The sequence below is a fragment of the Mesorhizobium sp. ESP-6-2 genome (assembly GCF_020164675.1).
GTDB lineage: Bacteria > Pseudomonadota > Alphaproteobacteria > Rhizobiales > Rhizobiaceae > Mesorhizobium.
Window position 1 is genome coordinate 1 of sequence record NZ_JAIUGT010000010.1, and the last position, 115,343, is coordinate 115,343.

Below are 115,343 nucleotides of genomic sequence, written 5' to 3' on the forward strand. Positions count from 1 at the left end.
GTTGGCGCCGGTCAGCACCAGCGTGCCGGCAGCCGTCTTGGTGAGCGCCCCTGCGCCGCCGACCGTGCCGGTGAGCGTCAGGCTGGTCGCGCTGTCGGTCTCGAAGGTGCCGCCGCCGGCATTGAGCGTCACGGCGCGGGCTGAAGTGATATCGGCCGTCGTGTGCAGCATGCCGTCGTCGAAGGTGAGTGCGCCGGCTGCGGCGCCCAGGCTGGCATTGCTGCCAACTTGCAGAGTGCCGCCGTCGATGAAGGTGCCGCCCGTGTAGCTGTTGGTGCCCTCCAGCACCAGCGTGCCGAGATCCGTCTTCACCAGCTGGGTCGTGCCGGAGAGGTCGGAGCTGATCGTGGCCACATAGGCGGCACCCGCCGACGTGCCGTCGCCGACGCGGATGATCGATTGCAGACCGACCTGCGTGGTGTCGTCGATCAGTGCGATATCCCCGCCCTGCACCACATAGCCATGGGTGGCGAACTGCATGCCGGCGGCCTGCACCTGGCCGTTGGTGTTGTCGACCGTCACTGTGCCGGCCGCACCCTGGAAGACGGCAAAGCTGGCATTGGCGAAAGGAGCCGCGAACACGCCGTCCTTGTCGGTCCAGTTGGTGTCGCCGGCAGCACGCCACGTGCCGCTGCCGCCATCCACAATGCTGTTCGAATGCGGGCCGGCGTCGCCGTCCCAGAAGCTCAGCGCCAGGCCCGCCGAATTCACCAGGTTGACCTGCTTGGCCACCGAGGTCTGCACGAAATAGTTGGGGTCGCTGACATCGAGGGTATTGTTGGTCAGCGTACCGTTATAGTTCATGACGCGGTAGACGCCCGGTCCGAAGCTGCCGCCTGGCGATTGCGTGACATTGAGCGTGCCGTCCAGCGTCAGGTTGCCGCCGACATTGATGAGGTCGTTGAACGCGCCGCCCGGCACATTCGCCTCGCCGAAGTTCACGTTTAGAATGGAATTGCCGAGCGCGAGATTGCCATTGATGGTCAGTGTGCCCGGCGCATTGCCGGCGCCGCCAGGGGCGAGCGTGCCGCCATCGGCGACGGTGACGCTGCCGCCGATGATGCCGCTGCCGCCCAGCGTCGCGCCGCTCGCGACATTGGTTTGTCCGGTCGCGGCCGACTGGTTGCCGTTGATGAGCAGCGTGCCGGCATTGAGGTTGGTGGTGCCGCTGTAGGCGTTGGTGCCGGTCAGCGTCGTGATGCCGGTGCCGAGCTTGTTGACCGAGCCGGTCCCGGAGATCGCGCCGTCGAAGGCATAGTTGTTGTTCAGGTTGAAAGCGAGCGTGCCGTTGTTGGCGATCGTCGGTGTGGTCAGCGAGCCTGCCGTAGCGCCGTTGCCTACCTGTAGCGTCCCGCCCGAAATCGTCGTGCCGCTGCCGAAGCTATGATTGCCGGTCAACGTCAGTGTGGCAGAGCCTTGCTTGTTCAAACTCTCGAAGCCGGTAATCTGGGCGCCATCGAGCGTACGGTTGAAGGTGGTGTTCACCTGCAGCGTGTCGGAGCCGCCACCGCCGTCGACGCCTGCTCCGGCAATCGTGGCGAAACCGCTCAACAGGAACGTGTCGTTGCCGCTGCCGAGATTCAATGCGGCTGCGCCGGTGTTGAGCGAACCGGCGGTGAGATTGACAATGTTGCCGCCTCCGCCCAGCGTACCGTTGCCGAGCAGCGTGCCGCCCGTGATGTTTATCGTGGCGCCGCCGGTGCCGCCGGTGAACAACGTCTGCGTGCCACCGGCTGCCTGGACCGTTCCGCCGCCGACGTTGAGCTGCGAGCCGGCGTTCATCGTGATCGTCGGCGTGGTTATGGAGGCGCCGCCTCCATTGCTCTGCAGCGTGCCGGCGTTGATCGTGGTTCCCCCGGTGCTCGTCAGGCCGCCATTCACCTGCAGCGCGCCGGCGTCGATGCGTGTGCTGCCGCCGATCGCGTTTGTTGCCGAAGTGAGAATCGTCGTGCCGGTCCCCATCTGGGCGATGTTGCCTAGACCGCTCAGCGTGCCCGTGAAGCTGAAGCTGTCGCTGCGATTGAACGACAGCGTCGAGGTCGCGTTGGCGACGATGACATTGCCGGCGCCGGCATTGCCCGACGTACCACCATTACCAATGATCAGGTCTCCGTCATTGATGACCGTGTTGCCGGTGAAGCTGTTGTTGCCGGTGAGCACCCACGTGCCGGAATCATTCTTGGCGAGAGTGGTCGTGCCGCCCGGACCGTCAATGATGGTCCCACCCATCGTGTTGAGGCCGGTGTTGGTGCCGCCGAGCGCAAGAGTGCGGCTGCCGACGCCGGTATAGGCCGCCGAACCCGTATTGCTGAAGACGATGGCGCCAGTGCCGGAGGACTCGATAAAGCTGACACCGGTCTGCAGCGTGAACAGACGGTCAGTCGTATCACCACTGCCTGTATAGCGCAGCGTCGAGCCCGTACCGATTACAAGCTTAGAGGCGTCATTCGTCGACTTACCGATCGAGCTCGCCTGGCCACCATCGGCAAGCTTGTCGACAGCAAGCACGCCGCCACTGATCGTGGTGGCTCCAGAATAAGTGCTCGTCTGGTTCTTCAGCACCCAGGTGCCGGTGCCGGTCTTGGTGAGCGCGGTTGTGGCGCCCGATGGATCGTCAATGCGAGCCGAAAGCGTGTTGTCGGCCGTGCTGGCGCCAGTGAGCGTCAGCGTGCGGTTGCCGGCGCCGGGCAGCACAGCCGCGGCAGTGCTGGTGAAATTAATCGCGCCGCTGCCGGAGGCGTCGAGCGTACCCCCGCTGCTGCCTAGCGTGAACTGCCGGTTCGTGCTGCCTCCGACGCCGACATATTGCAGCGTGCCGCCGTTGAGCACAAGGTTGGTCGCTGCGGCGCTGGAATCGCCAACGGAACTCGCGACGCCGCCATTGTTCAGGCAACTGACTGCGAGCACGCCTCCATTGATTGTTGTGCTGCCATCATAGCTGCTGCTGCAGCCCGAAAAGGTTTGCGTGCCGGATCCACTCTTGACGAGGCCGCCACTGCCGGTGATCGAGCCACTGAAGCTGAAGCCGCCGCTCAAGGTGAGTGTGCCAGACCCGAGCGCCACGTTGCCGGCACCGGCGAGCCCGCCGACCGTATTACTCAGGTTATTGAGATCCAGCGTTGCGCCGGCATTTACAGTCATGCCGCCGGTGCCAAAGGCGCTGGTCGAACCGGCCTGCAGGATGCCGGCGGTCACGATTGTTCCCCCGGTATAGGTATTATTGCCTGAGAGCACCAATGTGCCCGGGCCGTCCTTGCGGAGAATGCCACCCCCTATGGCCTGACCGCCAAAGGTCAGCGTCGTTGCCGCATTGGCGACGCCCACGGCACCAGTGCCGCCCAGAAGCTGGAACCCCCGATCGGTCGTCACCGTTACGCCCGTATAGTTGAGGGCACCGTTGTTAAAGACGAGATTGGTCGAGGCGCTGCCGGATGTGCCGATGTCGCTCGGTTGCCCGCCGTTGGCGAGGCAGCCGACGTTTAGGGTGCTATTACCTTGCAGCACGGTGGAACCGCTATAGCTGTTATTGCAGCCGCTGAACGTCTGCACACCTGCGGTCAACGTCACGCCGCCAGCAACGGAGCCGCTGATGATGCCGCTGAACGCGGAACCATTGCCGCTGATCGTAAGGCGCGCCGTGCCCATGGTGACGCTGCCCGTGCCGCCGAGCCCGCCGATCGTGTTTGCGAAATTGTTGAGGTCGAGCGTCGCCCCGCTGGCTACGTCCACCGGACCTGTGCCGAAGGCGCTTGTTGACCCCGCCCGCAGAGTGCCGGCGGTCACCGAGTTGCCACCGGTGTAGTTGTTGGAGCCAGCGAGCATCAGAGTGCCTGCGCCGGTTTTGGTAAGACGGCCGGGACCGGTAGCCGCGCCGCTGAGCGTCAGCGTGGTCGACGCATTACTTACCCCGATGGCCCCTGCAGAAGCCAGAGTGAAGCCCCGATTGCTTGTCGCTGTCGCGCCGAGATAATCCAGCTTGCCGGCGTTCTGCAGGACGAGGTTCGCGGAGGCGTTGCTGGAGGCGCCGATGGAGCTGTTGAGGCCTCCGTTGGCGAGCGAGGTGACGGCAAGCGTGCCGCCGTTGACTGTGGTGGTGCCGGTGTAGCTGTTGTTGCCCGCAAGCGTCAGTGTGCCGGGGCCGTCCTTAATGAAGTTGGCGCCGTCTGTGCTCACCACCTGTCCGGAGACTGTCAGGTTGGCAGCAGCATTGGTGACGGAGATCGTGCTGGAGGTGACCGCGCCGGCGCGCGCGATGGTCAGGCCACGGTCCGTGGAGACCGTACCGCCGGAATATTCCAGCGTCGCACCTTGGATCACCAGGTTGGATGAACTGGCCGACGCCGCGCCGATTGCGCTGGCGGCCCCGCCATTGGCAACCGAATTGATAGAGAGAGTACCCTGGCTCACGGTCGTTGCGCCGGTATAGGTATTGTTGCCGCTCAGCACGACCTTGCCGGTGCCGGCTTTGCTGAAACCTACCATGCCGGTGTTATCGACGATGGTGGAGGCGATGGTGAAGACACCCCCACCGTTTTGCTGGATGCCCAGCACGCCGCCACCCAGCGTACCTGTGATCGATCCGCCGGTTATCGTCTGGCTCCCTCCGGTTACAGATGGCGCGACGATGATCGTTCCATCCACTCCGAGGGTCTGGCCGGCGGCGACTGTGACCGTGGAGTTGGCTGCTGCGGTATATTGCAGGCCGCCGATCTGGATGCTTGACCCTACGGTGTTGAAGAACGGCGTGTTTACACCATCGGCATCGCTCAGGACCTGGTTGGTCTGCCATTGGCTGGCATCGTCCTGGTTGACGTAGTCTGCAGCGGTAAAGGCGACAATATTCCCGCCAACCACCTTGGCATAGTCCGTGCCATTGACGGTAGCCCAGCCGCCCAGCGCGCGATCCAGACCAGTCGTTGTGATTGCGCCCGTCGTCGGCAGCACGAAATTCGCAAGGCCGCCCGTGCGGGTTATGTCGCCAAGGTTGACGGTCATACTGCCGCCGGTTCCGGAGGTGGCGCTTACCGTGTTGTTGCCTGTTGTGACAGTCAGCCCACCGAAATTCTGAACGTCGTTCTCGCCCGCCGCGCCGGTTATCTTGACCGTTCCGCCGTTCATGACCAGCGCAGACGAAGCGGAGATGATGTTGCTGGTGGGCCCGCCGGCAGGCGAAAAGTCGAGTGCCAAAGTGCCGCCGCCCACGGTCGTTGCGCCCGTATAGGTGTTGGCCCCGGTGAGGGTCAGCGTGCCGGCGCCCAACTTGGTCAGGCTGGCGCCGGACCCGGCGATGATGCCGCCGTAGCTGTTATTAACGCCCGAGCCAAGGTTGAGGGTGAGATTGGCGTTGCCCATCGCCACCGTGCCGCCAGTGCCATTGAGTGAAGCGGGCGCCAGGTTGTTGCCGTTTAGGTCCAAAGTGCCGCCATTGACGGTGATGTCGGTCACCGTCCCGAAGGCCGAGGCGCTGCCGGCGCGCAGCGTGCCGCCGCTCACAGTGATAGCGCCCGTGCGCGTATTAGCGCCGGTCAGCACCCATGTAGCGTTACCGCTGCTGACCAGGTTGCCGCTACCTGAGATGATGCCGGAGATCGTGTTATCCGCGCCTGTGTAGCTGCCGCCGAGCGTCAGGTTGCCCGCCAGGGATGTAGCTCCGCTGAGTGTCAACGCTCCCGAGCCGTCGTTGCGGATGGCGCTTGTCGTGCCGCCAACCGACAATGCGCGGTTGCTGCCCGCGCCCGCGCCCGTATAGCTTAGAATGCCGTTGGTAAAGGCGATGCTCGTGCCTGCGCCGAGGGAACTGTTCACCCCCCCGTTGGCCAGTGTCGCGGCTTTGACGATGCCGCTTTCGATCGACGCGGCTCCAGTAAAGCTATTGGCATTACCGAGCGTTATCGTGCCCGTGCTGCTGCCGATGAATCTAAACGTGTTGGCCGTCGAGCTGCTGATGACACCCAGAGCCTGCAAATCAGCGTTAGCAGCCGACAATGCTACCGCTGCGCCGCCGGTTGCGGAAATATTGCCGGTCAGCGTCAACGTGCCGGTACCCGAGTTCTGGATCAGGGCGGTAGGCGAGCCTATTCCGGTGGTAATCTGCCAGTTCCGGTTCGAGGTATTGCCGCTTCCAACGTAGTTCAGGGCCGATACGCCTGAATTGGCCTGAAGACTGATCGTGTCTCCGGCTCCGAGGGCGCTGGCTTCTCCGATATTGCCCACGGAGATAAAGGAAGCCGCCGCCGCACTGTTTATGACAAAACTTACCGCCCCGGCGAAATCGTTGGTGTTGTCGCTGAGAGTGATCGAGCCGGTGCTTCCCACAGCGCCGACAGAGAGCCCGCCGGCTCCCGTGTAGTGTGCGCTTCCGGCGCCGGCTCCGTTTATACCCCCCTGTCCGGCTGCTAGGCTGACCGTCCGACCTGCAAGCGAGCCACCCGTTGTGCCCGTACTAAGGCCAGCCCCGTTCGCCAGGTTCACCACATTGCTAGCACTGCCAAGCGCCGCATTTGAGGTGACTGTCAGCGATCCGGAATTGACATTGACGCCGCCGGTGAAGGTGTTGCTGCCGGACAGCGTCAGCGTGCCTCCACCAGCCTTGGTGAGGCCCGCAGTCCCGGCGATGACCGCGCTGATCGTGGCGGTGCCGGTGATGGTCGGCGTCGCGCCGGCGAGGGTAAGCGTGTTACCGCCGGTCCCGGCAATGGTATAGGTTGCGGTGTTGAAGGTGAGATTGTGCACCGTGATCGGCGCACCGAGCGTCACGGTGCCGACCGTCCCCTGAAAGATCGCGTCGTCCAGCGCCGCGTTGTTCCAGATCGTGAATGGGCCAGCTACACCGTTGCCGGTCGTATTCCATAGGGAAGAAGTAGTGTCCCACGTCCCTCCCCCGCCGACGCCCACACCGGTGTTGTTGGCATCCCAGTACAGGTCCGCCGCCGCCGCGGGACTTGCTGCCAGCCCCAAAAGCAGCAATGCAGGAAAGCCCAGTGTGCGTGCAGCTCTTGCCGTCGCGAAAACGAGCTGCACTAGGTTCGGTGCGAAGCTCGCTACCTGACCCTTCCATTTGGTCACGCGGCCTCCACGGAGCAGCCGTGAAAAGGCCGGATCGCACGTGCGGCTGCACCGGTTTCCCAGATAGCCCGGGCGCGCTTGGGAGGATGCGCGACCGGGATGCGGGCCATCTGCTTTCAGTCTCATGTCGCCGGTTCCACCGCCGGCCTCTATGTGATCGTGGTTCGTACCGCTGCCGGCCACCCCAGTCATATGCCCCCCGGATACCACAGCATTAGCAAGTTATAATGTACCGGTTCCCGATGAATCACGGCACAACATGGAGAAAGGCATGGAATAGCCGGCGCGTATTTCAGAAAAGTTCGATATTTTTATGAAAAAGTCAGGTATGTCGTGTCATCGGCCAGGATTTTTCTGAGTGTTACACTAATGGCACAAGTTATTATTCTTTAAGACTTAAATAGCCTTAATGTATGATTTCGGGTCGAGACGTTTTCAGGTCGGCGAGCGAAAACGGGCCGGTGTGGTGCCGCGATGCTTCCTCATTGCCGCCGTCAAATGGCTTTGGCTGGAGAACCCGCTGAAATAGGCGACATTGGCAATTGACATGTCTCCCTCGGAAAGCAGCCGTGTCGCGTGGTCCAGACGCAAATCCAACAGGTAGCGATGCGGCGACCTCCCAAAAGTCCGACTGAAAGCCTGGTTGAAATGCTTGGGAGAAAGCCCGGCAAGAGCAGCCAGTTCGTCGACAGAGATCTTGCTTGCGAGATTCATGTTCATGAAGTCCTGCAGAATACGCGCTGATTGCCTGGAAAGGCCGCCCTTGAACTTCTCCGGCCCGCTGCTTCGCGAGGCATAGGCGTGAAGCATGTGGACGCCCATGACTGCGATCAGCTGCTCAACATGGAAGTGATTGGCGCCCTCCTCCTTAATGAATTCCGCCTTGAGCAGTTGGGCGACACGCAACGCATTGTGGTCGCGCGTGCCCAAGGGCGGAGGCGTCAACTCCGCTTCCGCCGAGCCGAATTGCTGTCTGGCGAGCTCCCTCAGGCTGTCGTCAGGATAGACGATGATTGCGCTCTCCCGCGCCTTCGACAGGTGCAGGCGCGCTTCAAGATGCGCCGGCTTGACGATGATGCCTCCTGCCGGCGCGTCATAGCGCTCGGCCTTGCCATCGCCGAGCCTGGCACTAGCGCCCGGCGCGGGCTCGAGCCCGACATATACAAGGTGATGGTTCGTGTGGAAGGTGTGTAAGCCGGCAGGCATCAGAAAATAAGAGGCTCGGCCTTGGCGGGTTACTATTGACTGACCCTCCGTCACCGAAGCGCCGGATAGCAAGTCGAGATCGGCCGGATCTGCACCGGCAGCCAGATCGTGGTCAGAAGAAGTCATGTTAACCGGCCAGTGTCACGGGGTGGGGGCTGGACACATTCACGTTTCTAATTTAGCGAAAACTAACGCGCCGACCCCACGTTCTTGCACGCCGCAGGGTTGAGTAAACTCGACTTTTTAGAAATTACTCTCCCCTGAATGATCCGTTCCGGACCATTCAGCGCGAAATGAATCCTATGCTGCGATGTTGGTCCTGTACCACACCCGCAGAGATTGTAGACCACAGGCATATGCGGCTATTGCGCGGCTCGAAGCGAGTGCGAATCACCTCGTTGTGCCTTGCTCAAAAGGGCTGGAGCCAACCCGGCAGCCTCAAGGGCATTTCTCAACTGTCGCGAAGATCAAGCGGTACGTATCGCCGTTGACCATTGGCGCTCTTACCGAGGTTTAAAGGGCGGATTTGAAGGGCTGCGGCGCGCCGAAGACGTCGAGGCTGCAATGCAGTCACTGGCCCGCTGGCGCGAGGACAACCTGCCCGACCACATTGTGCGCGTCTCGGCCAGGCCATGGACCTCGGCGTTCGTTTCCACTCATATCGACGAGATCTGGACGGTCGATGACAGCCATTACCGACCGAGTCGGCATCGGACGCCGTGCTGCCTACATGGGCATCCGCAGCCAGCGTCCGACCGAGCAGTGTAACGGCGATCCCGCGGCCGGTTCGTGCGCTCAGGTCGGACTGATGCGGGCGCTCTGGGCCTGGGCATTCATAGATCAAGCGTGCTTGTGGAAATTATGGTACAGGTATGACGCTTTCTTTTTCACGGAGATCGCGATGAGGCAGAGAACGATCGAAAGCGGGCTAAGTCCGCCAATGCAGCAGGCCATTCCGATAATTCGACGTGTTTTTAAGCAATACGCGCCGAGGCACCTTGAACTTGAGCTCACCGCTGGAAAGGAGTGGTATAATCACTCTCGTTGGTCCCTTCATCATTCCGGTAACGCAATCGATATTAGGACAAGAAAGCTGGCGGATCGTGGGACAGGTATATTGTCAATCCTTTTGGGGCACTTCTTACAGCAGGAACTTAATTCTGAGCTTGGCAAGGCAAAGTATTTAGTCCTCGTGAACGACCAAGGGCCTATGTTTCCGCATATTCACATTCAGTATAATCCCGGGGCTAGGATGAGCACACCCGGGGACTACGATGGAAAGCGACAAAGCAAGACGGTCTAGTCGCCTCGTCGAAGAAAAAGACCTCCTTTGCGAGCGCCATGCCAATCTGTGGCGAGAGATGGTCCAATGCGCAAACCATAATCCAATCATTACTCGAAAGAATATGTAAAGCCGCCCTCGGAGGCTCCGACCGTCACCTTCGTCATCTTCTCACCCTCCAGCGACCGGTTGAGCACGCCGCGGCTTAATTCCGGCAGAAGTGTGTTGGTTAAGATGGTATCGATCATCCGCCCGCCGGATTCGATCTCCGTGCATCGTGCCCTGACCAGATCGATGACACCGTCGCTGATCACCAGTTCCGCGTCACTGGTTGCACTCAACCGGCGGGCGATCTTGGCGAACTGATGACGAGTGATCGTCTCGATCATCGAATCAGACAGCGGATAGTAAGGAATGGTCACCACCCGTCCAAGAAACGCCGCAGGAAAAACCTTCAGCAAAGGCGCGCGCAAGGCCTTATCCAGATCGTCTAGTCCGGCCCGAACCGTGCCGTTCCTCGTCCGGTCCATGATGACTTCAGAGCCGACGTTCGAGGTGAGCAGGATCAACGTGTTCTTGAAGTCGATGCGCCGCCCTTCGCTGTCGTCCATCATGCCCTTGTCAAAAACCTGGAAGAAGATCTCGTGGACGTCGGGATGCGCCTTCTCGACCTCGTCGAGCAGGATCACCGAATAGGGCTTGCGTCGAACAGCCTCTGTCAGGATACCGCCCTTACCATATCCGACGTAGCCGGGCGGCGCACCCTTCAGGGTCGAGACAGTATGCGCCTCCTGGAACTCCGACATGTTGATCGAAATCAGGTTCTGCTCGCCACCATAAAGCGTCTCCGCAAGGGCCAGTGCCGTTTCGGTCTTGCCCACACCAGAGGGGCCACAAAGAAGGAACACGCCCACCGGCTTTTCCGGCGCGCCAAGCCCGGCGCGGCTGGTCTGTACACGCTTGGCAATCATCTCCATGGCATGATCTTGGCCGACGACGCGCTCGCACAGAGTGACGGCCAGCCGCAGGGCTTTTTCGGTCTGGCTCGACAGCATCCGCCCAGTGGGGATGCCAGTCCAGTCTTGGACCACCGCAGCCACGGCATTGCGGTCAACCGATGGCAGGATCAGCGGCGCCTCGCCTTGTGCCTCCGCAAGTTCGGCCATGAGTTCGCGCAGACGGGCAAGATCGGCGACCGGATGTGGAGGTTGCTCGGCAACAGCCGGCATTTCGAGCTCTGTCCTGGATACCTTGCCTTCGATCATTTCGGTCTCAGACAGCCCAGCCTCAAAGGCGTCGGCATCTGCTGTTTCGGACTCCGGCGTTTCTGCCGCATCGAGCGGCATACCATCGCCCCGTATCCGGGCACGCAATTCAAGTATCTCGGCAACCAGGACTTTTTCTCGATCCCAACGTTGTTGCGCAGCGATCAGTGTGACCTCAGTTTCGTCAAGTCCGGTTTCGACCCGTGCCTGCCGCTCGGTAACGTCGATGCCGATCGCCGCCTCGCGATCGATGATACCGCGCTCGACCTCCAGCGCTTGGCGACGCCGCATGATGTCCTCGACCTCGGCCGGTGTGGCATGCTGCGATATGGCGACCCTGGCGCTAGCGGTGTCGAGAAGGCTTACCGCCTTGTCCGGCAATTGCCGCGCCGGGATATAGCGGTGTGACAGGCCGACTGCCGCCTCGATGGCCTCATCCAGTATCTGGACCTGGTGGTGCTGTTCGAGAACGCCGGCCACCCCGCGCAACATGAGAACGGCCACAGCCTCTGAGGGCTCGTCGATCTTTACCACCTGGAAACGGCGGGTCAGCGCGGGGTCTTTTTCTATGTGCTGCTTGTATTCAGCCCAGGTCGTTGCTGCGATGGTGCGCAATTCACCGCGTGCCAGCGCCGGCTTCAGAAGATTGGCCGCGTCGCCGGTTCCAGCAGCGCCGCCCGCGCCGATCAAGGTGTGGGCCTCATCGATAAAAAGTATAACCGGCGTTTCGGACGACTGCACCTCGTCGATCACAGCCTTCAGCCGTTTTTCGAACTCACCCTTTAGGCTTGCCCCGGCCTGCATCAATCCGATGTCGAGCATGCGCACGCTGACGCCCTTTAGCATAGGCGGCACATCGCCCTGGGCAATGCGCAACGCGAAGCCCTCGACGACCGCAGTCTTGCCGACCCCGGCTTCGCCCGTCAGGATCGGGTTGTTTTGCCGCCGTCGCATGAGGATATCAACGATCTGCCGGATCTCCGGGTCGCGGCCAACGACAGGATCGATTTGGCCGTCGCGGGCACGCTGGGTCAGGTCGGTCGCATATTTCGCCAACGCCGCATCGGCGCCGGCTACGCGTCGTGGCGCCTGTGGTGCGGAGGTCAGGGTCGAGGTGCCAGCTTCGAGTGAGCCCTCCATGACATCGGCGAACCGCGCGATCACCGCGTCCGCGTCGATCTTGTCGAATGCGCCGCTGATCTTCGACAGCAGGCCCTCTAGCACCGGCGTCTTCAGGCAAGCGAGCAGAATATGCGCGCTGCGGACTTCCTCGACGTTGAACTCAAGCGTCGCCAGGTTCCAGGCCTCCTGGATGGCATGAAAGATGTGGTCGGAGAATTCCTCGATCGATGTGGCGCCGTAGGGCAGCTTGTCCACGGCGCGGGTCATATCGGCCGTGAGCCGGCTGACATCCACTCCCGCATCGGCAATGATCATTTGCACGTCCGAGCGATCGGAAAGCACCAGTTGCTCGATGAAGTGGACGAGTTCGACGTAAGGATTGCCGCGCAGCTTGGCGGTGTCCGCAGCTGCCTTGAAGGCACGCACCCCGACAGGATTGAGCTTGCCGACCAGTTCCTTACGCTTGAAGCTCTGTGACGACCGGCGCTGTTCCATCGAACGTGCTCCTGCAATCTGCCAATGGATACCCTGCCACATAAGCCGCCACTTGACAAAGCGCCCGATGGATGCGGGCGCGCCGGTGGTTCGGTGCCGTCAGCCTTTGGAAGCTCGAACCAGTGGCGGCAGACGAATTCGTGCATCCATGGGGGCATTTTACCGACTGTGTTGGGCAGTCTCGCCAAGCCCTCCACATTGCGAACACGCGGTTGGTCAGCTTTCGTTAATTTTTAAGCGGCGGCTTAATTGGCGTACGGCACGTCAGTGTGGTAACGTTGGGTTAGGTGCCGTTGAGGGCCGGTCGCTGGGGGTCTGTGTGATTGATGTCGCACTTTGGCTTACTCCGCTCGACGGTGAAAATCCGTCAGGGGAAGATTTGCGCAACGATCCAGCCTTCCATGAGCTGGAGCGCCTGACGGAGCAGCAGAAAAAGGTCGAGTTCCGGGGCAGCAAAAACACGGAAGTCGACGTTCCGATCGACTGGCCCGCCGTGCTCACAAAGGCCGAAGAGTTGCGCCCACTCGGCCGGGATCTGCGCCTTCTCGTCATTGTCACGCGTGCTCTGGCCAACGAGTACCGGCTGGCCGGTCTAGCCGACGGCCTGACCCTCATAGCGCAAACCTTCGATCAGCATTGGGCGACCATGCATCCGGCCTTGCGACCGGGCGCCACGCCGCGCGACGCCGCATTGCGCCGCATCAACGCGCTTACTGACCTTCAGAACAGCCAGAATGGCCTGCTCAAAGATTTGCGGAAAATGACCTTCTTTGCGCCGCGTTCCATCGGGTCTGTCCTGGGTGAGGATCTGGAGAAGGGTTCGCTCGACGAGCGGGTCATGCTTCAGGAGGCTGCTTCGGGACTGAACACGGCAGAAAAGGCGAAACTCGCAAGCGAGCACGGGCAGTTGGTCAACCGGGTGCGCAGCGCGTGCGCGGCGCAGATCGAACAGGCCGCGGCAGAAATGATGTCGCTCCTCGCCGACGCCCGCGCCGCGATCGCCGGCCTCGATGCGGTCGACAGCGCCCTCAACACCCACCTTGGAGGCGGTGGCGCTAGCGTTCCGGAATTAAAGCGGTTTCTGCAACGTTTGCTGACGACTCTCGAACGGAATTCGGCAGCCGGCGCCGCGGGGAATGGCGCGGGCAAACCGGTGCAAGCGCCCGCAGAACCGGCAACAGCTGTTCGCAACGGTTATGGAGCCGACACGATGGCAAGCGTGGCAGGCAACGCAGAGTCCGGCAGCGGCGACCTGCCCGACCGGATCTCGTCGCGCGATGACGTCGTCAAATGCCTTGACCTCGTGGTCGCCTTCTATGACCGCACCGAACCGTCCAGCCCGATCCCGCATCTGGCACGGCGCGTGCGCCGAATGGTGCATATGGATTTCGTTGAACTGATGGAAGATCTCGCCCCTTCGGGGCTGAAGGAATTCCGGCTTCTCGCCGGCGTTCCAGACGTCAAGAAGACGGCTCAGAAGGATGAAAGGTAACAACACATGCCAGCTGAAAGCAAATCCAAGGTCATCGAACGAAATCGTGCGCCGCGCGTGCAGATCTCCTATGACGTGGAAACCTATGGCAGCCCGACAACGATCGAACTGCCGTTTGTCATGGGCGTGATGGCCGACCTTTCCGGCGCTTCGCAAACCAAGGAAGCGTCAAAGTCGGTGCTGGACCGCTCCTTTGTCGAGACCGACGCGAACCGCTTCCCCAAGTTCATGGAGGCGCTCGGGCCTCGGGTCAAAGCCCGGGTGAAGAACACGCTGCCGCAGGCCGAAGGCCAGGAGCGCGACGAGGAACTGGCGCTCGACCTCACCTTTACCAGAATGGGCGATTTCGCCCCCGACAAGATCGCCGAGCAGGTTCCGCAACTGGCCGAGATCCTCAAGATGCGTCGTCAACTCGAGGAATTGCTGGGCTTCATGGATGGCCGCGTCGATGCCGAAAAGCGCATTGCGCAGCTGCTGAACAACGAGCCGCTTCTTGGCAAGATCGCCGGCCAGGCGCTGGCCGACGACGACAAGACGGGAGAATAGATCATGGCTGAACAGCAAAAAACCGCCGACGTCGCCGCCGAGGCCGAAGCCATAGACCTTGGAGAATTCAGCGGGCTCCTGGAGAAGGATTTCAAGGTCAAGAAGGACGACAGCGAGAAGCTGCAGCAACTCGTGCGCAATCTCGCGCTCGCGGCGCAGTCGCGTTCCGAAACCACGACCATTTCGTCCAATGCCATCAAGTCGATCAAATCGCTGATCGCCGGCATCGACAAGGTGCTGACGACACAGGTCAACGAGATCCTGCACGCGCCGGAAGTGCGCGAGATGGAAGGCACTTGGCGTGGCCTCTGGTATCTTATCAATAACACCGAGACGGATCAGAAGCTGAAAATTCGGGTGATGAACATTTCCAAGGAGCAACTGGCCGACACGCTCGAAGACTATGAAGGTCAGATGTGGGATCAGAGCCCGATCTTCAAGAAAGTCTACACAGACGAGTATTCGATGCTTGGTGGCGAGCCGATCGGCTGTGTGATCGGCGCCTATGAATTCTCCAACCACCCGCGCGACGTGGGTCTGCTGCGCAATATCTCCGGCATCTGTGCTTCGGCGCACACGCCGTTTATCGCGGCTGCCTCGCCGCGCCTGTTCCGTATGGATAGTTGGCAAGAATTGCCGAACCCGCAAGACCTGCAGCAGATCGTCTCCAACGCGGCCTATGCCTCGTGGCAGTCACTGCGCGAAAGTGAGGATGCCCGCTACATCGGCCTGACCATGCCCCGCGTCCTGGCACGGCTGCCCTACGGCACCGAGACGGTTCCGGTAAAGGGTTTCACATTCGAGGAAGAGGTGCACGGCGACCACAACAAATATGTGTGGATGAACGCCGCCTTCCCGATGGGCGTCAACATCAACCGCAGCCACAAGTTGTTTGGCTGGGGCACCCAGATCCGCGGGGTCGAGAATGGCGGCACGGTCCTCAACCTGCCGGTGCATAGCTTCCCCACCGATGATGGGTCAGTAGCGATGAAATGCCCGACCGAAGTCGCCATTGATGACCGGCGTGAGGCGGAGCTTGCCAAGCTTGGCCTGATGCCGATCCTGCATCGAAAGAATACCGATCTCGCGGCCTTCATCGGCGCGCACTCGCTACAGGACGACGAAACACGGGCGGGGCGGCTGGTCGACCCCGATGCGCAGGCCAATGAGCGCCTGAGCGCCAATCTGCCCTATCTATTCCCGGTTTCACGCTTTGCGCACTATCTCAAGGCGATTGCGCGCGACAAGGTCGGCTCGTTCAAGGAGCGCTCCGACATGCAGATATGGCTGACGGAATGGATCAACCGCTACGTGTTGGCCAATCCCGCCTTCGCAGACGACAAGGCGCGCGCCAAGCGTCCGCTTGCTGCCGCGGAGGTTACAGTGAACAGCGTGGAGGGGCGGCCCGGCTACTACAATGCCACCTTCGCTTTGCGCCCGCATTACCAGTTGGAGGGCATCAACGCCTCGCTGCGGCTGGTGTCGGAACTGCCCTCCGTTAAGACTTGATCTGCAGCAACAACATCTTGGTTTTGAAAGTGGTGGAGAGAGACAATGCCAGTGAAGATTGACGGTTTTCTGAAGGTTCCCGACATCAAAGGCCCCAGCACCCGCGATGGTCACGACGACGAGATCGAAATCCATGGCGTCGACTACAAGATGGTCGCACCCTATGACCCGAATTCGCTCTCACGTCGAGGCCGCGTGTCCATGGGCATGATCAAGTTCATCAAACACTACGACAAATCCTCGCCCTATCTGAAAAAGGCTTTGTTCGAGAACAAGGCGCTCGACGAAGTGGTGTTCTCGGCACGCAGGACAATCGATGGCGAGACCAAGGATTACCTGGTCGTTACCCTCACCGATGCTTCGATCATGGAATACGACATGTCGCAGGCCGAGGATGAGGAAGACCTGATCGAGGAAGCTGTCAGCTTCGCCTATAAGAAAATCAAGTTCGTCTATGACGGCAATGATGAAGCCGAAATGGATGTCTATGTCGGCAAGTGAGGTACGGCGGCCAGGCGCGGGCAGGCAGCAGCTCACGGGCAGCTTGCGAGCAAAAAGCGAGGCCGTCCAGCCGTCGCTTTGGGATCGCCTCGTCAATGACCTGCCAGGCCTGACCTCGGAGATAGACGGGCTGCGCCAAGTCTTGCGGGACGAGCTTGGCGCGGACCGTTTCGATAGCCTCGTTGCCGGCAGTGCACGGACCATCGATGCGGATGCGGAACTGACAGCGGACCAGAAACGCCGCCTGCATCGATTTGCCTTTCAGACCCAGCACCGCCTCGAGATCGAAGGCCGTCGCGTGGTGGTATCGGCCCGTGTGCTCAGGGAAGCGGTGCGGCGTGACATCGAGGCGCTCTTCAATACCGAGCGATTCGAGGCCACACCGCTTCTGTCCGATTTGGAAAATGAACAAGTGTCGGACAACCCACCTTCGCTTGCCGACTTTCCGGAGGTGCGCCGAAGTGTGGTCAATTACGGCGTGCCGTCCTTTTCGGGCCGGTCGTCGCGCGACTTTGATCGCGATGTGCTGGCGCGTGAAATCCGCGCGGTGCTCGCCACTTTCGAGCCGCGCCTCAAGGATAGGGAGACAAAGGTCACGGTCACCCTTGGCGACAAGACCATGGGCCTGAAGATCGAGATTGACGGTGTGCTGATCATGACGCCGACGCCGGAACGCATGCGCCTGCGCACCACGATTAATCTTGATAACGGCTTGGCGCGGACCGAAATCAGGGACGCCTGACATGGATAGGGTCTTCGTCGAATATTACGAGGAGGAACTAACCCATATCCGCGGCCTTGCGGCGGAATTTGCCGACATGCACCCGGCGGTGGCGCGCAACCTTTCCCTCGACACGGTCCCCTGTCCGGACCCCTATGTCGAGCGGCTGCTGGACGGCGTAGCTTTCCTTGCCGCGCGCACCCGGCTGAAGGTCGACGCCGAGCGTTCGCGATTCTCGCGAAGTGTCCTCGACGTCCTTTATCCTGATCTGATCACGCCCGCGCCAGCAACGGCGATGGTGGTGCTAAAGCCGGGCCAGCAGGTGCAGACCATGCTCGACGGCCATGTCGTCAAGCGCAACACGCGGCTGGTTTCCAGCCTGCAGCCCGGCCTGTCGACGCGCTGCACTTTCTCGACCGCGCAAGAAGTGACCCTATGGCCGATAGCGATTAATTCAGTCAGCTATTTCCAAGATCGTAGCGCCTTGGCGGCAGGCGGCATAGCCACGATCGGCGGGGTGCACGGCGAGGCGGCGCTCCGCATCACGCTGGCCCGGACCGGAAAGGGCAAGCTCCACGAATTGGCGCTCGACCGGCTCGACCTCTATTTTGCCAGGCGCACAAAGGCGTCGCTGCTGTTCGACGCGATTTTCGGCACTTGCTCGACCGTTGGCGCACGTGCGCAAGGCAATACCAACCCGTTCTCGCCCTTGCCCGCACCAGACATGGTCGGCATCAGCGACGACGAAGCCCTGATGCCGCGCACCCGCCCGACATTCGAGGGATACCGCCTGCTGCGCGAATACTTCATGATGCCCGAGCGCTTCCACTATGTACGCGTTTCGGGGCTACAGCCCATCGTGCGTCGATGCGACGCTGGGTTTGAGATCGTTTTCCTGTTCAGGCGTCCGGTGCCCGAGTTGGCCGATCTGACGCCGGTGGACTTCGAACTTTTCGCAACGCCGATCATCAATCTATTCGAACGTGAGTGCAACGTGGTCGAGGTCGATGCGCGCAAGACACGCCAGGTGTTGCATGCAGACCGAACGCGCGCGCGCGACTTTGAAATCTATCGGATCATCCGCGTCGAGGACGCCGACACGGAAGGCAACGAGGCCGAAATTCCCGAACTCTTCAGCCTGGGGCAGAACACAGGCGGTGGCTGGGTCTACTCAACCGAACGGCGACCGCGGCGGGCGACGGAAGAGGAACGGCGCGACGGGCTGACCCGCACGTCATACACCGGCGACGATGTTTTCCTGGCCGTATCGCGGCCGCTTGCCACTCCGGCGAACCGGCCGCTGAAGCGTCTCGACGTCCTGGCCCTTTGCACCAATCGTGACCTGCCGATCCTCGACGACAGTCCGACGTTGACGCTGGAGGCCGGCGACCCGGTCGAAACCGTCAGGCTTCTTGGAGCCTTGCGTCCACCGCAGCCGGCGATCCCTGCGGCACTGCCCACAGGGGCCGACGGTGAATCGCGCGCCGACGACCTAGCCTGGCGATTGATCGCACAGCTCATGCTCAACTTCGTCAGCCTCGCCAAGGATGGCCGCGGCGTCGACCCGTTGCATGCGCTGCTCGACATCTACGCCGACCGCGGCGATCCGAGCCTTGCCCGCCACGTCCATTCGATCGTGCGCGTCGACTCCCGGCCCGTCGTCGAACGGCTGCAGATCAATGGGCCGATGTGCTTCGGACGCGGTACCGAGGTGACGTTGCACGTCGATGAATCGGTCCTGGCCGGCCAAAGCACCTTGCTGCTTTCGGCCTTGCTGGCACGGCTGTTTGCCCGCTATGTCGGAATAAACGGCTTCGTGCGGACCCGCACGCGGCTGCTGCAGAAGCAGGAGGATGTGCCATGGCCGATGACGCCCGGCAATCGCTACCTGATCTAGACAAGCCCACCCCAAGCACCGCCGAAGCTCTGTTTGAAGGGTTCGACTTTTTCGAACTGCTGCGCCGTCTCGAACAGGGCAACGGCCTTTTCGGCCATTCAGGCCGCCTCGACCGTGAGCCGGCACGGCTTGGCCAGCATGTGCGCCTCGCCTTTTCCGCGCGGGATCTGGTTCATTTCCGGGGAGCCGAGGACGGCAAGCCGGCCCGGGTCACGATTGCAAATCTCGGTCTGTTGGGACCCGAGGGTCCAATGCCGCTGCATCTGACGCGCTGGGTGCTCGACCGCCTGTCGCAGCGTTGGTTCGCAGGCGCCGACGCACAGTTGACCAGCGATACGACCTTCGTGGACTTCGTCAACATTCTGCAACACCGCATGATCGCCCTCTATTATCGGGCGTGGGCGGATGCGCAACCGGCCGTACAGGTCGAACGCGCGGTCGGTGGGCGCATTCGCGCTATGCTTGCGGCCATGGCTGGGATCGGCCTTCCCGGCACCCAGAACATCGAGCTCGATACGGTGAAGCTTCGCCAGGCGGCTTCGCTTGCCAGCCAGGTCGAGGGCCCGGAACGATTGACGCTGTTCCTGGCCGAAGCGTTCAAGGTACCAGTACAGATCAAGGAATTCATCGCCGCCTGGACAACCATACCACCCGGCCTCCAGACCTGCCTTGCAAAAGCCTATGCAGCGCTCGGCCGGGGGGCGACGATCGGCCCACGCGTTTTCAGCCGACAAAGCAGGATCGAACTGCGGGTCGGCCCGCTGAAATATGATGATTTCAAGGCATTCCTGCCTGGCAGTCAGCGGCTCAAACTGTTCAAGCAGGCGGTTCGCGAAATGGTCGGGGAATCGCTCGATGTCGACCTGCGCATCGTGCTTGCGCGTGATGCCGTGCCGCCGCCTCGTATCGGAGCGGTACAGCTTGGCCGAACCGCCTGGCTTGCGCGGCCCGCTGAAAGGGGCGATGCTGACGATATGCGGCTGCAGACAATCGTCGGATGGCGGCCGGAAATGGTGAGGGTCGCGGCATGAGTCTGCTGCTGACGCTGGAGCACGGGCCACGCACCCAGGCGGTACGGCAGACTCGCTTGGACGACGGTGAGTTGGTGATCGGCCGCAGCGCGGACGCTGGCTGGCAGATCGACGATCCCGACATGTTCGTTTCGCGCGCTCATTGCAAGATCTCAGGCGGGCGAGACGGATATTTCGTTACCGACACGTCGAGCAGCGGGTTGTTCATAAACGATGCTCACAGCCCGCTCGGTCCGGGCAAGTCGACGCGCCTTCAAAGCGGCATGCGGCTGAGACTGGGCGACTATGTCGTCTATGTCGATGAGCAGCCACCAACCGCTCAAGCATCCCCGGCCAGCCAGCCGGTGGCAGAACGCCTGCCGCCGGCATCGCGGGCGCCAGTGAGCATCGGCGGCGATGACTTCTTTTCCGCAAAGGTCGAGGAAGTGCCGCCACGGCCACGACCGGCCGATCTGCCGAACCCGTTCGAGCAGCCGATCCCTGGCGCGTTCGAGCGCGCCAGCCAGCGCAACTCGCCTGCTTTCGATGATCCGTTCAGCCTCGATCCGGTTTCAACGCCGGTGTCGAATAATGCAGCCGCTTATCTTGAGCCGGATAACGCGGCGAATCAGGCGGACCCGTTCAGCCTCGACCCATCCCCCTGTCCCAGCCGCGGAGCCGATACCGCTGCTGGAAAGCTGCGCGATTTCAATGATGATTTTGGTTTCGGACCGATCTCGACGCCCAGTTCGGCAGGCGGCACCGGCTCGACCGGACAGCGCGAGCGCGCCCAACCCTCGCAATCCGTCAGTCCTTGGGATCTGGCCAGGCAACCAGCCGATGTCCTGCCTCCATCGCACCCAGGTGCTGCCTCCGAACCTGGCCGCCCGGCGGCAACGGCGCAGCGGGGGGAGATGGCGCTTCGCTCCGCATTCCTGCACGGCATGGGCGTCGAGGAAGCAGATTTCCCCGGGCGCGACAGCATCGCGGAAATGGAAAAGTTCGGCCGCGAATACCGGCTGATGATGGAAGGCCTCATGCAGCTTCTGCGCAAACGGACCGAGGAGAAAGGAAACGCTCGCGTCGCCCAGACAATGGTCGGGGCCTCCGAAGTCAACCCGCTCAAGTTTCTGCCCACGGTCGACGACGCCATCGTGACGCTTATCGCCGAGCGCAGCCCCGGATTTCTCGCCGGGGAGGCGGCAATCGCCGATGCAATTCGCGATCTGGCGCAACATCACGTGCGCGCCTGGCGAGGCATACAGGCCGCTTTGCGACGGATGATTGATCGTTTTGACCCGGCAGTGATCGAGGAAGAGCTGAAATCGAATTCGGCGATCGGCACCCTGCTTTCTGGCGGGCGCGGCGCCAAGCTGTGGGAGCTCTATCAGAAACGCCATCGTGAAATTGCCGAGAGCGCGGAAAAAAGTTTCCTTGGGGAAATCGGTACTGATTTTCGAGATGCATATGAGGAGGAGTGAGCCATGATCGACCGACGTGAATTGATGATTGCCCTAGGCGCGACCGGGCTGCTTGCGGCGTGCCAGAGCGGTCCGCCAAAGCCGTCGGTGATCACCGTCAATGTGAGCGGCGCGGCCGGGATGAACCCGGGGCCAGGTGGCGGCGACCGGCCGGTGACGGTCCTCGTGATGCGCTTGAAAAGCACCGGCAAATTCAATTCCGCTGACTACTTTGCGCTGCAGGGGGATGCCGGCAGCGCACTCGCAGGAGATCTTATCGGGTCCGATCAGATCGCCGTTGCACCGGGAAAATCCGCATCCAAGACCATCACGGTCGAGCCGGACGCGACGGCTCTGGGCTTCGTTGCACTGATCCGCGAACCTGGCGGCAGGAACTGGCGGACAACCAAGTCGGTGTCGCCGGGATCGCAATTCACCATCAATGTCACGTTGGGCAGCGGCGGCATCTCCGCCTAGCAGCCAAGGCAAGGGGAGCTCAATGCAGAGAATAGCGGCATGAGCGATGCAAACAGGGTGCTATGGTCCGAAGGACTTTTCCTGCGAACCCAGCATTTCCAGCAGCAGGATCGCTTCTTCGAGGCGACGGTGCGCGGCGCGTTGCAGGCCGGACAACTGCATACGTTCGGCTTTAGACAGCTGACCCTGGACCAGGTATTGCTGGAGGCCGGCCAGATCGCGATCCTGTCAGCCCGGGGCATTTTCCCGGACGGGACGCCTTTTTCGATTCCAGATTTGATGGACCCACCGCGACCGCTGCCGGTCACCCCGGACACGGGCGCAGGGCCGGTGCTGGTCGCCTTGCCGCTGGAGCCTCTCGGCGGTGTCGGCTTCGATCCGGCACACGCCGCCGCCTCGGGAGCGCGATATCATGGGCGGATCGTTTCCGTGCGCGACGCTGTCCAGGGCGGTTCGGATCCTGAAGAAATCGAAATCGCCCGCCCGCAGGCGCTGCTGCTTGCACCTGGCAAGTCGGTTGGGGGCTATACCGCCTTGCCGATAGCCGATCTCAAGGGAGTTCGGGCCGATGGCGGCGTCTCTCTGGACGAGACCTTCCTGCCACCGGCACTGGTTACCGGCGCGGTGGCCTGGTATCGGCAATTGCTTCTGGAAGTTGTCACCGGCCTGGACCAGATCGCCGAGGCGCATGGCAAGATGGTCATGGGCGGGCCTGGGCGCAGTGTCGAGGATCTGTTGATGCTCAATCTTGCCAATGCGGCGCGTCCGCGATTGGCTCACATGCTGGCGCAAGATGTCTTCCATCCGGCCGAGCTTTATCTGGAGCTCGCCGGGCTCGCCGGTTCGATGGCAACTTACGGATCGAGCGCGCGGCGGTTGGGAGAGTTGCCCGCTTACGATCACATGGCGCCCGGCCCTGCTTATTCGGCGTTGGCGGATGCCCTGCGCTCGCTCATTCTCAGCCTGCGTTACATCGAGCCGAAATCGCGCGCCCTGCCTGTCATGCGGCACTCGACCAATGTCTGGAAGGTTCGCATCGACAACCCGAAACTGCTGGTGGCCAGCCGGATCGTCATCCGGGTCGGTTCTGAGCTGTCGGAGGATGCGTTGCGAAAGATCTTCGTCAATCAGGCAACCGTCGGTTCGGCCGACCAGTTCGAGGGCCTGTGGAAATCGCGCTTGCCCGGCATTCCGCTGAAACCGCTTCATTCCCAGCCACGCGAAATCCCTTACGATGGCGATCGATTGTGCCTCGAGCTGGACCAGAAAAGTGAGCATTGGGCGTCGCTGCTCGATGCACCAGGCTTCGTCATCGGCGTTTCGGGCGTGTTGCCAAGCGAGCCGCAGGTGGACTGCTATTCGGTGAACAGGTGAGATGATGAGCGCCGATGATCCTTTCGGACTTTCGGAGGATCGCGAACGCACTCGCATAAAATTGAGTGGCACCCCGATGCCGCGGCCCTTGGCGCCCCTTTTGCCGGGCGCGCCAGTAAGGCGGTCTCGCACCCACCCGAATGCGCTTGTCAACGCATTCGCGCCGTTGCTCGAGTTCGCTCCCGAGCTTGAGAGCGCGCTGCCGCCAGAAAATCCGGAAATATTGCGGACCCGATTGCTCGAAGAACTGGTTCGTGCACGCGACACTGCAATGTCAACGGGGTCCTCGATGGAGCGGGCCGACAAGGCAGCCTGGCTGGTGGCGGCCTTGCTCGACGACCTGGCCCTGAACACGCCATGGGGCGGCGCTAGCGCCTGGCCGCGGCAGCCGCTCGTGGTCATGCTGCGCGGCGATGTCGATGCCGGCACGCAATTCTTCACGCGTCTCGACGAACTTGAGCGCCATCCGAACCGGGATCGCGAATTGCTTGAGCTGCAGTATGATTGCCTGGCGCTGGGCTTCCGTGGCAAGTATCGTGTGCCTGGCCGGTCAGGCGACCGCTCGCTCAATGCCGTTCGCGTGGCGGCCGCCCGCGTCCTGCGTGATGCCGATGCCGATGGCGCGCCGCTGGCGCCAAACTGGAAAGGTGTCATCGCGTCCGACGAGCCGCAGCGCTTCATCGTGCCGATCTGGGTTATGGCGCTCGGCGCGGCGGTTATTGCCACAGCGATCCATATTGGGCTGTCAATGGGATTGAGCAGCCAGGCGGTCGAACTGTCCGCACTTGTTCGCGCCCTGCCCCCGCCTGCGCGCGGCGACATCATCCGTGCGTCGCCCAAGGTCGATGCCCCGCCACCGGAGAAAGTGGATTTTGCGCTGTTGCCGGAATTCCAGGCCGGTGCGCCGGCCGAGCTAAAATCTGCTCTCAGCGGCACCGAGAGCGTTTCGCTTGCCAAGCTGATCATCCAGGCTTCCAATCCCGAACTGTTCCAGTCGTCGCGGCCACAACTGACCGAGGGCTTCGAGCCCCTGATCGGGTCGATCGCCAAGGTGATCCTCGCCAATCAGGACCTGATCGGAAACATCACGGTGGTCGGTCACACTGACAGCGTTCCACTACAAAAGTCCAATCCGCTGTCTACCAACCAGCGCCTGTCCGAGGCTCGCGCCCGCACGATCGCCGACATGCTGGTCCAGAACGGAGTGCCGCAGGACCGGGTGCATTCCGAGGGCCGGGCGGCCACCGATCCCGTGGCCAGCGACAGCACGCGCGAGGGACGAGCCTTGAACCGCCGCGTCGAGGTGATGGTCGAAAAGAGGCTGTGAGATGTTCATCCTGCGCTTCATCTGGGCAGTCCTGACTTCGCGCTGGCTGTGGACGCTGATTGGCCTCACCCTGCTTTCCTTGGTAATCTGGATCTTCGGTCCGATCGTCAGGGTCGGTCCCTACGAGCCCTTCGCTTCCGAGAATGTGCGCATCGTCATCATCGCGCTGCTGGTCATTTTCTGGCTGGTCTGGCTGATCGTCGCCCAGCGCCGGGCGATCCGCGCCAACCGCCTGTTCGTCGCCGAGATTGCCGCGCCGGCGGTGGAAAAGCCGCTTAGCCCGGGCGAAGAGAACGTCGCTGCAGTCGGTGCCAAGTTCGCTGATGTGATGGCCGAACTGAAGCGTCGCAAGCTGGGCGGGCGCAAGTTTCTGCGTGAGATGCCATGGTACGTCATCGTCGGGCCGCCGGCGACCGGAAAAACCACGGCCTTGCGGCAGTCCGGGCTGAACTTTCCGATCGACCTTACCGACGATTTGCAGGGGGTCGGGGGCACACGCAACTGCGACTGGTTCTTTTCCGAGAACGCGGTTTTGATCGATACTGCCGGTCGCTATGTCCAACAGGAGAGCCAGCCCGACGTCGACGCGGCGGAATGGCTGGGCTTCCTCGACCTTTTGAAGAAGCACCGGGGCCGCCGCGCGCTGAACGGTGTGATCGTCGCGCTTTCGATTGACGTGCTTTCGGAAGGCGACGAAACCATCAAGGCGCATGGCCGCAAGATCCGCCGCCGGTTGGCCGAGCTCAACGACCGGCTCGAAATCCGGCTACCGGTCTATCTGATGCTGACCAAGGCCGACCTGATCAAGGGTTTCGAGGCTTTCTTCGGTGGCTTGTCCACCGCCTCGCGCGAGCAGGTATGGGGAACGACCTTCGCGCCGGACGCACATGTGGATGCCAAGACCATCGAGCGCGAAATCTCAACGCTGGCGACTGAGCTCGAACGGCGCCTGGTGCCACGCCTTGAGGACGAAGACAAACTCGCCGCCCGTGCCGAGATCTTCCGGTTTCCCGCCCAACTCGCAAGCCTGTCCGAACCGATCCAAGTGCTGGTCGAAGCGATGTTCGGCGAAAGCCGGTATGAGGAGGCCGCTTGGCTGCGTGGCCTCTACCTGACATCGGCGACGCAGGAAGGGGCGCCCATCGACCGGCTGACCGCCGCGCTGTCTTCTTCCTTCGGCCTTGCGCCCCGGCGGGCCCTGCCCGCACCAAGGGTCGAGAAGCGCAGCTTCTTCCTGAAGAACCTGCTCACCGAAGTCATCTTCAAGGAAGCCGGTCTCGGCACGTTTGACCCGCTGGCGCAACGCCGCCGCACCTGGATCTGGCGGGGTGCGGCTGCTGGCTGCGCGGCGGCGGCGTTGCTGGCTGGTGGGCTGTTCACCTGGGCCTACTTTGATAACCGCAACGCGATCGCGGCCCAGGCGAGCCAGTTCGAGGCGCTGCAAGAGCCGCTGACCGCAATTGCCGCAAACCCTGCATCGGTTGAGCAACCTGCCATGGATGGGGCGCTCGAGGCGATGGACACGGTTGCCAACGCTCGCACACCACCGCCGGGCGCGGCTCAGGATCTGCTAGGCCCATCAGCCTCGGCGGAACTGGCCAGAGCACAGGCCGACACCTACGATCACGCTCTGCGTAACGTGCTCGAACCACGGATGGTGGCACTGCTCGAGGCGACGATGTGGCGACAGATTCGCGATCCGGATTTCATGCTCGGTGCGCTCAAGACCTATCGCATGATGATCGGCCTGTCGCAGATGGATGCCGACTACGCCCAGAACTGGTGGGTGAACAGCCTGCCCGAATTCGCCGCCGCCGCACCATTTCCGACAGCCGATGCCGAAGAACATCAGCTTGCCGCCATCCGGCGCATGACCGTCGATGAAAGTTATATCGCACCGGACCAGGCCCTGCTTGGCGAAGCGCTCAAAACGGTTTGCACCATTTCCTTGCCGGCACGTGGCTACAAGCAGTTGCTGGCCGACCCCGCAGTGACCGGGCTGAAGGAATGGATACCGGCCAATTTCGCCGGCCCAAACGGGGGCAAGGTGTTTGCGCGGCGTTCCGGCAAGACACTTCGCGTCGGCATTTCGGGAGCTTTCACGTATTCCGGCTTCCACGACGTCATTCTCGACCGCATCGACGATGTCGCCGCCCAGGCGGCGCTCGATCGTGCCGTTTTCGCCGGCGGCTGCTCGGAAAACGCCGAGACTTCGGTTTCGGCGCTGTCTGAGGATATTCTGAAGCTCTACTATGACGACTACATCGCCCAATGGGACAGTTTCCTGCGCGACATGAGGCTTGCCCCACTGGCCGATCTCAATGTCGCGAGCGAAAATCTGAAAGACCTGTCGAGTGCCGATTCGGCGCTGAAGCGGCTGCTAACGTCGGTGGTTCAAGAAACTGAACTGACACGCTCCGATGACGCCCCTGCCGACAACAAGGCGGCAGCCAAGGGCGCTTCGAAACTGCTCGGCAAGCTCGGCAAGCTGGGCAAAATGGCGACATCAGGTGCGAAACTGCTTCCCCGCGCCGGGTCGGCCAGCGAGGTCGACCTGACTGGCAATCTGGTAGCCGAACATTTCAAACCGCTCAAAAGCACGATCGCTGAGGTCGACGGCCAGCCGCCGGCACTGGATGCCGCCGTTGTCGCGCTGACCGCGCTTTCGAACGTCCTGCAGACGGTTACCGCGAACCCCAATCCGCAGGATGCCATCAAGAAACAGGGCGGCCTTGCCGAACTGACCGGTGCGGTGGCGAGGCAAGCGCAGATCCTGCCCGACCCGATCAACGTCTGGCTGAGCGGGATTGCCGGCGACACCAGCAATCTGACCCAGAAGGCGGTCACTTCGGAACTCAACGCAATCTGGCGGGCCGACATACTGCCTTTCTGCCAGGCGGCGCTGAACGATCGCTATCCCTTCAGCGAAGACAGCGCGGTTGACGTCAATCTGCGTGACTTCGCCAGGCTGTTTGGACCGGCCGGACTGATCGACGGCTTCATCAACGACCACCTGATCAACTATGTCGACACGACCAGCCAGCCATGGAAGTGGCGCGCCGATTTCGGCCTCGATCCTGCGGCGCTGGCGGCGTTCGAGCAGGCCAGGCACATCCGCGACGACCTCTTTCCCGGGGGCACCGGACCGGTGATGAGCTTCACGCTCGAGCCGAAGGACCTGTCTCCCAACGTCACGCGTGTGACGCTCAATCTCGATGGCCAGAGTCTCGTCTACTACAACAACGCGACGCGGCCGCAACCAATGACGTGGCCCGGCAAGGACGGCACCGGCGTCATTTCACTCGCCTTCCAGCCGATCGACGGATCACCGGAAGTCCTACTCAACGAGACCGGCAGCTGGGCGTGGCTGAGGATGCTGCGCGGCGGCCGTTTCGCCGGCACTTCGCTGACGGACGTCTACAGCCTGCGCCTGGGAACGAAAGGCATGTGGGCCGATTTCGAACTCAATGCCGCCAGCGTTGAAAACCCCTACAACCTGGAAATGTTCAAGAAGTTCACATGTCCACCGCAGATATAACCCTGCCCGGCTTTTACGGAAAAATGCCCGCCACCGGCGATTTCGTGACGCGGCGGCTCACGGGCGACTTTGTTCGCGGCTGGGACCGCTGGCTGGCGCAGCACATCGTTCCGCTGTTTGGCTCGGAATTTTGGCCATGCACAACCGCGCTGCGCTTCCTTGCAGGCCCGGCTTCCTTCGGCGCATCGGCAGGCATCATCGTGCGGAGCACCGACAGGGTTGGCAGACAATTCCCTTTGACCATCGCTGCGCAGCTTGCTGAGGCGCCCGTTCGGCTGAGTGAGGCCGAGGCGTGGTTTTCCAGCATCGAAGACGCGGCCATCGCCGCCCAACAGGGCGAGCTGACGCCCGACAAATTGGATGCCGCGCTGGGCGCCATGCCGGTGCCGATTGTCAAGCCAAGCGACGAGGTCATCAATGACATGGTGATGTGGACCGCCCGTTCGGAAATTTTCGACATCGACCCTGCGTCGCCGCAAACGACACTGGAACAGATTTTCGCGGCCAGTTGGGAGACCAACTGATGGGAACCGGAAAACTTGTACGCAAACCAGTTCGCGGGCATTGGAGGAGTCTGGCCTGAATGCTGCCATTGTCAAACCACACACCATTCGCAGCGGAAGGCCTGTGGACGCGCGACGGGCGCGGCCACGAAGTGTGGTTGCTGGCGATCAAGGCTTCCTTCCAGATCGATCCCGCCGGGAAACAGACCCCCCTGAAGGTGCAGATTCCTGTCAACATGGCGCCGCTGTTCGCCGCCGACCCCAACGAATTGATTGATGACGACGATTTCAACATCGAGAAGAAGCACACCGACGTGCTGATTGATGGACATGTTTACACGCCTGACGGCCAACCGAATATCGAATGCTCGGCCCGTCTGAAGGTCGGCGATCTGGACAAGACCGTCAAAGTGACTGGCGACCGGGTATTCGTGCCCGGCCCGGTTTCAGTCCGCATCAGCCGCCCGGAACCATTCGTCAAAATGCCGATCAGTTGGCGTCGCACCTACGGCGGCACGGATGATGAAGCGTCCCAACCGGACTGGGATCCGCGCAATCCGATCGGCGCCGGCTTTGCCGTGAACCCTCAAAGGCTGGTTGGCAAGAGGGCGCCCAATTTCGAGTATCGCGACGCTCCCTACCGCGATCACCGCAGTGGCAGGCCCGCCGGTTTCGGTCCAGTCGCACACCATTGGCAGCCGCGCGCTAAATATGCGGGCACCTATGGCCAGGAATGGAAGAAGACGCGCAACCCGCTCCTCCCTCGCGATTTCAACCGCCTGTACTATCAATGCGCGCCGGAAGATCAGCAAACCAAAACGCCGCTGGCCGGCTATGAGGACGTTCGGCTGGGCGGATTGACCGCCGATGGATTTATGCAGTTCCTTCTGCCGCGCCTGACCTTCGAGATTACGACGCATTTCAAAAACAAACCCGATATCAAACACGAAGAGGCTTCGATCCACACGTTGCGCCTCAGACCGGATGATCGGCAGTTCATCATCACCTGGCTCTCCGCACTCCCCGTGCCGTACGACGAGGAGAAACTCAGCACCAGCACCATCCGCATTCGACGGCGCACAGGCGTTTCTACCGCGGTCAGCCGCACCGGCGTTTGGATAGGACCTGAATGATGGCCGGTGGCGACACCATAGTCATCATCGGGGTTGGTGCCCGTACGCCGCTCGGATTTTCCGCCTCGGCCAGTGCTGCGGCCGTGCGCGCCGGTATATCTGGCATCCAGAACCACCCTTATATGATCGATCGTTTCGGCGAACGGATGAAGGTAGCGCTGGACGTCGGCATCGACACGGCGTTGAACGGTGCGGATCGCGCAGTCGCGATCGCCACCTCGCCGGCGCTCGATGCCCTGGCGCCCTTAAGGGGCATTGGCCAATCCGTGCCGGTCGCAATGATTGTATCCACCGGTGAGCCACGGCCAGGGCAGAATGGCGATTTCGCGGCCAGCATATATGCCCGGCTTCGCGCCAGGCTATCGCGAAACGTCGCGCTCGCAGGAGGCGGGTCCAACGCTGGCGGTCATGCTGGCGGGATGCTCGCCATTCACCACGGCTGCAAGCTGCTTAGGGAAGACAAAGCCCAATTTTGCTTGGCAGGCGGTGTGGATACCTACCTCGAACCGGAAACATTGGAGTGGCTGGACGACCAGGAGCAACTCCATTCCGATGAGAATACCTATGGATTCTGCCCGGGTGAAGGCGCCGGGTTCTGTCTCATGACAAGGCTACAGACAGCGCGAGACTTCGTTATCAAACCTCTGCTGGAAGTGGTCTGCACGTCCGTGGCTAGCGAAGAGAACCGGATAAAAACGCAAACCGTTTGTCTTGGAGAAGGCTTAAGCACGGCATTTCAGCTTCTGTTTGACGATGCCCCGATCGATCCGGTTGACCGCATCATCTGCGACATGAACGGCGAACGCTACCGCGGCAATGAGTATGGTTTCGCGGTTCTGCGCAATCCCGCTCGGTTCAAGGATGCCGCCGACTTCGAGACGCCGGCGGATTGCTGGGGTGATGTTGGCGCTGCATCAGGTCCGCTGTTCGTCAGTCTGGTCGCCGAGGCTGACGCCCGAGGGTATAGCAAAGGCCCGCTTTCCCTGATTTGGGCGAGTTCGGAAAACGGCACGCGTGCAGCCGTGCTGCTCGGTGGCCCAAGGAGCACACGCTGATGCCCACGCACATCACCGTGAATGGACTTGGCCTCACGCACAAGAGTTCGACCGGTTTCTCGAAGGCCACGATACCCGATATCTGCAAAACGCCCACTCCCGGCGGCCCTGTCCCGATGCCCTACCCGAACTTCGCGATGAGCAGCACGCTGGGAGACGGGACCACAACGGTCTTTGCCAAGGGGGGCACGATGATCGCCAACAAGGGCTCACAGTACAAGATGTCCACCGGCGACGAGCCGGGAACTGCTGGCGGCGTAAAGTCGAACACCTTTAAGCAAGCTACCGATTGGATCACTTACTCCTTCGATGTTAAGATGGATGGCAAGAACGCTTGCCGTGATACCGACAAGAAATTCCACAACAACAAAAACACCGTCGACCTGATGGGGAACGTCAACCCGGCACCGGGCACAAATTCCACGTTTGACGCCCTGAAGAAGATGGTGTGCGAATGCGATGTGGACGAAAAGACGATCAGCGATGTCCCAAAATCTCCCAAGACGACCTACTGCCTGCGGCTAGGGGATGCGAAACATGACTGCGTTGATAAGAAGATCATGGATCATAATGGACAAGGGAAAAAGCCAGTCATCGGCGCCGAATCGGGCTGGAAAAAGGACGATCCATTTTCCGAGAATCCAGCGACTGACATGGTTGGCTTTTCGAGAAAGGGAAGTCGGCAATGGCAGCGCAGCGGATCTGGCTGGCCCGACGCGGTAGGAATGGATGAAAACGGCGACCCGCAACAGTGTTTCGATTTCAAGTTCAAATGCAAAGGGACGAAAAAGAAAGGCGCAAAGGCGACAGGTTGGGGAAAAGGTCAGCTTAGAAAGCAGGAACGGATAACTCGGGAATTTGGAAGCGATCCCGACAAATATCCGCCTATTAAGATCTGCAACGTCGAGTGCTATCAATGACCACCGAAAGCGATCTCACAGTTCGAAATGAGCACGGCACGATCGTAGCGCTACCGACCATTTGTCTATCACTCTTCAGCGGCGATTCACTCGCCGCCGTGATGTTGGCGGCCGCCGATATCATTGAGCGATATGTCAAGCTTATAGGTTCCGACAAGCTGGCAATACGGTATGACGCTGATGGAAATGATCGCCCACTAACCCCCAATCGATATGCTCGCGACCTTAAGACCCTGAGGAACGCGCAGCCCCGCCAGACGATCGAGGAAATCCTCTATGACTCAGCGATCGATGAATGGGTCGGGGCGTATTCCGTTAGCTTTTTCGGGATCGATCCCAATTCCGAGGACGCCGGACCGGAGGAGGCGAGCATGCTCATTCTAACTCTTCCATTTGATGCAGTCATTAGCATTGGTGCCCACGCGTTGGCCGAAGAATTTCGGCAAATGGCTTCTACCTTTTCACCCCTTTCTTACGGTTATGCATCGTATTGCCTGCGTAGGACGGAAGCTACCTCCCATATGGCGACTGGGAAGATCAATGCATTGATTACTAGGTATATAGGCCTAGACCCGTCTTATTCACCGATGAAGAATAAAATGCGAGGAAAGACTTTCGGAGCGCATTGGATAGACTTTATTGGAAGGCCTCTCGTTGAGAAGCTCAAACGCTCCAGCATCATCGCCGATGTCCAGCATGCGGTGGTTAACGACCTTTCGGATGGAGGTTTGATGATTCAGAACTCCAAGGCGCCTGCCCTCGGTGACGTCAATCGGCGGGCAATGGATATAGGGGCCATGCCAGAGACAGCGAGAGCACTAAAATCACTTCGCAGTCGCGTCGCAAACTTTGGTGATCCAATTTTCGATGCGCAAGACTGGCTTGCGCGCTTCGACGATCTTGAGGTTGCGGATTGGAACAACGCGCCATGATCACGCGACCGTTCACGATTAAGCACCAACCTAGTCGAGCATCCGGCCAGATCGAATTGAACGTCCTGTTGAACGACAAGGTTGACGCAAAGCTCGTTATCGAGTCGATCGACCGGGGAATTCGCTCGATCGAAAGCCTCGCAGCACTTTCGCCGGATCCTAGAAGCGCTGGATTTTCTATATTGGATCAAACGCGCATCGGAAACGCGTTCCGATGGCATCTGCATTGTCCGCTAGTCGACCCTTCCCTTCTCGCCAAAATTATCAACATCGTTCACGGTGCCAGCCTTGAGAACAATAGCGTCAAGGAGATCACGCTTGTTGCAGGGGGAGCTGATCTGGACTTGAAATTGGCGGAGGGGCCAAAGCCATTGGTAGCCAGCTTTCCATTCGAAATACTAAACGAGACGGAGGGGCCGAAATTAACGGTGCTGCTCGAATTTCAGGACGTAACGACCGAAGAGCAACGTGCGCCATTTGTCGAAGCTTGGGACAACTTCGCGACGCTTGCCGAACTCGGCGCATTCTATGATCTCGAGCACCCACCGGGAAAGGCTTTCGCGGTAGCTGATCACTTTCCGCTCTTCAACGCATTGGAAATAGTTATGCGCTTCGAGCGCTACAAGTTCGACATATCCCACCTTTCCGAGCTATTCGGCGCATTCTCGACCCTCCATCGATCATCAGCACCAGTAGAGCGCGTCATCGTATCCTGACACTAAGCGGCAGGATATCCATTTCTTTCCCCCCACTTCTTAACCTTCTCCGCCACTGGTGTTCTGGCGCCAAAATCTCCAAAATGATCGTCAAAGGGCTGGCCTAGTGCGGCCGGGTCGAGCGTGAACAGATCCGCCTCCCTAGCCTCCGGAAACAGCTCCAGAAGCGCACTGCCGGCCGCCACCGCCAGCGCCGGCGTGCGCATCTGGTGGATCAGCCAGTGCAGAATGTTGCGGTCGCCCAGCATGCCGGCGCCGCGCACCGCCAAAGGCGCAGTTTCAGGTGATTTGAACAATCCACCCATCCAGGCGCGAACGTCATTCTCGGGCGCGGCCTTGGCCGCTGCGCGCAGCGCCGTCATTGCGGCGGGGCCACCGCCCACCGCCACCTTGCGCAATTCAGGGCTGGCGAGATCCCCTGAGCCGAGTTCAGTCAACGCCCAAGCGGCCCAGAACCGCGGGCGCTCTTCGGCATCGTTCAAGGCGGCTATCAATTCGCTGACAAGGTCGGTGCGTTGTAGATTTCCGGCGAGGCGCAGGCTGGCGGCGCGAACGCGCGCATCCGGATCGCGGACAAGTCGAGCCAGCATCTGCTTCGGATCGACGTCATGCCCGAGGCAGGCCGATACACCGAGAAATCGCTTGAACGCATCCTGCGCGCCGATCCAGTCGCGCACCTCGGTGGCGATCGTCTCCGGCTTATGCCACGCCAGCGCGCCAACCAACCCGCATGCGTCATCCTGGCTTTGACGGCCGAACTCGATCGCCTCGACCACACGGCGGCCGTCGTTCAGTTCGAATGCCATCCATGCGTAGAGGAACAATTCGCCTTTCTCAGGAAAATCCTCATACGCTGCTACGATAAACGGCCAAGCGGCCGGTCCAGCGATACGCAGGCCATCCAGGTTGGCTTCCAAGCGCCGGTCAACGCCGGCGATCACATGAAGGTCCGGCGGATCATCTGTAATCAGCGTGTCGCGCTGCGCCCAGAAGAAGGCGGCCTGCTCGGCGTGCTGTCTGACGACGTCCGGTACGATGCGCCCCTCCGGCGCGCCTTCCGATTTTGGCTTTCCGGTTGCTGCCGCCATCAGTTGAGATCAATCGATCCGCCACGAATGCGATTGGTGGCGCTGGCTTGGCTCGTTACATAGGTCCCGCGGATTGTGATGCGGCCGTCCTTTTCCATGAGGATCGTCGCCTTGCCGCAGCGTAGTTCGATACGCTCTTCCCCAATGACGCGAACGCGCTCACCGTCGCGCACGACGTGCGGAGCTACGGTCTTGCGCGCCGGGTCAACAACGCGGCCGACGATAAGCGGCTTGACGGGATCACCCTCCTGAAAGAGCAAAGCCACCTCGGAGCCGACCATGTCGGACGTCAGTCCCGTCAAGCTGCGCGCCGGCAAAGCCGTCTCATGCGGATTGCCGGGGAAAATCACCAGTGGCGACCCGGCGTCGTCGAAACCGAGAAAGATACCGATCACCACACCGTCAATGCGTTCGCGAACTTCATTCATCGCTCCATCCTCAATTTTCGCTGATCTTCGAGCCCTTCATGGTGATGTCGCTTGATGCCTTGATGCTGATCTTGCCAGAGCCCTTGATCGAAATATCCTTGCCCTCGATCGCGATCGTGCCGTCTTTCTTCATCATGATCTTTGCCGACCCAGTCTGGATTAGGATCTCGTCGCCCGCATCGATCACCAGCTTCTTGCCGACTTTGACGGAACTGTTCTCGCCGACGTTGATCGAGCTGTGCTTTGCAATACCCAGCGAATGGGCACCTCCGACAGTCGTTGAATCGTCGGCCGCGATGGTGGCGCTACGCGCCGCGCCAACGCTGAAAGTCTGTGCGCTTCCGATAGTGACGCTCTGATCCGCTCCGACATTGACAGTTTGCGCCGCCGCTATATTCCAGCTGTCCGCTGCCCCGATGTCATGGCTCTGCGCCGCGCCCACGGTGACCGACCGCGACGCGCCGATCGTGTTCGTCTGCACCGTCCCGACAGTTCGTGTCTCGTCGGCGCCAACCGTGTCGATGCGTGCTGCTCCCACTGTGACGGTCTGGACAGTCCCCACCGTCTGAAAATGATTGGCGTCGATATTCTCCGTCGAGTTCGAGACGACATGGATGGTCTCGTTGGCCATGACCGTCAGCGAACGGTCGGCACCCACCGTCTCGGTGTCGTTCGAGCCGATGTTGGTGGTCTGGTCGACCCCGACCTTTACCGTCTTGTTGTTGCCGACGTCCTCGTCGAGGTTGTGGCCGACGGAGTGCTTGGCATCATGGTCGATGCGGTCCGACTGGTCGTGCTGGACCACCTTGGTGCGGTCGTGCTTGATCAGAAGGTTGTGGTCCTTCTGCGCCTGGAAATTGACCAGTTCGGAGCCGGCTTTGTCCTCGAACATCAGCTCGTTGTAGCCGCCGCCGCCTTTGGAGGAGTCTGACTTCCAGCCGGATTGAGTGGCGCTGCCCGGCAGGCCGTAAGGCGGCATCTGGGAGGCGTTGTAGACCCGGCCGGTGATGATCGGCAGGTCCGGGTCGCCCTCGATGAAATCGACGATCACCTCCTGGCCGATGCGCGGTATCTGGATGAACCCCCAGCCGCTACCGGCCCAGGTCTGCGAGACGCGCACGAAGCAGGAACTGTTCTCATCCTTCTTGCCCAGGCGGTCCCAATGAAACTGCACCTTCACCCGCGCATATTTGTCGGTGAATATCTCCTCGCCGGATGGACCGACCACCGTCGCCGTCTGCGGCCCGCGCATGATTGGCCGTGGCGTGATCCGTGGCGGACGATAGGGCAAGGCGGTCGGCGCCAGGCCAAGGATCACCTGGAAGTTCTCGCTGTCGACGTCGGCATGAGCCCTGTAGCCGGGGTCGAACAGCCTGTATTCGGCGCTGACCACCAGATATTGCTGGTTCTGGTCTTCGCGCGGAAAGCCATCAAGCTTGAATGTGCAGCCCGAATAAAGGCCGCGCACGGTCCCGACGGCAGCGATGCGCTGGTGCACGGCCTGAATTTCCTCGCGCCGGACCGCGGCCAGGCTGTCGCCCCGGCCCACTTCGAGATGAGCGCCGGGCTGGCGGTAGTTCTCGCCCGCAGCCAGTTTGTGACTGAACGGCTGGGCCGACTTGGCCATGAGGTCGGCGCCCGGTTTCTTGAAATCGTAATCGGTGTGGACATAAGCGCCTGGGCGCACCGAACTGCCCGGTATCCATTTGGTGATGTACTCGACATCGCGCCGGGAACCTTGACCTTCAAAGTTATAGAGCACTTTCTCGTAGCTTGGCGCAGCCTTCAGCTTGCTCATCGCGTCAGCCAGGACAAGCGTGTGCTTGCCGTCATCGTGCTCGAAGAAATACAGGATGCCTTCATGCTCGAGCAGCCGCTGGACGAAGTCCAAATCCGTCTCATCGTACTGCACGCAGTATTCGCGCGGGGGATAGGACCCCTGGAGGCGCAGATCGAATTCCGCCGCGCTGTATTTCTTGAAGATGTCCTTGACGATGTCGACGACGCTCTTGTTCTGGAAGATCCGGCAATCGCTGGTGTTGCCGAGAAACCAGAGCCACGGCCTGATGACTGCCTCATAGTAGGCCAGCCGATCCTCAATCCCGGTGAGCCGAAACTCCGATACGATGCCACTGAACCAGCGCTTCGGATCGGATTCACCTTCGATCGAGACCGGGCCACCCAGCATCTTCAGCGGATCGATATTGGAGTCGGTGCTCACGAACCCGACCGTGTAGGCAAAACAACGGCTGATCTCATCGCGCCCGACAAGATGCGTGAAGGTCAACAGCTCGCTGCCAACCGGTGTCTGGACAACCGTGGCACGTTCGTTCGGCATGGTCGTGCCCCTCCTGGACGCGGCCGCCGGTGTGGAGGATTTAAAGGTCCCGCAACCCGTTGAGGAACTTCTTTTGGACCCGCCGCACCAGACTGTGTTGAGACTAGCACACGTTATACCGCTGACCAAAGGGCTGCATGGTCATTGGAGCTTGCCCCCTCGATTCATCATCCCGAAACGCTGCTGTCCCGTTGTGCGCGCAAACTGCTACAATGGCGCAATATCGGTAACCGATCGACGGCGATCCAGGATGTACATCAGCCTGCAAATCAACAATGCCGACACCCTACCCGCTGGCAATTCGACCCGCTACGCGGCGCGCGATCGTGGCTTTGAAATCGGCCGGGAGGCCTGTGACTGGACATTACCGGACCCTGACAAGTTCATCTCCGGCCGGCACTGCGAGGTTCGATACGAGTCAGGCGCGTTTTGGTTGCATGATGTCTCGCGCAACGGGACCTATATCAACGGGTCGAACCAGCGCATGACCGGCCCGCATAGGCTGGATCACGGCGACCGGGTGCTGATCGGCCGCTATGTCATCTTCGTATCCATCGACGATGAGGGCGCCGCGACAGGCCATCCAAGTCACGGTTCAACGCAACGAGACAGGCCCGTCGCGACGGATAAGCCGTTCGAATTCGCCGATGAGCCAATCGTCACTCCGGCTGACCAAAGGCTCGAGAAGCGCGTTCCTGGATCGCCGTCCTCGTCGCGACCTGCGCCTCTCCCTTCGACCAGGGACGACGTGCTGCGGGAAATCGCTATAGGAGCCGGCATCTCGCCGGAATTGCTTCAATCGCGCGACCGCCATGAAGTCGCGGCCGAAATCGGCGCGGTGCTGCGGGCGGTGGTCGAGGAACTGAGCGTGCTGCTGAAAGCGCGCGCGGCCGCGAAAATGCTGGCCAAGAGCCCACAACGGACGATGATCAGCGCCGCCGACAACAATCCGCTGAAATTCGTCCCAGCAACCGACGACATCCTCGAAATTATGTTCGCCCGTCGCCGGGCCGGCTATCTTGATGCTAGGCGCAGTATTGAAGACGCATTCCGTGATCTCAAGACGCACGAACTTGCCACCTATGCCGCAATGCAAGCCGCGCTCTCCCGGCTGCTTGACGACCTGTCGCCTGAGGCGATCGGCAGGAAACTTCCCCCTACCTCGTTTACGTCGAAGAAGAACCAAGCCTGGGATGCCTATGTCGCGATGTGGCGGACCATGGAGGAAGCACACGAAAACGGCATGCTGGACATATTCCTGGCCTATTTCAGTGAGGCCTACGCAAAGGCCGCAAAGCACAAATAGACTGCTCCAAGGCCGCCGCGGTGCGGTCGTCGGCGAAGAAAATCGCTTCGGTGCACGGCATTGGTTCCAATCGACGTTTTCTAAGATTACAATCACATACGACAGTTCGCCAATCGGGTAAGGTTGATTGACCTGGGGTCTGCGGCAATGTCATGTTACGGCGGGATAGCGTCTTTCAGCCCACTTTGCTGCGGACACAGCCCTGGGCAGCAGCGCCTGAATTTCCTTTGCCCGATCACAATCCGTGTTGCGATGCTCTGGCGCCGCGTGCGGGACGGTAGGCGATGAGCTCGAAGGAGGATCCTTTCGGCCCCGCGGGCAAGACCGTCATTCGCGCCGCTTCAAGGCGTGAGCCGAAACCAACGCCGTCCCCTCAGGAGCCTGTCGCGGATGGCGGGCTGCCCCCGGGGGTGAAGGAATCAACGGTGTTCGATCCCGGCATCGGCCGGCGCAATGCGCCGGGCTGGATATCTGGGACCGTAATTGATCAAGGCGCTCGGTCCGGCGCGGCAGAACTCGGCGCTTCCGCGGCAGTGCCGACGCCAGCCATCCGGCAGGAGATCCTGGTCGGTGCCACGGCCAACGTCACTTATTGCGCCGCAAACCCGATCCTTGCAGCCGCTGCACCATTGTTGGTGCTGCTCGGCCGGCTCAGGCTTGTCCCGATCAAGAGGCAAGCGGGGCTGCTGGCTGACCATGTCGCCGAAGCGATTGAGAAGTTCGACAGAACGCTGGAGAAATCAGGGGTTGCCGAAGAAGATAGCCGGATTGCAAAATTTGCCCTGTGCGAAACCGCCGACGATCTCATCGGCAACCTACCCTGGCCGCAAACCGACGCCTGGGCGCGGCACAGCATGCTGTCGCAGTTCTTTCACACCGCGTCTGCTGGAACAGGCTTCTATGAAGCACTCAACAAGATCCTGGCCGATCCCGAGAAGCACTACGATCTGCTCGAACTGATGCATGCCTGCCTGTCGCTGGGTTTTGAGGGCCAATATCGAGGCCTGACGCGAGAAGAAAACAACCTCGAACGCGTTAGACGCGACGTCTACGAGACGCTTCGCTACTTCAGAGCGCGCGCCAGTGAGGACATCTCGCCGCGCTGGCAGGGTCTGGCGGCGACGATGGCGCAGCCGTCGGCCCGTCTGCCGCTCTGGGTCGTTGCGGCAGCGGCGTCGGCGCTGCTGACAGCGGCGTTCTTCGCGTTGCGGGTCTTCATCACCAATGAAGGCGAGGCCACCGCTGACGCACTGCTGGCACTCAATCCCTCCACACCAGTCACCATTGAACGAGCTAGCGTCGCGCCATTGGCTGAGCCGGTGAAAGTCACCCCATCCGCGGCCACAACCAAGCAGATCGATCGCATTCGCTCAGCACTGGCCAAGGACGTCGAAGGCGGTGCGCTGACCATCGGCACGAAGGGCGACTTCATCGTGGTGGAAATCAATAATCTTCTGCTGTTCCAGTCCGGCAGGGCCGAAGCGAAGCCGGAATTCCAGCCCATTGCTGCGGATATCGCCGCAGCCTTGGAGCCCGAACCTGGTCCAATCCGGATTGTCGGCCACACGGACAATGTGAAGCCGCGAAGATCGGGCCCGTTCAAGTCCAACTACGACCTTTCCGTCGCCCGGGCGAGGGCTGTCGAAACTATGATGGCATCGAAATTCAGCGATTCATCGCGGTTAACGGTCGATGGCAAGGGAGAGGACGAGCCGATCGCCGACAATGCGACGGCGGAAGGCCGCGCCAAGAACCGCCGTGTCGATGTGATGATCGCCAAGGAAGAGACATTATGAACGCGTTCTGTTGGCAGCGCCGATGAGGCTGTGGCTGCTGCGGATATTCAGCATGATGGCGCTGGCCGGTTTCGCCGCGGCAGTCTGGTTTGCGGGGCCGTTGATCCGTTTCGCCGATACTCCTCCTCTGGGACCTGCCTGGCGGCGCGTGGCCATCATTTGTGTGATCGCCTCAGTATTCGTCGTTTTTTATGGGCTGCGGTTTTGGCAAGCGAGAAGGGCGCAAAAAAAGCTCGAGACTGCCGTTGCACATAATGACGACCCCAGCGACGACTCGCGGGTGCTTGAAGCGCGCATGAATGAGGCCGTGGCTGCCCTCAAGCGATCTAGCGGCAAGCGCAACTTCCTCTATGAGATCCCCTGGTACGTCGTCATAGGCCCGCCGGGCGCGGGCAAGACGACGGCCCTGGTCAATTCGGGTCTGAATTTTCCGCTTGCCGGTTCGGGGGATGCTCAGCCGGTGGCTGGCGTTGGGGGCACTCGCTCCTGCGACTGGTGGTTCACCGACCAGTCCGTGCTGATCGACACGGCCGGGCGCTACACGACGCAAGATTCCAACGCTGAACGCGACAACAAGAGCTGGCTCGCCTTCTTGTCGCTGCTCAAGAGATACCGCACCAGGCAACCGATAAACGGTGTCATCCTGGCCATCAGCCTGGCCGATCTCATCAGCTTCGACGACCAGCAATTGGATACGCACATCGCCGAGATACGCAGCCGCCTGCGAGAAATCTACGAGACGCTGAAAATCCAGTTTCCAGTGTATCTGCTTTTCACCAAGGCTGATCTTGTTTCGGGGTTCATGGATTATTTCGGCGGCTTCGATGAGCCACGCAGACGCAAAGTATGGGGAGCCACATTCCAGACCGCAGAGCGCGACAGAAACATGTCCGGCCAGGCCCCCGCCGAATTCGATGCGCTGGCAAATCGACTGGCGGAGGAGATGACCGACCGCCTCCAGGAAGAAACCGATCCGGTCACGCGGATCGCCATATTTGGCTTCCCGGCACAGTTCGGCGCCCTCAAGGGCCGAATTGCGAATTTTGTAACCGGCGTGTTCGACCCGGTGCGCACCCAGGTCAATGTCAGCCTGCGCGGATTCTATTTTTCGTCAGGCACGCAAGAAGGAACGCCGATCGATCAGGTGCTGGGCGCCATTGGTCGCGATTTCGGCAGCAACTCCCGACCTCATCTCTCCGGAACCGGCAAAAGCTTCTTTCTGCACGATCTGCTGACGGACGTCATTTTTGCCGAATCCGGTTGGGTTTCATCCGACAGATCAGCTGACCGGCGGGCGGCGATCGTCAGATATTGCGGGCTTGCCGCAATTGCTTTGACCGCAACCGTCATATTGGGGGCGCTGGCCGTGAGCTTCGCGGCCAACCGCTCGCTCATCGCCTCCACGGCCCAGGCCGTAGCCCAATATCGCGAAACAGCTGATAAGCTGCTCAAAGCGACGACGGTGAGCGATGTCGACCTGGAAAACGTCATCGGCCCGCTCGACCAATTGCGCGACCTGCCGGCCGGGTTCGATATCGGCGGCTTGCCGACACCGGTCAGAGAGACATTCGGCCTCAGTCAGCGGGAGAGACTTCTTTCGGCATCCGAAACGGCTTATCGGCAAGCGCTGGAACGCATGTTCCGCTCGCGCCTGCTCATTCAGGCGGAGCGTACGATCCAAGCCAAGATGGGCGATCCCGTCGCACTCTATGAACCTTTGAAAATCTACTTGATGCTTGGCGGCCAGGCACCGAAGGTCGATGACGCGCTGATCGTTTCCTGGATGAAGCAGGATTGGGAACAGAACCGATACCCAGGCGAAAACAACCGAGAAGGACGCGGCCACCTCGAAAAGCATCTGCGCGCAATGCTTGCATTGGACGACGCCTATGATCCCATTTTCGAACTGAACCAGCCGCTTGTTGAAGCCGCCCAACGCTCTCTCGGTCGCATGAGCCTTGCCGATCGAGCGACCGCTTTGATCAGGTCGGCAGCATACGCGGCCGCGCTGGATGACTTTTCCGTTTCCTCCAAAGGTGGCCCGGAAGCGCAGCTGCTGTTCGAGCGTACCGACGGCAGTGATGTGTCGGGCCTTCGCGTTCCCGGGATCTACACCTATGCCGGCTTCAACAAATTCTACCTTGCCCAGCTTTCGCGCCTTGCGCAGATGCTTGTCGACGAACAATGGGTCCTCGGTGGCGGCGGCGAACAGGGCGACATCGATCAGCGATTGCTCGAGCTTGGGCCCGAACTTCTCGATCGTTACGGGAAGGAGTTCGCCGCAGCGTGGAACAGCGTTCTCGACCAGTTGAAATTCAAGACGATGCTGGCAGACAAGCCCCACTACATAGCCCTTTCAGCCGCTGCTTCCCCTACCTCGCCAATAAAGCGGCTGTTTGCGGCGATCGCCAATGAAACGGCTCTGACGCATGATCCAGGTGACAGTCCGGGCGTCGAGGCCGAAGCAGGCACGGCTCCAAACCAGCAACGGAGCGCCGTTGATTTAGCCAAGGGCCTGGCCCGCATCGGCATACACATCGCCAAAGGCAAATCGCAAGGTCGCGCCGGCACAAGGTCCGCTGACGCACAAAACCTGAGTCCGGGCGCGAACATTGAAGCGCGGTTCAGATCCTTCCAGACCTTGGTAAACGGCCCTGCCGGACACCGCCCAATCGATGCACTGACTCAGAACTTCAGCGATATCTACCAAAGCCTGCGACTGGCGGCCGACGTTCCTTCGCAGATGGAGCGCGTCAATAGCAATTTGCAGCTGCAAGTAGCGACCCTTCGCGCCAATGTCTCGCGTCTGCCCAAGCAGCTCGGCCGGATGGTCGACGCGACGGCAGATGAGTTTGAAGGCAACGTCGCCGAAACCTCGGTGGCAAACTTGAACCAGGTACTTGACCAGGCGGTCACAGTACCCTGTGAGGCAGTGATCAACGGTCGTTACCCCTTCGACGGCAACGGCACGCAGGATATCGCGGTGGAGGATTTCGCGAAACTGTTCGCCCCGGGCGGGCTGATGGACCGGTTCTTCGCACAATATCTTGCATCGCTGATAGACATGACCGGCCAGGACTGGAGTTGGAAACAAGATGCGCGCTTTGGACGTGACCTGTCGAAATCGACCTTGAAGGATTTCCAGCTCGCCGCGGAAATCCGCAATGCCTTTTTTCCATCGGGCGGTTCAGTGCCCTCCGTCAGCATCACCTTCACACCCTTCTCCCTGCATGGCGATGCCGACACGGCGATACTCGATGTCGACGGTCAGACTATCCAGAGCAACCAAACGGGCAACGGACCAGGCACGGTGGCCTGGCCGATCGGCACAGCTTCGGGATCCGCCAGTCTAAACCTGACGCCGGAAATGCCAGGCCGCGATTCCGCCATCCAGTTCGAAGGGCCGTGGGCCCTGAAGCGGCTTCTGGACAAGGCTGCCATCACCGGCAATGACGGAAGCCAGCAGGCCCGCTTCGTGATCGGCGGCCGCGACGTCACCTATACGATCCAGACAGGTTCGGGCACCAACCCCTTCTTGCTCCCTGCCCTTTCCGGGTTCACCTGTCCCAAGGCGTTTTGAGACGCAGATGTTGGATAGCAAGCCGCCGAAGCGCACAACCAGACGCAAACATATTTTAGTTTTCGATACTTTAATGGCTGAGCCTATGGCAAAGTGGCGTGAGCGCGCGCCCGAAGGTGCGCCGCGGAGGACGCTGAAGAAGCGTTTGGTGGCAAATTGAACAATGTCGCCCTTCCCGTTGAAAGCTTCGGCGTCAGCCACAGAGGCTGCGTGCGGGAGCTCAACGAAGACAACTACCTGGTCGAGCCCCAAACTGGCCTGTGGGCGGTTGCCGACGGAATGGGTGGGCACGACGCCGGAGAGGTCGCTTCAGCCAGTATCGTCGATCACCTTGCAACGATCGGCATTGCAAGCTCCGCACCTGATCTTCGGGCGCGCTTCGAGGACAGGCTGAGCAGGGCCAATGCCGAGATCCGCGGCATATCCGAATCGCGCGGCATAACAATCGGCTCCACTTTCGCTGCGCTACTGGTCATGGACGGGCGGTTTGCCTGCCTCTGGGCTGGTGACAGCCGCGTCTATCTGATCCGCGACGCCGAGATCTCGCAGATCTCGAAAGATCATACCGAAGTGCAGGAGCTCCTCGACACAGGCATGCTCACCGAAGCCGAAGCGCTCACCTGGCCGCGCCGCAATGTCATTACCCAGGCGGTCGGCGTCAACGACGAGGTTGTCATCGATTTCCAGCAAGGCGAAATCTTGCCGGGTGACGTTTTTGTGTTGAGCACGGATGGCCTAACGGCGCATGTCACCGATGCCGAAATCAAGGCAGCGACCGTGTCCGCAACAGCTCAGGCGGCCTGCGAAAACCTGCTGGAAATGGTTCTGGCGCGTGGCGGGACTGACAATGTGACCGTCGTGCTTGTGAAGATCGGCGGCGGGCACGTTAGACAATCGCCTCGTCCGGATCTGTCCAAAGCAGAGGGGCGACGCTGATGAGCGAGGACGACAAGACGCGGATATCGCCCGGCGCAGCCAACACCGTCGTGGGGACGCAACTCAGCGGCATCTATGAACTTGACGAGCGGATCGCATTCGGCGGCATGGGCGAGGTCTACCGGGGCCACAACATCCAGACCGGCGACCATGTCGCCATCAAGATCGTTTTGCCAGAGTTCGCCCGCGACCAAACGATCTTGTCCTTGTTTCGCAAAGAGGCGACTATCCTCAATCACCTCTCGCATGATGCGGTCGTACGCTATCACGTCTTCACGATCGATCCGGGCATCGGTCGGCCCTACCTCGCCATGGAATTCGTCGACGGCGCATCGCTGTTCGACATCATGCGGCGTGGGGCGATGCCGACGGCAGAGGTACGCAAGCTCTGCCACCGCCTCGCATCCGGCCTAAGCGCTGTGCACCAGGCCGGAGCAATACACCGCGACCTCTCGCCAGATAACATCATCCTGCCGGGAGACCGGGTTGACCGTGCAAAGATCATCGATTTCGGTATCGCACGCTCGGCGACCGTGGGCGGAGAAACCCTGATCGGCGGAAAGTTCGCGGGAAAGTACAACTACGTTTCACCCGAGCAACTCGGGCTCTACGGTGGCGACGTCAGTGAGCAGTCCGACATCTACAGCCTGGGGCTGGTGCTGGTCGCCGCTTTGCGCGGCAAGCCGATCGATATGAGCGGCTCGCAGTTCGAAGTCATCGAAAAGCGCCGGACTGTGCCCGATCTTTCCGATATCGACGATGATTTTCGCGGCATAGTCGAAGCCATGCTGCAACCGGATCCGCGGGACCGGCCGGTCAGCATGGCGGAAGTCGCCAGAATGACCCGTGACGAAGAGGCGACAATGCGGCCGCCTTCCGTCACGCTCCGCGAACAGCCGGGGCTGAAGCGCACAGGGCAAGGCTCTGCTCCGGAAAGCAAGAATGAGGCCCGGCCGCCGAAAGTCGAGCGACATGACAATGTGCCCGCGACGGGTGCAGGCGGGCAGCGCTTTGTCGAGCATATGCGGCCCCCGCTTTTGTCTGGGCCGCCACGTCCGGCCGTCCTCGCCTCGGGGGCGGGCACGGCTGATGTGCCTGGCCGACCCACAAAGGCCCGAACCATCACGCTCGCCGCCTTGGCGACGCTGGCTGTCGCCTCTGGGGGCGGCCTCTATCTGAACGGCATCATGATGCCCGCGACGCCGACCGTGGGCACGACGTCGCTTTCCGCTGCCGAGCCAGCAAGGCCCGCGCCCGAAACGCCGAAGCCCGCTCCGACGCACACTGTCGGTAACACCCGCGCGCCGCCAAAAGCGGTTCCGCCTGCGCAGCCGAAAGGGCGGGCCTCCACACCACCGGCTGAGGACCTGCCTGATGCTGTGGCAGCGCAAAAGCCGCCGGCGGCCAAGCCCGTCGACCTCCCCTTGCGGACCGAGGTCCCGCCAAAGCCACCCGCGACGGACGCGCAGCCGCCCGAAAAGGCACCGCCGATCCGATCCGATGCGATGGCCCCCGATAGGCAAACGCCGGTGTCGCCGTCAGAGGCGACCGCCCCAACCCTGCCACCAGCCGAAGCAGTCCAAACACCACCGCCGCCTCAGCCAGAGATTGTCGAGGCCAAAACGCCCGAGCTACGGACGAATCCGCCGCCGGCACCCCCAACACCGAAACCCAAATCCAATGCCGCCCCACCGGTCATCGCCAACGCCGACAGCCAAAATTCTGGGTTGCCGACAATCAAACAGCCGGACCAACCCGTCGTGGCGTTGAACGTCCCCAAACCAGCGATGCCCGCCAGCGTCGACGATATCGCGCAACGAACTGCCTGGGTTCGCCACTTCGGCGGCGGTGACTGTTTTTATGCTGCCGTGACGTCTGCTAGCGACAAAGCCGCCGCGATCGAAGGATTTGGCACGGCGGTCCAGCCATTCGAGCGCATGCTCGCCGACTTCCAGGCAAAATTCCATGTCGAACCGGACATCAGCGTCCGCCTCATTGAGCCAAGCCAATGCGAGGTAACCAATTTTCTGCGCTTTCTTGGGCAGACTGAGAACGCCCAGCCGAAGCTTGTGCTTGACCGGACATCTGTGCCGAACGGCACGCCAATCAGCGGCACATTGATGACGCGTGGCGGGCTCATTTCCAGCGTCCTGCTGATCGATCACAAAGGCATGGTTTTCAATCTCGACGACCGCGTCGTCGCAGAATCGGACAAGGCGACCTTCAGGATCCCAATTGGTCTCGGCGCCGCCGACAAGGCTGCTGGAAAATCCGTGCCGCAGATAATACTCGTCATCACTGGCCCTCAGGACATTCAGGCGGCTTCGTTCTCCAATCCGACGCCGGCTTCGGAGCTGTTGCCGAAAATCCTCGAGGAAATCGAAACCGACGGATCTCAGTTCTCAGCCACTGCCAAGTATTTTCGGCTCGGCGGATAGCATGGGCGCCGATGGAACGCCGCTGCTCGTGTTTGTCCCACTTGTCTGCCGCCCTGCCTGGCAAGCAGGATGATCCGGTGCGGGCCTTATCTGCCCTGACCCGGCGCAGCAGGCTAGCAGTCATCTTGGGCGCCGCACTGCTGGCCGTGCTGTCGTCCAGCCAAGCGCGAGCCGAGTTCACGGTCTGCAATCAGACACTCGATGTCGTCAATCTCGCCGTCGGCCAGAAAGTCGACGATGCGGACCAGACCGACGGCTGGTGGACCATTGGAGCAAATCAATGCGTGAACGTCATCCGGGAGGAGCTGACCAACCGCTACGTCTACATCTATGCAACGGACGTGTTTGGTCACGCCATCCTCACAGGATCGATCGAAATGTGCATCGATCGGCGACGTTTCTCGATCCGTGGCATTGACGAATGCTGGCAGCGCGGCCACATCGCCGCGCAATTTCTCGAAGTCGATACGCTCGAACAAGTACGGTGGACGTTCTTCCTGACCGGAAGCAATCCGTGACGCACCATCTCGACACGAGCTTCAGGCAGAAGAAGCAGGCGCGCGCCGCCCTTCGCCGGCGCACGCTATGGCGCAGGCTCACGGCGGGCATGGTCCTGGCTTTGCTGCTTTCCGTTGCCGCCGGTTTCTACCTTACAGCCGACTATTGGTCATTCGGCGACGAAGACGAGGAGTTGCACGCCGTCGAGGGAGCGGACGATGTGCCGGCCGACGCATCCATCTACGTGCCCGCCATTATCGACCTGGCGGGGGACCCGATGTGGATAACCCTTGCGCCAGATGCCGGGGCCGCAACGAAGGGCAGAGTGCTCCCGCGCCCCGCAGAACTCGAACAGGCCGGCGTTTCGCCCCAGATCGAAGTCCTGTCCGACGTCATGCTGAGCGCCAGCGAAAAATTCATGACGACAATACCCTCGACGCAGGAGGATTTCGCATTCTTCCAGGCACAACGGAACACGCCTGACGCGCCATCCAGCGATCTGCAGAACGATCTTCAGCCGTCGCCTGCCACGAGCAATCTTGAGGCCAGTTCCAATCAAAAGGCGGATGCCGACGATCCCGAAGCGGGCTGGGGTGAGACGATCGATGCAGGCGATGCAGCCCTACCGACATTCCAGAAGACCCAGATCGAAAACAATACGAGCGTGGCGGCCGTCACGAATGAGTATCAGCGGTTCGAGGCGACTGAAGACACGTTCGTGAAGGTCCTCAACGATCGCACTCTGGATAGCGTAGCCTTGGACGCGCATTTCTCCGCAGACGATGCCAAGCTGGCAGGAGAGGCCCTCAAGGCGGTTTTCAACCGGGACGGTCTGGAAGCGGGCTACGTCGTTGCCATGCGCGGGTTCAGGCCGAAGCGCGAGACGACAACGATGTCCCTGATGCAGGTTTCGATCTACGCCAGGAACGTGTTTGTCGGCACGCTGACGCGTGACGCCGCTGGCGCATTCGTCTCGGGGGTTGATCCTTGGGTCCGCGAAGATCTGTTCAACTATTCGGGCGCACAGGAAGAAGGCACTCACAAACGACAGTACCGTCTGCTCGACGCCATCTATTCGACAGCAGCCCGCAACAGTGTTCCGACCAGTGTGATCGGCGAGGCGATCATGTACCTGTCGCGAGGACAGGACCTGGACGCCTTTGCAAGTGAGGATCAGCGTCTGGTGCTGATCTATTCGCAGACGCCACGCGACAAGAACGAGGAGGCGGGGCGGGTGCTTTATGTGGGTGTCCAGGGGAGCGAAAATAGCCTCGACTGTTTCGTTTTCCAGCAAAGCGACGGCCAGTTTGCGTGCGTGACGGGTGATGATCAGGTTCGCTCGCTGACAGTCACCAATGGCATGGTCACGCCGGTCAATGGTGTCATGACCTCCACCTTCGGGCCACGCAAGCACCCCATCCTTGGGACCGTGCGCATCCACAAGGGCGTCGACTGGGCGGCGCCCGTGGGCACACCGATCGCAGCCGCCTTCGATGGCGAGATCACCTTCCAGGGCGACGGGGGAAGCTATGGCAATCTGGTCAAGATCTCGCACGAAAACGGCCGTGAGACGCGTTATGCCCATATGCAGAAATTTGCAATCGAAGGCGGCGCCGGCACCAAGGTGAAGGCCGGCGACATCATCGGCTATATCGGCACCACCGGGCTTTCGACCGGACCTCATTTGCATTTCGAACTTTATCAAAATGGCGAGGCAATCGACCCCTTGGGCACGGTTACCGCTGTCGCCCCAGACGACTCCGCCGTCGAAACGCTCACCGAGCGCATCGTTCATGTCGAGAGTGGCGGCAGTGCTCGCGCCAAGAATCCTAATTCTTCTGCAACCGGCGCTGGCCAGTTCATAACGAAGACGTGGATCAGGATGATGAATACCTACCGCCCGGAGCTTGCCCGTTCCCTTTCGACCGCCGACCTGCTCGCTCTGCGCTACGACGCCACGATTTCGCGAGAGATGGTGCGCAATCTGGCGCGCGAAGGCGAGGCCTACCTTCGTCAGCGCGGTCACCAGATCACGGCGGGCCGACTCTATCTTTGTCATTTCCTTGGAATGGAAGGCGCACATCAGGTGCTGTCGGCAGCAGGATCGGCGCAACTGAGCGCTGTGCTGGGATCGGCCGTCATCCAGGCCAACCCCTTTCTCACCGGCAAGACAGCCAGTTATGTGGTGGACTGGGCCGAAAGAAAAATGGGCCAGAAGCTGAGCCGTCTGGCCACCAACGTCAGCTCGCAAACCACCACCACCGAAATCCGTCAGACATCGCCGGAGTTCGAAAAGTACAAGCACGCCATTTCGGCCCTCATAGGCTCGATCCAGGCTACGCTCTGAGCATCCCGTCGCGGCCTAGGTCTCTCACACCGAGACTGTTGCCGCCTACGGCCGCCGCGCAGTTTGGAACGGCTATTGTGTCTTTATCCGCATTTCCACGCGGCGGTTCGCAGGATCGTACGGGTTGGCGTTGCGCGGGTTGTTTTCGCCCATGCCCACGGCATTGATGCGCGCGGGCTCAATACCGCTGGCCGTCAGGAAGGCCGCTACCGATTTCGCTCTTCGTTGTGACAAGCCTTGGTTGTAGTGCACCGTGCCGGTGGCGTCGGTATAGCCTTCGACCACGAAGTTGAAAGTGCTCAGCCGGTTGTCCTTCAACGCCTTGGCGAACTCTTCGAGCTCAGCTCGAGCAGTCGCGTCGAGCTCGGCGGAGTCCAACCCGAAATTGATCAGCATGTCGAGGTTGGATTTGCCTCCTTCTTGCGCATCTGGCGTCCTCTTGCTTTTGCACTCCTCTTCGGAGCCAACACAAATTCCTCGAGACTTGCCAAGGTTAGCTGCACCGGCAAAAAACTTCACGATGTCTTCTGATTTTCGAGCCGGGTCGGCGCTGGCATGGGTCGAGAAACACACGACCGCCAACACAAAGACTGAACGTTTCCACAGCATAGCGCTCCTCCTGTTTGAGTATCCGATTTCGAGCATCCGATTTTAATTGACCGGCAGCATACCAAATTCCAGCGCGATTGTCTGTCGCCAACGTCGGAGGCGAAATCGGCTCGACTGTTTTTGAGGCGGCACGGCTTGAGACTTGACCCGCGCCGCGCCGGAGGCTTGAGTGGCCAAAGCTCCTGGATGAAAGCGTGGCGTTCATGGTCAATGGGCTCCGATTCAAAACGGCACGGGACCTTTTCACGGCGTTTCCCGCGATTGGCAAGGAGATGCGGACTCCACCAACCGAACAGCCCTCGCTCGCATTTTGCCGTGACCTCCTCGCCGGGGGTATTCCCGAGGAAGCGATTACATTTTGCGCCTACCTGCTTCCCGAGCGGGCTGCGGTCTGGTGGGCCCACGAATGCCTCAGCCACCTAAGCGACCGGTTCGATCAGGCCGATCACGAGTTGCTCGCCCTTGTTCGTGACTGGGTGGGCGAACCGGACAGCCCCCGCCATCGAGCAGATCTCATAGCGGCAGCGGCGAGGCCGCCAACAACCCCCGTCGGCTGGATTGCCTTGGCTGCGGGATCGCATGAAGACGGTGCTGAAATGGACGCGACGTCGGTATCGGCCCTGCAACCATTTCCTCTTGCCCATGCGATCAGTGCCGGAATTCTGACCGGCCTCGCACGTGTCGCGCTCGCCGACCGTTTTTCCGTGCTGTCGGCGTTCGTCGAAATGGGCATCCAGATGGCCGAGATCGAGGCACTGCACCAATCAGCGGACGCATACTAGAGCATTCACCAAGACGGAAATTTGGTCGGATGCCTTCCCGAGCCGCCTACTTGCAGCCACCTTGAGCCCACTTGGCGAGCGCCACCTTGAAACGTGTCCCAAGCGGATGCTGCAAGCGCAGAACGGAGACGTCGTTGGTGGCGAAATTCTTCGCCTGATCACACAGCCGGGTCTCGTTCCAATCGTGGCAGCCGTTGCAATGCTTGCCTTTCCATACCGAATTGTCGAGGCCCTCCACCGGACTAAAGCGTGGCTCGCCGTTTATGAGTTCCGCAATACTTTTCCCATCGATTTCGGGATCACCGAAATTGATCGGACGGTCGAAAAAGATGGGGTCGTCAGAGGCAAGCTTTGGGATTTTCTGACGGAGCATATTGAGTGCAAGTCCGCTCTCGTCAGCGGAGCCCGCCGGATTGGCCGTGGCGTTGCGCATATCCGAGCCGCTTTCCGGGGCACTCGCCTCGCCCACAATCAGCGGCGCGTTGAGATCGACCTTGTGCAGGACGACCTCAGTGGTCAGCGAGACATTGCTCCAAGGGCGCTGTTTGCCGCCGGTTGTCCTGAAGACATCGGCGGTAACACGGTTCATTGCCTCGCTGATGGACACATTCGTTTCGCCCATATGCGCAAGCAGCGCCGAGGTGAACGGCGAATGTTCGCTCGATCCGTCATAGGCGACCTGATTTGGGCTGGTGGCGAACGCGACAAGCGTGCCGGCGCCACCATTCTCGATCGGGATTTCTGCAAGGCCGCTTTTTGCTCCCTTGACGCCGGCGGTTTTTGCCAACACCTCGGCAAGGGGATTGTCACGACAGGCATCGAGAAAAATCAGCCTTATGCTGGTCTCACGCGACATCTGCCGTAAAATAAAATCTACAGGCACCGCCTCGAAGTCGAGCGAGGTCTCGTCCTCCAGCGCGGCATCGACCGGAAGAAGGTAATTGCTGCCTGAGACCTGCAAGCCATGGCCCGCATAGAAGAAAAGCGCGATGTCTGCCCCGCGCACTTGCTTTGCGAACTGCGCTATTGTCGTCTGGGTCTGCAACTTGGTCAGATCGAAGCCCGAAACGACCTCAAAACCAAGATCTTTCAGGCTTTCGGCCATGGCCTTGGCGTCGCGCACCGGATTGGTGAGTGCCGGGGCATGCTGATACTGGGAGTTGCCAAGCACCAGCGCTGTACGGCGTTCGGCATTGGCTGCCGTCAAGGTGAAAAGCAGCGCAACCGCCGCGAGCCCGATTGCGCGAACAAGGCCACTGCGACGGGCGATTAGATCGAAACCCACCGGGACAACAAATCCTTCCTCAGTTGACGAGCTTGGTAGCGGAAAACTCGATGCGCCGATTGAGCGCCTTGTTCTTCGGCGTGTCGTTGGCCGCGACTGGGCGCTCCTCGCCGTAGCCTGTCGCCGTGATCTGCGTACGCGGAATGCCCGCCCCAACAATGGCGTCGGCCACTGCCTGGGCCCTGCGCTCCGACAAATGCTTGTTCTCTGCAACCGGTCCATCGGCATCGGTATGTCCGGAAACTTCGACCTTTAGGCCTGGGCATTTGCTGACGACACCGACGACCTCCGCAAGGAGCGGCCGGCTTTGGGTATCGAGCCGCGCGCTCGCGGGGCGAAAATAGATCGCCCCGGTGCGGGACAGCACCGCAAACCTGTTGAGGCATTCCTCATCGCTGAAGTTGGTCTTCGCCGCATCGGTGGCCACAGGCCCGACCTCAGTGTTTGCCGCAACGGTCTGGGCGAGGGCTGGCTTGCTGCCGTCGGCGGTGAAAACAAAGTCGAACGACACCGACGCGGTGGGAACAATATTAGTCACATTGGCCGCCTGTTGGAGCTTGTCGACATTGGGCAATAGACCGAAGTCCTCCACATGCACCGCGACAGGGGCCTCCGAGGCGACCGAGACCATGTTGTCGCTGACCATGGTCACCACGACATCGGCCTCAAGATCCTTGTCGACCCCATGCATGTTGAGACGGAATGGGAGAACTGCCTTCATACGTCGCTTGGTGGGGAGGTCGGCAAATGCCGCCGGATCCACTTTCGCCGTCAGTTCGGCGGTTGGAAACTTGAAGGTCTCAAAGAAAAGGAACCGCATCCGGACGTTGCGCAGGTCGACCCCCGTATCGACTGAGTTGAGGTCGAAGGTGACCTTGGCGTCTCCGTCCGAAGTAAGGCTGCCCGAAATATTCCTGATCTTGTTGGTTTCGACGATCGTGTTCTTCTTGACCGACTGATAGGTGAGGACCGAAGCAGTCGGATCGAGCGTCCAGTTTGTCTGCGCGTTCGCGGTTCCCAATCCGGACAAAATGACCGCGGACAGCACAATGGTCAAACCGAGCGCCTTTGTGGCGCGCCAGCTTGGCCGTGCTTTCGACCAAAATCCGAGGATCTCGAACATGGAACCCCCTGCCCGCCGAACCCGACTGGCGTATCGACGTCCGATCATGCGGCGTCCACAGACACAATAGAACACTTGCTCTCGGTTGGCGAGTATCCCGATTGATATGCTTGGCCAGTCTGTGGCCCGGTTACAGCGATCGCCTAATCCGCTTTGTTGGCCGCTCCATATCGGGCCGCGCAAGAGGCATGTTGTCCTCCTCACTCCAATCACCGAGCGCATACAGATCCCTTTTCCCTATCCTTGACAGGTTTCTTGGTATAAATTTTGGTGACCTTCGCCGGCATGGGGCAGGCGCTCAGGCCCGATTGTGGCCTGCGTTGTGGTGCGGTTGGAAGGTTGCTGGACCAAGATTGAGGCAGGCTGGAGCGAGCATGCTGACATGACCCACTGCAACAGACTTCTGTTTCGTGTCCCACTGTTTCTGCTTTTCCTGCTTCTTGGCTCGGCTGGCGCTCGCGCCGCGGTTGAGCAGACCCCCTCGCCGCAGCCGCCCAACCGGTTGGCGATTGTCATCGGCAATTCGAACTATCAAAGCAGCCGACTTGAGCATCTGCCCAATGCTGTGAACGACGCCACAAGGCTATCAGAGAGCTTGAAGCGGCTAAATTTCGAAGTCCTGACGGGCACCGATCTTTCGAGCGAAGGATTTTCCAAGCTCCTTCGAGAAGCCGATGCAAGGCTGCCTACGGTCAGCGCAGTTTTGATTTTCTACGCCGGTCATGGCGTGCAGTTAAACGGCGAAAACTACCTGCTCCCGGTCGATACGCCCGATCCTGAAAGCCTGGAAAAACTGACCGCCACCGCCATCAAGCTGAATGATGTGATCGCAAGATTCGGGCGCCGCGACCGCCAGACGTTCATATTCCTGGACGCGTGCCGCAACAATCCGCTCGGCGCCGGGTCCGGCAATGGTCTGGCGCAAGTTGAAGTCGGCGAAAACACGTTCGTTGCCTTTGCCACTCAGCCCGGCAATGTCACGGCCGACGGCGGCGGTGAAAACAGCCCGTTCACCGTTGCTCTGCTGAAGAACCTCGAGATCCCCGGGCTCAGCATTTCAGACATGATGATCCGCGTACGCAACGAAACCGAAGCGCTGACGGTCGGCCGTCAAGTGCCGTGGGATCAATCGAACCTGCGCGAGCAGTTCTACTTCACGGAGCAACAGGTACTCGATCCAGCACAGTTGAGCGCAAGCCTTTCACGTATCCTGGCAGACCCCACAGCAAAGAAGAGATTGCAGGTCGAACTTGCCTCCAATGACCTGCAAACCGCCGTGCTTATCGTTGGACAGACGTTGCGCTCGGTCGAGATTCCGGCACCGTCAGCCGTCTTGCCGGAGCCGGTTGGCACTCAGGTCGCCAATCTGTCTCCAAACGAAAGAGTTGAAGACGCCCGCCGAAGTGTCGTCTCTGGTCTCGAAACCCTTATCGTGGGGGCATCCGCGGGCGAGCCGGACAAGGACAAGACGGGCGATCTGGCGCGCAATATTCAGACGGAACTTCGTCGCCTGGGTTGCTACCGGATGCAGGTCGATGGGGATTGGGGCAAGGGCTCAGTCCGTGCTCTCACCGACTACTACAGAAATACCAAGCAGGTCGTAACGACGGCAGAGCCAAGCGTCGGACTGCTCGGCGATCTCTTTCTGCGCTCGGGCAGGATTTGCAAGCAGCCGGTCATCGTGAAGCCCAAGCCGGCTAAAGTAGCCTCGGACGCCGTCACCGCGCGTCCCAGTCCCGGAGGCAAGACTGCGAAACGCTCGCAGACCGCCCCGAGACGCCCCGCGCCCCCCCCACCAGACATCAGTGGCGGCATAGGCATTGGTGGTGTGTTTTAGCTGCGGCAACGATGGCGCCGGTCCGTCGGCCCTGCTGCTCAGCTGAATGGACGCGCGTTAAACCACAATGCGTCCGCCGCAAGAGCGTACCAATCTGATCTTGCCGGCGCCTGATCAAGGAGTAGCCAAGCGCACAAACGCGCCATCTGCGCGAAGGCTACGCCCGATGGAGCACTGGCCGTTATTGATCGTTGGCGGGTTCGATGGTTTGCGAATGTCCTGCCGCTCAGCCCGCATGGTGTCTCCCGCTTCGCTAAGGGGCGAAATCACCCACGCTTCAGCATCTTCTCGGACAATTAGCGTGAGGCGGGCAGCTTTTCGGATGCGGAAACAGTCGGCGCAGATGTCTAAATAGGCAATGATCGCTCGATACCGAGAACTAAACAGAAGTCGGATCATATTAGATGCTGTGACCGAGTTCGCGGTCGTGTCCATGTTCACGTAAACGTCTGCCAATGATTGTCAGACGTTCTGCTTAACTTCGAACTTAGGCCCCGCTGTCACGTCGCTGCTCAAGAATTATTGCCGTTGCCGAAGAGCAACAGGGGGACAGAGTTCCTCGCATCATGATCTCTGTCAGTCCATTTAAGGTTTGCCTTTTGGGTGAAGCTGAGATCATACATTAGCCGGAGATGATGCATTCCTAATTTCCTAGTTAGCTGAGATCATAGATTCCTAATTAGTTGATTTGTGGAGATCGGCACCATGGCTGCGCGCGCAAGCGGGGAAGCTGCGGGCGGGCCCTTCCCGGAAGAGAGCGAACCGGCCGAAGCCTCGCCCGATCTCACCTATTCGATGTCGGCTGGGCTGGTGGCGCGGCTGAAGGCGCTGGATATTGCGCTCGCGGTCACCTCATACCAGTCCGGCCTGTTCTATCTCATCGGCCGCAACCCGATGACCGGCGGGCTCAACGTTCACCAGACGCCGATTCTACGGCCGATGGGGCTGGCCCATGCCTCCGACGGGACGCTCATGCTAGCGGCAGGCTTCCATCTCGTGCGCTTCGTCAACGCGCTGGAAGCGCACCAGCGGGCCAATGAGATCTTTGACGCCTGCTACGTGCCGCGCACCGTGCACGTGACCGGGGAACTCGACGCGCATGACGTCGGCATAGGGGCGGCCGGCCAACCCATCTTCGTCAATACACGCTTCAACTGCCTTGCTGTCCTGTCAGACCGCTACAGCTTCGCGGAAGTGTGGCGACCGGCTTTCGTCTCGACGCTGGTAGACGAGGACCGATGCCACCTGAATGGCTTGGCGATGCAGGAGGGCGAACCCGCCTACGTCACGGCTGTCAGCCGTTCCGACACAATCGACGGCTGGCGCGACCGGCGCTCCGACGGTGGCGTCGTGATCGACGTCAGGACCGGCACGATCGTGTGCGAGGGGCTCTCCATGCCGCATTCGCCGCGCCTTCACCGCGGTACACTGTGGCTGCTCAACTCCGGCACCGGCGAACTCGGATGCGTGGAGCTGCCGAAGAATGGCGGTACGGGCCGCTTCGACCCAGTCGCGTTCTGCCCGGGCTTCCTGCGCGGGCTGGCATTTTGCGGGAAGTACGCATTCGTAGGACTTTCCAAGCCGCGCTACCGGCGCTTCGAGGGGTTGGCGCTCGACGCCCGCCTTGCGGCAGCCGATTCGGAGCCATGGTGCGGCATCCAGGTCATCGACCTTGAGAAGGGTAACTGCGTCGACTGGTTCCGCATCGACGGCCAGGTGGCCGAGCTCTACGACCTTGCCGTGATCCCCGGCTTCGCCTGCCCGATGGCAGTGAGCCCGGGCTCGGCCAACGCGGCAACCGTCGTCAGCCATGCGCCGGGTGGGGCGCTGCCGCAATTGCCATCGAACGATTCTCTCGGAGTGGCTGTCGTGCCGCCATCGACAGCCAACGACCAAGGTATATGAGTGGGTGACAATCATGAGGCAGGGTGCGAAACTGCGAAATACGGACGGGCCGGCGCTCAGTCTGCGCCACCGATTTGTGCTCGGTAGTGCGCTCGCGACGAGCGCGTTCTTGGGCGGCTACCGTGGATATGTCCGCCGTGCCTCTGCCGACTGCACGCTTCTCGGCGGTACTTACACCTGCGGTGGCACGCTCACGGCGGAACAGGCGCTCCCCGACGAACCACAGCCCCTGACCGTGACCACAGTCCCTGGATTCAGCATCGACACCAGACTAGCCAGCGAGGGGAGCGGCGGCAACGCCTTCACGCTGACCGGCACAGGTGGCCTGACGTTCACCGACAACTATTCATCCACTATTGTTGGCGAACTTGACGGTATCGAAGCCCGCAACAATGCGGGTGGCGCGTTGTCGATCACGACAACGGGCACAGTGGTGGGCACGGCAGGCGCCGGCATCCTCACAACCAACAGCTCGGCCGGTACCGATCTGACAATCAAAGCGGCGGAGGTGACAGGTGGGTACGCCGGCATTAGCACATACAATCTCGGGAGCGGGGAGCTGTATATCGCGGCCACCGGTGCAGTAAAGGGAGCGACGTATAGTGGCATTTTCGCTCGCAACTATGGAACCAATCTTACAATAAAGGTCGTGGATGTGAGCGGAGGATCTTCAGGCATCGTCGCCCTTAACAATGGAAGCGGTGCGCTTTCGATCACTGCCACTGGCGCTGTCAGCGGCGAGGGAATGGGCTATGAATCTTGCGAGTGCAGACTTGGGGCAGACGGCATCTACGCCAACAACGATGGAACCAATCTGACGATCAACGCCGTAGACGTGAGCGGTGCATCCTCCGGCATCGTCGCCCTTAACAATGGAAGCGGCGCGCTCTCGGTCACCACCACTGGCGTCGTGAGCGGTGCGGGTGCTGTAGGGTATCCCTTCACCTCTTACGGCAGCGGGGGATACGGCATTGCCGCAATCAACAGGGGAAACGGCGCCTTGTCGATCGATGCCACCGGTTCAGTGACAGGCACGACAAATATCGGCATTCTTGCCGATAACAATTCCGGTGCAGATCTCACGATCAGCGCTGCGAATGTGAGCGGTGGCATAGATGCCATCCGCGCTCTCAACGGGGGCACAGGCTCATTGTCGATCACCGCCACTGGCATGGTGACAGGCAATGGCGGCGCGGGCATCTACGCCCGCAACGAATCCGCCGTCACCAGTTCGACGACCACGGTGACGGTGGGAAGCGGCGCGACAGTAAGCGGAACCACGGTCGGCATCGAGCTTGTGTCGGGCACCGGCCGCGCAGCGAGCGTGAATAACGCCGGTTCAATCGCAGGCACAACGGGTATTCTCGCAAACACGGCGGCCGCGGTCACGATCTCCAACACAGGCTCGATCACCGGCACTGCCGGCAGCGCGATCGATCTGACCGCGAGCGCCCCCAACACTATCAACCAGATGGGCGGTATAATCAGCGGCAATGTCCTGCTTTCGGGAGGCAGCCCGGACTTGGTCAGCGTAACGGGCGGCAGGATTACGGGATCGGTGTTTGGTCTTGGTGGTGGCAACACTTTCAATGCGAGCGGCGGTACGATCGATGGCTCGATCTTCGCAGGCAGCCAGAACGACATAGTGATCATTTCGGGCACCGCATACATCCAGGGTAGTGCCGGGATCGGGCCTGATGCAGTCGGACTTGAAGACGGCGACGACACATTCACGATGACCGGCGGTCATCTTGGCAGCGCCGTGAGCGGCGGCAACGGCAACGACACCCTGACCGTCGACGGCGGCATAATCGACTCCTTCGTCGCGGGCAATGATGGCGCCGACCAGATCACCGTCTCGGGCGGCTCGATCGGCGGCGATGTCACAGGGGGTAGCGGTATCGACCAGGTCGCGATGTCAGGCGGTTCAATCGCCGGTGATGTCGAGGCCGAAACGGTCACTCTGACTGGCGGCGCAATCGGTGGCAATATCACCGGTCTATCCAGTCTCGTCATCAACGACCCGCTTTCGCCAGCGCCAATCAGCCTGCGCGACGGAGTCGTCTTCAGCGGAACCAACGCCGTTGCCACCATCATCGATACTGACCTCTCTGCGGGCGGCACGAAGACCCAGTTGTTTGAAGGATTTGACAGCGTCACCGTCGACCCCTCGACAATCAAATTCGGCACGGGCATGAACTTTATTAACTTGCTGAATTTGGTGGATGGCTCCACGCTCATCATCGATGGCAACGCCGGTCTGAGCGGTACGGCCAACGTGGTTGGGTCGACCATCACCATGCTCGATGGCGTTGCCGATGACATATTCACGCTTGGCGGTCTCGCGCTCAACAATGCCCAGCTAGGGCTCGATATCGATCAGCAGACTGTCCAGGCGGACAAGATCGTCACCGGCACGTTTTCGGCGACCGGCACCAACACCATCCTCGTCAATCTGCTGGGCACGCCGCAATTCGCCCAGGCGACCGATATCCCGATCATCGTCTTTGCCAGCGGGCCGGTTACCGGGACCTTCAATGTCCTGGGCATTCCCGGCACGCCGGGTTCGCTTTTTACCTATCAACTCGTAACTGGCCCAGGCGGCTTGTTCCTGCGTGCCACACCAGCCAATTTCGGCATTGCCGCGGCGCCCACCAGCGCCACCAATGCCGGCGCGGTCGACGTGGCAATCGACGCTGTCTATGGCATAAACCGCGACGCGCTCGATGCCGACCTTCCTCTCTCGCCCGCAAGCGGCTCTGGAATGGTGCCGGTTTCGTCTAGCTTCGGCGTCTTTGCCTCCGGCCAGTTCGCCCATACCGAGCATGACGGCTACAACATCAGCGGCGGTGGTTTGAATGGCCCCGGCCCGAGCTTCGATGCCAATGATTTTTCGGCCGCCATCAGCCTGGATTTCAATGCCGCCAAACACTTCCAGTTCGACAAGGAGTATGGCCTGAACATCGGCGTTTTCGCCGGCTATGCCTCGACCGATGTCAGCCTCGGTGCGTTCAACGGATTTGATGCCATCGGCGAAGGCACAAACAAGGCCGGCATGTTCGGCGCTTACGCGCTGTTTCGCAAGGACTACAACTACGCGCTAGTCTCCGCCTCCGGCTTCTTCGGCGGAAGCGATGTGACCAACGGCGTGCTCGGCACCACTGGCAGCTATGACACCAGGGGCTACGCCGTCACGGGATCGGTCGGGCATATCTTCACCCTGGGCGAACGCACCCGATTTGACCTGCGTGGCGGACTGCTTGGCGTTTCGTTCCGCGGCGATCCCTATACCGACAGCGGCGGCAACGAGTTCGGCAAGAGCCAACTCTCCTTTGGCGCGATCAAGTTAGAGCCCGGCATCTATGGCGATTACACGCTTAGCAACGGCATGGTGTTCAGCCCCTATGCGCGAGGCGAATTGCAGCAGCGTTTCGACTACAAGAATACGACCGAAATCGGTACCCGAAAGATCGACTTCGACGATGCGGATTTTTCCATGGCGCTAACGGCAGGGTTCAACCTGAAGATATCGGAGTTGACCACCGTCAACGGCGAAGTCCGTGGCAAGGCGTCGTCCGACAGTTCCACCATCGGCGCCAAGCTCGGAATAAAGATTGCCTTCTAGCTAGTCGCTCGTGGGCACCAGAGCGGCTTATGTCTCGTGCGGCGACCCGTGCCCGATAGGTGCTACGCTCGGCGATCGAGCACAGCAATGCGACATTTGTTTTTCCTGACGCAAAAGGCTAGCATAAGCAGCTATTGAACCCTGCTGCCGTTTCATCAATGCTTAGAATTTCGGGAACTCTTCTCAAGGTCGGGTCAACCCGTGTGCTGGTTGAGGTTCGTCCCGATTTTGGCGGGGGCCATATTCGACACGGCGCTCAACAGCCGAGTCTCGAAACATGGGAACGTGTCTCGCCGCCGACGACCCTTGACGCGCTTGTTCGAGAACTGCAGCGGCAATTTCCCCACATGAACATACACGTTACTGGCGGAATGCGGACCGTCCGCCGCCAAGCTGAACTGATGGCGGAGCGGCGGCTTTCGAACCGGAGGCAGTTCCTGAGTGTATATCGTCAGGTGCAGCATATTCGGGAGATGGACGAATGGGCCGCTCAACATCCTCGCGCTACTCGATCGCAAGCCACCGAGGCGTTCGAACAGATAATACACCGAGCACGCGCACGCGGGGCGACGGTTAGCAACCATCTGGATGACCGCGCTCGCGATATTTCCATTCCACTTGGAAATCATCGCCAGCAAACCGAAGTGCAGCGCGCGTTGGAAAGTTGGGGCGCGCATGTTGGCCCGGAGCCGGATGCAACCCACGGGCCGCATTGGCACGTCGACTACACGCCACCAATCGGGCGCAGGCCTTGAATGAGCGCTGCGGAAGAGCGGCTCAATGCGCTCGCCCTCGCGTAGCGCAGCTCCTGCTGTCGTTGAGCCGGGAACCATAGCCGAGATTTGGTCGCTCACGGGGCAGTACCGGGACGGACAGGGCCGCGGACAAGCTATTAGTGACCGCGAAATGGCGCACCGTGCTCGTCCGCGCCGACCGATCCAAACTAAAAAGTTCCACCGATCTCGGCCGTCGCAAGTACATCAAATGTGATTGGCAGGTTTTGGCGGCTTTCTGTCGTAGTCCAAAATGGAAGCAATTCTCCTTAGTTTGATCATCGCCTCATCGATCTTTCGCCAAGATTGGTGCCCCTCTACCGCGCTCCTGGCGCTCGCCAGCTCACCTCTTACGATCTGCATTATCTCCTGTGCGGCTTCCTTCTTGTCCATACTGCGGCTCCTGCGACGTAACGAAGGTGGTCTTGGGCGCTACCATGCCACGATCGAGGGCACGTCCGCAAACCTCGAGCCATCGGGCTGGATCGCGTCTGTACCCAATAGAGGGCATCCGCTCCGCTTCCGACCACGGATACTTTCAGGCGAGGCCAAAACTCTGCCTTGAGATCGCCTGCTCGTCGCCTAAGCCGACCCGCCGGCGGCGCTTTTCTCCCGGGCCTTGGCAGCTCTTCTCTTTAAGCCAGATTGATGGCGACGTCGCGGAGCAGCGCGCCGGATTTCAATGCCATCCCGCGGCCGCTCTTGATGAACCGGCGCTCCATCTGAACGACCATGCCCAACACCGTCAGGACAATGTGCCCCATCTCTCCCCGGTGAGGGTCCAGGACGGTCACGAAGGCTTCTCGCGTTCGCACTCGTGGATCAAGTTGAGAGCGTCGCGCGTGTCGCGACGGGGCCGGTCCAAACGCGTGGCGACAAGTCACGAGGACGGAGCGAGTCTAAAACCGTTGCTAGTCTACGAAGCCTCGTGACGTGCCCCCCGATTTTCGGACCGTTCTGAGCTGGAATTTTCCAACTATGATCCCGATGACGGGAGAGGGAGAATTCCAGGAAGAGGTCAAAGTTTTCCGAGGCGCAGATCGCGTTCATTTTGCGCCAGGCGGATGAAGGAACGCCGGTCGCGGAAGTGTGCCGCAAGGCCGGCATCTCGGACGCGACGTTCTATCATTGGAAGAAGCGCTATGGCGGTTTGATGCCGTCGGAGGTCAAGCGCATGCGCCAGCTCGAGGACGAGAACAATCGGCTGAAGAAGATCGTCGCCGACCTGACGCTCGACAAGGCCATGCTGCAGGATGTCCTGTCAAAACAGCTCTGAAGCCTGTTCGCCGCCGGCGGCTTGTGGATGAGGTTCGGGCGGACTGGAAAGTGTCGATCCGCCGAGCATGCGCGACGTTCCTGATCGACACGTCGCTCTACCACTACAAGTCGAAGCGTGGCGATCAGGCCGCCTTGAAAGCCAGGATCAAGGAGATTGCGGCGACGCGGGTGCGCTACGGCTACCGGCGCGTCCATGTACTGCTGCGCCGGGAGGGATGGCCCGTGAATCCCAAGCGAATCTATCGCCTCTACAAGGAGTTGGGCCTGCAAATCCGCAACAAGACGCCGAGGCGACGAGTGAAGGCAAAGCTGCGCGAGGACCGGACAGAGGCCGCGCACTTCAACGATGTCTGGGCCATGGACTTCGTTCACGACCAACTGGCGACCGGCCGCAAGATCCGCGTGCTGACCGTCGTCGACACCTTCTCGCGCTTCTCACCCGCGGTCGATCCGAGGTTCAGTTATCGGGGAGAAGATATCGTGGCGACCCTTGAGCGGGCCTGCCGATCAGTGGGTTATCCGAAGACCATCCGGGTCGACCAGGGCTCTGAGTTCATCTCCCGCGACCTTGACCTGTGGGCCTATCAGAAAGGTGTCGAGTTGGACTTCTCCCGACCGGGCAAGCCGACGGATAACGCCTTTATCGAATCCTTCAACGGCAAGTTCCGCAGCGAATGCCTCAACGCCCACTGGTTCCTGACGCTTGACGACGCCCGCTTGAAAATGGAGGAATGGCGTAAGGACTACAACACCGTCCGACCCCACAGCGCGATCGGCAACAAGCCGCCGATTTCGCTCATGAAAGGCTCATCGGCGGCTTCCGCCATCTGAGCCAGACACCCCGGAAGTTCCGGCCCGGGGCGATCCAAAGACGGGGAGCACTTCACTCGCATTCGTGACGCGCGCATAGCCAATGCGGCTCATAGGTGTCACCTCAAGGTTTAGGCCCGAGGCTACTTTGTCACAAATAGTCAGTGTGAACCCAGCTGTTACATGGGCGCTGCGGTGTCTTGTGACGTCACATCAGGGCATACCCTGAAGTTCGGCAGCGTCGGCTTTGCTTCTCATCCTGGGCGTTCGCTGCAAAAACAGACGTCCTGAAGCGGCCATTCGACAGGCGCCTACCAAGTTCCGCAAATGACTGCCTCAGATGAGGATGTTCTAATAAAATGGAACTTCGACCTGACCCAGCACCATGTGGCCATGGAGTAGCAAGGCCGCACCGGCGCGTTTACCTTGATCTCATTGATCGAGTGGGCGGAGCTCACCAGCCCGCTGCGGCCGCAGCGACGTGCTGGAGGATGGTCTCCTCCCCAATGCCAAAAACGCGGCATGCGGTTCGCAGATAATTGGTTCTTTCGGACCTGAGTACCGAACAGGTCCATACTGGAATTGAAGGGCTATGGCTCAACGCAGTACTGCTCCCGCTAACCGAAGCAAAAAGAAGAAGCCCGATCATGACTTGACCTAGCCGTAACCTAATCCGCATAATTCAGAAGGCGATTCACCCTTCGATTAAATGCCCTGGTTAAATCGAGTTAGAAATCAAGGCAATGAATTCATGGTCGCAATGGAATTTGAGGGTGGGCAATCAATCTATTTCGCATCTCAGAGGGCAGGAGATCGGAGGTAATAATTACTCGAGCGGTGCCGCCGGACTTTGCATTAGAGTAGCATTTCATGAGCCGTTTTGACGAACTGCCGCGACCTGACAGAAGCCATGAGACACACGACGATGCGTTAATCGCGTCGGCGGCTTTAGGTGTTGATCCGTTGGCGAACGTTCGAATCTATCGCCTATGGCCAGCGACGCGGCTTTCAAGGCGCAGGAACATCAGGTTAAAAAATTTTTCGGCCGGACTTCCGGTCGCGCCTAAACGGGTCTTGAGCCTGGTATGAGCCAGTCTTCGCGCGATCGGGAGCATCAGGACACCGCCCAAAGAAGGGCGGCGCCTCTGAGGTGTTTCCGGAAGGGCGGCGAGCCCTACACCCGCCATCAGGCTGTGGAGGACGAGATCGCCCGCGCCCTGGGCATGTCGCATAACGTGTGGTGCGATCAATCTTGGCGGCTCGAGACCCTAGTTTATCTCATCCGCCTTCGGCTGCGTGACAACGATCCGCATATTCTTGGTATGCTTACCTACCGGTTCCTCGAACGCGTGAAGCCCATCGTCGACCGTTGGTCACGGGGTTACGGCACGGCTGACAGCGAGGAGATCCAGATCGCGGTGGCGAATGAACTTGGCGATCTACTCTACAAAACGTCGCGTACCGCCGAATATCTTGAGATCGACGCGGCGACCGTCGTTAAACAGGCGACACTCCGCGCAACCGGGCGAGATCGCCCCAAAGCGGGGGAATTTCAATCGGCAGATCGCGATGAGGAGGGGCAGTACACGCAGACCGTCGACGGTCTCGCGTCAGAAGCGCTCAACCCTTTAGAACAACTGCTCGCAAAGGCAGATGAAGAGGCTGGAGGCGCACTCAGGTACCTTAACGCGGTGGCCGATCCACGGCACCGGGAAGCGTTCATCCTCCGGCACATCTATAGCTGGCCGCTTAAGGATGGCCAGGACGGCGCGCCGACGCTCTGCGAGAGGTTCAAAATGAGCGACCGTCAAATTCGAAATTGGATAAACACAGCAATTGAGCAGATGCGCGCAGCGCATGGAGCAGAGTCATGAGCCGTATGGACCAGCCAACGGCGGACGACGTCATCCTCGACCTACTCGTCGACGGCGTTGAGCCGACGCACGAGAACCTCATGGTGGCGATTGCCGCCTATCCCCAGCACCGCGACGCGCTGGTGGCGTTCTTCGCCAATCTCGCCGTTCAAACAGCTTTGAAGGAGGAGACACCATCTTCTGACTGCAGTGTGGAACAATTTGCGAATATTGGCGTGAGCCGAGTCTTAGCCCACCGCCACGATGCACCGAGGCAAACCTCAATGGGCGTCTATAGCAAAAGCGGAGAGCACGAAGCTGAACCGCTGCCTCCGCGTCTGTCGCAACTGATCCGTGCGACCGGCTTAACGGAAGACCAAGTCGCTGTCCGTGTCGGCTTGGATTCGGGATTGATGATGAAGCTGGACCGCCGACGCATCGTCGGGCGGCGGCCCATAGAGATGTTCCGCAGAATCGCCGACGAGCTTAGCGTTCCGCCGGCGCATGTAATTGCCTCGGTCACCGGGGCGCCGATCGCGTCCTCCAGGGGCAATCTGCGCAAGGCGAAAGGGCAAATCAAAATCGAAACCGAGACGTTTGAAGTGGCTATCAATGCCTCGACGCTTTCGGACGATCTCAAGGCCTTTTGGTTGCAGCGACTTGCGGATGCGGATGAGCCGACGGCATGAGCGCCTGGTTCGAACTGCGCGCACAGGCTGCGGCTTGGCACGACGAACTAAACCCTCGAGCAGGTCTGTCGCGGGCAAGTGACCTCCTGGCTGCGGCGGAGAAGGCTAGCGGGGTCAAGGTTCTAGTGCTGCCCGCGGGGGATGCACTGCTGGACAACACCGAGGCCTCCTACGATCCCGACGGCCTGAGAATTCTGGTCTCGGCGGCGCTTGGCTCCGAAGACCGGGCCTTCCATGTGGCCCACGAATTCGGGCATCACCGACTGCACCACCCAAAGGACCACTGCCACGAGGGTGACGTCGATCCATATGCGGCCGCCGAACCCGAAAGTTCGGCGGTAGGCGAGAGCGATGCCTATAGTCCAAAGCAGCGCCGGGAAGCCCAGGCAAATGTCTATGGACGAGAGTTGCTGCTGCCTCGACGGCGCCTTAGGGCGGTGTGTTTGGCACAACACCTCACAGCCGATACGATCGCCGCCGAACTGGGTCTTCCTTTGAATCTGGTCCAGCAGCAGATGGCCGACGCACTGTTGCTACCTGAAGATCGGCCTTCGGCCTCCGACGGTGAACGACCGTCGTTAGACGACAGCCAACGACTTGCCGCGGAGGCGGATCCGGGTCCCGTGCAGGTGCGAGCAGGCCCCGGCACCGGCAAAACGCGTACTCTGGTGGCCCGGACAGCGTGGCTCATCCGCGAGAAGCAAGCCGATCCGGCGTCCATTCTTACCCTGACCTATTCCAACGCCTCTGCCGATGATCTTTCCCGCCGGCTGCGTCTCGAACTTGGAGCCGAGGCGACCGCGGTTTGGTGCAGCACCTTTCACGCCTTCGGCCAGGAACTGCTTCGCCTCTACGGAGATCGGTTAGGCCTGCCCGGCGCGCCGAAGCTCCTGGACCGAGCCGACTCGCTGTTTCTTCTGGAGTCGGAATTCCAGCAGCTCCAGCTCGACTATTATTTTGACCTACAGGAACCGCTGCGCGGGCTGAAGTCGGTGCTGAACGCCATATCGCGCGCCAAGGATGAGTTGTGCGACCCGCCGACGTACCATGCGCGGGCGCAGGCCATGCCGGCGGGCGACGCCAAGGATAAAGCCCTGGAAGCCGCCCACATCTATGCGGTCTATCAGAAGGCGCTGGAAGGCAGAGGCTGGGTGGACTTCGGCGATCTTATCGCGCGTAGCGTCGAGTTGCTGAAGAGCCACGCCGACGTCGCCGCCGAAATCCGCCAAACCTACCGGCACATCCTAGTCGACGAATACCAGGATATGAACACGGCAAGCGCCGCCCTGCTCAAGCAGCTGGCCGACACAACTGCCGGCCCCTGGGTCGTCGGTGATGTCCGGCAATCGATCTATCGGTTCCGTGGCGCCTCTCCACTCAATATGAGCCGCTTCGCCCACGCCTTCCCGGGCGCTGACCGCAAAGATCTGGAGGTGAACTATCGCTCAGGCGGGCGCATTGTCGGCTTGTTTGAGCGCTACGGGCGAACGATGGCGGCCGCCGCCTTTGCCTCGAAGCAGGAGCTGTCGCCGAAGCGCGGCAAGGACACCGGCGAGGTTGCGTATCGCGTGGCCACCGAACGCGAATCCGAAGCCGAGGGCCTGGCCCAGGAAATCCTGGCGCGCCGCACTCAGCCAGGCGGGTACAGCCGGCACGCCATCTTAGCGCGGACCCACGGCGTGCTCACTACCTTGGCGGCGCATTTCGAACGCGCGGGCGTGCCGGCGCTGTACTTCGGCGATTTCTTCGAGCGGCCGGAGGTTCGCGATCTGCTGTCTTTGATCTCCGTCGCCGGGGAGCGGGATGGCATTGGCCTGCTCCGCGTCGCTCAGTTTCCGCGTTACGGCACGCCGGTGCCAGATATCCTGGAGATGTTCCGCTTCAGGCAGGAAGCGGACATCACCATGCTGGTCGCGTTGAAACGCACCAACGAGGCATCCTTGTCGGCGGAAGGGCGCGCCGGACTGCAACGGCTTGGGCACGACCTCGGTGACGTTGAGTTCAAAACCTCGCCCCACGCCCTCATGTCCGCTTTCCTGTTTGGCAAGCCGGGCGCGATCTACGACGCGCCCTTGGCCGGCGACGACGTGTCAGCCCAGCAGCGCCAGCTTGCCGTCTACCAGCTTCTGACCCTCGCGTTTGGCCACCGGCCACCGGGGAATCGTAACCCGAAGCGTGACTTCCTCGAGCACATTCGCCGCCTCGAGGTTCTGGACGAGGAGAAGGAGCTCCGCCGCCTTCCGGCCGCGGCCTCAGGCATCGACGCGGTCCAACTTATGACGGTGCACGCCGCCAAGGGCCTTGAGTTCCCGCACGTCTACATTCCATCGGTCAGCCCTTCCTGGTTCCCCCCAAACTCTCGGCCGGATCTCTGCCCTTTGCCTCCCGGAATTGCGGCGGACGACGCGCTGGTGACAGCCGACGCCGAAGAAGAGAGCCTGATGTTCGTGGCCCTGTCTCGCGCGAAGGACCGCCTGACCGTGTCTAGGGCCAACCGCTATGGGGGATCGTCGAGGCCCAACCCGTCGAAGCTGCTCAAGCCGCTGTCTCCGATCCTTGCGCCCTGGGGTGAGCCCGCTCCGCAATGGACAGCCACGGGCCCGGCAGATCCCAGCCCGGTGCCGCAAAAAGCCCCTGGCGGCTTGTCGCCGGAACTGGCGGTCACCGCCCTCGAAGACTACCTCGGCTGTCCTCGTCGCTACTACTATGGCGAGGCGTTGGGTTTATCTCGCCGGCTCGCGGACACCCCGTACCTTCGATTTCACAGCGTCATCCGCGCGGGTCTGGATTGGCTCCGGGGACAGTCAGCCCGCTCAGCTGCCGACGTCGCTGGCCACCTGGACACCAGCTGGTCGGAGCGCGGCCCCGCCGATCATCCCGCGGCGACACATTACAGAGGCGCCGCGCAGCGGATGCTGGTCAATGCCGGCGCGGCCATGAGCGGTCATGCTTTAGCGGCCGAACGGCGCGTGACTATCGAGGGGGTGACGATCACCGCCCGTGCGGATCACATCCAAATGGCCGGAGGCGGCATCGTCATCCAACGTATGAAGGCTGGGCGGCTTGCCAAGAGCGGAGAAACGCCGAAGGCCCGCTATGCGCTCTTACAAGCCATGGTGAAGCGCGACGAAGGGGTAGCCGCCAGCTTCTTGCATATCTCACTCCTCGACGGCAGCAAGAAAGACGCCACGGTCGCTGCCGGCAAACTGACCGAGGCGGTCGACCAAGCGGCAGAGGCATTAAGCGCCATTGCAGCGGGTCGGTTCGATCCGAAACGCAATAACCGCAACTGCCCGACTTGTCCCTTCTTCTTCATCTGTCCGACGGACGGGCTGCGCCTCTAGCAAGAAATCCGGCCAGCCGATTTCCGGTCTCGCTCCGAGCGCTCTTGAACCTCTTGCGGCGGTGAAAACCGCACCAACAAAGCAAGAGGTCTCGTTCCAATGTCAAAATTGAAACTGTTCATGCAGGTCGAGGGCCGTCGGTCCATCGAATTGATCGAGGTTGCCGAAGACGCAGGGCCCGACGCGATCCTAGCGGCCGCCGCCGCCCTCGGCCTGGCCATCGAAGAGGCCATGGTCTTCGCCGGCGAAAACGAGCACCCGCTACACGTCGACAAGCCGCTCCAGCACCAGGGCGTGAAGGACAAGCACCGGGTCCACGTGCACCGCTGCAAGAAGGTCAACGTCGCCCTGCACTACGCCGACACGCCCGAAACGCACCGCGAGTTCGCGCCGACGGCGACAGTGAACCATGTCAAGCGCTGGTACGTGCACGAGCTCAAGATGTCGCCCGTCGACGCCAGCGAGCACGTCCTGCAGATCACGGGCACCACCGACCGGCCGGATCCGGACGTACAGATCGGCGCCCTGGTATCCGGATGCTGCGAGCTGGCGTTCAGCCTGGTACCCGTCAAGCGGGTCGAGGGCTAGCATGACCGTTTTGCTCCCCCGCCCGGACGAGCAGGCCTTCTTGGACGAGGTGGCGGAGGGAGCCTTTCAGCTCGCCGTATACCTCGGCCGGTGGCGCATTGTCCGCATCGCCTGGCCGATTGTCGAGGTCGAGATCACCGCTGCGCCCCGGACCGGCGCGCCTGACTCCTATGGCTTTCGGTTCGACTGCACAGGCTATCCGCAAGACCCGCCGACCGCGCGGCCATGGCTCCCCGCCACGGGCGCCCCGCTGCCCTTCGGCCTGTGGCCTGCCGGCGCTCGCCGGGTGTCGGCGGTGTTCCGCCCGGATTGGCAGAACGGGACCTGCCTGTACGCGCCGTGCGACCGGATGAGCATCGCCGGCCATGCAAACTGGTGTCAGGAGCACGCTGCCTACATCTGGCGCCCCGAAAAGGGCCTCCAGCAGTACCTCGAGTTCCTGCATGAGCTGCTGAACAGCGTAGACTACATGGGAGTGCGCGGTGGCTGACGAACTCTTCATCTCGCGCGATCGGTGGCTCGCCCTCATGGCCGAGCTGCGCCGCCGCGGCGGCGGCAAGACCGAAAGCGGCGCCTTTCTGCTCGGCAAGCGCCAGGGCGATCGGCGTGTGCTCGAAAGGTGCGTGTTCTACGACGACCTCGACGCGAACGCCTACCGTAGCGGAGTGTGCATCCTCTACGCCGACGCCTTCGAGAGGCTTTGGGGGATCTGCCGGTCCTCGGGCCTGCAGGTGCTGGCCGACATCCACACCCACGGCGGCGCCGCAACGCAGAGCGAGGCCGATCGACGCAATCCTATGATAGCACGGCCCGGTCACCTCGGCCTCATCGTCGAACGCTTCGCTAGCAACCCAGTGTGGCGCCACCGCATGGGCCTCTACCGCTACGAGGGCTCGCACGACTGGACCAATTTGAGCGGATGGCGCAGCCGCCGCGTCCTCAAGACGGGAACCTTTACATGATGACCCAGATGATCACCGAAACGCGTCCTGACACTCTGCATCGGGGGGTCAAGATGGCCTTGGACAACGGCGAGGCCGACAGCGTCGAAGCCGGCTACGCCCTATTCGCCAGCTATCGCATGGCCATCGGCCTGGGCGCCGCTGGCGGCCAATCGCCGGCCATCCAAGCCGCCTTGCTGACCATGGTCAACTGCGGGCGGCGTGCCTTGTTGGGCGGGGTGGAAATCCTCGGCGACCTTCAAGTCCCCTTGCTGGTCGATCTCCCCCGTCTCGGCGCAACCCTAGGAGACGCGGTTGTGGCGCTCGGCGGAACGCCTCGGCCCGAGTCCTCGCCGCTGACCCCGCTCACCTGGTTGGGCGACGGGGCGCCTTCCACAGCGCTGCAGGTCAGCTTCAGCGACTGGCGCGGAGGCGTGTTCGTCGCCAGCGAGGGCGAGCGCCTGGCCGAAGGTGCGAATGACATTCCCGCCGCGGTCTTGGCCGGCGCCCTGGCCGTCGCTGAAGTGTTCCAGCGCTTCCGCGGCAACCCGATGGCGGGCGACCGAGAAGTGGGTTTGTCCCTATGGGATCCGTGCGCTCCCTGGCGCAGCGCCTCAGGCCCTGCAGCCTGGGTGGCGCCAAGCAAGCTCTGGGTCCTTGGCCTAGGTCACTTGGGTCAGGCTTTCCTTTGGACCCTTGGCTTGCTCCCATTCGAACGTCCGACCGACGTAGAAGTAACCCTCCAGGATTTCGACCGCCTGGCGTTGGCGAATGATAGCACATCAATCCTGACCAGAATCGACATGGCCGGCCGCCTTAAGACTCGTGAAATGGCGGCATGGGCAGAGGCGCGGGGATTTCGGACTCGAGTAGTCGAGCGGCGCTTTGCGGGCGATATCACATTGGCCGAAGACGACCCACGCGTCTTATTCTGCGGCGTCGACAACGCTGAGGCGCGGGCTAGTCTAGAAGACCCCGGCTTCGACCTAGTGGTTGACGCAGGTCTGGGCGCAGGTCCGCAAGAGTATCTAGCGATGCGCTTGCATACTTTCCCTGGCCCGGTCGCAGCTCGTGCGCGATGGGGAGAGGTCTCTGGCACCCGCGTTGCGGACACCAAGGCAGCGAAGACTGCTACCGCCTACCAGAACTTGTTGGCAAAGGGCTTAGATGACTGTGGTTTGCTGGAAATTGCATCGAGAACCGTTGGCGTGCCCTTCGTCGGAGTGATCGCTGCGACCCTGGCGCTGATGGAGATCGTCCGCCGCCTCAACCACGGCCCGTGCCTGGGCGTGCTCGACCTAACCCTTAGAGACATCGGCGCCAAACAGGACGTCGAGGGCAAGGCGGCCAAGCGATTTAATCCCGGCTACACGACCCTGCGCGCTTAGCGTCGGGCGGCTCGCCGGCTCGTCGTCAAAGGGACCGGCGGGGGCACCCGTCCAAACTGCTATAGTTGTCCGCTCGTCAGAAATCGAACAACTAGACCGTCGCTTTGTTCGTGCTAGTCTTTTAGGTTCAAATTTTCGGGGGCTTTACTTTATGAACGAATCCGCCGTGCTTCCAACGCCGATAATGGCCGTGAGTGATACTGACCTGGGTGCGTGGGCCGCGCAACTGATCTGGGATGATCAGCCGGGTGTCGATGATCTGATCGATCCGCGCACGCCCGATTTCGCCAATGCCGTGGTCACGGGATTGGCGAGTGCTTTGGCATCGTCCCCCGGTGCCTTGAAAAAGATGATGCGCGGCGCGGCCGCTGCCGCCGAGGATTTGAACGTCGAGCCGCTTCAGGGACTGACGGAAGTGATCCAAAATGCGGATGATTTACGCGCTTCAGAAGTTCGCTTTGCCTTCCGTGAAACGGATGCCGGCCGCGAGCTATTGATCGTGCATAATGGCCAGCCGGTTGCCTGCCAGCACGTGCTGGGGATGGCGCTGCCGTTCGTGACGACCAAGACTAATAGAACCGATCAGCGCGGGCGGTTTGGCATTGGTCTGAAGACGCTCAAGCGCATCGCGGATGATCTCGCAATCCATTCAGCGCCGTATCATTTTTCAGGGGATCAGCTTTCTGTCCAAGTCGTGCCAGCAGAACGAGCGCTGCCCGGCTTCTACGATCCCACCACCGATACGATGATTGTCTTGCGACTGAAACCTGATTTCAGCGAGGAAGGGCTGAAAGCCTGGTTCGCGGAGTGGGAGGACGACGGCCTGATGTTCTTGACCTGGGTCTCGAGTTTCCGCTGGTGTGATCTAGCTGGCGCAACCCTCGAAGGCCGCACCCTGACCTTCGGCGCTTGGGAACACATCGCTTTGGTTGGCGGTCGCGCCTCCATCACCGCGCTATCGAGACGCGAGGTTCAGAGCACGGCGGTCTCGTGGATCGTGTGGCGCGCTACCTTGCCAGTGCCCGGTCATCTGCATCCAGCTCACAAGGCGCGCCCCGAGGAGACGCGAATTTCCATCGCCGTGCCGAGCCCGGCGGACGCGGGAAGTCTTTATATCGGCTTCAAGACCCGCGTCGCGGTGGAACTGCCATTTTCGCTCGACGCGCAATTCGACCCCAGCACCACTCGCGAGGCCTTGATCGAAAGCACGTGGAACAACTGGCTGATCGAGCGATGCGGCGATGTGCTTGGCGAGGTCGCGCATGGCCGTATGCTGTCGGGGCCCAAGGACGCCTGGCGCTTGGTACCGGTCGCTGCCGATTATATCGGCAATGAAGGGGACCGTTGGCTGCGTGGCGGCTTCGCGAAATCATTTGAGACAGCGCGCGATTGGCTTGGCGAGCATGCGGCGATCCTTATTGGCGGCGCGCCCGTCGCACTGTCGGACATCGCCTATGAATACGCTGACCTAAGCGACCTTCTGACCGAGGCCGATATCGAGGCGTTGGCTGAAGGATCGCGGGCGCTGCCGCGCGATGTTCGCGATGCGAGCGGCAGGTGGCGCACGGTGCTTGATCAAATTGGAGTCTGCGCCACCGTTGGCACTACTGAGGTGCTTGAGGGCTTCAGGCAGTCGCTGTTTGAACCAAAGGAACCAAGTTGGTGGGTAAAAGCCGCGCGCGTGTTGGTGGAGACCCACGCCGACGAGGAACTATTCGATGTGCCGTTCTGGCTGACCGATCAAGGCCGCGCGGTGGTGTGCAAGCGCGAAGGCGCTACAGCAAAGCCGCTCGTTCTTGGCGGAGAGTTTTCGGTGTTTTCCCTACGTTGGAACCTGTTAGATCGCCTGCACGCCGCGTACGGCATCGAGAAGGATGGCCTTGTCGCGATAAATTGGCTGGATCAACACGCGGCGTTCCGGACAACCGTCGATGCATCGACCGAACTCGCTGCCTTCGCCGAGCGATTCGCGGTCACGCCGCTAGAGATCGAGGACGCGGATTTGCGCGAGCTTCGCAATCGGTTCGATGAGTTGAGCGACCGCCGTGCGGATGAGGTCGGCCATGCCGTGGGCGCGGCGCTGATGGTGGATGGCTTCGTTTATAGGAGTGGCAAAATGCACCGACAGAAGGTGCGTCCGACGGAAGCCTATCTGTGCAAGACGTTGGACAGCGATTTCCCCAATTGGCCTACGGCAGCCGAGAACATACCGGGTATACAATGGATCTCCGCCGGGTACGACGAGAAACTCAAGACGGGCGCGACGCGCGCGCAACGTAAGCGCGCCGATGGGACCATCTCGCGGGGCCCGCGCAAGTTCTTCACGCTGCTTGGCGTGGAGAACGCGCCGCGACTGAAGCAAACCGGGTTGGTCCGTTGGGGCGGCACGACGCGGAACCGGGAACTTCGCGCGGCACAGGCCGAACAAGTGCCGGCCGATTGGATCAGTCCCGATCTCGATCGCGTCCTGACTGCATTCTCCAAGCTGTCCAAGAAGGCTCTGCGCGAGAGAAGCCCCGCCCTGTTCAAGGCCATGGCACGCGTCTGGGAGCGGTCTTACGCCAATCGCAAGATGGTGGCCTCGCAGCACGAGGCGCGTGTCTACGTTTATCCGAAGGCACCTGTCACCGCGCAATGGCTGATCCAGTTACGTGAGACGCCGTGGGTGGCGATCGGCAAAGGCGAGTTGGTGACGCCGAACGAAGCCGTGGTGAAAACTCAGGAGACGCAAACGCTCTACGCCAGCACGGCCTTCGCGGTCGGCATCGATCCGGGGGATTTTGGTGCGGACTTCGCGGCGACCCTCGGGTTGGTCACCTCGGTGCGGGTCAGCGATCTCGTCAAGCTGCTGCGCGAGACGCGCGATGGGGTCGAGGCCTTCGATGACGGGCAGGTTATGGCGATCTATCGCAACGTAGCGAAATACGTGCCTCGCGCAGTCGTGTGGAACACCCGCATCGGCGATATGACTATCCAGGATTTGCGCAAGGCTTTCACGGAGAACCAGGGGCTTATCCACGTCGGAGGCAACGTTTGGCGAAGGCCAAACGAGCTGATGCGCGGCAAGGATATCTTTCATGACCGCTCGCGCTTCGTGCCGGTTGGACCGGCCTTTGCGAGCCTCTGGTCGGCCTTAGATGTGCGCGAGCCCACGCTTGATGACTGTCTTGCGTTCCTGAAGTCGCTGGCGGGGAAGCCGTATGACGTCTGGGTCACGTCACGCCTAATCGACGTATATCGCTATATGGAGCCCCTGCTGGCCAATGCAGAGCGGCGGCACCGCGAGCGCATGAAAACTCTGCCGCTGTATTGCGGCGATCGTTGGGAGTCCGAGCGGCCCATTTTCCTGGTCGAGGAATCCGAACTTAGATCGCAATTGGCGATGGCGTTGCCTGGCAAGAAATTTTGGACGCCGCCGTGCGACCTTCGGGAGCTGGCGTCGTTTGTGGTTTTCACGGGCGTGACGCGGAGCGAGCCCACCTTGGTCGTCGCGGATGATCGCGAGGCGGCCCAGGATCGTGGCGATGGCTTGCGCGCGCACTTCCGGCAGGCGGTCGATCACCTCTCTGATGAACTAGCGCGCAATGATCCTGAGGTGCGCCAGCGCATGGCGATCAGTTGGGACGCGCTGCGGGAGATTCCATTGTTCGTACACTCCAGTCCGATTGCGGTTCAGGCGAGGGCCGAGGAATTGTCGGCGACGAAGATTCTGATCCAGCTTCAGGCGTTGATCGTGCACGATCCGCTCGAGCTGCATGTCCGGGACGAGGCCCTGCCCAAGCGCGAATACGGTGGCCACGCGATCGCGTCGTTGTTCCCGCATGCCTCGCGCCGCGGCATTGAGGCCGAATGGGTGGTGGCCTGGCAGGAAGCGCGCGAGACAGCGGCCGAGGCCATACGCCTCGCATCGGACGAGGAACATACCGAGGCGATGGAAGACCGAGCCGCCATGATCAACGCCGCTCCGAAAAAGAGGATATCGGTGAGCACACCCGGCGGGAAGGGCGCCACCTTGACGCCGCGAACACTTAAGAACAGCGTTGGGCCCATTCTGGGAGCCACAGTGGTGCCGGGCATCGATCCGAAGCCGACGCCACCACCGGCCAAGTCGAAGCTGCACAACGCGCCGCCTCCGACCAAGCCGTTCGAAGCCGGTTCGCGCACGGCGCCGACGGCCTACACCGATCGCGACCTTGAACAACGCGGTTGGGAGTTGCTTACCCAGGCGTTGGAGACCTCGGCGGAGGAACTTCTGGTTGATTTTCGCAGCAGGCATCGCGTAGGTGCGGATGGCGCGATCGACTGGAAGACCTTCGTTGAGATGAAAGCGACCGGCCGGGCGCCACAGGGATCGGTCGAGATGTCCAATGCCGAATACGAGCGCGCCAAGGAACGCGGCAACGACTTCATCTTGGCTTTGGTCAGCGGCCTCGAAGATGGCTATCAGGACGAGGTGCGGTTGATATTCGATCCGGCCAATCGCGCGACCGTTCGCCCGCTGAACGGCGTGAAGCTTGTCGCATTAACTGAAGCGCCTCTGGTCTTGATCGCGTATGGTAACTCAGAGGGATAACCTACGTCCTATCGCCACCCTCTTCCAAGGGCGCGGCCTTCTGGACGGCTGACAGGCCCCTCGGAGGACCAACGGGCATCATCGAGCCGCCTGCTGGTTGAGCCGCGATTACAGCGACTAAGCACCGATCGATTTGGCAGAACTGCGGGAGCGCTTCAAAAGCTTTAAGCTTGCCTGGCCCGCCGGCAACATCAAAGATTTGCAGAAGCTACGAAACGACTTCGAGCACTACCATTCACAGGCCCCGAAGGAAGTCATTCGTCAGGCAATCGCCGGCTGCTTTCCCCTCGTGGAAGGATTTTTCGCCATCCTTGGGCGTTCGCCTAAAGCATCGCTTGGCAACGCTTGGGACGTGATGCTGGCCGAAAAGGCGTTCTTCGACAAATAAAAAAGGAATGCGAAGCCACGTTCAACGAGATCGACTGGTGGGGCGAGATAACGGACCGATCCGAAATTCGCTGTGCGACGTGCGGGTCGTCGCTGATCTATCAAGCAGATGCACATAACAGCGACCCAGCCGAGATCGAGGGCCGATGCAAGGCGTGCGGCGAAGAGATGACGGCAGAGCAGACCGTCGAGATCATAGTCGAGGCGCAGTTCGGCGAAGATGCATATCTCGCCGCAAAGGAAGGTTCAGACCCGGTCGTTCATTCGTGTCCGGAATGCGCTAACGAGACCTACGTCGAGACAGGTGAGACGGTGAGGTGTTTTTTCTGCGACTACTCGATTGACGACTCATGCGCACGCTGCGGCACTGCACTCACGGCTTCCACCATACGGTAAACAATCCGCATCTCTGCGACTATTGCGATCACGTATCATCGCGTGACGACTAGCAGCTTGCCTACCACTTGCCTTCGAACATGAAGCGTAGATCGTCGTGAGATCGAAGAGCTTCAAGGAGGACCTCGATCGCCTCGGAGACCAAGAGCGCATTGCGATCAGCGTCGGGATGGCCTGACTTGCCGCCATGAACGAGATTGTTTCTCACGCGCCGAACCGCGCCGATGAAATCCTGAATACTGTTCGGCGCGGCCTTCACCCCCCAACCTAGAGTGCTGCCATTCAGAACCTGTTTGCTTGGCGGGTTGCTCAGGATCGTCGGCGCAAGGTTCTTTTCGCGGACGCGCTGAAGAAATTCAGCCTTCAGCTCTTCGTTAGCGAACTTGTCCCAGTTCGCTTCAACCGCTCCGTTGCGCATCACCCCGTAGCCCAGCTCCTTCAGTGCGTACTCAAACCGCGTAACGACGTGCATTAGTTCATCGGCGCGCGGTGGCAAGCGATTAGCTGTCCCCATGTCGATTGCGACCGCGCTCTTTTCTTTTGGTAGCTCCATCACAGCGTCCTCTGTAAGCATACCGACAATCTCCCAGCTACCCGAGTTGTCAGTAATACTCTCGAACATAGCCGTATGCCTTCTCGAACAGCTCGGCGTCCTGATGCAGCTGGTAGCGGAATAGCGTCTGGCGAAGTGCCTTCTTGACCTCGCGTTCACCCGCGTGCGTGGCCTGCCAGCCATCGAAACGGACCGCACGCACGATCTCGTCGATATCGTCCACGACCCGCTTGACCATCACGGGCGTGTTGCCGTTCCGCGCTTCCTCGAAAAGCTCGGTCAACGCCGCCTTGCCCCGGTCGATGTCCTCTTCCTCTGGCGTCTCGCGCTCGGTCTTCACCACGTCTTTCGCCAGCGCCAGAAGCTCCTTCAGGAAGTCGATCGACAGCAAGAGACCCTGCTGATGCCGGTTCTTCAGGTCCTCCAGGCGCTCGCCCAGCGCCTTGAAGTTCGGGTTCCCCGCATGCTTCCGTAAACGGCCCGCCAGCTTGACCGATATTTCCTTGGCCTTCTGTTCCGGGTCAGGATCGCCGAGGACCGCCTCCAGCAGCTCGGCATCCAGAACCAGCGTGTCGAGATCATCCCGCACCGCGTCGACATGGACGTGTTCGTGGATCAGCTCGATGGTCTTGGCGCCCAGCCGATGCCAAAGCAGGCGCCCTGTGCCGCTGGAGGGCTTCAGCGATTCGTAGACCTGTGCCAGCCAGCGATAGTCGGTCTCGAACTGCGTCAGCACCGGATCAGGCGAAAGCGCCTCCCATATGCGCGCCAGAACGCTGAAATCGGCCGCAAAGGCGTCGCGCAAGTCGTTGTTCGGGATACATTCCTGCGCTGCGATAAGGCCCTCGTAGCCGGTCAGGCTTCGGTCTACGCCCGCGAAATAGGCGAGGCACTTCTGCAGGGCGGTCGGCAGGGCGTTGATCAGCTCGGCGATGTTCGACACCGCCTTTTGCACGCCCTCCTCGTCGAACTTCAGCGCCTGCGCCACGTCGTCGAAGATGCCGAGGTAGTCGACAATCAGGCCATGCGTCTTCTGCTCGCCATAGGGACGATTCGTCCGGCAGATCGCCTGCAAGAGCGTATGGTCGCGCAGCGGCTTGTCAAGGTACATCGTCTGCAGGATCGGCGCGTCGAAGCCGGTCAGCAGCTTCGACGTCACGATGATGATCTTCAGCGGGTCCTTCGGATCGCGGAAGCGGTCGAGCAGCTTCTCTTCGGCATCACGGTCGTGTTTATACGGCGCATATTCCGGCTCATTGCTGTTCACGGAGATCACTACGTCGGAAACCTCGGGCGGCAGCAGCTTGTCGAGTTCCTCCTTGTAGAGCAGGCAACTCTCGCGGTCGAAGGTCACTACCTGTGCGCCGAAGCCGTTCGGGGCGACCTTTTCTTGAAAATGCTTGGCGATGTCTGCGCAAATCGCGCGGATGCGAGCGGGTGCCTTTACCAGGATCGACATCTTGGCCGCCGCCTTGCCCAGCCGATCTCTGTCCTCGTCGGTCAAGCCTTGCGTCAGTTCGGCATAGGCTTCCTCGATGGCCTTCTGATCGATGTGCAGGTCCACCAGGCGCGGTTCGAAATGCAGCTCCTTCGTCGCCCCGTCGCGGATCGAGTCGTTCAGGCCGTAGCGGCTCATGTAGCCGCCTTCGTCCGTCTCGGCGCCAAAGGCGTAGAAGGTGTTCTTGTCGGCGCGGTTGATGGGCGTGCCGGTCAGGCCAAACAGGAACGCGTTCGGCAGCGCATCGCGCATCTTCCGGCCCAGATCGCCTTCCTGCGTGCGGTGCGCCTCGTCCACGAGCACGATGATGTTGTCGCGGTCGTTCAGCACGCCGTCGGCCTCTGCGAACTTGTGGATCGTGGTGATCACTACCTTTCGGGCGTCCTTGCCCAGAAGATCGGCCAGTTCCTTGCGGCTTTCTGTGCGCACCATATTGGGCATGTCAGCGGCATAGAAGGTGCCGGAGATCTGGCTGTCGAGGTCGATCCGATCGACCACGATCAGCACCGTGGGGTTCTTCAGTGACGGGTGCAGCCGCAGCTTGCGCGCGGCGAACAGCATCAGCAGCGATTTGCCCGACCCCTGGAAATGCCAGATAAGCCCCTTGCGCGGCTGGCCCGCCACCACCCGCGCGACGATCTTGTTGACGCCGTCCACCTGCTGATAGCGAGCGATGATCTTGATGCGGTGCTTACCCTTCTGCGTGGCGAAGGCGGTGAAGCTGTCGAGCATGTCGAGCACCATCGCCGGGCGCAGCATCGAGGTGGCGGCCTTCTCAACCGCGCCCATCGTTTGCGGCCCGTCGCCGTCGCGCCAGGGACCCCACATGTCGACCGGCATCCGGATCGAGCCGTAGCGGAACTCCTTGCCCTCGGTCGCCACGGAAAAGACGTTGGGCACGAACAGTTCCGGCACGTTGCGTTCGTAGTCGTCATGCACCTGCAAGGCGGCGTCGAACCAGCTCTGACTGGACCGCACCGGCGTCTTAGCCTCGATCAGCACCAGCGGAATGCCGTTGACCAGCAGCACCAGATCGGCGCGCTTCTCGGTCTTGCCCGCCCGGATGGTGAACTGCTGGGTGACGACAAAGCTGTTATTCTCGATCTCGTCGAAATCGATCAGGCGGATGGTGACGTGTTCGCCGTTCGCGCCAAAGGGCATGGAACGTTCGCCCAAAAGCCACGCCGCAAATTCCTCGTTCGCCTTCACCAAGCCGTCCGACCGCGAGCCCATGACGATGGCGCGCAAGCGGTATAGCACGTCATCGGCCCGGCCGGGGTTGGCGGCGATGTCGGGGTTCAGGCGGATCAGGGTGTCACGCAGATGGGGTTCGACCAGCACCTCTTGCGGCTGGCGGGGAAGGTCGGCGGGGGCGACGTAATGCCAGCCGAGGCCCGCGATCCGGCCTCCCGTCCGGGCCCAGCCAACCGAGAACTCTCGGGGACGTGAGTTTGATGGACCGGCCAGGACATCGCGCAGATGCGCTTCGACTGTGTTCCCCTCATTGAAACTAGCGATGCGACGGGCGCGTTCGTCTTGGAATGATGCGCTTTCCGGGCCAGGTTCGATCCCAGCCACCTTGATGGGCTCCAACAGATCACGCAGTTTCGACTGCGTTTCTGCCGAGTGCAGCAGTCTGCCGGCTTCCTCAGCGGGAACCGCAACGGTCAGTAGAATGCTCCCCTGTTTCACGGACACGGTAAGCACGTCCTTCGGTGAGGCGTCGATAACGGCGGCGATAGCGAGAAGAATGCGCTCCTTGTCCTTCTCGTAGTCGTCCTTTGTCGTGTCCAGTTTCAAGGTCACGAGCTGTTTCGGGCCGAAATCAGCCGGGACGCCTTTGTAGCGAGCCACCCATGGCTTCTTCTTGTAAAGCTCTAGCGTCTTCGCATCCCATTTCTGATCGTGCGAGAGCTTATGGCAGAGGCTGCAAAGCACCAACAGATTCTCGAAGGAATGGTCCTTGGTGGCTGTCCATGGGATGATATGCGCCTTTTCGAGCGAAACCGTTTCGCCGCAAGCACAACAGCGGTGCCCGCACTCGATCATCAAGTCACGCTGCGTTTCCGCAGGGATTGTTGGACGGCTCGACATCAAACTTGCCCCCAATGACTGGACTGCAAACCACCGCGCGCGAAGCCGATGATGGTTCGCGCCAGGCGGTCCGATGCCATGCCCGCGAAAACGTCGCGCAGATAGGCTTGGGCAGTGTTAGCTTTAATGAAAGTCACGGTTCAAAACACTGGCTAAGGAGTTTTCGTCCAAGATTGCGAATGGACCCCAGTCTTTGAATTACCGCGTCGAGATTAGCTGTAATTTCCAAATCAGCGGAAATGATCTCACCTTGCTTCTCAAGCGTCGGAACTGGGATTTTGAACCTATTGATAATGCTTTGTGTCATCAATGGTTGGGCACCGCCGGTAGCGTACTGGTTCAAATGCAAGTTCTGTAGGCAGAGCTCAAAATAGCGGGACTGCAGGCGATCAGTGTGTGACTTCACATACAGTGCATTGTCCGTCACCCAGCAGCGCTCATTGATGAAGTGAACGGCACCACAGTATTCGCCAACTCTGCCGATCGCGATGCAAGGGCTGGGCACCTCCTCAAGCGGTTGTTCGGAATACCCGGCGATACCGTTGCCACCTACTACTGGAAACGGAGAGGACTCGCTTCGGCTTTTTGGAAGGTCAGAAACTCTTATCAGTTTGCCGCTGCTAAAGCGTGCAAGCTTACCAATTTCTTCCCGATCAACTGCCGTCCAGGAAATGGCGCTGGTGAACGCGGCTTCACGAAGCACAAGCGACGTTTGTATTGCCTCGTTAAGCTTCTCCTGCAGTGCTCGGAAGGCCGACAGCGACTCCACCAACCGCGCCTGCTCTTGGATCGGCGGCAGCAAAAACTCCTCTGCGGCGAGGGCCTTCCAGTTGATCGTCGGCGACAGTGACCCGACCGAGATGCCCAAGGCCCGCTCCATGAACAGATCGCTCTGCATGAAGAAGGGCAGAAACTCGGGCAGCACCGCGCCGGACTTGGCGCGCAGCACCATGGCATGCGCCGAACAGATTCCCTCGAAGTCCGCCACCGCCACCTTGCGCTGATAGACCCGGCGCTTTCCGAAGATTATGTCCCCCGGCTGGAACCGAAGCTTGGTCGATTCCACATCCGTAGGTTCGCCCCAACGCCGGATGCGCAGGCTGTCGGGATCAAGATGTTCCAGACCGACATAGCGTTCCACCCCGGACTCGGCGGGGTTGTCGATCCGGTCGTTGATCTGCGTGGCGATCTGGTCGAACCGCACGCGGGTCCACCCCGCCCTGGAAATCGGCCGCTCAAGCATCGGCATCCTCTGCAGGTGTCAGGCCATCGAGCATGTCCACCAGCGCGTCCATGCCCGACCAGAAGTCCCGCCCTTCCTCGTCAAACGCCGCCCATCTCGCCGCAAGTGTGGTACCGCCACCCGCCACCGCCGCCTTTGGTCGCTTCACATAGCGGGCGATCGACAGGTTGCCGTCGGCCGCCAGCACATCGGCAACATCCGCCACGGCGGCAAAGCCGGGCTCATCCGCAAAGGCGTGATAGGCGGACAGGATGCGCGCCTGATGTTCGGGCCGCAGGAAACTTTGCGCCCGTTCACGCGCAATCTCGGCCACCGCGTCGATGAACAGGATGCGCCCCTTGCGCGTCTCGGGCTTCTGCGACCGGCAGATCACCACGCAGGCCTCCATCGGCGAGTTGTAGAAGAGCCCCGGCCCCAGCCTCAGCACACATTCGACCCGGTCGGATTCGACCAGCCTGCGCCGCATCTCGGCCTCTTCATTGCGGAACAGCACGCCATGCGGAAAAAGGATCGCACAGCGCCCGGTCTTGGGGTGCATCGACGACAGGATATGCTGGAAGAAGGCGTAATCCGCCCGCCCCTGCGGCGGGGTGCCAAGGAAGTTGCGGCCCCAGGCATCCTGCTCCCAAGCGCCGCGGTTCCATTTCTTGATGGAATAGGGCGGGTTGGCGAGGACGACGTCGAAGCTGCGCAGGCGGTCGCCCTGCACGAAGGCGGGCGTGGTCAGCGTGTTGCCGCTTGCGATGTGGAAATCGTCCACGCCATGGATGACCAGGTTCATCCGCGCGATGGCGGCCGTGATGGTGATCAGTTCCTGCCCGTAAAGGCCGGTGGTGCGGATATCGCCCCCGCGCCGCTTCACCTCAGCCAAGCACGAGATCAGCATGCCGCCGGTGCCGCAGGTCGGGTCGTAGATGCTCTCGCCCGACTGCGGCTCCAGCATCTGCGCCATAAGATGGACTAGGGTGCGGTTGGTGTAGAACTCCTGCGCGGTGTGGCCGCTGTCGTCGGCGAATTTTTTGATCAGGTATTCGTAGCCATTGCCAAGCTCGTCCTCGGGCACGGCGGCAAGGGTAAGGTCGTGCTTGGAGAAGTGCTCGATCAGGTTCTTCAGCGTGCTGTCGGGCATCTGAGCCTTATCGGTCCAGTTCGCATTGCCGAAGACGCCCTGAAGGCGCTCCGGGTTGGCGGCCTCGATGGCGAGGAAGGCCGACAGCAGCGCTCGCCCCACATCGCGGGGTGCCGCGCGCACGTCGTTCCAATGCGCGCCCTCGGGGATCACGAAGCGGTCGTTGGCCGTGTCGGTGGCATAGCCCTCGTCGCCGGTCTCGTCGAGCGCCTGCTGGTAATCCTCGTCCCAGACGTCGGACAGGCGTTTGAAGAACATCAGCGGGAAGATGTATTGCTTGTAGTCGCTGGCATCGATGAGCCCGCGCAGCAAAGTTGCTGCGCCCCAGAGATAGCTTTCGAGTTCGCGCTGGGTCAGCCCGCTCATTGCAGCCACCCCCCTTCGATCAGCACCTTGCGGAGGTGATCCTCGGCCGCGCGAGCGTCGGCCAGCGCTGTCTTGAACGCCTCGACGGCTTCGGGGAACGGCGGGATGTCCTGGCCGATGGGCGGCGGGACGTAACGCGAGATGTTCAGCGTCCAGCCTTCCTTCTTGATCTCGTCCAGCGTCGCCACCTTGGCGCGACCCTCGACATCGTCGAAGGCGCGATACCAGGCGACGATGTGGTCGCTGTGCTCCTGATCGAGGAAGTTCTGCGCCCGGCCTTTGCGGAACAGGCTGGAGGCGTCGATGATCAATACCTTGTTCTTGCGGGCCTCGGGCTTCTTGCGGCGCAGGATGATGACACATCCGGCCAGCTGCGTACCGTAGAACAGGTTCGGCGCAAGGCCGATGACCGCCTCGACCATGTCTTTTTCCAGCAGTGCTTGCCGGATCGAGCCCTCGGCCGATTTACGGAACAGCGCGCCCTGCGGCAGGACGACGGCCATGCGGCTGTTCCCGGTCGGCGCCATGGATGCGATCATGTGCTGAACGAAGGCATAATCGCCATAGCTTTCGGGCGGGATCCCGTACTGGGCCCGGCCCCAGGGGTCGGCCTCCCACAGCTCACGCCCCCATTCCTTGAGCGAGAACGGCGGGTTCGCGACGACGCAGTCGAAGGTGGCAAGGCCGCCGGTGCTGGAATCCGTGAAGGCCGGGTTCCGCAACGTATCTTCACGGGCCACCTGGAAGTCCTCGATCCCGTGCAGGACAAGGTTCATCCGGGCGATCGCGGCCGTGGTCAGGTTCTTCTCCTGGCCGTAGATCTTGCCGTAGAAGGTGCGCGGATCGCCGCCCTTGCGGATGACATGCTCGATAGCCCCGAGCAGCATGCCGCCCGTGCCGCAGGCGGGGTCGTAGATGCTTTCGCTTTCCTTGGGGTCGAGGATTTCGACCATCATGCGCACGACGCTGCGTGGCGTGTAGAACTCGCCCGCCTTGTTTCGGCGGGTGACGTCGGCAAACTTGCCCACCAGATATTCGTACGCATCGCCGAGCACGTCGGTGCTGACGGTGGTGTTGCCGAGCCCGATCTCCGAGAAACCTTCGATCAGATCCTTCAGCAACTCGTCGGAGAACTTTTCCTTGTTGCCCCAGTCCGCAGAGCCGAAAACGCGGAACAGAGTGTCCGGATTGGCCCGCTCGATCTCCTGCATGGCCTTCTGGAGGGCCATGCCGACGTTGACCGGGACCTCCCTGATGTCGTTCCAGTGGAAGCCCTTGGGCAGCACGAAACGGTGCACCTCCGGAAACAGAGAGGGGTCAGCTTCGCCATAGATCTCCCGAGCCTCAGCCGTCTCTTCGTCCCAGACGTCGGAGATGCGCTTGAAGAACAGCAAAGGAAGAATGTAACCCTTCCAATCCGTACGATCGACAGCGGAGCCGCGAAGAGTATTGGCGGCATTCCATAGTGCCGAAGTGAGGTTGTTCGCTATCGTCATCGGTGCCCCCCGTGCACGCAGGTGTACACAACCTGTCACGAACTACCAACCGTCAGGAACTATGGCGAAACACGGTACCCCGGACCCGGTGAGTTAATCGCCACTCTTCGCCGTCGCGACCCTAGTGGCCCAGCCCAACGCGAACGGGTGCGGGGCCGGCTAAATGGCAGCTAACTGTTCAGCTGCTGCCAATACCAGACAGTCCGGTATCGGCCCCAATTCCAGCCGTTCCAGAAAGACCTACTAATCGGTTTCGGAAAGGGGTCCTGCAACAGCCAGCACTTCGAGGCCTTCGATTTCTTGCATCACCTTCCCAGCGATGCCTTGGAGGTCGCCATACATGCCGACTGTCGATTCGATCACTCCTTGAATCTGAACTTCTCGCTTGGCCCATAGTCGGATGGTAGCTTTGCGCTCGCGTGCAAGATCGTCCTGCATGTCGGAACTTTTCAACGATGGCCTCGATGCGCTGCCGGAAACGTGGGCCGGTCAAATACCCATAGACCAGCTCCATCTTTGACGCTTGACCGACTTGGACTAACCGGGAGTTGGACAATTCGACCAGCGATTGCCGCAGCATTACAGCGATGGGAACGGCGCACTTGGGATGAGCGACATATACGCCATCGACCAGGTCGAACGTCTCAACGCCCGGGGGTAGGGCTTCAGAAATCAGCAACGCGATATCCGCCTTTGCGGCTCGCTGATCAGTCCTCAGCTTGGCGAGCCAACCCTGACTCCAATTCTTGGTGCGCTTTGATTCCCACAAAATGGCTCCGCATTGCTGACCAGCCGGACCCACTACCCGCTGCAGCACATCACCACCAAACTCGCCCTTCGCAACCGGCTCGATCACGTCGACGGGGAAGCGGCTGCTGATCAGCCCTTCCAACTCCAACTCCAGAGCTTCACCTTGCAACTGCCGAGAGCCCTGTTCAGCGCGGCGCTTCAGGTCCTCGATCTGGCGCTGCATGCCGGCGATTTGTGCCTCTTTTTCGACGATCTTCATTTTGAGGCCATCCTCGGCATCAGACCTCGCCTTCGCACGAACAGCGTCCAGTCCGTCCTGCACCTTGCGCTCGATTGTGAGAGCCATTTCTCTCCGCTCGTCTTCCAGCGCGCGCTGCTTCGTGAGGAACTCTGCCTGCTGCTTCTGTGCCTGTTCGAGCTTGTCATCGCGAGCCTTCAGCGTCTCCTCCAACTCGGCAACCTTGCGGTCGCGCTCGTCTAAATCGGCTGAGAGCAAAAGCTTTGCCTTGCGAGCCTCGTCGGCCGCAATGTGGCCGCGCTCGATCCTGACCTTCTCGGCAACGAGGCTCTCGACCTCTTCCTTAGCGACCGCGACTTCTCGGCGCTGATGCACGAGTTCTTCTTCTCTGAGGGCGATCGCTGCGTTCGTCTGGGCGATGCGCTGCTCGTACTCCTCCCGTGTAGCAGCGATCAGCGGCCCCGCGAGCGACTCGTTGAGCTTGATATCCGTCTTGCAGCTCGAGCAGGTGATCGTCGGCTCGCTGAAAATCTTGTCGCCGCGCAGCGTCTTGCTGACAGGTTGAACGGTCATCGAAGTTAGCCTCGGAAGAATCGGTTTCCTTATGGCGGTAGCTTAGCCGATACCTGGAGCGACGAACGGAACGAAAACAGAACAGTCTGAACACTCCACTGAATTGAGTTGCTTGAACGGGCGCCGTGATAGTTCGTAAAATGGCGCGCTTAACTGTCCAGCAACGTCCAGGGACGAGCCGCTACATCCACCTCAAAATGTGGGGTGCAATGAGGGCTTTGATGATAGTGGCCATGAAATTTTCAAGCGATTCAATAGGCTAGCAATGGCAATGGCGGAGAGAGCGGGATTCGAACCACCGACCTCTGCCTTCGGAGCAATTTAGAGTTCGGATCATCTGAAATCGCGATTGATTGCTATGCTTCAGGAGAGCCTTCTCTGTCTGACGAGCCGTTCTTTGGAGCAGAGGCGACCTCTTCGAACGGCCGCTTCCAGGCTGCTCACTCAATGCACCGAACGGCTGAGAGGAGGCACTAAGCGGACTGTCGATTCAGCAAACTTCTCGGACGCCTTTTGGGATCGCCGTAGGAGTTTATAAAATAATTGTTAGCCGCCTGCTGCTTCCCTCATTCTTGCTAAATATTCCAGGCAAATCTCCTCGGCGCATTTGTGGAGTTCTGCCGTGCGCCCACCTAGCCAGACGAGAGCTTCATCACTGATAGCGTAGTATTTAGAGTAGCGGGCCTTCACATACGCCTCGTTTAAAGTGTTGAACCAAGCGCGATGACGCTGCTGTTCTCGGGGCCACACCTCTGATAACCGTCGATCCTGATCCTCGGCGAGTCCTCTGAGAAAACTCAGTTTGTGGGAAGGTGGGCTGTAGTTAGTGAGTACCAGGAGCAATGTTGCGTAGGCATGCTCTATCGCCTGGTGCAGCTCGAACGCAGAATGGTTGTAATCGCCCTCGGTCAGATAGAACTGAGCCCCCTTAGCAAACACTTTGGCCCCGGCAAAGCGGGATTCAAAATGTTCTTTGGCCGTCTCATACACCGCTTCCGGCGTAAGCGGCTTGGGTTCGGCCAGTGGCTCTTCATCGAGTTCGTAGAGGACAATGCCATCGCGGCGAATGTCGGTGAAAAAGTACTGCCCCTGGCGTAGCGCCGTGTTCACGAAGCGGCGGCTGTGCACGATGAAGCTGGTCGGCGTCTTGATGGCGCGGTCGCGTTCCAGCCGATCCTTGGCCTTGTACCAGTAGGCGAAGTCGGACAGCTTGTTGTTGTTGACGACCACCAACAGATCGAAATCACTGCGATATCCCTTCATCGTCAGCGGCTCGTCCACCCAGTCGCCGCGGGCATAGGAGCCGAACAGGATAATCTTCAGGATACGGCCGCTCTTCTTCCAGTCCGCGCTGCTTTCGGCCAGCGCGTCCTCGAACTCGGCATGCAGGATTTCGACCACGCGGGCCAGCTCTTCCTGCTTGTGCTCCGGTAAATGATTGATGCTGGTCTTCATCCTGGCCGGTTCGAGGGTTGTGAACTTGGGGGCAAGAAGCGTGCTTGAGGCAGGCTTCAGCATAGGGGGGAGGCTGTCGGGGCGCCGGCTGGGCCAGATTCTAGCATGAGTAGATTCGCTCCACAATTCATATGGTCGCGCAGAAAAGCCGGCGCAAGACACTTCGCTGGCAGTGGCTGACGTGATCCGAGCATTCACCGCGGCTTTGTTGTCATCCATGACCCGATCTGCCATTCTTGATTGCGTCGCGACGGAATCGATCCGCGCAACCGACCTGGAACGCAGCCAAAACTCTGAGCTGCCCATGAAGCCATTGATCGCGATCTGCTCGCAGGATGCGGATTTCTATCTGCTCCTCAGCCACATCCTGGAGGTCGACGGTTTTGCCTGCACCTTGGCCTCCTCCATCGAGGACGTGCTGTCCCTTGCCTCCGAAAGGCCGCTCCAGGCGGTGTTGCTGGACTGTCGGGTCGGCAATCATCTGGCGGCACAGAGTGCCCGGATCAAGCAGCACGCTCCCGCGGGCGCCCTCCCCTGTGTGGCGCTGGTCCACGCCAGCGCGGAGGCGCAGCACATCCAGCTCTTGCAGTCCGGCGTCGACGAGTGCTTTATCCGGCCCTTCGCGCCGGCCAAGCTGCTCCAGTACCTGCGCTCGCGCCTCGCCATCGGCCAGGGGCTGGGATCAGCGCCCCAGGGCGCCAAACCGCTCATATACTGCGATGTCGAAATGCGGCTCGACACGCATCGCGTTCGCTGCGCCGGCAAGGCGATCGCGCTCGGACCGATCGAGTTCAAGTTGCTGCGCCACATGCTGGAGAACCCGGAGAAGGTGCTCAGCCGCGACGAGCTGATTGGCGTTGCCTGGGCCAGCAGCCGCGGCGTTAGCACGCGCACGGTCGATGTCCACATCAGTCAGCTGCGAAAGCTGCTCAGCCAGTGCTCGCGCGCCGCCGCCATCCGTACCGTCAGACTCGCCGGATACGCGCTGGCGCGCACGCCATCCTGATCATCCCTTCAGTTCCGTTCCAAGTGTCGCCGGTGACGACCGCTCCCTCATGCAGATCTTTTGGGATTGGCGCCTTTGCACCAATGTATAACGTCAGCCAATAATAGATTAAAGCGGGCGCGATGTATATAGCACAAAAGATTGTTATGTTTACCGTTGCGCCATGCACCCCCTCCTGACAGCATACGCTTTGACTTACATCAGTATCAACTAATACGTTGTTTCGCGAGGGAATGTTCATGCCAGCGAGGGCGGGATGTGGCGTGGCCATCGGCCACCATGGCGAGCTGGTCCAAGGCCTGTTCGAAGATGATGGCGCCCGCCTGCGGCGCGCGCTGGTCTCCCTGCCCTGCCGTCAGCTGAAATCGAGGGCCCGCTTCAACGCAAGCGACAGCGATCACGTCGATGTCCTGCCGGGCTCATGCGAGAAGGCAAGGCGCGCCGCCGAATTGACGATCTCACGGTTCGCTCGCCCCGGAACTGGCGGCGATCTCGTAATAAACAGCAACATCCCCGTCGGCCGCGGCATGGGATCGTCAACGGCTGACGTCTTGGCGAGCATCCAGGCGGTGCTGGATTACATGGAGATCGAGGCGGCGTCGGACGAAGTCATGCGCATCGCAGTCAGCGCGGAAACGGCTTGCGACTCCACCCTGTTCAAACGGCTGGCCGTGCTTTTTGCGCATCGTGAAGGAATCGTCATGGAAGCGTTCCGCCGGCCGCTGCCGCCCATCGATCTGATCAGCATCGATACGACGCCGGAGGTGACGGTCGATACGCTCGCCTACGAGCCGGCGCGCTATGATGCCCTGGAGATCGAGACCTTTCGACCACTGCGCAGCCTGCTGCGGTCGGCCATCAGGCACGCTGACGCGCGCATGCTTGGCAGGGTTGCGACCGCAAGCGCGCGGATCAACGAGCGCTTCTTGCCAAAGCCAGGGTTGGACGAGATCGAAACCATAGGCGGCCGGTTCAATGCCATAGGCGTCCAGGTCGCCCATAGCGGCACCGTCGTCGGGTTGATGTTCGATGCACTCGATCCGAACGCGCCCATGAACATCGACGGCGCGACAGATGCGTTACGATCCTCCGGTTTCGAGCCGGCAATCTTCCGCCACTGATGCCCGGGCGGGAAGGAGCAGCTTGATGTCGATCCATACGCTGATGCGCAAACTGGAGGATTTCGAGGGGCCGCGCCTCGTTCCGCTTAGCGCAAATCTCTTTGGCGCGAGTTTCTTTCTCATGAAGCTCCTGCCAGCCCGGTTCATGCTCGAACGGGCCGTGGATCAGGGGCGTTTGAGACCGGGAGCGACAATCTGCGAATCTTCGTCGGGAACCTTTGGCCTGGCCCTGGCCATGCTGGCGGTTCAGCAGGGCTACCGGCTGATCCTGGTCAGCGACTGGGCGCTCGATCGCCATCTCCATCAACGCCTCATCGAACTGGGAGCCGAGGTGACGATTGTGGATAGTCCGGCGCCCTGCGGCGGGCTGCAGCAGTCGCGGCTTGATCGCCTGCATGTGTATCTGCGCGACATTAGGGGCAGCTATTGGCCTTCGCAGTACTACAATCGCGACAACTCGCTCTCCTACGGCAAGGTTGCCGAACAGTTGATAGACCGGGTCGGAAAGCTGGACTGTCTGGTTGGTCCGGTCGGATCGGGTGGTTCCATGAGTGGGACATCCCGCTACCTGAGGACGCTGTTTCCCGACCTGCACGCCATCGGCGTCGACACGCCGGGCAGCGTGCTGTTCGGCCAGCCCAGTGGCAAGCTCAATCTCAGTGGCCTTGGCGGCAACATCCTTCCTGGCAATGTCGATCACAGCCAGTTTGACGAGGTGCACTGGCTCACCCCGGCAGAGGTCTTTCACGCGACCCATCAGCTGCATCGTGAGCATGGGCTTTTCATGGGGCCGACCAGCGGCGCGGCCTACAGGGTCGCCGAGTGGTGGTCGCGCAACAACCCCGACAAGACGGTGGTGGTGATGTTCCCCGACGAGGGACACCGGTATGTCGAAACCGTCTACGACCAGCAATGGCTGGAGACCATTGCCGGTTGGCCGGGCCCATCCCCAGCCAGTCCCGTCACGGTGGGTGCACCAACCGAGCTGATGTCGGCATGGTCGCGCTTTGCGTGGAGACGCAGGACGCTGGACGAGGTACTTGCCCAAGCCCGCGACCGGCACGACTAGCGCACACTTTGTAAACGGTCTCGCAAGCCCGCAGATCGATCGGGCAAGTGGCTAGTTCAGGCGCGTGACGGGCGTGTGCACGCAACCGGCAGCGAACATGGGCGACGGGACCGTCCAGGCGATTAAGGAGCTGCGCCATGAAATTTCTTAGTCAGGCACCAAAATCTCTTTATCCCAGGGTGCTGTGCCGGACCCAGTCCACCCTGCCGATCTACGCCATGCTTCTCGCCATGCAGTGCGCACGCAGCATGTACATTGTCCTGGTCTCCTGGCTCGCGCTGCAGATCACCGGCGAAATCGCTTCGGTCGGGAGGGTCCTGATCTGCTGGCAATTGCTGGCTTTCACGATGGGACCGTTGCTCGGGCCGCTGATCGACCGCTCGTGCCGGCGTAGGGTGTTCGTGATTGGCGAGACTGTCCATGGCGCCGGTGTGGGCCTGCTAGCCTTGGTCACCTGGACCTATTCTCCTCAACACACGCCGATCTCGCTGCTTTACGCCACCGCCTGCTTCATCTCTGTCGGTTCACTGCTCCTATCCCAGCAGCCAGGGGCTGATACAGCTGGCCGGCGCACGGGCGCTGATGCGCGTCGTGTCCGCCGGCATTTTTTCCAGCCAGATCGGCAACATTGTCGGCGCGGCAATTGCTGGGCTCTGCCTCGGGCTTGTCGGCGTAACCGGCGGCCTAACCGTTTGCGCGGCCTCGTCCATTCTGGCTGCCGTGTTCGCCAGCCTTCTCGATGACAAGGATGCCACCGGCACGATGCATCCCGGTCTGCACGCGCCGGACTTGATCGCAGGTCTTCGCGAGACCGTGGCAAGTCCTCGTCTGAGATTGGCGGGCGTTGCCCTGTTGCTGGTCTACGCATCGGCGCATGCATCTAACGCGCTTCTGGCCGGCTTCGCACGCTATGAGCTGAAGCTTCCCTCCAGCCATTATGGGTGGCTTGCCGCTATGTATTCAGGCGGTGGTTTGATCGGAAGCCTAAGCCTCGCCTGGCTTTCCGGCATGGCGAGGGAAAGGCTCCTCATTGGTACGGGAACCCTACTGCTCGCCTGCGCCACCGCTGTCTTCTCGACCTCCCGAACCCTGGCCGCGGCTGTGCTTTGGCAGGGTCTCATCGGCCTGTCCTTCATGATGGTTCGTGCCGGCAGCGACGTGACGATACTCAAGGCCACGCCAAGCGGGATGGTTGGCCGCGTCCGCAGCAATATCGACGCCGCGATCGGACTTGTGGCAGTCCTAATTTATCTTCTGCCCAGTCTTATGCCGGGTATTCCTGCTCGCCACATCTTCCTCGGTCTTGCCGGCCTGTTTGCCTGCGCCAGCTGCGGGATTGTTTGGATGCAATGGCGCCAATCTCGAGCTGAGCACGCGCTCAGTCATGCTGTGGATGCAGCCCACCCCTCCGCTGGCCCGGCGATCTGAGAAAAAGAAGCCTATGCCGACACAATCGAAATCCGCCGAGGCAGCATTTGCGAACTCGCCGCCGATCAGGTCCCGCCTGAGCGGCGTCAGCCTGCGCCGCGTAGGGGTCTGCGATCGGGCCGCCATCAAGAAGCTGGTGCTCGACCCCGAACAGGAACAGTTCGCTGGATCGGTAGACGTCGTTTTCGACCAGCTGCAAAACAGCCACCATCCAGAGCTCGAACACCCCTTTGCAATTGTCGCCTCCAGCAAGACGGTCGGCTTCTTCATCCTGCGCGAGAAGCAGGCATTGCCACCGTGGGCGCCGGCAGATGCAGTCACCTTGCACAGTTTCCGCATCTGCCGCGCTTTGCAGGGCAAGGGCTATGGCCGGGCCGGCGTAGATCTGGCGATCTCCTGGCTGCGGCGGCAGCGCCCCTACGTCAGACAGCTGATGCTTGCGGTCAACGGCCGCAACGCGGCGGCGAAATCGGTGTATCTCAAAGCGGGTTTCAGCGACACCGGAGAGATCTTCCATGGCCCGATCGGCGATCAAAACATCCTCACCGCGCCCATCCGGCGCGACCTCGGTTGAGGCAATTTTGCAAAGCGCGGTCTTTTCTTTCCAATCGCTAAGGTATACTAGGTATATCAAATCGGGAGGGACGCGATGCAGTTTGTGACACACCAATTGGCCGAATTTGCCTGCAACGCCGGCTACCAGGATCTCCCGGATTCGGTGGTTGAGAAGACCGAGCGTGCCATTCTCGACACGATCGCAGCACTTGTCGGCGGCGTGCCGACCGAAAATGCGCGGCTCTCTCGCGCCGCCGCGCGGACCTGCTTCGGGCCGGGTTCAGCCCATGCCTGGTTCGCCGAGGCCGGGTTGCATCCGCTGGCCGCCCTATTTGCCAATTGCGCGGCGGCAAGTTCCCTCGACATCGATGACGGCCATTGCCTTGCAGCGGGTCATCCCGGCGCGGCCATTGTTCCTGCCGTGCTGATGGAGGCAGCGCGCCTCCGCAGCGATGGCCATGATGTGCTCACTGCTACGGCCCTTGGCTATGATGTTGCCTTGCGCATCGCCGCCGCCCGGTGCTTCACCGACACCATGAGCTTTGCCAGTGGTCAATGGACCGGCTTTGGCGTCGCGGCCGCAATCGGCTGGCTTCGCAGGATGCAAGCCGACCAGATTGCACACGCAATGGCCATTGCAGGTGCCGAAGCGCCGCAAAACCTGCCGCAGGGAGATTGCCAAGCGAGTTCAGTCAAGGGCAGCAGCCCCTGGTCGACCGTCACAGCCCTGTTCGCCGTCGAACGGGCCGGGGTCGGTATGAGCGGATCGGTCGACATGCTGGACCGTCCCCATGCCTATAATGTCGGCGCCATCACCGCCGATCTTGGCAGTCGCTGGTTGATCGCCGAGACCTATCTCAAACCCTATGCCGCCTGCCGCTACACGCATCCGGTTATCGATGCCGTGCTCACGCTGGTTGCAGGTCGTAGCCATGGCGAGCCGATCGAGCGCCTTGTCGTTGAAATTTTTCCCGAAGCGCGAAAGCTGCCCAACGAAATCGCGCCGAATTCGCTGGAAGGCGGACAGTTTTCCGTGCCCTTTGCCGCGGCACTTGCCGCATTGCGAGGCGCCGAGGCTTTCCGCCCTTTGCGGCCCTGCTCGCTTTGCGACCCCGACGTGGTGGCACTCGCGGCGAAAGTCGAACTCCGCTATCCCGACGAACTGTCCGCTATCTTCCCGCAGTGTACCCCGGCGCGGGTTACGATGGTTATTGACGGGCGCGAACGTGTCGCAGATGTGCCGCGGCCCTTGGGCGATGCCGGCAATCCCATGGACCGATCAGCCGTCGAGCAGAAGCTGTACGACCTCGGCCGCGACACGCTTTCGCAGGCTCGGCTCGGGCAAGTCCTCCAGTCCATAACGTTGCTTAAGGAGCGAGAGGTTGCTCCCCTGCTTACATGCGTTAGAGCTGAACCGGTTGCCCACGCTCACGCGTCTTGAACCGGGTGCATCTGCATCGAACCGCTTGGCATACTGTTGGAGCAATCTGCGACTGTCGGGTGGATGACCACCCGCGTCGCAGGTGTCGCCGCTGACGGATACTGCGGCATTGCCGCTGAACGTTGAGCAGCCCGCCGGGCTATGCGTTTGCCTTGCGCTTCGCTCTCACCGCTTTTGCTGGAGGAGCCGCCTTGCGGCCGAGCCCGCTCGCTTTCGCCAAGGCTGACCGTTGCGCGGCATAGCTTGGCGCCACCATCGGATAATCTCTGGCCAAGCCCCATTTCGCCCTGTATGCGTCCGGCGTCAGGCCAAGCAAGCCCAAGTGACGCTTCATCGACTTGAACTTTCGACCGTTTTCCAAACTAATGATGTAGTCAGGGAACACAGACTTCCTTGGATTTACGGCGGGGACGGGTTCGGGTTCAGGTGCGACCGCCGGCTGCTTGAGCTTCGACAACGCCGCATGAACGCTGGTGATCAGATCGGGCAAGCCCGTTGTCGGCAGCGGATTGTTTTGAACGTAAGCGGCCACCACGTCGGCAGTCAAACTGATGAGTTCGCCGCTGTCGATCTTGTCCAATTGTGACTCCTGTATTGCCTGTATTGCCCCTCGATCCCCTTCCTATTGCGGAAATCTTGGGCTTGCAACACCGAGCTTCAGATAGGCAAGTGGATCATCAACGACATGCGTCGGCAACCCGACTCCCAATGCTAAGTTTGGCAATCGAAGATCCAAAACTGCCAGTCGCATATGGACTGCGTTGGGGGTGGTGGTCCCGCGTCATGGCCGACCGGGTTGTACCCGTGGGCGATGCCAGCGCCTGCCATTTGCAAAGCTGTCGACGCCTCGCAAGACCGATGGACCAAAGCCCGGACCGTTACTCTATCGGGGTAATCGGATGTGAGTAGGCCTGGTATTCGGAAAAGCCACTCGAGGTGCCGACCAACACGACCACAGCATCCGAGGCAGCCGCGCCTTCGCAGACGAGCTTGCGCAGGCCGGTCAAAGCCGACGCGCTCGACAGTTCCAGATAAAGGCCGCAGCGCGCCAGCCGCTTTTGATCGGCGCAGGTCATTTCGTCTTCAACCACGACCGCCGACCCTCTGCAGGCGGCAATCGCCTCGAGGGCCTGATAGGTCACCGTCGAACCGCCAATTGAAGTCAAGGCCGAATGGCCTTCGAAATGGCCGCGATAATCAGCCCCTGCAAGCACCCGTGAAATGCGTCCGAAGGGCTCGACCGCATGGATGCGGGGCCGTTTGTCGATGAACCCTGCCGTCTCCAGATCGCGATAGCCGCGCGCGATGCCCCAAAGCAGATCCGCTCTTGATGTCGGAACGACGATATCGGTGCATGCCTCGGGCCCAAGCTGGAGAAAGACCTCGAACGCAAGCGCCCTGTAGCCATCCACACCGAACGGATTGCTTCCCACTGCCGGAAGGATGAAGTTGGTGGCCGGGTACCATTCGCCGGCGCGGATCTTCTCGGCGAGCACCTGCCAGCGGCGTTGCGGCGTGGGCGCAGCCAGCAAGGTCGCTCCATGCATCTCGATCGCTCGTCGCCAGTTCGGGTTCATGTCGGGCGTGGTGACGATCACGCAATTCAGCCCGGCGTGAGCCGCGTAGGCGGCCAGAGAGACGCCGGCATTGCCGCTGGAGGCCGCGGCAACCGTCGAGGCGCCGATCTCCAAGGCACGCTGCACGACAAATCTGCTCATTCGGTCCTTGTGGGACCCCGTCGGGTTGGCGCCCTCGTTCTTGAGATGGAGCGCGCGCACGCCGAGCTCTTTGGCAAGCCCATCCAGCCGAACTAAAGGTGTGTTGCCCTCCCCCAGTGTTGGGCAGTCCGGGTAGATCTGCCAGTCGGCGACGTGCTCAAGCGAAGTGGGAAACGCCTCATACTCGGTCGCCAGGCTCGCCGGCATATTGCGGCTGAAGCAGCTCGGGCACCCTTCAAAGTAGTCCGCAACGGGAAAAACGCACCGGCAACGAATACAGCGCAGGCCGCTCACGCGCGGATTGAGCCTGCGGCATGAACTAGGCATGCGATGCCCGATCTGGCCCGACATCGATATCTTCCATCACCTTGAACAGGCAATCGCCAGGCTCGGTGAGCGACGGTGCCCTGCGACACGCGACCAGCCCTGACGTTGCGAAGAACAGGGTTTCCGGCTCGCGCGTCGGCAGATCCGGAAAGTGGATGTGCCCGGCGATCTGGCCGCCAACCACCTCATCACCAATGTCGGCGGCCGGTTCGAAAATGCCCCGGCTGTGGGCATAGACGAACGCGTCATGGCCCTTGACCGTCATGAACCGCGTCGGCGAAGCCGGTTGTGTCGCGAGATCGCGCAGAATGCCCTGGTCCTTCAGGATGCGCTTCAATCCAGCTTCGGCGAGCGCCAATCCTTCTTTGCGCAAGGTCGCACCACCGCCAAGCTCCGTCGTTAGCACAAGCGCGCCCTGTTGCTGCGCAGCCGCTGCCAGGGTGGTCAGTCCGCCACCGCCAGTCCCATCACTGACAAAGCTGATCGGGGCGCCGAACAGGCGCAGCAGGCGCAGCAGCTTTTCATGCTCCTCGACGGTCCGACCTGGCCGCACCAGCGCGCTCACCGCATAGTCGAGGGAACGTCCCCCGGAGTGAAGATCAACCACAATGTCGGCCATCGGGATCAGCACCTGGCAGACGTAGTGGGCGATCATCTGCGTCGGCGAGCCGGCGGCATCTCCTGGAAACGACCGATTGAGATTGCCCTCATCGAGCGGCGAAACGCGGCGGCCAGCAGCCACGGCCGGAGAGTTGAGGCCCGGTAGGATGATAAGCCGCCCAGAAACCTGGTCGTGCCGGATCTCCCGTGCCAGTTTGCAAAGCGCGATCTGGCCCTCGTACTCGTCTCCATGATTGCCGGCTATGAGTAGCGCCGTCGGGCCGCTGCCGTTCTTGATGCAGACCAGCGGGATGGGCACCCAGCCATAGGCGGACAGGTCGGTCGAATGCGGTAGCCGCAGACAGTCCGACTGCTTGCCGTCGGCATCATAGTCGATCGGGGTCCAGATGCGCGTCTGACCGGTCATGTTCCACCCACTCCATTTCAGCGAAGCATTGTGTCCAGGAAGCGCCGCGTCCGCTCCTGCCTTGGCGCGGAGAAGAAGGTGGCCGGCGATGCGGTCTCGATGACGCGCCCCTGGTCCATGAACACCACGTGATCGGCGACCTCACGTGCAAAACCCATTTCGTGCGTCACGCAAAGCATCGTGATGCCATCGCTGGCGAGTTCGACCATGACATCGAGCACTTCCTTGACCATCTCGGGATCGAGCGACGATGTCGGCTCGTCAAACAGCATGATCTTGGGATGCATGCTCAGGGCACGGGCTATCGCGACGCGCTGCTGCTGGCCGCCTGACAGCTGGGCAGGATATTTGTGCGCCTGGTCGGCTACCCCGACCCGTTCGAGATAACGAAGCGCCATCCCTGCCGCCTCGGTCTTCGATTTGCCAAGCACGCGCCTCAAAGCCAAGGTGCAGTTGGCCATGACAGTCAGATGCGGAAACAGATTGAACTGTTGAAACACCATCCCGATTCCGCGCCGCAATCGCTGCAACCGCTTGGGCTCCCGGATCAGTTCGTCGCCATCGACACGAACGACGCCTTGCTGGAACGTTTCCAACCCGTTCAGGCATCTGACGAACGTCGACTTTCCCGATCCGGACGGGCCGCAGATCACGATCCGGGCGCCCTGCGCCACCGCAAGATCGATGTCTTTCAAAGCGTGGAAGCCGCCGAACCATTTGTTGAGCCCAACCGTTTCCAGGGCTGGCGCTTGCCCGGCAGGCGCGGTGCCGGCTTGCCCAGCCTCTATGGCTGCACAACCAGCTTGGCGCATGGTGCGTGGCGCCTCATTCATCGTTTTGCTGGCTCCAGCAGCTTGCGTTCAACCAACGTCACCACACGCGCGATCGTCAGCGCCAGGAGAAGAAAGACGAGGCCGACGACGGTCAGGGGTTCGGCGTAACGGTAGGTGTCGGAGGCGATATCGAACGCCTTGCCCAGCATTTCCGGGACGGCGATCACGGCCAGGTAGGGCGTTGCCTTCAGGATCGAGACGAAATAGTTCCCGACCGGGGCAGCGACGTTGCGCAGCATCTGGGGAGCCAGGATGAACAACACGACGTCGGTCCGCCGCAATCCCAAGGCTTTGGCGGCTTCAGCTTGGCCTTGGGGGATGGCGTCGATGCCAGCCTTGAAGACCTCGGCGAGATAGCCGCTGAAATAGACGCTCAAGCCCAATATGCCGACAAGCAGCGCGGGCAGCGTGACACCGTAGTGCGGCAGGACGAAGTAGAGAAAATAGAGCCACGCCAGCACCGGCGTGGAGCGAATGAAGTCAATCACGAAGCGCATCAGATAGCCGGGCGCGGATGCCGCTCGCCGTGTGATCTCAAAGCAGAAGCCCAGGACCGAGGCGCCGGCGCAACCGGCCAACGCAATGCCGATCGTGGTTCCCATCACGCTCAGGATCGTGGGAACGGTCGAGACGGCGAATTCGAGGTTAAAGTTCATTTGCCAACCTCGCGCCGACGCCTGTCCGATGCTCGATCCAGCGGCCAAACAATGCAACAGGATAGCAGACCACGAAATAGGCGAGCAGAAGCGATGTGTAGACGCCGACGGGATTGTATTCGAGCTCGGCGATCTCCTTTGCCCGAAAGGTCATGTCCGTCAGGGTGACAAGCGAAACCAGGGCCGTTCCCTTAATCAGCTGGATGAACTGGTTTATGAAGGTCGGCGCCATCCTGGTCAGGGCCTGAGGCAACTCGATCAGCGCCAGCACATGTCGTCGCGGCAGGCCCAGCGCAGCAGCAGCTTCGATCTGTCCTCGATCGAGCGACTGGAGGCCCGCTCTGACGGCCTGGCTCCCATATCCTCCCGCATTCAGCCCCAGCACCATCGCGCTGACGACAGTCGCTGACAGCTGAATGCCGATGATCGGCAGCACGTAGTAGAAGACGAAGAGCAGTATGATCACGGCCGAACTGCGCCAGAACTCGATGACCGCGCTGACCGCGACCCGCGCCAGGCCTCTTGTCAAGTACTGCGCCACGCCGAAGATCAAGGCGAATGGCACGGCAAACAGTAAACCCAATGCAGTGACCGTTGCCGTAGTGCGGAACCCTGCGAAAATTCCCACGAATATCTCAACAATGCTCACGCCTGAACATCCTCGCTCTTGGCCGACCCGCATCCTGAGAGCCTGATTGCCGCGCCCTGCGGCCTGGCTGTCGCCGCTGATCCAGCCGCCAGCCTGTCCATCGCGGCTACTCCATTCCGACGCCGCTCAGTCCTGCCCGGCGCAGATCTGCTCGCTGGTCAGATCCGGCGCGGCTTCCTGATCACTGAAGCCGTTCTTAGCCATGATGCTTGCCAACCTGCCGTCGCTTTTCAGTAGCTTCAGACGGGAATTGTACATGTCGCGAAGATCGCCATCCTCCTTGCGAAAGGCAATGGCTGAATAACCGTAGCGTTCCTTCCCCCGGTCTTGCAGGCCCTCGAAAGGCAATGCGCGTTCGATACCCTGGACATTGTTGTCGGACAGGATGCGCGCAACCGTCGGCGCCGAAAACGCGGCGACATCGATCCTGCCGGTGAGCAAGGCCGACACATTCGACTGGATGTCCGGGAACAGCAGCATGTTGATATCGGCAACGCCGGCGGCGGCGGCGTTCTTGGCCGTCGCGCTGCCCCGCCCCACGCCAAATTTTATCTCGGGGTTCGCCGCGATCTGCGCGTAACTGTGAACATTCTTCGGGTTGCCCTTGGCGACCAGGGCAGCGTCGGCAAGCTTCAGGTCGGGGTCGCTGAAGGCGACGAGTTCACACCGCTCTGGGGTAATGTAAAGGCCGGCTGCAATGGCATCGAAGCGCTGCGCCATCAGCCCAGGTATCAAGGCACCGAACTCGGTGACCACCAGTTCCACCTGGTTGACACCGAGGTCCTTGAAAGCCGCCTTAATCAGGTCCGGATGAAAGCCCTCCGGCTCACCGTCCACGCCGCGAAAACCCCAGGGCGCGCCATTGGATATGCCAATGACGATCTTGCCTTGTCGCAACACCCGCTGCCCGGTCGTTTCAGCTCGCAACGAGGCTGCGCTGATAAGCAGGATGGCAAAAGCGGTCGCCGCGGCGGCCATTGTCCTGAGCAGTCCAACCTTGCTGGCCATGCGATATTCCTCGTTGATGACGAGGAGATAGACCGGGTATACCAGGTATGTCAAGATTTTATGAAGGAAATGTTTGAGCCCCGTTAAACGATCATGAACGGACGGAGGAGGGATGGACATTCTTTAGCCGGTGCGGTAGGTATTCCTGGTATACTTTACGGAGTGAGGAATGGCTGGACAGATCGGGACTGCTTTACATGAGACCGTGCGGCAGGAGATCACGCGTCGTGTGCGCAGTGCGGAGTACGGCATTGGTCAATCCTTGCCCTCCGCCGCCAGCCTGGCAGAGGATTTTGGCGTCAGCAAAATTACGGTCAAGCGGGCGCTGCGCGATCTGCAGTCCGCCGGGATCCTGAGATCGGTGCGTGGGCTGGGAACCTTTGTCAGAGAGCAACGAAGGTTCATTCGCGATCTCGATTTTTCTCTTACCTCCTATGACGACGCCTTACGGCTTGGCCTGAAGCCCTCCATTCACCTCATCTCGTTCACGCGGGAAAAAATACACGATCCAGCCTTCGACGTGCTCGAACCGCCAACCGGGCTGATGTTGTGCGTGCGCAAGGTGATCTTTGCCGACGATACGCCCATCATGTACGACACATCCTATCTGCCTCACTCGGTGAGCGATCAGGTGCTCGAGGAGTTTAGAGAGAAATTCATCAGCGACGTATTGCGCGATCACGGAACCCAATTCACCAAGACCAAACTGCTGATCGATGCCGCACTCGCCTCGGAGGACGCGCAGCAGACCTTCTCCATTCCGAACGGATACCCAACGCTGCGTCGCCTGTATCGACTGAGCACGAGCGAGGAATCCTTCTCAGTGTTCGGAGTAACCGAATCTCCTTTCGACGGGCTGGCCTGCGTTGTGGAACTCGATGCCGCTCAAAAGGCCCCCAGGCGGAGAAAATAGCACCGGGCCGGGGCGACTGGCGCCAAAACAGTGTTGGAAATCCAGGAGCGGACAATCATGCTTCCAGTCTCACCATCACCCGATGTGCCTGTGACCGAGCTGGCCAGGCGGCTGGCTGCGGTGCGACGTGAGATGGCACACGATGATATTGACGTCCTGGTGCTCACCGATCAGAAAAATGTCGAGTATTTCACCGACTACAGAACATTGTCCTGGGGCTATCACTCGCGCCCCTTGTTCCTGGTGATCGACCAGGACGAGATTCTCGTCATCGCCAACAAGATCGAATCCAGAAACCTCGAAGCCCGACAACGACCTTTTTCGATTCTCTACTACTCAGGATATCTTGCGGAAGGCGCACGCACCATCGTCGACGAAGTTCGCGCTCGTGATCCGGCCTGCATGCGACGAGCCGCAATCGACTACGGACAGGATATGGCTGGTCGCGGCTCGCTGGAGGTCGTCGATGGTTTGCGGGCGCAAGGGGATAGTTTGGAGAGCGCAACCGATTTGCTGTGGCGAACACGCATGATCAAATCGGCATTCGAAGCAGGTCTCAAGCGCGTCTCATTCGAGATCGTCAATGCAGCGTTCGACGGCGCCGTTTCGCAGGCGCGTCTTGGCATTACCGAGATCGAGCTTTGTCGGGAGATCCAGGCGCGCATCATCATGAATGGCGCCGAGCGGGCCGATCCAATCGCCATGACGTTCTGCAGGGGTGAGTTCAATTACGGCCGCCCACCCGGCCTCCAGGCGTTGAAGGCCGGCCAATATGTCTGGACGGATTTTCGTTCCACCTATGGCGGCTATCCGGCGGACAGAAATCGCATCGCCCGCGGTGGTCCGCCTGAAGAGTGGGAGATCGACGCCTATCGAAGCACTCGCGCACTGACATGCGCCCTTGCCAACAGCGTTCGGCCCGGAATGACATGCGGCGACGTTTTCCGTGCCTTCGAACAACTGTGGCGCGACGCCGGCCTGCCGCCGGCCTATGGGCTTGTTTCCCGCATCGGACACGGAGGAGGCCTGGACGTGACCGAGCCTCCATCCCTCTCCAAGGACAATCCAGAAATCATAAGACCAGGCATGATCCTGCACCTGGAACCCAAGCTGGAGATCGACGGCGCCGTCTTTCAGTTCGAGGAGGTCATCTTTGTTCGCGACGAGGGCATCGAGTTCTTGAGCGATCTTTCTCCAGAGCAGTTGCCCGTCATCAACTGAGTCGATCTGAGTGGGCCAGCAGGTGCTGCCAGATCAAGGAGGCTGCCGAATGCTCGCGCACCCAGGCAATTGGTCGAATGAAGCAGTGCGCGCGAGACGACCGGCTGTACCACCTGCCGAAACGTGAGCGAGGCCATGAAGCCATTGATCGTCATATGCTCCGATGACGCCGAATTCTATCTGGTCCTCAGTCACATTCTTGTCGTGGATGGCTTCACCAGTGCGCTAGCCAGCGACATCGGTGAAGTCCTGGACTCGGCTGCCGCAATGCCGATTGGTGCAGTGGTGCTGGACTGCGGGCCTGACAACCAGATGGCCAGCAGCTGCGGCCGGCTCAGACAGGATGCCCGCACCAGCACCCTGCCCGTGGTCGCGCTGATCGCGCCCGGTGCAGAGACCCAACACATCGCATTGCTGAAGGCCGGTATAGACGAAGGTTTCGTCAGGCCTCTGGCGCCAGCCAAACTGCTGGATTTCCTGAATTCCAGGCTTGGATTCGAGCGACACAACGGATCGCGGCCGGAAAGCAGTCTGTCGCTGAACCATGGCGACATCGAAATGCAGATCGATACGCATCACGTGCGTTGCAACGGCAGGGAAATCCAACTCGGGCCGATTGAGTTCAACATGCTGCGTTATATGCTCGAAAACCCGGGGAAAGTGCTGAGCCGCGAAGAGCTGATCGAGGCCGCTTGGCCCGGCAATGTCTATGTCGGCCCGCGCACGGTCGACGTTCATATCAGCCGGCTAAGAAGATCGATCAAACAGTCTCCACACCATAATGTTATACGCACCGTGAGGCTGGGCGGGTATGCGTTGGAAGCACCGGAGGCCTAGAAAGCACCAACACGAAGGCGACCAACCCGTCCGGTTCGCTCGAATGGCCAGTGCGCGGGCGTCCCCTGAAACCCACTTGGGAGGCCCAAGCGCGGACCAAGAGGGAGCCCTGCAAGGCTACCTTGCCGTATTGGCCGGACAAATGCTGTCGGACAATGCTTGCACCGCCCCTTGAGGCCGCGACCGCAAATGAGGGTCAGCTCCCGGGAGCTGAACGGAACGTCTCGATGGGATAGACATGTTCGCGACCTCGTATGCCGGTATGAGAGCGGACGACACAATCGCCGGTGCTGCGTCAAAAGAACCTCCAGAAGCGAAACCCCACCGTGCGAGCTCACCTGGCACACGTCAAATGGTCCTTGGTAGGACAGCGCAGGACCGATAAAGCCCGGGCGGCGTTAACCACTTGCCCACCCAAGCTCGAACCAAGGGCACCTATCTCCCGTTGTGGGACCATGAAAGGTCAGGTCAAGGCCAGGTTCCACTGTCGTCTCGAGCCATCGGGTACATGGATGGTGTGGGATGATCTCAACAACGCGCCTGCGAGATTGGGAGGCTGTTCCCTTGTTGGCCGTACTCGGCAGCGCGCCAAAGTGGCCTGCGAACTGCTGACGCGCATTTATGATAAGCGGTTGGGGGCTCGCTCGCTCGGGGGCCGCACGAAGGCATCGGTCGGGTCGGCAGACCGTGTCGGCGAGCTCATCACGTCCATTCGTAAGGCTCGCGATTTGGAAAAACGGTCTCCTAGTCCTATTCCGGGGATGGACAAGCGCTGATAGTTGAACCCAGGGTATCTGTCGTGCGTCCGTCGGTAGGGCAGTGATGCTAGCTGAACTGCATCGACTATATGGGATCCCTGCTATAGTCCCATATGGCCGTTCGAATAGCGATTATCCTGGTGGTCCTTTTCGCCTTCGCCTACGGATTCGCAAAACTTGTGGAGCGTTATGGCGGGGACGGCGATGAGCCCTCTCCATGTGCACAATTGTCAAACCTTGGTTGCCCAGACCCGAAGGCCCCTCCTCCTGCGCCTTAACGAGACAGTCCTCCTCCCTACCCCTCCCGCCAATCGCCCAGTCGAACAACGGCTCTGACACTTAGCTGACGGCGCGCAGGCGCCGAGATTGAACAAAGCGCTTTAGTCCCTCCGAATCCAACGCATGGCCGAAAGCATAGCCTTGCAGTATGTCGCATCCCAGACCTTCGAGTATCCGTGCGTGCTCCATCGTCTCGACACCTTCTGCAATAATCTCGATACCCAAGGACTTGCCGATTTCAATGATCGACGAAACGATCTGCCTTCGTTGCGGCGATTTGACAATTGGGATGATCAGCTGCCGATCTATCTTCAATCGGCGAGGGTGTAGCTTGAGCAGGCTGACTATCGAAGCATAACCGGTCCCGAAATCATCTATCTCTATATCGATTCCGAGTTCTTTTAGTTGATTAACATTCCAGGTGATCAAATCATCGCTGCCATCGAGGAAAATAGACTCGACAAGTTCGAACGAAACCGTTCTCGGCTTGATGTTTAGCTCTCTTAAGCTCTTTATAAGATCTTCATCCTGAAGACGTCGCCCGGAAACATTGACCGAAACGCGCGGCACATCGAGGTTCGCGGTCGACCACTCCGCAAAATCGGAAAGTGACTGATTGAGTATCGCTCGATCGATCATGGAGACGACATTCAACTCATCAGCAACTCTCAGGAAGACATCAGGCGCTAGGATGCCTTGCTTTGGGTGTCTCCAACGCGCGAGCGCCTCGACGCCGACAATCTGGAGGGTTTTTGCGCTAAACTGGGGCTGGTAGAAAGCTACGAACTCGTTGCGCTCAAGGCCGCCGAGAATTTCGTCGGCAATCCGCTTTGTGTCGACGACTTCGCTTTGCATCGCCTCGGTGAAGAATTCGTATCGATTACGCCCACGCGTCTTTGCCTGGTAAAGCGCGATGTCGGCATTCACCAACAGGTGCTTGGCTTCGATGTCATTTTCGTTGTCGACCGCAATCCCCACGCTAGCCCCAAAACGGCAGCGGTGGCCGTGGTAATAGACAGGTTCGCTCATCTGGCTGATGATGTTTTCAGCCAGCAGTGCCAATTTCTTGATATCCTGCACGGTGCACAGGACCACGAATTCGTCGCCGCCGATTCGAGCGACAAATCCTCCCTCTTCCACCGTGGATCGCAGCACTGTAGACGCGTGAACCAGCATCGCGTCGCCCGCCGCGTGGCCAAGCGTATCGTTGATGTGCTTGAAGCGGTCGAGGTCTATGTGAAGCAGGCCCACATGCGCACGTTCGCGCCTGGCGTTTGTTGTGTACTCGTTCAGCACTTGGTCGAGGTAACGACGGTTGGCCAAACCGGTCAGGGAATCGTGGAGCGCAATATGCTCTATGCGCGCCTTGGTCGCCTCAAGTTCTGCATTTTTCGACTCAGACAGCTGTCGTGCGCGGACCAGATCGCTGTTTAACAGGACGTCGGCCGTCACGTCCCATTCCGCGCCAATCATCTTGGGCGTCTCGTTTGGCGCCTCGTAGGTGGTGGCCCTGGACCGGACATAACGAATTTCACCATCCGGACGAATAATCCGGTACTCCGACGAGTATGTTCCGCGGCTGGCCACGGCACTGTCGAAATCTGCGTTGGCGCGGGCCAGATCCAGGGGGTGAATCGCGCCCGCCCAATCCGAATAGCCGCGAGGACCGCCATCGCTGGGTCTGCCGTATATTTCGTTGACACGATCGTCCCATGACAGGTCGTTGGTCGCGAGATCGTGTTCCCAAACGCCGATCGCTGACGCCTCCAAGGCAAGTTCCAGTCGTCTCGACAAACGATGCAGTTCGGCGTAATTGCGCTGCCTCTCGCCGATCAGCCGACCCGCTACCAGGAATGGGATCACGACCAAAGCCCCGGCCGCGGCCATAATGGCGCGCAAGACCCAGGCGTTGCTGGGCGTCGAGGGCCAGCCGTTCTTGGGGATGGCTGCGATCTGCCACGAACCGGACGGCAGCAGAACTTCGGCCGTCACTGGATTCTCTTTGCGGATGTCCTCGGAGCCGAAAAATTGAACTCCGCCTGGGCCAAGCGCATCTTTACCGATGAGCGCGATATCGATTCCCAAATTGTCGTCGAGCAGGCCGCTCGCCTTGTACAGACGCTGCACGTCGACGACGGCGGATATGATGCCCCAAAACCTTTCACTGTTGCCTGCACTCGCCACGAATACAGGAAAACGGCCGATGAAGCCTTGGCCTCCCTGCTTCAGGTCGACGGGACCGGCAAGAATCAACTTGCGCTCGTCGCGCGCCCTGAGCGCGGCCTTGCGCTGCCAATCATCCTTGCGGTAATCGAGCCCCATCGCTTTCTCGTTGCCTTTCAGCGGGTACATCAAGGAGACGACCAGATCGGGCGCGCCGGCAATATTGTTCAATTGCGAATTTTCGCCGAACAGGTTACTGGCGAGGGACGCAAAGCGCTGTTGTCCCATATAGGGTTCAGTCACGATCGTCGCGACCAGTCCATGCACAAGTTGAAGGTTTCCGTTGATGTTTCCTTCCAGCTTGGCGCGGATCAGATTGACCTTGGCCAGCACGTCCGCGCGGGCCACTTGGTCCGAGACGATCTTGTTTTGATGGTCCGCATACGTTGCGCTGAAGGCAATGACCAAAACTGCCACGGCGGCCGGAATATTCACCGAAGAAAAAACGGCATCCTTCATACCGGCCAACCTAGCGCCGAAAAGAGCCACTGGCGTGAAACTCCCTATGTTGCTCAGGCTTTCGTATCGACCCGTGCAGGAACATTAGCTTTCATAAATTAATTTTGAACTTCACAGTCCTGAAAACTTTGCACTTCCCATGCTGATCTCATTGCAGGCTGGCATCGGCTCCGGTCGACAATCTCACGCTCCTTACGACGCTGATATCGAAGGGGAGTCGACCAGCGTCGCCACCTTTGTTGGCGTGACCGCAATGAACGATAAACCGGCGCACAAAGGGTAAGCCGCTGGTAACCAAGGCTGCCGCCGATCCATTGGACACCGCGCCACACGACACCGCTGGCCGATACACGAGATGAGCAGACGGCCCAGCTCAAAGTAGGCCCTTCGCCCTGTCGAGGCGGATGGACATGCAACGCGCCGACGAGCCGGTGATCGGAAGAGGCGGCTACGCCTGGACAGCACGCGTCCCTGCAAGGACCGTGAGCGCGGCACGGATATCCTGAACACAGGTGACGACAAGCGGTTAAGTCGGACCGGTGCCGTCACATCGCTTAGGCGCAGCAAGATATGGGATCGTGCCGACACTGCGCTTGGTCGCGCCGATGGAATAGGCCATCGGGATCTTTGGAGAGTTCTCTGGCAAGCCGTACATATCCTTGCCGGCCCTTACGGCAAATGAAAAGTGCTGCCAGGAGACCGTGTCATGCTCATTCAGAAAATCGAGTGTGAGCCCAGCTGAGATCAGGGCGTTTACCACGTCACTAATCGGATGGATCCACTCGTAGTATCTGGGATGCTTCAAGCGTCGGTCGTCGCCGGTATAGGTAAGTTCTTCGTTCCAGGCGAGCGGCTGAGCTATTGGGGTTCGCCAGTCGTGCTTCAATTCCAGCGCCGCGGCCTTGCGATCACACTGGAACATCAAGGGATGGCCCTCAGCCATATAGAGCCGGCCGCCGGGTCGCAGGAGATCGGCAACCACTCGCGCCCATCGACCGACGTCGTCCAGCCAGTTTACCGAACCCCAGGTGACGTAAGCGACGTCAAAAGTCCGGCCAAGCGCTTCGACCGCCTCGAACAGTGGCGCTTCCACGAAGCGCACATCCGTGCCTGCCTTGGCAGCGAAATCCCGCGCAGCCGCGATGGCTGTCGGTGAAAAGTCGAGGCCGGTCACGCTGCGCGCGCCAAGATTTTTCAAGCTGATCGTGTCGAGCCCAATGTGACACTGCAGATGGATGATATCCTTGCCGGCAATATTGCCAACCTCGCGCGTTTCCAGCTCATAGAGATTGGATCCGCCTGCTAGCACATTCTCGATCTGGTAGCTGCCGGTCTTGTCCGTCGAATGCAGTTCGGCCCGATCATCCCAATTGAGGCGGTTCGTACCCAGAAACGATTCCACGCCCCCTCCGATCGCCAGCGCTTACCGACGCTTGGTAAACAAGTGTTTAACATCTTTGCAGCGAACGGGTCGCGCGTCAATGTGAGCTGCCGGCTGTCGAGATTACCAAGGCTCAGCAGACGTTGAACCACCGCTGACGTGGAGTGGCACAGAACCTGCTCATTCCGGTTAACGCCCCAGTCGACGAGATTCGTTGCGTCCTCACCGGCCCCGATGGATCGGTGATATTCCTGGCCGAAGCAACCTATCGGGGTGACTACATCCACTTGGAGAGGGATTTGAAGCCGTAGCACAGACTGCCTCTGCGGCAATTATCACCTATGAGGCGGCGGAAGGAGCGTAGTCGAAAACCTAGGTCGCCAGCCCGGTAAGCAACTTTGGACCGAGATCTGCCCGAGGGAAAGCGATCTTGGTACGTCTTGCGACCGATGTTCACCGGGTCGCGGGCTGGTCTAATCCGCACTTAGGTACCCCGTCAGACCCGACAGCGGCTTAGTTTTGGTCCTGATCTCCTGGCCGCTGGAGGAAGGACTGGAGTTCCTGCATGTCGACGTCATCGTCGCCGTTCTCGTCGACGGCGTTGAAAATTCGCGCGATAAAATCCTGGACTTCCGTGCGCGAAAGCGCACCGTCGCCATCGGTGTCAACAATCGCAAACATGATGCGCATCCTTGCGCCGTGCATCATACCGGCTCTGCGGCCTTCCTTCATCCGCCGCTTTTCATGTGGACCCATCTCGTCATGTGGACCCATCTCGTCGTTTCGATAGTCGCGGTCCTCGTCGCGTCGTAAATTCTCACGCTCTTGGTCCTTCACCATTTTCTCTCGGAGCATTTCCCCCATCATCTGGCGCATCATTTCACGCATGGCGTCTTGATTCTGTCCGCTCGCTCCGGGGGAATGATCCTCCGCTGCTGCTGCTGGCGCGGGAGCATTCGTCGATTGAGCGAAAGCAGATGAGGTCAGCATGGCTAAAGCCGCGGCGAATGCTGTGGTTCTGCCAAGTCGTGTCATTGGGTTCTCCTTTGGAGGTGGCGACGCCGATTACCTCGGCACGGGAACCAAACCAGCAGCGCACTTGATAGTTCCTGCCGCATAGCGCATTACCGGCGTATGCGCGGAGCTCCGGCTCAGCGGTGGCGCGGGAGAGATGCGGGCGACAATCTTCCGGTCGGAGCGCCTCCTCACGACCAACATTACGTCCGGAGCGCCGGTGAGCTGGGGCTGCGAAGCACGTGAAGCACTTGGTGTCCCGGCCCCACGCGCGGGCAAGCGAGCCCCCCATTAGCCTAGGGCGCTCGTGACTTTGTTCAAAGCCCACCCACACGCAGCCGGCGCACCGGCACCATGAGTTCAGGCGAACGCGGGCGGAGCGGTCAGAAAGTCGCAGGCGTTCAGCCAGCCACTCGGGTGAAGCGAAGCGCTTTCCCCTGAGCGAGCGGGAACTTGCGCATTCACGTGGTTGCCAACTGCGATGAATGCTGGTCCTGTGGCTTTGCGGCGGACCTGAGGTTCGTCACGGCCGACGCGGATGCTGACGCTTCCAAGCGCTGCGTCGGCCGGCGCCCCGCGGAACACGCCTTGTCTTTAAATCGAGACTTGTGCTGGCGCAGATCTGCTTCGCCTTCAGGAACTTGAGGCCAGGCGTCAGCTATTCAAGTTGTTTTCCTTCACCTTTCGAATGTGTGCTCGGCTCTTGAAGTGGACGCGATTCCGCGCAGCGCTGGCGACGGCAGATCCAGGGCGGGTATATCATTGTTAAATGACGAAGCCGGCGCAGGGTGCGATGGAAGGTCGTCAGCGGCTCCCTCGAGCTGCTGAATGAAGGCGTTGGCCTGCAGAGGACTACAGGATGCAGATGCATCATCAATCAGACATCGCCATTTACCCAAACGATCTCGCAATGCTGCAGCTGGTTCTTATCCGGTATTGCTCGGAGAGACAGTGCAGCCTGGACTCCGCCATGGGCCATGACGCAGCATGTGAGTTGATGGCACTGTTTCAGGCCGGCATCGAGGACCAAGCCGAACTCGAACGCATCCTTTCGCGCCACACTTTGCCGTTTCGGATGGCGGGTTAGGCCGCCTGCCCTTCTGTAGTCAACCGCATCTGACGGCGTGCCGGGCCAGCAAGCGCGTTTTCCAGGCCGTCATCCTGTGGCAGCCAGTATGGAAGGATGGCGCTTTGCCGATATCCAAATCTGCTTCAGGGGGCTGGTCGCTTGCTTTCTCCTTTCGGCCGTCGAGGGCCAGATCGTGACGCCGAGCCGCTGCGGCCTGGGTGAGCTTACCGTCATCGAGTCATGGCTGGGAAAGTTCAAGGCTACGTGCGGCTGCGCCCCACGATCGCGGTGTCGGATTTGGCCTGCGCATTTCGAGAATGCCCGCCCTCCCCTTCAACGGGACTCGATGTCAAGGGGCTGCGAGCTTCATGAACAGGACGCACACGCTGCTGCGAGATTGCCTTGGCGAACGGAGTGCTTCGAGCCCACGTGGACAGGTCCCCTGCCCCGATCGTGATCTCGGTGCCGGTACAATGGCGCCGAGCCCAACTTTGTCAGGCGCTTGCTCCGATGAGCACCATAGCCGGACTCGTCTGACTTAGCGTCCCAGCGGCAGTCTGGACGCCTCCACCAGTTCTTCCTCGTCTCTCAATCCGGCCATGTAGTTCGCCAGAATCCGGCTCGCCAGTGCTTCACGTTGCTGTGGGGACTGCCGCGCCACCTTCAGCCTGTCGAAGACGCGTCCCAGCAACGCGACTTCGGACGGGTCGAACACACCGGCACCTTCAGCTTTCTGATAGATCGGCATGCTGTCATTCCCTCAGCATTGCTAAGCCAGCTAATCAGATCTAAGGGAACCGCACAAGAAAAAGCCCGCCCGCCCCTCGCCACGGTGGCAGCGATCCCGGTCCGTCAGCCTTGGCCGCATGGGACCCTCGTGGCGACGGGTTTGAAGTCACTGCCCGGATTTGAGGAAGCGAGCCTCACGCACCAATGAGTTCCAGTCGCTGCCGATCAGTTCGATCAACCGGCGAGCGTCAGCTTCGGAAATAGCCGTTTCCTGCGCCAATCGCCGGACCAAAATCTCGAGCTCGGGCCTGGCTGCCGGCCTCTTGTTCCCATCGTCCTCGGCCATATGCGCCTCCTTTGAAGCCGAACGCCAAGAGAAGCCGGACGTTTCAACCTAGCCGACAGGAGAACAAAAAAAATCGCTGGCGTTTGTTGATCGATTCGGTCGGGCCATTTCCTGCCGAGGAGGACCACCCGGTTGCTCACGGGTTCAACAAGGTCGCGTGAAGGCATCGTTCTGCCCTCGCACCTTTATCGCTGGGCTCATCATTTCTGCATCACGGTTTGCTTCGGCTAGGATCGAGGCCCGTGGAAAGGTCAGCAATCACTGCGAGGCCAAGCGCAATTGATAGGCCGGCGGCGCAAAGCCACTTCCACCGTAAGCTAAAGCTAGCAAGTTGGGCAAAAAAAGCCTAGATACCGGAAAAGTGTACACCTCTCCAGGCATCTAAGGGGATCATGCCTGACCAGAATACCCTGATTCGCGCTGCCATCGGTCGGCTGCTGTCCGAAAAAACCAGCGCCCCGTGATCTCGATGAAGGAAAGCATCGAAGAGCTACATGCGCAAATCGGCGCGGCGATGACGGACGACGGTCTCCAGGATCTGCTGCTCGAAAAGGCCGAGGTGCGTGGCATGATGTTGTGCTCGACGTTTAGGACCTGCGCCCGACCGCAAGTCGCCGGCGGCGTGAGGCTCGGGGCCGGTCGTCAGCGTGCGCCGAGGATGAAGTCGGCACCGCGATTGGCGAGGGTTTGTCGCCGGTATGCGAAATCGAGCACTCAACGACTTGGCTGCGGCTGAACGGTGGACGCGTCAAACCGCACGGCCGGCAGGAGAAAATGTTCCTAGTTTGTTCACATGGCTATGGCAGCCGAGCTGGTAAACGCCGTGCGAACCTCCGGCCACGAAGGTCGCAGTGACGTCCACCACGTGGCGCCGTTTTCGGATCGCAGCGATTGCCATCAGTCGGCTCTTTTAGGCATGGACCAGCAGATCGTCACTGTTCGGCGGTATCGAGCAGCATCGCCATCTGTCGCGCGGCGGCGCTCTCCATGATCAACTGTTCAAGTTCTAGACGGTTCATACTGGTTTTGACCCGCCGTCGGATAGCCGATGACGCCAGGGACATCGATACCGCAGTTCCCCGTCCGTGGTCATCCAAATATCGGCCAATCTCAATAACCACATCGGCATCGACATTGTTGGGCAATTCTCGCATCGGCCACATCCCCGCGTGGCAATATTGAGCAAATAATTTGCTGACTGTCGAGCACAGGCATCACCCCATGTCGGTGTGCGACTTTGCACAAGCTGGGTCGGAGCTAATTGCGGCCGAGCCGTTCGCATTCTTCACTTTGTCCGCCGATTTCCTCGCACAGGTCGATGCGCCCAAGGCGGTTGTTGTCGTCGTCGATCGCCATGCGTCTGTTGTACGCGGCCACGATATCTTTCAATTGCG

Annotated in this window: 80 protein-coding genes and 1 pseudogene (1 of these 81 running past the window's edge); 49 read left to right on the forward strand and 32 right to left on the reverse strand. The window is 60.7% G+C overall.

The features are described from left to right. The 3 genes from LB532_RS23450 to tssH form a co-directional block, all read right to left on the reverse strand. The coding region (locus tag LB532_RS23450) for an autotransporter-associated beta strand repeat-containing protein (protein WP_181169399.1) at positions 1 to 7,065 on the reverse strand (7,065 nt) is incomplete at its 3' end. Between the two features lie 435 nt (positions 7,066 to 7,500). Continuing rightward, entirely contained in the window at positions 7,501 to 8,397 is an 897-nt protein-coding gene (locus LB532_RS23455) for a helix-turn-helix domain-containing protein (protein ID WP_140640635.1), read from the reverse strand. 1,266 nt (positions 8,398 to 9,663) lie between these two features. Continuing rightward, positions 9,664 to 12,435: a type VI secretion system ATPase TssH gene (gene tssH / locus LB532_RS23460; RefSeq protein ID WP_140640637.1), complete on the reverse strand. Its 2,772-nt coding sequence runs from the start codon at positions 12,433 to 12,435 to the stop codon at positions 9,664 to 9,666. 319 nt (positions 12,436 to 12,754) lie between these two features. Here tssH and tssA point away from each other — a divergent pair, with 319 nt between their 5' ends. From tssA to LB532_RS23550, 18 genes are read left to right on the forward strand one after another with little or no spacing between them, the layout of a single operon-like run. Next, positions 12,755 to 13,927 (forward strand): type VI secretion system protein TssA, encoded by a 1,173-nt coding sequence (gene tssA, locus LB532_RS23465; protein ID WP_140640639.1) that lies wholly within the window; start codon positions 12,755 to 12,757, stop codon positions 13,925 to 13,927. A gap of 6 nt (positions 13,928 to 13,933) precedes the next feature. Beyond that, on the forward strand, positions 13,934 to 14,473 hold the full coding sequence (tssB, locus tag LB532_RS23470; protein ID WP_140640641.1) for a type VI secretion system contractile sheath small subunit: 540 nt from the start codon (positions 13,934 to 13,936) through the stop codon (positions 14,471 to 14,473). Positions 14,474 to 14,476: 3 nt separating this feature from the next. Further along, positions 14,477 to 15,982, forward strand: a complete 1,506-nt coding sequence (gene tssC, locus LB532_RS23475) for a type VI secretion system contractile sheath large subunit (protein ID WP_140552898.1) — start codon at positions 14,477 to 14,479, stop codon at positions 15,980 to 15,982. A 45-nt stretch (positions 15,983 to 16,027) separates the two neighbouring features. Beyond that, positions 16,028 to 16,483, forward strand: coding sequence for an Hcp family type VI secretion system effector (locus tag LB532_RS23480; protein ID WP_140552897.1), 456 nt, complete (start codon positions 16,028 to 16,030; stop codon positions 16,481 to 16,483). Beyond that, on the forward strand, positions 16,470 to 17,225 hold the full coding sequence (gene tssE, locus LB532_RS23485; protein WP_140640991.1) for a type VI secretion system baseplate subunit TssE: 756 nt from the start codon (positions 16,470 to 16,472) through the stop codon (positions 17,223 to 17,225). Before LB532_RS23480 ends, tssE begins: the two co-directional genes overlap by 14 nt. A gap of 1 nt (position 17,226) precedes the next feature. Further along, positions 17,227 to 19,101 carry a type VI secretion system baseplate subunit TssF gene (gene tssF, locus LB532_RS23490; RefSeq protein ID WP_140640643.1) on the forward strand — a complete coding sequence of 625 codons (1,875 nt, stop codon included), beginning with the start codon at positions 17,227 to 17,229 and terminating at the stop codon, positions 19,099 to 19,101. Next, the gene (gene tssG / locus LB532_RS23495) at positions 19,065 to 20,132 is read left to right on the forward strand and encodes a type VI secretion system baseplate subunit TssG (RefSeq protein ID WP_140640645.1); all 1,068 of its coding nucleotides are present in this window, start codon (positions 19,065 to 19,067) and stop codon (positions 20,130 to 20,132) included. The genes tssF and tssG overlap by 37 nt, the downstream gene beginning before the upstream one ends. Next, positions 20,129 to 21,592, forward strand: coding sequence for a type VI secretion system-associated FHA domain protein TagH (gene tagH / locus LB532_RS23500; protein ID WP_140640647.1), 1,464 nt, complete (start codon positions 20,129 to 20,131; stop codon positions 21,590 to 21,592). The genes tssG and tagH (LB532_RS23500) overlap by 4 nt, the downstream gene beginning before the upstream one ends. Positions 21,593 to 21,595: 3 nt before the next feature. Next, the gene (tssJ, locus tag LB532_RS23505; protein WP_140552893.1) at positions 21,596 to 22,048 is read left to right on the forward strand and encodes a type VI secretion system lipoprotein TssJ; all 453 of its coding nucleotides are present in this window, start codon (positions 21,596 to 21,598) and stop codon (positions 22,046 to 22,048) included. A 39-nt stretch (positions 22,049 to 22,087) separates the two neighbouring features. Further along, a complete protein-coding gene (gene tssK, locus LB532_RS23510; protein WP_140640649.1) occupies positions 22,088 to 23,422 on the forward strand; it encodes a type VI secretion system baseplate subunit TssK in 1,335 nt (444 codons plus the stop codon). 4 nt (positions 23,423 to 23,426) lie between these two features. Continuing rightward, the gene (gene icmH / locus LB532_RS23515; protein ID WP_140640651.1) at positions 23,427 to 24,749 is read left to right on the forward strand and encodes a type IVB secretion system protein IcmH/DotU; all 1,323 of its coding nucleotides are present in this window, start codon (positions 23,427 to 23,429) and stop codon (positions 24,747 to 24,749) included. Between the two features lies 1 nt (position 24,750). Next, positions 24,751 to 28,287, forward strand: coding sequence for a type VI secretion system membrane subunit TssM (gene tssM, locus LB532_RS23520; protein WP_140640653.1), 3,537 nt, complete (start codon positions 24,751 to 24,753; stop codon positions 28,285 to 28,287). Then, entirely contained in the window at positions 28,269 to 28,811 is a 543-nt protein-coding gene (tagF, locus tag LB532_RS23525; protein ID WP_224557247.1) for a type VI secretion system-associated protein TagF, read from the forward strand. The genes tssM (LB532_RS23520) and tagF overlap by 19 nt, the downstream gene beginning before the upstream one ends. A 59-nt stretch (positions 28,812 to 28,870) precedes the next feature. After that, positions 28,871 to 29,923: a DUF2169 domain-containing protein gene (locus LB532_RS23530; RefSeq protein WP_140640655.1), complete on the forward strand. Its 1,053-nt coding sequence runs from the start codon at positions 28,871 to 28,873 to the stop codon at positions 29,921 to 29,923. Beyond that, on the forward strand, positions 29,920 to 30,978 hold the full coding sequence (locus LB532_RS23535) for a beta-ketoacyl synthase N-terminal-like domain-containing protein (protein WP_224557249.1): 1,059 nt from the start codon (positions 29,920 to 29,922) through the stop codon (positions 30,976 to 30,978). Before LB532_RS23530 ends, LB532_RS23535 begins: the two co-directional genes overlap by 4 nt. Beyond that, positions 30,978 to 31,898, forward strand: coding sequence for a DUF4150 domain-containing protein (locus LB532_RS23540; RefSeq protein ID WP_224557251.1), 921 nt, complete (start codon positions 30,978 to 30,980; stop codon positions 31,896 to 31,898). Before LB532_RS23535 ends, LB532_RS23540 begins: the two co-directional genes overlap by 1 nt. Next, positions 31,895 to 32,830: a type VI immunity family protein gene (locus LB532_RS23545; RefSeq protein WP_140640657.1), complete on the forward strand. Its 936-nt coding sequence runs from the start codon at positions 31,895 to 31,897 to the stop codon at positions 32,828 to 32,830. Before LB532_RS23540 ends, LB532_RS23545 begins: the two co-directional genes overlap by 4 nt. Beyond that, positions 32,827 to 33,546, forward strand: a complete 720-nt coding sequence (locus tag LB532_RS23550; RefSeq protein ID WP_140640659.1) for a hypothetical protein — start codon at positions 32,827 to 32,829, stop codon at positions 33,544 to 33,546. Before LB532_RS23545 ends, LB532_RS23550 begins: the two co-directional genes overlap by 4 nt. A gap of 2 nt (positions 33,547 to 33,548) precedes the next feature. On the opposite strand, the gene LB532_RS23555 is transcribed toward LB532_RS23550, so the two are convergent. The 3 genes from LB532_RS23555 to tssI are packed head-to-tail and all read right to left on the reverse strand — an operon-like array spanning position 33,549 to position 37,400. Further along, complete coding sequence (locus LB532_RS23555) at positions 33,549 to 34,634, reverse strand: HEAT repeat domain-containing protein (protein ID WP_140640661.1); 1,086 nt, start codon at positions 34,632 to 34,634, stop codon at positions 33,549 to 33,551. Next, positions 34,634 to 35,062, reverse strand: coding sequence for a DUF6484 domain-containing protein (locus LB532_RS23560; RefSeq protein WP_140640663.1), 429 nt, complete (start codon positions 35,060 to 35,062; stop codon positions 34,634 to 34,636). Before LB532_RS23560 ends, LB532_RS23555 begins: the two co-directional genes overlap by 1 nt. Before the next feature lie 10 nt (positions 35,063 to 35,072). Further along, positions 35,073 to 37,400 (reverse strand): type VI secretion system tip protein TssI/VgrG, encoded by a 2,328-nt coding sequence (gene tssI, locus LB532_RS23565; RefSeq protein WP_140640665.1) that lies wholly within the window; start codon positions 37,398 to 37,400, stop codon positions 35,073 to 35,075. Between the two features lie 250 nt (positions 37,401 to 37,650). On the opposite strand from tssI, the gene tagH (LB532_RS23570) reads away from it, so the two are divergent. From tagH (LB532_RS23570) to LB532_RS23600, 7 genes are all read left to right on the forward strand, one after another. Next, positions 37,651 to 38,706, forward strand: a complete 1,056-nt coding sequence (gene tagH, locus LB532_RS23570; RefSeq protein WP_140640667.1) for a type VI secretion system-associated FHA domain protein TagH — start codon at positions 37,651 to 37,653, stop codon at positions 38,704 to 38,706. A 425-nt stretch (positions 38,707 to 39,131) separates the two neighbouring features. Further along, positions 39,132 to 40,502 (forward strand): type VI secretion system protein TssL, long form, encoded by a 1,371-nt coding sequence (tssL, locus tag LB532_RS23575; RefSeq protein WP_318011239.1) that lies wholly within the window; start codon positions 39,132 to 39,134, stop codon positions 40,500 to 40,502. 22 nt (positions 40,503 to 40,524) lie between these two features. Beyond that, entirely contained in the window at positions 40,525 to 44,082 is a 3,558-nt protein-coding gene (gene tssM, locus LB532_RS23580) for a type VI secretion system membrane subunit TssM (RefSeq protein WP_140640671.1), read from the forward strand. 156 nt (positions 44,083 to 44,238) lie between these two features. Continuing rightward, positions 44,239 to 45,018, forward strand: coding sequence for a PP2C family protein-serine/threonine phosphatase (locus tag LB532_RS23585; protein ID WP_140640673.1), 780 nt, complete (start codon positions 44,239 to 44,241; stop codon positions 45,016 to 45,018). Further along, positions 45,018 to 47,456 (forward strand): serine/threonine-protein kinase, encoded by a 2,439-nt coding sequence (locus LB532_RS23590; protein ID WP_140640675.1) that lies wholly within the window; start codon positions 45,018 to 45,020, stop codon positions 47,454 to 47,456. The genes LB532_RS23585 and LB532_RS23590 overlap by 1 nt, the downstream gene beginning before the upstream one ends. 11 nt (positions 47,457 to 47,467) lie before the next feature. Continuing rightward, positions 47,468 to 47,974: a DUF1036 domain-containing protein gene (locus tag LB532_RS23595; protein ID WP_224557254.1), complete on the forward strand. Its 507-nt coding sequence runs from the start codon at positions 47,468 to 47,470 to the stop codon at positions 47,972 to 47,974. Then, the gene (locus LB532_RS23600) at positions 47,971 to 50,301 is read left to right on the forward strand and encodes a M23 family metallopeptidase (RefSeq protein ID WP_140640677.1); all 2,331 of its coding nucleotides are present in this window, start codon (positions 47,971 to 47,973) and stop codon (positions 50,299 to 50,301) included. The genes LB532_RS23595 and LB532_RS23600 overlap by 4 nt, the downstream gene beginning before the upstream one ends. A 72-nt stretch (positions 50,302 to 50,373) precedes the next feature. On the opposite strand, the gene LB532_RS23605 is transcribed toward LB532_RS23600, so the two are convergent. Then, positions 50,374 to 50,910 (reverse strand): OmpA family protein, encoded by a 537-nt coding sequence (locus tag LB532_RS23605; RefSeq protein ID WP_140640679.1) that lies wholly within the window; start codon positions 50,908 to 50,910, stop codon positions 50,374 to 50,376. A gap of 203 nt (positions 50,911 to 51,113) precedes the next feature. On the opposite strand from LB532_RS23605, the gene LB532_RS23610 reads away from it, so the two are divergent. Further along, a complete protein-coding gene (locus tag LB532_RS23610; RefSeq protein ID WP_181169412.1) occupies positions 51,114 to 51,692 on the forward strand; it encodes a DUF6931 family protein in 579 nt (192 codons plus the stop codon). Between the two features lie 46 nt (positions 51,693 to 51,738). Here the strand turns inward: LB532_RS23610 and LB532_RS23615 are convergent, their stop codons facing one another. Next, positions 51,739 to 52,977, reverse strand: a complete 1,239-nt coding sequence (locus tag LB532_RS23615; protein ID WP_140640683.1) for a caspase domain-containing protein — start codon at positions 52,975 to 52,977, stop codon at positions 51,739 to 51,741. A gap of 19 nt (positions 52,978 to 52,996) precedes the next feature. Then, positions 52,997 to 54,100, reverse strand: coding sequence for an OmpA family protein (locus tag LB532_RS23620; RefSeq protein WP_140640685.1), 1,104 nt, complete (start codon positions 54,098 to 54,100; stop codon positions 52,997 to 52,999). A 382-nt stretch (positions 54,101 to 54,482) separates the two neighbouring features. On the opposite strand from LB532_RS23620, the gene LB532_RS23625 reads away from it, so the two are divergent. From LB532_RS23625 to LB532_RS23635, 3 genes are all read left to right on the forward strand, one after another. Further along, positions 54,483 to 55,937: a caspase domain-containing protein gene (locus LB532_RS23625; RefSeq protein WP_140640687.1), complete on the forward strand. Its 1,455-nt coding sequence runs from the start codon at positions 54,483 to 54,485 to the stop codon at positions 55,935 to 55,937. A 705-nt stretch (positions 55,938 to 56,642) separates the two neighbouring features. Further along, entirely contained in the window at positions 56,643 to 57,842 is a 1,200-nt protein-coding gene (locus LB532_RS23630) for a TIGR03032 family protein (protein ID WP_210239897.1), read from the forward strand. 13 nt (positions 57,843 to 57,855) lie between these two features. Further along, the gene (locus tag LB532_RS23635) at positions 57,856 to 61,467 is read left to right on the forward strand and encodes a beta strand repeat-containing protein (protein ID WP_181169400.1); all 3,612 of its coding nucleotides are present in this window, start codon (positions 57,856 to 57,858) and stop codon (positions 61,465 to 61,467) included. 980 nt (positions 61,468 to 62,447) lie between these two features. Here the strand turns inward: LB532_RS23635 and LB532_RS23640 are convergent. Beyond that, positions 62,448 to 62,633 carry a hypothetical protein gene (locus LB532_RS23640; RefSeq protein WP_140640689.1) on the reverse strand — a complete coding sequence of 62 codons (186 nt, stop codon included), beginning with the start codon at positions 62,631 to 62,633 and terminating at the stop codon, positions 62,448 to 62,450. Positions 62,634 to 62,875: 242 nt separating this feature from the next. After that, on the reverse strand, positions 62,876 to 63,034 hold the full coding sequence (locus LB532_RS23645; RefSeq protein ID WP_224557257.1) for a hypothetical protein: 159 nt from the start codon (positions 63,032 to 63,034) through the stop codon (positions 62,876 to 62,878). 245 nt (positions 63,035 to 63,279) lie between these two features. On the opposite strand from LB532_RS23645, the gene LB532_RS23650 reads away from it, so the two are divergent. The 10 genes from LB532_RS23650 (at position 63,280) to LB532_RS23695 (ending at position 78,092) form a co-directional block, all read left to right on the forward strand. Beyond that, a protein-coding gene (locus LB532_RS23650) for an IS3 family transposase (RefSeq protein WP_411908895.1) occupies positions 63,280 to 64,349 on the forward strand; the annotation gives its coding sequence in 2 pieces (ribosomal slippage) (positions 63,280 to 63,511 and positions 63,511 to 64,349; 1,071 coding nt in all). A gap of 1,064 nt (positions 64,350 to 65,413) precedes the next feature. Further along, positions 65,414 to 66,202 carry a hypothetical protein gene (locus tag LB532_RS23655; protein ID WP_140640693.1) on the forward strand — a complete coding sequence of 263 codons (789 nt, stop codon included), beginning with the start codon at positions 65,414 to 65,416 and terminating at the stop codon, positions 66,200 to 66,202. Further along, positions 66,199 to 66,870, forward strand: coding sequence for a hypothetical protein (locus tag LB532_RS23660; RefSeq protein WP_140640695.1), 672 nt, complete (start codon positions 66,199 to 66,201; stop codon positions 66,868 to 66,870). The genes LB532_RS23655 and LB532_RS23660 overlap by 4 nt, the downstream gene beginning before the upstream one ends. Continuing rightward, positions 66,867 to 70,214: an ATP-dependent helicase gene (locus LB532_RS23665; protein WP_140640697.1), complete on the forward strand. Its 3,348-nt coding sequence runs from the start codon at positions 66,867 to 66,869 to the stop codon at positions 70,212 to 70,214. The genes LB532_RS23660 and LB532_RS23665 overlap by 4 nt, the downstream gene beginning before the upstream one ends. 99 nt (positions 70,215 to 70,313) lie before the next feature. Further along, a complete protein-coding gene (locus LB532_RS23670; RefSeq protein ID WP_140640699.1) occupies positions 70,314 to 70,802 on the forward strand; it encodes a hypothetical protein in 489 nt (162 codons plus the stop codon). Between the two features lies 1 nt (position 70,803). After that, positions 70,804 to 71,292 (forward strand): hypothetical protein, encoded by a 489-nt coding sequence (locus LB532_RS23675; RefSeq protein WP_140640701.1) that lies wholly within the window; start codon positions 70,804 to 70,806, stop codon positions 71,290 to 71,292. Beyond that, positions 71,285 to 71,764: a Mov34/MPN/PAD-1 family protein gene (locus LB532_RS23680; RefSeq protein WP_140640703.1), complete on the forward strand. Its 480-nt coding sequence runs from the start codon at positions 71,285 to 71,287 to the stop codon at positions 71,762 to 71,764. The genes LB532_RS23675 and LB532_RS23680 overlap by 8 nt, the downstream gene beginning before the upstream one ends. Beyond that, on the forward strand, positions 71,761 to 73,131 hold the full coding sequence (locus LB532_RS23685) for a thiamine biosynthesis protein ThiF (protein WP_140640704.1): 1,371 nt from the start codon (positions 71,761 to 71,763) through the stop codon (positions 73,129 to 73,131). The genes LB532_RS23680 and LB532_RS23685 overlap by 4 nt, the downstream gene beginning before the upstream one ends. Positions 73,132 to 73,282: 151 nt before the next feature. Continuing rightward, positions 73,283 to 77,704 (forward strand): sacsin N-terminal ATP-binding-like domain-containing protein, encoded by a 4,422-nt coding sequence (locus LB532_RS23690; protein ID WP_140640706.1) that lies wholly within the window; start codon positions 73,283 to 73,285, stop codon positions 77,702 to 77,704. A gap of 133 nt (positions 77,705 to 77,837) precedes the next feature. Next, positions 77,838 to 78,092 carry a hypothetical protein gene (locus tag LB532_RS23695; protein ID WP_140640708.1) on the forward strand — a complete coding sequence of 85 codons (255 nt, stop codon included), beginning with the start codon at positions 77,838 to 77,840 and terminating at the stop codon, positions 78,090 to 78,092. Positions 78,093 to 78,548: 456 nt separating this feature from the next. Here the strand turns inward: LB532_RS23695 and LB532_RS23700 are convergent, their stop codons facing one another. The 7 genes and pseudogenes from LB532_RS23700 to LB532_RS23730 form a co-directional block, all read right to left on the reverse strand. After that, complete coding sequence (locus tag LB532_RS23700) at positions 78,549 to 79,061, reverse strand: hypothetical protein (protein WP_224557261.1); 513 nt, start codon at positions 79,059 to 79,061, stop codon at positions 78,549 to 78,551. 28 nt (positions 79,062 to 79,089) lie between these two features. Next, positions 79,090 to 82,587 (reverse strand): HsdR family type I site-specific deoxyribonuclease, encoded by a 3,498-nt coding sequence (locus LB532_RS23705; RefSeq protein WP_224557264.1) that lies wholly within the window; start codon positions 82,585 to 82,587, stop codon positions 79,090 to 79,092. A gap of 178 nt (positions 82,588 to 82,765) precedes the next feature. Then, on the reverse strand, positions 82,766 to 83,875 hold the full coding sequence (locus tag LB532_RS23710) for a restriction endonuclease subunit S (RefSeq protein WP_140640712.1): 1,110 nt from the start codon (positions 83,873 to 83,875) through the stop codon (positions 82,766 to 82,768). Further along, a complete protein-coding gene (locus tag LB532_RS23715) occupies positions 83,868 to 85,370 on the reverse strand; it encodes a class I SAM-dependent DNA methyltransferase (protein WP_140640714.1) in 1,503 nt (500 codons plus the stop codon). The genes LB532_RS23710 and LB532_RS23715 overlap by 8 nt, the downstream gene beginning before the upstream one ends. Continuing rightward, positions 85,367 to 86,866 carry a type I restriction-modification system subunit M gene (locus LB532_RS23720; RefSeq protein WP_140640716.1) on the reverse strand — a complete coding sequence of 500 codons (1,500 nt, stop codon included), beginning with the start codon at positions 86,864 to 86,866 and terminating at the stop codon, positions 85,367 to 85,369. Before LB532_RS23720 ends, LB532_RS23715 begins: the two co-directional genes overlap by 4 nt. Positions 86,867 to 87,109: 243 nt before the next feature. Continuing rightward, a pseudogene (locus tag LB532_RS23725) lies at positions 87,110 to 88,427 on the reverse strand (DUF2130 domain-containing protein). 546 nt (positions 88,428 to 88,973) lie between these two features. Continuing rightward, entirely contained in the window at positions 88,974 to 89,882 is a 909-nt protein-coding gene (locus LB532_RS23730; protein ID WP_140640718.1) for a nucleotidyltransferase and HEPN domain-containing protein, read from the reverse strand. A gap of 172 nt (positions 89,883 to 90,054) precedes the next feature. Here LB532_RS23730 and LB532_RS30225 point away from each other — a divergent pair, with 172 nt between their 5' ends. The 6 genes from LB532_RS30225 (at position 90,055) to LB532_RS23760 (ending at position 96,502) form a co-directional block, all read left to right on the forward strand. Continuing rightward, complete coding sequence (locus tag LB532_RS30225) at positions 90,055 to 90,888, forward strand: response regulator transcription factor (RefSeq protein ID WP_140640720.1); 834 nt, start codon at positions 90,055 to 90,057, stop codon at positions 90,886 to 90,888. Positions 90,889 to 91,127: 239 nt separating this feature from the next. Then, positions 91,128 to 92,009, forward strand: a complete 882-nt coding sequence (locus LB532_RS23740; RefSeq protein ID WP_224557267.1) for a GHMP kinase — start codon at positions 91,128 to 91,130, stop codon at positions 92,007 to 92,009. A 25-nt stretch (positions 92,010 to 92,034) separates the two neighbouring features. Then, positions 92,035 to 93,078: a pyridoxal-phosphate dependent enzyme gene (locus tag LB532_RS23745; protein ID WP_140640724.1), complete on the forward strand. Its 1,044-nt coding sequence runs from the start codon at positions 92,035 to 92,037 to the stop codon at positions 93,076 to 93,078. Between the two features lie 582 nt (positions 93,079 to 93,660). Beyond that, positions 93,661 to 94,506, forward strand: coding sequence for an MFS transporter (locus tag LB532_RS23750; protein WP_224557269.1), 846 nt, complete (start codon positions 93,661 to 93,663; stop codon positions 94,504 to 94,506). After that, on the forward strand, positions 94,463 to 95,080 hold the full coding sequence (locus LB532_RS23755) for a GNAT family N-acetyltransferase (protein ID WP_140640728.1): 618 nt from the start codon (positions 94,463 to 94,465) through the stop codon (positions 95,078 to 95,080). The genes LB532_RS23750 and LB532_RS23755 overlap by 44 nt, the downstream gene beginning before the upstream one ends. A 75-nt stretch (positions 95,081 to 95,155) precedes the next feature. Further along, positions 95,156 to 96,502: an MmgE/PrpD family protein gene (locus LB532_RS23760; protein ID WP_140640730.1), complete on the forward strand. Its 1,347-nt coding sequence runs from the start codon at positions 95,156 to 95,158 to the stop codon at positions 96,500 to 96,502. 139 nt (positions 96,503 to 96,641) lie between these two features. On the opposite strand, the gene LB532_RS23765 is transcribed toward LB532_RS23760, so the two are convergent. The 7 genes from LB532_RS23765 to ehuB form a co-directional block, all read right to left on the reverse strand. Further along, entirely contained in the window at positions 96,642 to 97,082 is a 441-nt protein-coding gene (locus LB532_RS23765; protein ID WP_140640732.1) for a MucR family transcriptional regulator, read from the reverse strand. Between the two features lie 298 nt (positions 97,083 to 97,380). Then, the gene (locus tag LB532_RS23770) at positions 97,381 to 98,571 is read right to left on the reverse strand and encodes a pyridoxal-phosphate dependent enzyme (protein ID WP_210239899.1); all 1,191 of its coding nucleotides are present in this window, start codon (positions 98,569 to 98,571) and stop codon (positions 97,381 to 97,383) included. Then, positions 98,540 to 99,574: a succinylglutamate desuccinylase/aspartoacylase family protein gene (locus tag LB532_RS23775; RefSeq protein WP_140640734.1), complete on the reverse strand. Its 1,035-nt coding sequence runs from the start codon at positions 99,572 to 99,574 to the stop codon at positions 98,540 to 98,542. The genes LB532_RS23770 and LB532_RS23775 overlap by 32 nt, the downstream gene beginning before the upstream one ends. Before the next feature lie 17 nt (positions 99,575 to 99,591). Continuing rightward, the gene (locus tag LB532_RS23780) at positions 99,592 to 100,407 is read right to left on the reverse strand and encodes an amino acid ABC transporter ATP-binding protein (RefSeq protein WP_224557271.1); all 816 of its coding nucleotides are present in this window, start codon (positions 100,405 to 100,407) and stop codon (positions 99,592 to 99,594) included. After that, a complete protein-coding gene (locus tag LB532_RS23785; RefSeq protein WP_140640736.1) occupies positions 100,404 to 101,063 on the reverse strand; it encodes an amino acid ABC transporter permease in 660 nt (219 codons plus the stop codon). The genes LB532_RS23780 and LB532_RS23785 overlap by 4 nt, the downstream gene beginning before the upstream one ends. Next, a complete protein-coding gene (locus LB532_RS23790) occupies positions 101,053 to 101,712 on the reverse strand; it encodes an amino acid ABC transporter permease (protein ID WP_140640737.1) in 660 nt (219 codons plus the stop codon). Before LB532_RS23790 ends, LB532_RS23785 begins: the two co-directional genes overlap by 11 nt. 126 nt (positions 101,713 to 101,838) lie before the next feature. Next, a complete protein-coding gene (gene ehuB / locus LB532_RS23795) occupies positions 101,839 to 102,840 on the reverse strand; it encodes an ectoine/hydroxyectoine ABC transporter substrate-binding protein EhuB (RefSeq protein WP_224557273.1) in 1,002 nt (333 codons plus the stop codon). Positions 102,841 to 102,889: 49 nt separating this feature from the next. Here ehuB and LB532_RS23800 point away from each other — a divergent pair, with 49 nt between their 5' ends. The 3 genes from LB532_RS23800 (at position 102,890) to LB532_RS23810 (ending at position 105,691) form a co-directional block, all read left to right on the forward strand. Next, positions 102,890 to 103,633, forward strand: coding sequence for a GntR family transcriptional regulator (locus LB532_RS23800; RefSeq protein ID WP_140640739.1), 744 nt, complete (start codon positions 102,890 to 102,892; stop codon positions 103,631 to 103,633). Between the two features lie 90 nt (positions 103,634 to 103,723). Then, entirely contained in the window at positions 103,724 to 104,854 is a 1,131-nt protein-coding gene (locus tag LB532_RS23805; protein ID WP_210239901.1) for a M24 family metallopeptidase, read from the forward strand. Between the two features lie 135 nt (positions 104,855 to 104,989). Next, complete coding sequence (locus LB532_RS23810; RefSeq protein ID WP_140640741.1) at positions 104,990 to 105,691, forward strand: response regulator transcription factor; 702 nt, start codon at positions 104,990 to 104,992, stop codon at positions 105,689 to 105,691. Positions 105,692 to 106,788: 1,097 nt separating this feature from the next. Here LB532_RS23810 and LB532_RS23815 read toward each other — a convergent pair. From LB532_RS23815 to LB532_RS23825, 3 genes are all read right to left on the reverse strand, one after another. Beyond that, on the reverse strand, positions 106,789 to 109,410 hold the full coding sequence (locus tag LB532_RS23815; protein ID WP_224557275.1) for an EAL domain-containing protein: 2,622 nt from the start codon (positions 109,408 to 109,410) through the stop codon (positions 106,789 to 106,791). A gap of 526 nt (positions 109,411 to 109,936) precedes the next feature. Beyond that, the gene (locus tag LB532_RS23820; protein WP_140640743.1) at positions 109,937 to 110,812 is read right to left on the reverse strand and encodes a class I SAM-dependent methyltransferase; all 876 of its coding nucleotides are present in this window, start codon (positions 110,810 to 110,812) and stop codon (positions 109,937 to 109,939) included. 492 nt (positions 110,813 to 111,304) lie between these two features. Next, the gene (locus LB532_RS23825) at positions 111,305 to 111,826 is read right to left on the reverse strand and encodes an EF-hand domain-containing protein (RefSeq protein ID WP_224557278.1); all 522 of its coding nucleotides are present in this window, start codon (positions 111,824 to 111,826) and stop codon (positions 111,305 to 111,307) included. Positions 111,827 to 112,664: 838 nt separating this feature from the next. Here LB532_RS23825 and LB532_RS23830 point away from each other — a divergent pair. Beyond that, positions 112,665 to 112,892, forward strand: coding sequence for a hypothetical protein (locus LB532_RS23830; RefSeq protein ID WP_140640745.1), 228 nt, complete (start codon positions 112,665 to 112,667; stop codon positions 112,890 to 112,892). 520 nt (positions 112,893 to 113,412) lie between these two features. Here LB532_RS23830 and LB532_RS23835 read toward each other — a convergent pair. From LB532_RS23835 to LB532_RS23850, 4 genes are all read right to left on the reverse strand, one after another. After that, the gene (locus LB532_RS23835; protein WP_140640747.1) at positions 113,413 to 113,622 is read right to left on the reverse strand and encodes a hypothetical protein; all 210 of its coding nucleotides are present in this window, start codon (positions 113,620 to 113,622) and stop codon (positions 113,413 to 113,415) included. Positions 113,623 to 113,769: 147 nt separating this feature from the next. Continuing rightward, entirely contained in the window at positions 113,770 to 113,949 is a 180-nt protein-coding gene (locus LB532_RS23840) for a hypothetical protein (RefSeq protein ID WP_140640749.1), read from the reverse strand. Between the two features lie 932 nt (positions 113,950 to 114,881). Beyond that, on the reverse strand, positions 114,882 to 115,103 hold the full coding sequence (locus tag LB532_RS23845) for a hypothetical protein (protein WP_140551847.1): 222 nt from the start codon (positions 115,101 to 115,103) through the stop codon (positions 114,882 to 114,884). Between the two features lie 103 nt (positions 115,104 to 115,206). Next, positions 115,207 to 115,343 carry the 3' portion of a hypothetical protein gene (locus LB532_RS23850; RefSeq protein WP_140640751.1) on the reverse strand. Its footprint extends 88 nt past the window's final position, so only the last 137 of its 225 coding nucleotides appear in the window; its start codon lies beyond the right edge, outside the window; the stop codon is at positions 115,207 to 115,209.

Coding starts and splice junctions, on each gene's coding strand:
- LB532_RS23550 (WP_140640659.1), top strand. CDS start 32,827: ATGATCACGCGACCGTTCACGATTAAGCACCAACCTAGTCGAGCATCC.
- LB532_RS23555 (WP_140640661.1), bottom strand. CDS start 34,634: ATGGCGGCAGCAACCGGAAAGCCAAAATCGGAAGGCGCGCCGGAGGGG.
- tssE (WP_140640991.1), top strand. CDS start 16,470: ATGTCGGCAAGTGAGGTACGGCGGCCAGGCGCGGGCAGGCAGCAGCTC.
- LB532_RS23715 (WP_140640714.1), bottom strand. CDS start 85,370: ATGAGCGGGCTGACCCAGCGCGAACTCGAAAGCTATCTCTGGGGCGCA.
- tssF (WP_140640643.1), top strand. CDS start 17,227: ATGGATAGGGTCTTCGTCGAATATTACGAGGAGGAACTAACCCATATC.
- LB532_RS23745 (WP_140640724.1), top strand. CDS start 92,035: ATGTCGATCCATACGCTGATGCGCAAACTGGAGGATTTCGAGGGGCCG.
- LB532_RS23755 (WP_140640728.1), top strand. CDS start 94,463: ATGCTGTGGATGCAGCCCACCCCTCCGCTGGCCCGGCGATCTGAGAAA.
- LB532_RS23535 (WP_224557249.1), top strand. CDS start 29,920: ATGATGGCCGGTGGCGACACCATAGTCATCATCGGGGTTGGTGCCCGT.
- LB532_RS23540 (WP_224557251.1), top strand. CDS start 30,978: ATGCCCACGCACATCACCGTGAATGGACTTGGCCTCACGCACAAGAGT.
- LB532_RS23815 (WP_224557275.1), bottom strand. CDS start 109,410: ATGAAGGATGCCGTTTTTTCTTCGGTGAATATTCCGGCCGCCGTGGCA.
- LB532_RS23830 (WP_140640745.1), top strand. CDS start 112,665: ATGCAGATGCATCATCAATCAGACATCGCCATTTACCCAAACGATCTC.
- LB532_RS23825 (WP_224557278.1), bottom strand. CDS start 111,826: ATGACACGACTTGGCAGAACCACAGCATTCGCCGCGGCTTTAGCCATG.
- LB532_RS23710 (WP_140640712.1), bottom strand. CDS start 83,875: ATGCTTGAGCGGCCGATTTCCAGGGCGGGGTGGACCCGCGTGCGGTTC.
- LB532_RS23595 (WP_224557254.1), top strand. CDS start 47,468: ATGGAACGCCGCTGCTCGTGTTTGTCCCACTTGTCTGCCGCCCTGCCT.
- LB532_RS23665 (WP_140640697.1), top strand. CDS start 66,867: ATGAGCGCCTGGTTCGAACTGCGCGCACAGGCTGCGGCTTGGCACGAC.
- LB532_RS23740 (WP_224557267.1), top strand. CDS start 91,128: ATGCCAGCGAGGGCGGGATGTGGCGTGGCCATCGGCCACCATGGCGAG.
- LB532_RS23675 (WP_140640701.1), top strand. CDS start 70,804: ATGACCGTTTTGCTCCCCCGCCCGGACGAGCAGGCCTTCTTGGACGAG.
- LB532_RS23635 (WP_181169400.1), top strand. CDS start 57,856: ATGAGGCAGGGTGCGAAACTGCGAAATACGGACGGGCCGGCGCTCAGT.
- LB532_RS23750 (WP_224557269.1), top strand. CDS start 93,661: ATGCGCGTCGTGTCCGCCGGCATTTTTTCCAGCCAGATCGGCAACATT.
- LB532_RS23455 (WP_140640635.1), bottom strand. CDS start 8,397: ATGACTTCTTCTGACCACGATCTGGCTGCCGGTGCAGATCCGGCCGAT.
- LB532_RS23700 (WP_224557261.1), bottom strand. CDS start 79,061: ATGCTTACAGAGGACGCTGTGATGGAGCTACCAAAAGAAAAGAGCGCG.
- LB532_RS23785 (WP_140640736.1), bottom strand. CDS start 101,063: ATGAACTTTAACCTCGAATTCGCCGTCTCGACCGTTCCCACGATCCTG.
- tssH (WP_140640637.1), bottom strand. CDS start 12,435: ATGGAACAGCGCCGGTCGTCACAGAGCTTCAAGCGTAAGGAACTGGTC.
- tagF (WP_224557247.1), top strand. CDS start 28,269: ATGTCCACCGCAGATATAACCCTGCCCGGCTTTTACGGAAAAATGCCC.
- LB532_RS23800 (WP_140640739.1), top strand. CDS start 102,890: ATGGCTGGACAGATCGGGACTGCTTTACATGAGACCGTGCGGCAGGAG.
- LB532_RS23590 (WP_140640675.1), top strand. CDS start 45,018: ATGAGCGAGGACGACAAGACGCGGATATCGCCCGGCGCAGCCAACACC.
- LB532_RS23545 (WP_140640657.1), top strand. CDS start 31,895: ATGACCACCGAAAGCGATCTCACAGTTCGAAATGAGCACGGCACGATC.
- LB532_RS23610 (WP_181169412.1), top strand. CDS start 51,114: ATGGTCAATGGGCTCCGATTCAAAACGGCACGGGACCTTTTCACGGCG.
- tssG (WP_140640645.1), top strand. CDS start 19,065: ATGGCCGATGACGCCCGGCAATCGCTACCTGATCTAGACAAGCCCACC.
- LB532_RS23530 (WP_140640655.1), top strand. CDS start 28,871: ATGCTGCCATTGTCAAACCACACACCATTCGCAGCGGAAGGCCTGTGG.
- LB532_RS23630 (WP_210239897.1), top strand. CDS start 56,643: ATGGCTGCGCGCGCAAGCGGGGAAGCTGCGGGCGGGCCCTTCCCGGAA.
- LB532_RS23605 (WP_140640679.1), bottom strand. CDS start 50,910: ATGCTGTGGAAACGTTCAGTCTTTGTGTTGGCGGTCGTGTGTTTCTCG.
- LB532_RS23655 (WP_140640693.1), top strand. CDS start 65,414: ATGAGCCAGTCTTCGCGCGATCGGGAGCATCAGGACACCGCCCAAAGA.
- LB532_RS23730 (WP_140640718.1), bottom strand. CDS start 89,882: ATGAAGACCAGCATCAATCATTTACCGGAGCACAAGCAGGAAGAGCTG.
- LB532_RS23690 (WP_140640706.1), top strand. CDS start 73,283: ATGAACGAATCCGCCGTGCTTCCAACGCCGATAATGGCCGTGAGTGAT.
- tssM (WP_140640653.1), top strand. CDS start 24,751: ATGTTCATCCTGCGCTTCATCTGGGCAGTCCTGACTTCGCGCTGGCTG.
- tssM (WP_140640671.1), top strand. CDS start 40,525: ATGAGGCTGTGGCTGCTGCGGATATTCAGCATGATGGCGCTGGCCGGT.
- LB532_RS23670 (WP_140640699.1), top strand. CDS start 70,314: ATGTCAAAATTGAAACTGTTCATGCAGGTCGAGGGCCGTCGGTCCATC.
- ehuB (WP_224557273.1), bottom strand. CDS start 102,840: ATGTCCATCCCTCCTCCGTCCGTTCATGATCGTTTAACGGGGCTCAAA.
- LB532_RS23660 (WP_140640695.1), top strand. CDS start 66,199: ATGAGCCGTATGGACCAGCCAACGGCGGACGACGTCATCCTCGACCTA.
- LB532_RS23840 (WP_140640749.1), bottom strand. CDS start 113,949: ATGGCCGAGGACGATGGGAACAAGAGGCCGGCAGCCAGGCCCGAGCTC.
- LB532_RS23720 (WP_140640716.1), bottom strand. CDS start 86,866: ATGACGATAGCGAACAACCTCACTTCGGCACTATGGAATGCCGCCAAT.
- LB532_RS23770 (WP_210239899.1), bottom strand. CDS start 98,571: ATGTCGGGCCAGATCGGGCATCGCATGCCTAGTTCATGCCGCAGGCTC.
- LB532_RS23760 (WP_140640730.1), top strand. CDS start 95,156: ATGCAGTTTGTGACACACCAATTGGCCGAATTTGCCTGCAACGCCGGC.
- LB532_RS23480 (WP_140552897.1), top strand. CDS start 16,028: ATGCCAGTGAAGATTGACGGTTTTCTGAAGGTTCCCGACATCAAAGGC.
- tagH (WP_140640667.1), top strand. CDS start 37,651: ATGTACATCAGCCTGCAAATCAACAATGCCGACACCCTACCCGCTGGC.
- LB532_RS23705 (WP_224557264.1), bottom strand. CDS start 82,587: ATGATCGAGTGCGGGCACCGCTGTTGTGCTTGCGGCGAAACGGTTTCG.
- LB532_RS23625 (WP_140640687.1), top strand. CDS start 54,483: ATGACCCACTGCAACAGACTTCTGTTTCGTGTCCCACTGTTTCTGCTT.
- icmH (WP_140640651.1), top strand. CDS start 23,427: ATGAGCGCCGATGATCCTTTCGGACTTTCGGAGGATCGCGAACGCACT.
- tssC (WP_140552898.1), top strand. CDS start 14,477: ATGGCTGAACAGCAAAAAACCGCCGACGTCGCCGCCGAGGCCGAAGCC.
- tssJ (WP_140552893.1), top strand. CDS start 21,596: ATGATCGACCGACGTGAATTGATGATTGCCCTAGGCGCGACCGGGCTG.
- tssB (WP_140640641.1), top strand. CDS start 13,934: ATGCCAGCTGAAAGCAAATCCAAGGTCATCGAACGAAATCGTGCGCCG.
- LB532_RS23845 (WP_140551847.1), bottom strand. CDS start 115,103: ATGCGAGAATTGCCCAACAATGTCGATGCCGATGTGGTTATTGAGATT.
- LB532_RS23685 (WP_140640704.1), top strand. CDS start 71,761: ATGATGACCCAGATGATCACCGAAACGCGTCCTGACACTCTGCATCGG.
- tssI (WP_140640665.1), bottom strand. CDS start 37,400: ATGCCGAACGAACGTGCCACGGTTGTCCAGACACCGGTTGGCAGCGAG.
- LB532_RS23835 (WP_140640747.1), bottom strand. CDS start 113,622: ATGCCGATCTATCAGAAAGCTGAAGGTGCCGGTGTGTTCGACCCGTCC.
- LB532_RS23775 (WP_140640734.1), bottom strand. CDS start 99,574: ATGACCGGTCAGACGCGCATCTGGACCCCGATCGACTATGATGCCGAC.
- LB532_RS23620 (WP_140640685.1), bottom strand. CDS start 54,100: ATGTTCGAGATCCTCGGATTTTGGTCGAAAGCACGGCCAAGCTGGCGC.
- LB532_RS23560 (WP_140640663.1), bottom strand. CDS start 35,062: ATGAATGAAGTTCGCGAACGCATTGACGGTGTGGTGATCGGTATCTTT.
- tssK (WP_140640649.1), top strand. CDS start 22,088: ATGAGCGATGCAAACAGGGTGCTATGGTCCGAAGGACTTTTCCTGCGA.
- LB532_RS23780 (WP_224557271.1), bottom strand. CDS start 100,407: ATGAATGAGGCGCCACGCACCATGCGCCAAGCTGGTTGTGCAGCCATA.
- tagH (WP_140640647.1), top strand. CDS start 20,129: ATGAGTCTGCTGCTGACGCTGGAGCACGGGCCACGCACCCAGGCGGTA.
- LB532_RS23640 (WP_140640689.1), bottom strand. CDS start 62,633: ATGGACAAGAAGGAAGCCGCACAGGAGATAATGCAGATCGTAAGAGGT.
- LB532_RS23810 (WP_140640741.1), top strand. CDS start 104,990: ATGAAGCCATTGATCGTCATATGCTCCGATGACGCCGAATTCTATCTG.